The sequence below is a fragment of the Streptomyces sp. cg35 genome, assembly GCF_050410835.1.
Lineage (GTDB): Bacteria > Actinomycetota > Actinomycetes > Streptomycetales > Streptomycetaceae > Streptomyces.
In genome coordinates this window covers 1,402,727-1,517,228 of the sequence record NZ_CP191268.1, presented here as the reverse complement: position 1 = coordinate 1,517,228, position 114,502 = coordinate 1,402,727, and the positions used below count along the sequence as shown (strand labels likewise).

Annotated in this window: 98 protein-coding genes and 3 pseudogenes (2 of these 101 cut by a window edge); 53 read left to right on the top strand and 48 right to left on the bottom strand. The window is 70.2% G+C overall.

Going from position 1 to position 114,502, the window contains the following annotated elements; genetic code table 11:
* From ACQUQD_RS07300 to ACQUQD_RS07290, 3 genes are all read right to left on the bottom strand, one after another.
* Positions 1-323, bottom strand: the beginning of a protein-coding gene (locus tag ACQUQD_RS07300) for an anti-sigma factor (protein ID WP_428951140.1). It extends 427 nt beyond the left edge of the window; 323 of the gene's 750 nt are visible here — the first part of the coding sequence; it begins with the start codon at positions 321-323; the stop codon falls past the left edge of the window.
* Entirely contained in the window at positions 320-904 is a 585-nt protein-coding gene (locus ACQUQD_RS07295) for a sigma-70 family RNA polymerase sigma factor (RefSeq protein ID WP_428951138.1), read from the bottom strand. The genes ACQUQD_RS07300 and ACQUQD_RS07295 overlap by 4 nt, the downstream gene beginning before the upstream one ends.
* Before the next feature lie 115 nt (positions 905-1,019).
* Positions 1,020-2,690, bottom strand: a complete 1,671-nt coding sequence (locus ACQUQD_RS07290) for a sulfite oxidase (protein WP_428951137.1) — start codon at positions 2,688-2,690, stop codon at positions 1,020-1,022.
* A gap of 730 nt (positions 2,691-3,420) precedes the next feature.
* Here ACQUQD_RS07290 and ACQUQD_RS07285 point away from each other — a divergent pair.
* Together ACQUQD_RS07285 and ACQUQD_RS07280 are read left to right on the top strand one after the other, a co-directional pair.
* Positions 3,421-3,976: pseudogene (locus ACQUQD_RS07285) on the top strand (hypothetical protein); the annotation flags it as partial.
* A 259-nt stretch (positions 3,977-4,235) separates the two neighbouring features.
* Positions 4,236-5,447, top strand: coding sequence for a globin domain-containing protein (locus ACQUQD_RS07280; protein ID WP_428951136.1), 1,212 nt, complete (start codon positions 4,236-4,238; stop codon positions 5,445-5,447).
* A 433-nt stretch (positions 5,448-5,880) separates the two neighbouring features.
* Here the strand turns inward: ACQUQD_RS07280 and ACQUQD_RS07275 are convergent, their stop codons facing one another.
* From ACQUQD_RS07275 to ACQUQD_RS07265, 3 genes are all read right to left on the bottom strand, one after another.
* Positions 5,881-6,384, bottom strand: a complete 504-nt coding sequence (locus tag ACQUQD_RS07275; protein ID WP_428951134.1) for a CBS domain-containing protein — start codon at positions 6,382-6,384, stop codon at positions 5,881-5,883.
* A gap of 499 nt (positions 6,385-6,883) precedes the next feature.
* A complete protein-coding gene (locus tag ACQUQD_RS07270; RefSeq protein ID WP_428951133.1) occupies positions 6,884-8,182 on the bottom strand; it encodes an SLC13 family permease in 1,299 nt (432 codons plus the stop codon).
* Between the two features lie 735 nt (positions 8,183-8,917).
* The gene (locus tag ACQUQD_RS07265) at positions 8,918-9,448 is read right to left on the bottom strand and encodes a nitroreductase family deazaflavin-dependent oxidoreductase (protein ID WP_428951132.1); all 531 of its coding nucleotides are present in this window, start codon (positions 9,446-9,448) and stop codon (positions 8,918-8,920) included.
* A gap of 150 nt (positions 9,449-9,598) precedes the next feature.
* On the opposite strand from ACQUQD_RS07265, the gene ACQUQD_RS07260 reads away from it, so the two are divergent.
* The 3 genes from ACQUQD_RS07260 to ACQUQD_RS07250 all read left to right on the top strand — a co-directional run bounded on the left by ACQUQD_RS07260 (position 9,599) and on the right by ACQUQD_RS07250 (position 10,698).
* Positions 9,599-9,733, top strand: coding sequence for a hypothetical protein (locus ACQUQD_RS07260; protein ID WP_428951131.1), 135 nt, complete (start codon positions 9,599-9,601; stop codon positions 9,731-9,733).
* A 58-nt stretch (positions 9,734-9,791) separates the two neighbouring features.
* Positions 9,792-10,322, top strand: coding sequence for a MarR family winged helix-turn-helix transcriptional regulator (locus ACQUQD_RS07255; RefSeq protein WP_428951130.1), 531 nt, complete (start codon positions 9,792-9,794; stop codon positions 10,320-10,322).
* Between the two features lie 181 nt (positions 10,323-10,503).
* Positions 10,504-10,698, top strand: a complete 195-nt coding sequence (locus tag ACQUQD_RS07250; protein ID WP_428951129.1) for a hypothetical protein — start codon at positions 10,504-10,506, stop codon at positions 10,696-10,698.
* 523 nt (positions 10,699-11,221) lie between these two features.
* Here ACQUQD_RS07250 and ACQUQD_RS07245 read toward each other — a convergent pair.
* Entirely contained in the window at positions 11,222-12,931 is a 1,710-nt protein-coding gene (locus ACQUQD_RS07245; RefSeq protein WP_428957477.1) for a chloride channel protein, read from the bottom strand.
* Positions 12,932-13,587: 656 nt separating this feature from the next.
* Between ACQUQD_RS07245 and ACQUQD_RS07240 the strand changes: the two genes are divergently transcribed.
* On the top strand, positions 13,588-13,761 hold the full coding sequence (locus tag ACQUQD_RS07240; RefSeq protein WP_428951128.1) for a hypothetical protein: 174 nt from the start codon (positions 13,588-13,590) through the stop codon (positions 13,759-13,761).
* A gap of 10 nt (positions 13,762-13,771) precedes the next feature.
* Here ACQUQD_RS07240 and ACQUQD_RS07235 read toward each other — a convergent pair whose 3' ends face one another.
* Entirely contained in the window at positions 13,772-14,539 is a 768-nt protein-coding gene (locus tag ACQUQD_RS07235) for a transposase family protein (protein ID WP_428951127.1), read from the bottom strand.
* A gap of 161 nt (positions 14,540-14,700) precedes the next feature.
* Between ACQUQD_RS07235 and ACQUQD_RS07230 the strand changes: the two genes are divergently transcribed.
* Positions 14,701-16,134 (top strand): MFS transporter, encoded by a 1,434-nt coding sequence (locus ACQUQD_RS07230; RefSeq protein WP_428951126.1) that lies wholly within the window; start codon positions 14,701-14,703, stop codon positions 16,132-16,134.
* Between the two features lie 72 nt (positions 16,135-16,206).
* Here ACQUQD_RS07230 and ACQUQD_RS07225 read toward each other — a convergent pair whose 3' ends face one another.
* A complete protein-coding gene (locus ACQUQD_RS07225) occupies positions 16,207-17,058 on the bottom strand; it encodes a helix-turn-helix transcriptional regulator (protein ID WP_428951125.1) in 852 nt (283 codons plus the stop codon).
* Between the two features lie 440 nt (positions 17,059-17,498).
* On the opposite strand from ACQUQD_RS07225, the gene ACQUQD_RS07220 reads away from it, so the two are divergent.
* From ACQUQD_RS07220 to ACQUQD_RS07205, 4 genes are all read left to right on the top strand, one after another.
* Positions 17,499-18,740 carry an IS701 family transposase gene (locus tag ACQUQD_RS07220; RefSeq protein ID WP_428957476.1) on the top strand — a complete coding sequence of 414 codons (1,242 nt, stop codon included), beginning with the start codon at positions 17,499-17,501 and terminating at the stop codon, positions 18,738-18,740.
* Positions 18,741-18,820: 80 nt separating this feature from the next.
* Positions 18,821-19,354, top strand: coding sequence for a hypothetical protein (locus tag ACQUQD_RS07215; RefSeq protein WP_428951124.1), 534 nt, complete (start codon positions 18,821-18,823; stop codon positions 19,352-19,354).
* 1,792 nt (positions 19,355-21,146) lie between these two features.
* Complete coding sequence (locus tag ACQUQD_RS07210) at positions 21,147-22,712, top strand: SDR family oxidoreductase (RefSeq protein WP_428951123.1); 1,566 nt, start codon at positions 21,147-21,149, stop codon at positions 22,710-22,712.
* A gap of 522 nt (positions 22,713-23,234) precedes the next feature.
* Entirely contained in the window at positions 23,235-23,798 is a 564-nt protein-coding gene (locus ACQUQD_RS07205; RefSeq protein ID WP_428951122.1) for a DUF4383 domain-containing protein, read from the top strand.
* 384 nt (positions 23,799-24,182) lie between these two features.
* Here ACQUQD_RS07205 and ACQUQD_RS07200 read toward each other — a convergent pair whose 3' ends face one another.
* On the bottom strand, positions 24,183-24,791 hold the full coding sequence (locus ACQUQD_RS07200; RefSeq protein ID WP_428951121.1) for a sigma-70 family RNA polymerase sigma factor: 609 nt from the start codon (positions 24,789-24,791) through the stop codon (positions 24,183-24,185).
* Positions 24,792-25,307: 516 nt separating this feature from the next.
* Here ACQUQD_RS07200 and ACQUQD_RS07195 point away from each other — a divergent pair.
* Positions 25,308-26,330: a MerR family transcriptional regulator gene (locus ACQUQD_RS07195; protein ID WP_428951120.1), complete on the top strand. Its 1,023-nt coding sequence runs from the start codon at positions 25,308-25,310 to the stop codon at positions 26,328-26,330.
* Positions 26,331-26,497: 167 nt separating this feature from the next.
* On the opposite strand, the gene ACQUQD_RS07190 is transcribed toward ACQUQD_RS07195, so the two are convergent.
* The 3 genes from ACQUQD_RS07190 to ACQUQD_RS07180 are packed head-to-tail and all read right to left on the bottom strand — an operon-like array spanning position 26,498 to position 30,070.
* Positions 26,498-28,078 (bottom strand): FAD-dependent oxidoreductase, encoded by a 1,581-nt coding sequence (locus tag ACQUQD_RS07190; protein WP_428951119.1) that lies wholly within the window; start codon positions 28,076-28,078, stop codon positions 26,498-26,500.
* Positions 28,075-28,797 (bottom strand): methyltransferase domain-containing protein, encoded by a 723-nt coding sequence (locus tag ACQUQD_RS07185; protein ID WP_428951118.1) that lies wholly within the window; start codon positions 28,795-28,797, stop codon positions 28,075-28,077. Before ACQUQD_RS07185 ends, ACQUQD_RS07190 begins: the two co-directional genes overlap by 4 nt.
* A 25-nt stretch (positions 28,798-28,822) precedes the next feature.
* Positions 28,823-30,070, bottom strand: a complete 1,248-nt coding sequence (locus ACQUQD_RS07180) for a lycopene cyclase family protein (RefSeq protein WP_428951117.1) — start codon at positions 30,068-30,070, stop codon at positions 28,823-28,825.
* Between the two features lie 157 nt (positions 30,071-30,227).
* On the opposite strand from ACQUQD_RS07180, the gene ACQUQD_RS07175 reads away from it, so the two are divergent.
* Genes ACQUQD_RS07175 through ACQUQD_RS07160 form a run of 4 tightly spaced genes read left to right on the top strand, consistent with a single transcriptional unit; the run spans position 30,228 to position 35,051 of the window.
* Positions 30,228-31,487, top strand: a complete 1,260-nt coding sequence (locus ACQUQD_RS07175; RefSeq protein ID WP_428951116.1) for a polyprenyl synthetase family protein — start codon at positions 30,228-30,230, stop codon at positions 31,485-31,487.
* Positions 31,484-33,022: a phytoene desaturase gene (locus ACQUQD_RS07170; protein ID WP_428951115.1), complete on the top strand. Its 1,539-nt coding sequence runs from the start codon at positions 31,484-31,486 to the stop codon at positions 33,020-33,022. The genes ACQUQD_RS07175 and ACQUQD_RS07170 overlap by 4 nt, the downstream gene beginning before the upstream one ends.
* Positions 33,019-34,047: a phytoene/squalene synthase family protein gene (locus tag ACQUQD_RS07165; RefSeq protein ID WP_428951114.1), complete on the top strand. Its 1,029-nt coding sequence runs from the start codon at positions 33,019-33,021 to the stop codon at positions 34,045-34,047. The genes ACQUQD_RS07170 and ACQUQD_RS07165 overlap by 4 nt, the downstream gene beginning before the upstream one ends.
* Positions 34,044-35,051 carry a DUF5914 domain-containing protein gene (locus tag ACQUQD_RS07160; protein ID WP_428951112.1) on the top strand — a complete coding sequence of 336 codons (1,008 nt, stop codon included), beginning with the start codon at positions 34,044-34,046 and terminating at the stop codon, positions 35,049-35,051. Before ACQUQD_RS07165 ends, ACQUQD_RS07160 begins: the two co-directional genes overlap by 4 nt.
* A 177-nt stretch (positions 35,052-35,228) precedes the next feature.
* Here ACQUQD_RS07160 and ACQUQD_RS07155 read toward each other — a convergent pair whose 3' ends face one another.
* Positions 35,229-36,560, bottom strand: coding sequence for a glycosyltransferase (locus ACQUQD_RS07155; RefSeq protein WP_428951111.1), 1,332 nt, complete (start codon positions 36,558-36,560; stop codon positions 35,229-35,231).
* Between the two features lie 337 nt (positions 36,561-36,897).
* Here ACQUQD_RS07155 and ACQUQD_RS07150 point away from each other — a divergent pair, with 337 nt between their 5' ends.
* The 5 genes from ACQUQD_RS07150 to ACQUQD_RS07130 all read left to right on the top strand — a co-directional run bounded on the left by ACQUQD_RS07150 (position 36,898) and on the right by ACQUQD_RS07130 (position 41,773).
* On the top strand, positions 36,898-37,476 hold the full coding sequence (locus ACQUQD_RS07150; RefSeq protein WP_428951110.1) for a fasciclin domain-containing protein: 579 nt from the start codon (positions 36,898-36,900) through the stop codon (positions 37,474-37,476).
* 113 nt (positions 37,477-37,589) lie between these two features.
* Entirely contained in the window at positions 37,590-38,492 is a 903-nt protein-coding gene (locus ACQUQD_RS07145) for an oxygenase MpaB family protein (protein ID WP_428951109.1), read from the top strand.
* Positions 38,493-38,511: 19 nt separating this feature from the next.
* On the top strand, positions 38,512-39,195 hold the full coding sequence (locus ACQUQD_RS07140) for an SDR family NAD(P)-dependent oxidoreductase (RefSeq protein WP_428951108.1): 684 nt from the start codon (positions 38,512-38,514) through the stop codon (positions 39,193-39,195).
* Positions 39,196-39,335: 140 nt separating this feature from the next.
* A complete protein-coding gene (locus tag ACQUQD_RS07135; RefSeq protein WP_428951107.1) occupies positions 39,336-41,333 on the top strand; it encodes a glycosyltransferase family 4 protein in 1,998 nt (665 codons plus the stop codon).
* A 224-nt stretch (positions 41,334-41,557) separates the two neighbouring features.
* Positions 41,558-41,773: a hypothetical protein gene (locus tag ACQUQD_RS07130; protein ID WP_428951106.1), complete on the top strand. Its 216-nt coding sequence runs from the start codon at positions 41,558-41,560 to the stop codon at positions 41,771-41,773.
* A gap of 307 nt (positions 41,774-42,080) precedes the next feature.
* Here the strand turns inward: ACQUQD_RS07130 and ACQUQD_RS07125 are convergent, their stop codons facing one another.
* The 7 genes from ACQUQD_RS07125 to ACQUQD_RS07095 form a co-directional block, all read right to left on the bottom strand.
* Positions 42,081-42,470 carry a nuclear transport factor 2 family protein gene (locus ACQUQD_RS07125; protein ID WP_428951105.1) on the bottom strand — a complete coding sequence of 130 codons (390 nt, stop codon included), beginning with the start codon at positions 42,468-42,470 and terminating at the stop codon, positions 42,081-42,083.
* A 390-nt stretch (positions 42,471-42,860) separates the two neighbouring features.
* A complete protein-coding gene (locus tag ACQUQD_RS07120; RefSeq protein WP_428951104.1) occupies positions 42,861-43,727 on the bottom strand; it encodes a MurR/RpiR family transcriptional regulator in 867 nt (288 codons plus the stop codon).
* A gap of 61 nt (positions 43,728-43,788) precedes the next feature.
* Positions 43,789-45,102: a cyanophycinase gene (locus ACQUQD_RS07115; protein ID WP_428951103.1), complete on the bottom strand. Its 1,314-nt coding sequence runs from the start codon at positions 45,100-45,102 to the stop codon at positions 43,789-43,791.
* Positions 45,103-45,238: 136 nt separating this feature from the next.
* A complete protein-coding gene (locus ACQUQD_RS07110; protein WP_428951102.1) occupies positions 45,239-46,465 on the bottom strand; it encodes a M20 family metallopeptidase in 1,227 nt (408 codons plus the stop codon).
* Positions 46,462-47,214: an amino acid ABC transporter ATP-binding protein gene (locus ACQUQD_RS07105; RefSeq protein WP_428957475.1), complete on the bottom strand. Its 753-nt coding sequence runs from the start codon at positions 47,212-47,214 to the stop codon at positions 46,462-46,464. Before ACQUQD_RS07105 ends, ACQUQD_RS07110 begins: the two co-directional genes overlap by 4 nt.
* A 50-nt stretch (positions 47,215-47,264) precedes the next feature.
* Positions 47,265-48,248 (bottom strand): amino acid ABC transporter permease, encoded by a 984-nt coding sequence (locus ACQUQD_RS07100; protein ID WP_428951101.1) that lies wholly within the window; start codon positions 48,246-48,248, stop codon positions 47,265-47,267.
* A gap of 2 nt (positions 48,249-48,250) precedes the next feature.
* The gene (locus ACQUQD_RS07095; RefSeq protein ID WP_428951100.1) at positions 48,251-49,204 is read right to left on the bottom strand and encodes an ABC transporter substrate-binding protein; all 954 of its coding nucleotides are present in this window, start codon (positions 49,202-49,204) and stop codon (positions 48,251-48,253) included.
* A 302-nt stretch (positions 49,205-49,506) separates the two neighbouring features.
* Between ACQUQD_RS07095 and ACQUQD_RS07090 the strand changes: the two genes are divergently transcribed.
* Positions 49,507-50,559: a hypothetical protein gene (locus ACQUQD_RS07090; RefSeq protein WP_428951099.1), complete on the top strand. Its 1,053-nt coding sequence runs from the start codon at positions 49,507-49,509 to the stop codon at positions 50,557-50,559.
* Positions 50,560-50,621: 62 nt separating this feature from the next.
* Here ACQUQD_RS07090 and ACQUQD_RS07085 read toward each other — a convergent pair whose 3' ends face one another.
* The gene (locus ACQUQD_RS07085) at positions 50,622-51,050 is read right to left on the bottom strand and encodes a DUF3370 family protein (protein WP_428957474.1); all 429 of its coding nucleotides are present in this window, start codon (positions 51,048-51,050) and stop codon (positions 50,622-50,624) included.
* Positions 51,051-51,311: 261 nt separating this feature from the next.
* Here ACQUQD_RS07085 and ACQUQD_RS07080 point away from each other — a divergent pair, with 261 nt between their 5' ends.
* Both ACQUQD_RS07080 and ACQUQD_RS07075 read left to right on the top strand, forming a co-directional pair.
* Positions 51,312-51,908: a lipocalin family protein gene (locus tag ACQUQD_RS07080; RefSeq protein ID WP_428951098.1), complete on the top strand. Its 597-nt coding sequence runs from the start codon at positions 51,312-51,314 to the stop codon at positions 51,906-51,908.
* Positions 51,909-52,810: 902 nt separating this feature from the next.
* Positions 52,811-53,896 carry a YihY/virulence factor BrkB family protein gene (locus ACQUQD_RS07075; RefSeq protein ID WP_428951097.1) on the top strand — a complete coding sequence of 362 codons (1,086 nt, stop codon included), beginning with the start codon at positions 52,811-52,813 and terminating at the stop codon, positions 53,894-53,896.
* 324 nt (positions 53,897-54,220) lie between these two features.
* Here ACQUQD_RS07075 and ACQUQD_RS07070 read toward each other — a convergent pair whose 3' ends face one another.
* Positions 54,221-54,787, bottom strand: coding sequence for a hypothetical protein (locus ACQUQD_RS07070; protein ID WP_428951096.1), 567 nt, complete (start codon positions 54,785-54,787; stop codon positions 54,221-54,223).
* Between the two features lie 741 nt (positions 54,788-55,528).
* Between ACQUQD_RS07070 and ACQUQD_RS07065 the strand changes: the two genes are divergently transcribed.
* From ACQUQD_RS07065 to ACQUQD_RS07055, 3 genes are all read left to right on the top strand, one after another.
* Positions 55,529-55,831 (top strand): hypothetical protein, encoded by a 303-nt coding sequence (locus ACQUQD_RS07065; RefSeq protein WP_428951095.1) that lies wholly within the window; start codon positions 55,529-55,531, stop codon positions 55,829-55,831.
* 105 nt (positions 55,832-55,936) lie between these two features.
* Positions 55,937-56,170: a hypothetical protein gene (locus tag ACQUQD_RS07060; RefSeq protein ID WP_428951093.1), complete on the top strand. Its 234-nt coding sequence runs from the start codon at positions 55,937-55,939 to the stop codon at positions 56,168-56,170.
* Positions 56,171-56,472: 302 nt separating this feature from the next.
* A complete protein-coding gene (locus ACQUQD_RS07055; RefSeq protein WP_428951092.1) occupies positions 56,473-56,718 on the top strand; it encodes a hypothetical protein in 246 nt (81 codons plus the stop codon).
* Between the two features lie 80 nt (positions 56,719-56,798).
* Here ACQUQD_RS07055 and ACQUQD_RS07050 read toward each other — a convergent pair whose 3' ends face one another.
* Positions 56,799-57,632, bottom strand: coding sequence for a hypothetical protein (locus ACQUQD_RS07050; RefSeq protein WP_428951091.1), 834 nt, complete (start codon positions 57,630-57,632; stop codon positions 56,799-56,801).
* A gap of 58 nt (positions 57,633-57,690) precedes the next feature.
* Here ACQUQD_RS07050 and ACQUQD_RS07045 point away from each other — a divergent pair, with 58 nt between their 5' ends.
* From ACQUQD_RS07045 to ACQUQD_RS07020, 6 genes are all read left to right on the top strand, one after another.
* Positions 57,691-59,040, top strand: coding sequence for a 6-phospho-beta-glucosidase (locus ACQUQD_RS07045; RefSeq protein ID WP_428951090.1), 1,350 nt, complete (start codon positions 57,691-57,693; stop codon positions 59,038-59,040).
* A gap of 207 nt (positions 59,041-59,247) precedes the next feature.
* Positions 59,248-59,439, top strand: coding sequence for a putative ATP-grasp-modified RiPP (gene tgmA / locus ACQUQD_RS07040; protein WP_428951089.1), 192 nt, complete (start codon positions 59,248-59,250; stop codon positions 59,437-59,439).
* Between the two features lie 13 nt (positions 59,440-59,452).
* The gene (tgmB, locus tag ACQUQD_RS07035; RefSeq protein ID WP_428951088.1) at positions 59,453-60,469 is read left to right on the top strand and encodes an ATP-grasp ribosomal peptide maturase; all 1,017 of its coding nucleotides are present in this window, start codon (positions 59,453-59,455) and stop codon (positions 60,467-60,469) included.
* A 149-nt stretch (positions 60,470-60,618) separates the two neighbouring features.
* Positions 60,619-62,073, top strand: a complete 1,455-nt coding sequence (locus tag ACQUQD_RS07030) for a carboxylesterase/lipase family protein (RefSeq protein ID WP_428951087.1) — start codon at positions 60,619-60,621, stop codon at positions 62,071-62,073.
* 152 nt (positions 62,074-62,225) lie between these two features.
* On the top strand, positions 62,226-64,280 hold the full coding sequence (locus tag ACQUQD_RS07025) for a phosphocholine-specific phospholipase C (RefSeq protein WP_428951086.1): 2,055 nt from the start codon (positions 62,226-62,228) through the stop codon (positions 64,278-64,280).
* A 103-nt stretch (positions 64,281-64,383) separates the two neighbouring features.
* A complete protein-coding gene (locus tag ACQUQD_RS07020) occupies positions 64,384-65,313 on the top strand; it encodes a phospholipid scramblase-related protein (protein ID WP_428951085.1) in 930 nt (309 codons plus the stop codon).
* A gap of 58 nt (positions 65,314-65,371) precedes the next feature.
* Here ACQUQD_RS07020 and ACQUQD_RS07015 read toward each other — a convergent pair whose 3' ends face one another.
* Entirely contained in the window at positions 65,372-66,745 is a 1,374-nt protein-coding gene (locus ACQUQD_RS07015; protein ID WP_428957473.1) for an MFS transporter, read from the bottom strand.
* A gap of 298 nt (positions 66,746-67,043) precedes the next feature.
* On the opposite strand from ACQUQD_RS07015, the gene ACQUQD_RS07010 reads away from it, so the two are divergent.
* On the top strand, positions 67,044-67,619 hold the full coding sequence (locus ACQUQD_RS07010; RefSeq protein ID WP_428951084.1) for a TetR/AcrR family transcriptional regulator: 576 nt from the start codon (positions 67,044-67,046) through the stop codon (positions 67,617-67,619).
* A 50-nt stretch (positions 67,620-67,669) separates the two neighbouring features.
* Here ACQUQD_RS07010 and ACQUQD_RS07005 read toward each other — a convergent pair whose 3' ends face one another.
* Positions 67,670-68,623: a DMT family transporter gene (locus ACQUQD_RS07005; protein ID WP_428951083.1), complete on the bottom strand. Its 954-nt coding sequence runs from the start codon at positions 68,621-68,623 to the stop codon at positions 67,670-67,672.
* A complete protein-coding gene (locus ACQUQD_RS07000; protein WP_428951082.1) occupies positions 68,620-69,609 on the bottom strand; it encodes a phosphatase PAP2 family protein in 990 nt (329 codons plus the stop codon). The genes ACQUQD_RS07005 and ACQUQD_RS07000 overlap by 4 nt, the downstream gene beginning before the upstream one ends.
* A 193-nt stretch (positions 69,610-69,802) precedes the next feature.
* On the opposite strand from ACQUQD_RS07000, the gene ACQUQD_RS06995 reads away from it, so the two are divergent.
* Positions 69,803-70,441: a TetR/AcrR family transcriptional regulator gene (locus tag ACQUQD_RS06995; RefSeq protein ID WP_428951081.1), complete on the top strand. Its 639-nt coding sequence runs from the start codon at positions 69,803-69,805 to the stop codon at positions 70,439-70,441.
* 151 nt (positions 70,442-70,592) lie between these two features.
* On the opposite strand, the gene ACQUQD_RS06990 is transcribed toward ACQUQD_RS06995, so the two are convergent.
* A complete protein-coding gene (locus ACQUQD_RS06990) occupies positions 70,593-71,657 on the bottom strand; it encodes a DUF2510 domain-containing protein (protein WP_428951080.1) in 1,065 nt (354 codons plus the stop codon).
* Positions 71,658-71,886: 229 nt separating this feature from the next.
* Here ACQUQD_RS06990 and ACQUQD_RS06985 point away from each other — a divergent pair, with 229 nt between their 5' ends.
* The gene (locus ACQUQD_RS06985; protein WP_428951079.1) at positions 71,887-74,562 is read left to right on the top strand and encodes an ATP-binding protein; all 2,676 of its coding nucleotides are present in this window, start codon (positions 71,887-71,889) and stop codon (positions 74,560-74,562) included.
* Between the two features lie 99 nt (positions 74,563-74,661).
* On the opposite strand, the gene ACQUQD_RS06980 is transcribed toward ACQUQD_RS06985, so the two are convergent.
* The 5 genes from ACQUQD_RS06980 to pcaH form a co-directional block, all read right to left on the bottom strand.
* A complete protein-coding gene (locus ACQUQD_RS06980) occupies positions 74,662-75,471 on the bottom strand; it encodes an SDR family NAD(P)-dependent oxidoreductase (RefSeq protein WP_428951078.1) in 810 nt (269 codons plus the stop codon).
* Positions 75,472-75,535: 64 nt separating this feature from the next.
* Complete coding sequence (pcaD, locus tag ACQUQD_RS06975; RefSeq protein WP_428951077.1) at positions 75,536-76,666, bottom strand: 3-oxoadipate enol-lactonase; 1,131 nt, start codon at positions 76,664-76,666, stop codon at positions 75,536-75,538.
* A gap of 205 nt (positions 76,667-76,871) precedes the next feature.
* Positions 76,872-78,182 (bottom strand): 3-carboxy-cis,cis-muconate cycloisomerase, encoded by a 1,311-nt coding sequence (gene pcaB / locus ACQUQD_RS06970; protein WP_428951076.1) that lies wholly within the window; start codon positions 78,180-78,182, stop codon positions 76,872-76,874.
* Entirely contained in the window at positions 78,179-78,784 is a 606-nt protein-coding gene (gene pcaG, locus ACQUQD_RS06965; RefSeq protein WP_428951075.1) for a protocatechuate 3,4-dioxygenase subunit alpha, read from the bottom strand. The genes pcaB and pcaG overlap by 4 nt, the downstream gene beginning before the upstream one ends.
* A gap of 9 nt (positions 78,785-78,793) precedes the next feature.
* Complete coding sequence (pcaH, locus tag ACQUQD_RS06960) at positions 78,794-79,567, bottom strand: protocatechuate 3,4-dioxygenase subunit beta (protein ID WP_428951074.1); 774 nt, start codon at positions 79,565-79,567, stop codon at positions 78,794-78,796.
* Positions 79,568-79,716: 149 nt separating this feature from the next.
* Between pcaH and ACQUQD_RS06955 the strand changes: the two genes are divergently transcribed.
* Complete coding sequence (locus ACQUQD_RS06955) at positions 79,717-80,184, top strand: MarR family winged helix-turn-helix transcriptional regulator (protein ID WP_428951073.1); 468 nt, start codon at positions 79,717-79,719, stop codon at positions 80,182-80,184.
* A 29-nt stretch (positions 80,185-80,213) separates the two neighbouring features.
* Here the strand turns inward: ACQUQD_RS06955 and ACQUQD_RS06950 are convergent, their stop codons facing one another.
* Together ACQUQD_RS06950 and ACQUQD_RS06945 are read right to left on the bottom strand one after the other, a co-directional pair.
* A complete protein-coding gene (locus ACQUQD_RS06950) occupies positions 80,214-81,131 on the bottom strand; it encodes a DUF3048 domain-containing protein (RefSeq protein WP_428951072.1) in 918 nt (305 codons plus the stop codon).
* A gap of 61 nt (positions 81,132-81,192) precedes the next feature.
* Entirely contained in the window at positions 81,193-82,254 is a 1,062-nt protein-coding gene (locus ACQUQD_RS06945) for an ATP-dependent DNA ligase (protein ID WP_428951071.1), read from the bottom strand.
* 73 nt (positions 82,255-82,327) lie between these two features.
* Between ACQUQD_RS06945 and ligD the strand changes: the two genes are divergently transcribed.
* Positions 82,328-83,359, top strand: a complete 1,032-nt coding sequence (gene ligD, locus ACQUQD_RS06940) for a non-homologous end-joining DNA ligase (RefSeq protein ID WP_428951070.1) — start codon at positions 82,328-82,330, stop codon at positions 83,357-83,359.
* 27 nt (positions 83,360-83,386) lie between these two features.
* On the opposite strand, the gene ACQUQD_RS06935 is transcribed toward ligD, so the two are convergent.
* Positions 83,387-85,612 (bottom strand): OmpL47-type beta-barrel domain-containing protein, encoded by a 2,226-nt coding sequence (locus tag ACQUQD_RS06935; RefSeq protein ID WP_428951069.1) that lies wholly within the window; start codon positions 85,610-85,612, stop codon positions 83,387-83,389.
* A gap of 4 nt (positions 85,613-85,616) precedes the next feature.
* Complete coding sequence (locus tag ACQUQD_RS06930; RefSeq protein ID WP_428951068.1) at positions 85,617-88,127, bottom strand: ThuA domain-containing protein; 2,511 nt, start codon at positions 88,125-88,127, stop codon at positions 85,617-85,619.
* Positions 88,128-88,387: 260 nt separating this feature from the next.
* Here ACQUQD_RS06930 and ACQUQD_RS06925 point away from each other — a divergent pair, with 260 nt between their 5' ends.
* Positions 88,388-89,332: a multicopper oxidase domain-containing protein gene (locus ACQUQD_RS06925; protein ID WP_428957472.1), complete on the top strand. Its 945-nt coding sequence runs from the start codon at positions 88,388-88,390 to the stop codon at positions 89,330-89,332.
* Positions 89,333-89,351: 19 nt separating this feature from the next.
* On the opposite strand, the pseudogene ACQUQD_RS06920 reads toward ACQUQD_RS06925, so the two are convergent.
* Positions 89,352-89,601 (bottom strand): annotated as a pseudogene (locus ACQUQD_RS06920) (IclR family transcriptional regulator domain-containing protein); the annotation flags it as partial.
* On the opposite strand from ACQUQD_RS06920, the pseudogene ACQUQD_RS06915 reads away from it, so the two are divergent.
* Positions 89,598-90,026 (top strand): annotated as a pseudogene (locus tag ACQUQD_RS06915) (LLM class flavin-dependent oxidoreductase); the annotation flags it as partial. The pseudogenes ACQUQD_RS06920 and ACQUQD_RS06915 overlap by 4 nt on opposite strands.
* A 130-nt stretch (positions 90,027-90,156) precedes the next feature.
* Positions 90,157-91,746 (top strand): GMC family oxidoreductase, encoded by a 1,590-nt coding sequence (locus ACQUQD_RS06910; RefSeq protein ID WP_428951067.1) that lies wholly within the window; start codon positions 90,157-90,159, stop codon positions 91,744-91,746.
* Between the two features lie 21 nt (positions 91,747-91,767).
* Here the strand turns inward: ACQUQD_RS06910 and ACQUQD_RS06905 are convergent, their stop codons facing one another.
* On the bottom strand, positions 91,768-92,988 hold the full coding sequence (locus ACQUQD_RS06905) for a glycoside hydrolase family 64 protein (RefSeq protein WP_428951065.1): 1,221 nt from the start codon (positions 92,986-92,988) through the stop codon (positions 91,768-91,770).
* 246 nt (positions 92,989-93,234) lie between these two features.
* Between ACQUQD_RS06905 and ACQUQD_RS06900 the strand changes: the two genes are divergently transcribed.
* Both ACQUQD_RS06900 and ACQUQD_RS06895 read left to right on the top strand, forming a co-directional pair.
* Positions 93,235-94,026 carry a VOC family protein gene (locus ACQUQD_RS06900; protein ID WP_428951064.1) on the top strand — a complete coding sequence of 264 codons (792 nt, stop codon included), beginning with the start codon at positions 93,235-93,237 and terminating at the stop codon, positions 94,024-94,026.
* Between the two features lie 84 nt (positions 94,027-94,110).
* Positions 94,111-94,353, top strand: coding sequence for a WhiB family transcriptional regulator (locus tag ACQUQD_RS06895; protein WP_428951063.1), 243 nt, complete (start codon positions 94,111-94,113; stop codon positions 94,351-94,353).
* Here the strand turns inward: ACQUQD_RS06895 and ACQUQD_RS06890 are convergent.
* Both ACQUQD_RS06890 and ACQUQD_RS06885 read right to left on the bottom strand, forming a co-directional pair.
* Positions 94,340-95,185, bottom strand: a complete 846-nt coding sequence (locus ACQUQD_RS06890; protein WP_428951062.1) for a hypothetical protein — start codon at positions 95,183-95,185, stop codon at positions 94,340-94,342. The two genes, ACQUQD_RS06895 and ACQUQD_RS06890, sit on opposite strands and share 14 nt — an antisense overlap.
* Positions 95,115-97,232 carry a hypothetical protein gene (locus ACQUQD_RS06885; RefSeq protein WP_428951061.1) on the bottom strand — a complete coding sequence of 706 codons (2,118 nt, stop codon included), beginning with the start codon at positions 97,230-97,232 and terminating at the stop codon, positions 95,115-95,117. Before ACQUQD_RS06885 ends, ACQUQD_RS06890 begins: the two co-directional genes overlap by 71 nt.
* 167 nt (positions 97,233-97,399) lie before the next feature.
* Between ACQUQD_RS06885 and ACQUQD_RS06880 the strand changes: the two genes are divergently transcribed.
* From ACQUQD_RS06880 to ACQUQD_RS06870, 3 genes are read left to right on the top strand one after another with little or no spacing between them, the layout of a single operon-like run.
* Positions 97,400-97,945 (top strand): hypothetical protein, encoded by a 546-nt coding sequence (locus ACQUQD_RS06880; protein WP_428951060.1) that lies wholly within the window; start codon positions 97,400-97,402, stop codon positions 97,943-97,945.
* A gap of 2 nt (positions 97,946-97,947) precedes the next feature.
* Positions 97,948-99,159 carry a sensor histidine kinase gene (locus tag ACQUQD_RS06875; RefSeq protein ID WP_428951059.1) on the top strand — a complete coding sequence of 404 codons (1,212 nt, stop codon included), beginning with the start codon at positions 97,948-97,950 and terminating at the stop codon, positions 99,157-99,159.
* Positions 99,156-99,824 (top strand): response regulator, encoded by a 669-nt coding sequence (locus ACQUQD_RS06870; RefSeq protein ID WP_428951058.1) that lies wholly within the window; start codon positions 99,156-99,158, stop codon positions 99,822-99,824. The genes ACQUQD_RS06875 and ACQUQD_RS06870 overlap by 4 nt, the downstream gene beginning before the upstream one ends.
* Positions 99,825-99,855: 31 nt before the next feature.
* Here ACQUQD_RS06870 and ACQUQD_RS06865 read toward each other — a convergent pair whose 3' ends face one another.
* Positions 99,856-100,506, bottom strand: coding sequence for a TetR/AcrR family transcriptional regulator (locus tag ACQUQD_RS06865; RefSeq protein ID WP_428951057.1), 651 nt, complete (start codon positions 100,504-100,506; stop codon positions 99,856-99,858).
* 205 nt (positions 100,507-100,711) lie between these two features.
* Here ACQUQD_RS06865 and ACQUQD_RS06860 point away from each other — a divergent pair, with 205 nt between their 5' ends.
* A complete protein-coding gene (locus ACQUQD_RS06860) occupies positions 100,712-101,338 on the top strand; it encodes an SRPBCC family protein (RefSeq protein ID WP_428951056.1) in 627 nt (208 codons plus the stop codon).
* Positions 101,339-101,388: 50 nt separating this feature from the next.
* Here the strand turns inward: ACQUQD_RS06860 and ACQUQD_RS06855 are convergent, their stop codons facing one another.
* The 4 genes from ACQUQD_RS06855 to ACQUQD_RS06840 all read right to left on the bottom strand — a co-directional run bounded on the left by ACQUQD_RS06855 (position 101,389) and on the right by ACQUQD_RS06840 (position 107,438).
* A complete protein-coding gene (locus tag ACQUQD_RS06855; protein ID WP_428951055.1) occupies positions 101,389-102,366 on the bottom strand; it encodes an acyl-ACP desaturase in 978 nt (325 codons plus the stop codon).
* Positions 102,367-102,460: 94 nt separating this feature from the next.
* Complete coding sequence (gene ddaH, locus ACQUQD_RS06850; protein WP_428951054.1) at positions 102,461-103,237, bottom strand: dimethylargininase; 777 nt, start codon at positions 103,235-103,237, stop codon at positions 102,461-102,463.
* Positions 103,238-103,325: 88 nt separating this feature from the next.
* Positions 103,326-105,659: an ATP-binding cassette domain-containing protein gene (locus ACQUQD_RS06845; protein WP_428951053.1), complete on the bottom strand. Its 2,334-nt coding sequence runs from the start codon at positions 105,657-105,659 to the stop codon at positions 103,326-103,328.
* 144 nt (positions 105,660-105,803) lie between these two features.
* Positions 105,804-107,438, bottom strand: a complete 1,635-nt coding sequence (locus ACQUQD_RS06840; protein ID WP_428951052.1) for an ABC-F family ATP-binding cassette domain-containing protein — start codon at positions 107,436-107,438, stop codon at positions 105,804-105,806.
* A gap of 297 nt (positions 107,439-107,735) precedes the next feature.
* Here ACQUQD_RS06840 and ACQUQD_RS06835 point away from each other — a divergent pair, with 297 nt between their 5' ends.
* Entirely contained in the window at positions 107,736-108,395 is a 660-nt protein-coding gene (locus ACQUQD_RS06835; RefSeq protein ID WP_428951051.1) for a GOLPH3/VPS74 family protein, read from the top strand.
* Between the two features lie 391 nt (positions 108,396-108,786).
* Here ACQUQD_RS06835 and ACQUQD_RS06830 read toward each other — a convergent pair whose 3' ends face one another.
* Positions 108,787-109,203 carry an SsgA family sporulation/cell division regulator gene (locus ACQUQD_RS06830; protein ID WP_428951050.1) on the bottom strand — a complete coding sequence of 139 codons (417 nt, stop codon included), beginning with the start codon at positions 109,201-109,203 and terminating at the stop codon, positions 108,787-108,789.
* 182 nt (positions 109,204-109,385) lie between these two features.
* On the opposite strand from ACQUQD_RS06830, the gene ACQUQD_RS06825 reads away from it, so the two are divergent.
* On the top strand, positions 109,386-110,504 hold the full coding sequence (locus tag ACQUQD_RS06825; protein WP_428951049.1) for a WD40/YVTN/BNR-like repeat-containing protein: 1,119 nt from the start codon (positions 109,386-109,388) through the stop codon (positions 110,502-110,504).
* 9 nt (positions 110,505-110,513) lie between these two features.
* Here ACQUQD_RS06825 and ACQUQD_RS06820 read toward each other — a convergent pair whose 3' ends face one another.
* Positions 110,514-110,816 carry a YciI family protein gene (locus tag ACQUQD_RS06820; protein WP_428951048.1) on the bottom strand — a complete coding sequence of 101 codons (303 nt, stop codon included), beginning with the start codon at positions 110,814-110,816 and terminating at the stop codon, positions 110,514-110,516.
* A 64-nt stretch (positions 110,817-110,880) separates the two neighbouring features.
* Between ACQUQD_RS06820 and ACQUQD_RS06815 the strand changes: the two genes are divergently transcribed.
* The 4 genes in view from ACQUQD_RS06815 to ACQUQD_RS06800 are tightly spaced (at most 34 nt apart) and all read left to right on the top strand, a layout consistent with a single transcriptional unit that may run on beyond the window.
* Entirely contained in the window at positions 110,881-111,963 is a 1,083-nt protein-coding gene (locus ACQUQD_RS06815) for an ABC transporter ATP-binding protein (RefSeq protein WP_428951047.1), read from the top strand.
* A 34-nt stretch (positions 111,964-111,997) separates the two neighbouring features.
* Positions 111,998-113,209 carry an ABC transporter substrate-binding protein gene (locus ACQUQD_RS06810; protein WP_428951045.1) on the top strand — a complete coding sequence of 404 codons (1,212 nt, stop codon included), beginning with the start codon at positions 111,998-112,000 and terminating at the stop codon, positions 113,207-113,209.
* Positions 113,210-113,216: 7 nt separating this feature from the next.
* Positions 113,217-114,071 (top strand): ABC transporter permease, encoded by an 855-nt coding sequence (locus tag ACQUQD_RS06805; RefSeq protein WP_428951044.1) that lies wholly within the window; start codon positions 113,217-113,219, stop codon positions 114,069-114,071.
* A gap of 12 nt (positions 114,072-114,083) precedes the next feature.
* Positions 114,084-114,502, top strand: the 5' portion of a protein-coding gene (locus tag ACQUQD_RS06800; protein WP_428951043.1) for an ABC transporter permease. Its footprint extends 397 nt past the window's final position; the window shows 419 of its 816 coding nt (coding positions 1-419); the start codon lies at positions 114,084-114,086; its stop codon lies off the right edge, out of view.

Sequence of the window (114,502 nt, the reverse complement as noted above, 5' to 3'; positions counted from 1 at the left end):
GCGGCCGCGGCGACACAGGCGGCGAGCGCCCAGCGCATGGCGTGCCCGCGACGCGCTGTGCGCGACAAAGCCGTCACCGCGGAACGAGGGCGCTCCTGCCGCACACCGGCGATCTGCTCCATCACCTGAGCCTTGAGGCGGGGCGGTGGCAGCATCGTGGCCGCGAGCGCCAGCCGTCCAGCGGTCGCCGTCAGCTCACGTACCTCCTGGGCGCAGTCCTCGCACTTGGCGAGGTGCTGCTCGAACGCGACGCGCTCGTCTTCTTCCAGGGCATCCAATGCGTAGGCGCCCGTCAGCGTGTGCAGGTCGGTCGGGGCGGTCATGCGGTCACCCCCAAGCAGTCGCGAAGCCGGATGAGCCCGTCTCGCAGTCGCGTCTTGATCGTGCCCAACGGGGTGGACAGCGTCTCCGCGACCTCCTTGTACGTGAGGCCCTGGTAGTACGCCAACGTCACCGACTGACGCTGGATCTCACTAAGGGAACGCAGGCAGCGGCGCAACTGTTCCCGCTCCAACTGCCCTTCCACCTGTTCACTCACCTCGTCGAACTCCGGTACCTGATCGAGCAGCGCGACCCGGTGGTCGCGTGCGGCAGCCGCCTCCACCGAGCGGATCCGGTCCACGGTGCGGCGGTGCGCCAGGGTGAGCACCCAGTTCAGGACCGTGCCCCGATCCGGCCGGTAGCGAGCTGCGGTCCGCCAGACCTCGACGAGGACTTCCTGGGCGACTTCCTCGGACTGGGCATGATCGCGTAGCAGCTTGCACACGACGCCGAACACGGGCGCGGCCACCGCGTCGTAGACCACGGAGAACGCATCGCGATCCCCCTGCGCGACGAGGGCAAGCTGTTCCTGCAGATCAGGTCCACGGGCTGGGCCGGGCCTGATCGGCCTGGGGTGTGTCATGTGCCGCCTTCCGAACACCACCGCTGGACAGCGGCAGAGCAGGTCAAAGTCACCAGTAACGCACAGCGTTCCCCCTCTACTCGAACCAGGGCCCGAAGTGCGCTTCGGCCAGGAGTCAGTCGACGGTGACGACGACGGAGTGCCATCCGGAGGCGCCGTCGGGGATGGTCGGGGTGCGCTTCTCGGTCTGGGTCTCGCCGGTGCGGTCGGTGGCCCGGACGGTGAGGGTGTGGCCGCCCTTGGTGGCCTGCCAGGGGTAGGACCATTGCCGCCAGGTGTCGCGGGTGTCCTCGGTGGCGAGGCGGGCCTCTTCCCAGGGGCCGTCGTCGACGCGTACTTCGACCTTGTCGATGCCGCGGTGCTGCGCCCAGGCCACCCCGGCGACCATAACGGTGCCCGCCTTCGGCCGGCCGAACGGCTTGGGGGTGTCGATGCGCGACTCGGTCTTGATGGGCGCCTTCTGCGCCCAGTCCCGCTTGACCCAGTACGAGTCGTAGGAGTCGAACGTGGTCAGCTCGATGTCCTCGATCCACTTGCAGGCCGACACATAGCCGTACAGCCCCGGGACCACCATGCGCACAGGGAAACCGTGCTCGAAGGGGAGCGGTTGGCCGTTCATGCCGAGGGCGAGCATCGCGTCCCGGCCGTCCATCACGTCCTCGACGGGACTGCCGATGGTCATCCCGTCCACCGAACGCGCCACCAGCTGGTCGGCGGGCCCGCCCTTCGACGGCGGTTTCACCCCGCACTGCGTGAGGAGGTCGGTCAGGCGGACGCCGATCCAGCGGGCGTTGCCGACGTAGGGGCCGCCGACCTCGTTGGAGACGCAGGTCAAGGTGATGTTGCGTTCGATGAGCGGCATCTTCAGCAGGTCGTCAAAGGAGACGGTCAGTTCGCGCTCCACGCCCTTGCCATGGATGCGCAGCTTCCAGCTGGTGGCGTCGACCTTGGGCACGACCAGCGCGGTGTCGACGCGGTAGAAGTCACCGTTGGGCGTCATGAAGGGGCTGATGTCCTTGATCCGCAGGGCCGCGCCGCGCGGGACCGGGGCCGCCTTCGACGCCGGGGCGGGGATCACGACGTCCTTGCGGGAGGCGACGGCGTTCTGGCCCTGCGAGCCGTTCAGAGCGCGTCCCGCAAGGCCGGCGCCGGTGGAGGCGGCGGCCGCGGCGGTGGCGGCCAGGATGAACCCGCGCCGGTCCCACCCCGACCCATCTGAGCCGTCGGCCTGTACGGGGGCTGTGTCATCCAGTGTCTGCGCCGCGCCGTCACCCGAGACCGAGCCTCGAGAGGCAGAGGCCTGGCCGGCGACGTCCCCGGTGCGTCCCAGCCGGCCGATCAAGTAGTAGAGCAGACAGGCGCCGACGATGGCGCCGACGGCGGAGGGCAGCGCGTCCGTGATGCCGGTGGAGTCGGGCCTGCTGGTGGCGGCCAGAGCGCCGACGACGCCGAACGCGAGGACACCCAGTGAGCCGATCAGCCGCCACCGTGCGGCGAGCGCCCCCAGGACCAGGGCGAGCACGGTCAGCACGGCCAGGATGCCCAGTTGCAGCACCAGCTTGTCGTTCGTGCCGAACTGCCGGATCGCCCAGTCCTTGACCGCCGGCGGGGTGCGGTCGATCGCCGCCCCGCCCACCGCGATGACCGGACCCGATTCGGGCCGCACCGCCGCGGAGACCAGCTCGGCGACCGCGATCGCCGCATATCCGGCGAGCAGTCCGCTCAGTGCGCCCAGAGACAGGCGTTTGATGCCGCGCAGCGGCGTGGAGGTCGAGTCGTCGTCCATGTCCGGGAATCCGTTCTTGCGCTGCGCCTGGATTGGTCGTTCACGCCATCGAGGGATGAAGGGGCATGCGGCAGCAGTAGCAGGAAGAGCAGCACGGTCCCTGGTGGCAGCGCCGCCGGGCTGCCGGTATTCCACGGTCTGGAGGGCAGCGTGCGGGGCGAAAGAGTGACGGCTTGTGCGAAGACCAAGCCGTGGGGCACAGGCCGCCGGATTACCGGCGGGCACACAGCCCCACACCACACCGCCCGACCAGATGAGGCAATGGCCGCCGCAGGGAAGCGGTGATACCTGCCGCTTCAGCGGCCAGGTCGATTACTCCGGGGGAGCAGCTGTGAGAGCGCACATCCTGTTCGCGTCGTTGATGAGGCGGGTACGGCCCGAGCCTGCGGCTGGTTGCCGGTTCAAGGCTCGTGCCTGCCGCGGCGGTAGGAAGCAAGGTGCGTGTGGCCGAGGCGAAACGCGCCTCGCGGCCTGCCGCTTGAGCTCCGAAACGTGTCCGGTGATGCCGCCCGCGGTGCTGAGGGAAGCCGTGTTGAGAGCCATCTCGCACACACCTCAGGAACCCGCAGACACACACGCCGCTCCACAGACCGACCACGATGCGACCAATCCGCCTCCCGGTAGGCCTCCGGAATAGGGGAGTCAGAAGCTTGTGGAGTCCGAAGCCGTCGGCAGATTGCTGAACGGCACAGGGAAGAGGCTTGCTGCGACAGCCCGTCCCACCGCACGGTTGACCGCCCTTGCCGCCGTTCCCGCGGCTCTCGCCCTCGCCGCTGTTCCCGCCGCAGCACACTCAGGCCACACCGCGGCAAGTGGCTCCGGCGACACGTACCAGATCGACCTGGCTTCCCTGAACAACTCCGGCGCCAAGGGCACAGCGATGCTCATGCTCGACGGCACCCGGCTCACCGTGAAGATCGAAGCGTCCGGACTCGTGCCCGGCCAGCCTCACGCACAGCACTTCAACGGTTCCACCGACGGCCATGACTTCCACTGCCCGGACGCGTCCGCGGACAAGAACAAGGACGGCATCGTCACCACCGCCGAGGGCCTTCCGGTCTACGGCGACATCAACATCTCCTTGACCACCAGGGGCGACACATCCAAGACGAGCGGTCTGGCCGTCGACCGGATGCCGGTCGCAGACCAGAACGGCACACTCTCCTACGAGCGCACGATCACCGTGTCGCAAGGGCAAGAGCGAACTCGACCCCAAGCTTCCGCAGGAAGCGACCGCCCCGACGGACCGCGGCATGGTCCAGGCTCCCGCACCGAGCAATACGCCAAGAAGGACGTCCCCTCCATCGACGTCTACGGCAACGTCGACTACGCCGGACTGCGACTGATCACTTGCGCCGGCACATACAGCGGTCACTCCTACGCCGACAACACGGTCGTCTACGCCCGCCTCGACCCCGAGTCCTGAACCCGCGCCCGAACCCCGGCGGCGCCTCCGTGGATTTCTTTGTGGAGTAGACCAATCCGTCGGGGCTGGGGTCCCGGATTCCTGGCAGGGGACAGTGGGCGAGACGAGGGGGAGCGGCCGTGGACGAGCAGGACGTGGCTGTGGTGCAGGACAGTTTGCAGCGAGCATCGGCCCGCGGCGTGCACGTGGTCCGGTACTTCTATGCGCACTTGTTCGGGAGCAGACCGGACCTGCGTCGGCTGTTCCCTGCCGAACTCGGGGAGCAGCACGAGCGGCTGCTGAACGCGCTGCTGCACGTGATCACCCATCTCGACAGCCCCGCCACGGTGTCCTACCTCCAACGGCTGGGTCGTGACCACCGCCGGTACGGCATCGCCCGGCGTGATTACCTCAGCGTCGGACAGAGCCTGATCGCATCGATCGCCGAGCACACTCCCCGCACCTGGAACGAGGACACCGAACGAGCCTGGACGAACGTGTACGGCATGGCGATGGACACCATGCTGGCCGCGGCCCAACAGGACAAGGACGCACGGCGCCCGGCGAGTTGGGAGGCCACAGTGGTCTCCCGCCGCCTGGACCGCACGGGACACACGGTGGTCCTGCAGATGGTTCCCGACCAGCCCTACGCCTTCCGGCCCGGTCAGTACGCGGCTGTCCACCACCCGGAACTGCGCGGCGTGTGGCGCCCCTACTCGTTGTTGCGCCCGGACGACGACGCGACACGCGGCGAGGTGGAACTCCACATCGCCCGCACACCCCATGGGCCTTTGAGCGCGCTGCTGTGCGACCGCACCTTTCCCGGGCAGTCCCTCACCGTGTCCACGCCGGGCGGGGACGGCTGGGGCGCCCAGGACACGGGACCGCTGACCCTGATCGCGGCAGGCACGGGGTGGGCTCCGGCCCGTGCCGTCCTCAGCGAGCAGGTGCAACGCTTCCCGGCGCGCAGCATTGACCTGCACATAGTGGCCCGTAGCCGTGACCACTTCTACGACCAGTCCCATCTCGCCCAGCTCGAGAGCCGACACCACCAGTTGACCTGCCACTGGTGGTGGCCACGGGACCCGGACCGGGTCCGCGGGTTCCAGCGTGCGTTCCAGGACCATCTGGCCGGTGAGCGCTCCTTGGCCGCCCGTCACGTCTATGTCGCGGGTCCCCCCGCCTTCGTCCGCGACACCGTGGGCACCCTGGAAGAACACAACCGGCCACTCAGCGTGACGCACGATCCGCTCCCTGCGGAGCACTCCCAAACACCGCTCACCCACGCAGAACGCGTCCTCGACCCGCCCCGTCCACGTTGGGTCAACCCGTCGCTGCACCACACCGGATGACCACCGGGCGGTGTCAGCCGCCGAACGCCGACGGATCCGCGACAACAAGTCGCCACTGGACTCGGCGGAGCCGCGTCTCTGCACCACGTGCGAGGCGCGAAACTGTCGGGCCCCACGATCTCTGCTCTCCAGCAACTATGTGTCTCGATCGAGAGAACCCTGAAATGAGCCGCGTATTCACGGTGCGCAGGAGCATCGACATCGGGGTGACTCCCGAGGTTGCCCATCAGGCCGTGAGTCGTCCTGAAGACATGGGCCGGTGAAGCTTCCAGTTCTGGAACATCGACAGGACGCTGCAGAACCTCAAGTGTGAGCTGGAACTTGCCAACGCCGCCTGACGCGGCAGTGCGGTACGCACCGCTCACCGCCGCGGCCCGACCGGCTGTGGGTAAGCGAGGGGTGCAACGGCCGTCCGGCCGGTGAGCCTACTTCGTCATACGACGGGCGGAGTCGGATGGGACGGTTGGCTGCCGTCTGGCTCTGAACCGGCCAGCAGTTCGTGCAGAAGGTGGGATGCGGTGATCACGCCCAGAAGATGCGGGCCGTCCTTGGCCGTCTCCACGACCGCGACGAGGGGACTGCGGGCCTGAGCCATGAGCGCGGCCACTTCCAGCGCCGTGTCGTCGGGTACGGCGACCGGCGGCGGCCCGGACTGTACGGGGAGACAGTCGGCGACGCTGCGTCCGGCCAACGCCCGGCAGAGACGGTCCGCATGTTTCTCGTCGACGACCGCGGCCAGAGTCGGATCCTCGATCACGTAGGTCGGCACGAGCGCCTTGACCAGTTGGGAAGCAGGAAGGATCGCCGTGGGGGAGCCGTCGGTGCCGAGAACGAGGAGGCCGGGCAGCTGTTGTTCGGCCATGAGGCGGGCGGCCGCGGTGGCATCAGTGTTGACGTCCACGGTCTGGTAAGGGATGGCAAGGTCGCGTGCTCGCATGGTCGGCTCCTGGGGAGGGTCGGTGGCGCTCAGCCGGGGGCTGGGGTGCTCCGGAGAGGCTCGGCGAGACTGCGGTGGGTGGTGTGGCGAGGACGCGCCATTGGCCAGGCCGGAAGCACTTGGCGATGTTATGGCCCCCGGCTGCGGATATCCGGCGACATGGAGTGCTGCGAACGGCAGGACACCGCGTTCGACGGGGATCTGACGTCCCATCATGGCACCGGCGAAAGCGGAGGCCTTAGGGTCACCAGGACGATCATGCTGCGTCCGGTGGCCCCCTTCGCAGCGGGCTCGTTTCGCAGGGGCCGGGACACCGTCATCATTGGTTTCCGAGCTGTCCCCCAGGCGGGGGCGTTGGCACCCGTGGTGGGCAGAACGGGGGTTGCCCGGTCCGAGTCGGGTGTCTCGCAGCGCCGGGCGGGGCGCCTTCGGCGCTGCGCAGCAGCAGCTCATCGGCCGGGACGGCTTGGCTGGTCCTTTCGACGGCAGTGGCCGTGGTTCAGGTCTGAGCGAAGTAGCGCAGCCAGATGTATGTCGCCGAGATCGCCACCGTGACGGTCGTGACGACGAGTCCGTACTTGGTGAACTGCCAGAAGGAGATGGGCTGTCGGTTGCGCTCGGCGATCCCGAGGACGACGACGTTGGCGCTGGCACCGATGGCGGTGGCATTGCCCCCGAGGTCGGCTCCCAGGGCCAGTGCCCACCACATGACGTGATCACCGGCGCCGCCCATGTCGCGGACAAGGTCGGCGGTGATCGGGGCCATGGTGGCGACGTAGGGGATGTTGTCGACGACGCCGGACAGGACTGCGGACGCGCCCAGCATGACCATGGATCCGCCGAGTTCGCTACCGCCGATGACATCGGCAAGCGCTGTGGAGATCTCGCTGATGACGCCGGTCTCGATGAGGCCGCCGATCATGATGAAGAGCCCGGCGAAGAAGGCGAGGGTGGGCCATTCCACCTCGCTGAGCACGTCGCCCGTCTCGACTGTCGAGACGGCGACAAGGAGACCGGCGCCGAGCAGGGCGACGACGCTGGGCTCGTAGTGCACGACCGGGTGCAGCACGAACCCGGCGACCACGAGCGCCAGGACGACAAGCCCCTGCACGAGAAGGCGAGGGTTCTTGATGGCCTCCCGTTCCTCCAATGCCATCACCTCGGCGGCCCGGTCCTCGTCGTAGACGAATGCCCTGCGGAACATGATCCGGCACAGCAGTACCAGCACGGCCGTCAGGACGGCCGCCAGGGGAGCGAGATGGACCAGGAAGTCGTTGAACGTCAGCCCGGCGCGGCTGGCGATGATGATGTTGGGCGGGTCGCCGACGAGGGTGGCGATGCCGCCGATGTTGGAAGCGAAGACCTCGGCGATCAGGAACGGGGCCACAGGCAGGGCGAGCCGTTCGCACACCAGCAGGGTGACCGGCGCGACGAGGAGGACGGTGGTGACGTTGTCGAGCAGCGCGGAGGCCGTGGCAGTGATGACGACGAGCATGACCATCACGCGGAACGGTCTGGCGTGCGCTCGTTTCACTGCCCAGATGGCCAGGAACTCGAACATGCCGGTCTTCTTCAGCACGCCGACGATCATCATCATGCCCATGAGCAGGAAGATGACGTTCCAGTCGATGCCGGAGTCGGTCGAGTAGAAGGCCGACTTGTCGTCCGTGGCGCCGATGGCCAGCATCAGCCCTGCACCACCGAGTGCGGCGGCGACACGGTGGATCTTCTCGCTGATGATCAAGGCGTAGGCGCCGACGAACACAATGATCGCCGCCCAGCTGTGCCAGTCGTTCACGGTCCTCCGATGAGACGTTTCACGCGGTGGGCAGGGTTATGGGGCCCACCAACTCGTTACGGTCGCCCTTGTGATCGCGGACGGCGGCCATGGGGCTGTCGGTCCAGGACGTCACCGCGGTGATGTGCAAGGTGCCGGCCGCGGGTCCGCCGCACGCACGTCGGGATCGGCGCCGAGGTAACTGATCCGCCACCGTGATCCCGGCCATGGAGTTCCGTCTCGACGCCACTGTCGGTGCGCCGACGTTCGGCCGCAAAGAGGGTGTCCTCGACTTCGAAGAGGCAGGCGATCGGTGACGCCGGCGTGCCCCGTCAGACCGGACAGCAGCACTGCGACGAGGAGCGCGACACCGACGACGGCGATGAGGACCACGGCCGGATTCCCCCGATCAGCGAAGAGAGCTCTCCTGGAATCCGAGCCCCAGAGGGGATCTCGAATTCGCCGACCAGACTTCCCGGCACACCGCGGGGAACCCTACATGTTCTTGACGCGGCATTGTCAGATCCTTGACGCGCAGCTCAACCCGGCGCTGTTGGCCGGGAACTGGAACTGCCCCGTAATCGAGCGACGGGTCGACCGGGCCGCGGCCTCGATTCGCTCACGCGCTGATGGTTCCGCGGGGCGGTGCGGCGTATCGCTTGCCCGGTGTCCGTGAGGAACCTCCGCCCGATGTCGTCCGGTCCGTGTTTTGCGGTCGCTTTCACCCTTCAGCCTTCGGTGCTGACGGCCGCGTCCTCACGCAGATTCGTCATGGCGGGTGCGGTACGAGTGCGGCGCGGCTTCGAGTCGGACGAACGGGATCTGCCGTCCCGCCTGTCGGTACGAGTCGGTGCTGCCGTCGACGTCGAAGCCCATGAACGCGCACAGGCGTCGGGCCGTGCGGGGATGGGCCGCAGCATGGCGGGCCATGGTCTCAGCGCCCTCGTCGGAGTTCAGGAAGTAGGCGGTGACGGCGTGGTGACGGTTGCCGACCTGGATGGTCGTCTTCGGCGTGGCTCGGAGATCTTGGTACCAGGCGGCTTCGGGACCGAAGCCGGAGGCCAGGATCCAGGTGCCCCGGTCGGCTTCGTGCGCGACCACCTCCAGCACGACGCGCCGGTCGAGGCCACTGGTCCGCCCGGTGTGATGCAGAAGCAGCAGGCGCTTTCCGAGAAGAGGTCCGAGGCCCACGTGGTAGAGAGCGAGGGGCAGCCGCGCGAGGCGTCGACGCCAGCCGCGGGGCAGGGCGGGGCGGCGAAGATGGGGGTCCTGCTGCTGCGACGACATGGCACGCCTCCTCGTGTTCTGCGCGGGACTCGATTCCGTAACAGACACGGACATCAACGATTAGCCCATGCAAGCTTTGCATAGTCTAAAGCCGAGGGGAGGCCGCTCGGCGAGACGGCTCGTACGGGTAGCGACACTGCTGGGAGCGTCATGAGCAGTACGGAGCGGCGGGACGACCGGCTGGTCCTGCCCCGGCTGCCGGTCGTGGCACTGTTCCTGTGCTCGATCGCAGAGATGGCCCATGCGCCGCCGCCAGGCTTCTGCCGCGCTGTCGTTGAGGGGTGAGACATGCTGACTGAGACGCGGGAAGCGCGCGACGTCGCGTGCAGGGTAGAAATGTGCCATGGCCAGGAAAGCGGCTCCGGCGGAGCGCATGGACGATGTGGATGCGGTGACCCGTGCGGTGCTGACCGCGTCGCGGGTGTTGGTCGCGGTGTCCGCGCGCTCGTTGGCGGAGGTCGAGGACGGGGTGACCTTGCCGCAGTTCCGCATGCTGGTGGTGCTTTCTTCCCGTGGCGCGACCAAACTGGTGGCGCTGGCCGAGCTGTTGGGGGTGGCGCCGTCCACGGCGATGCGGATGGTCGACCGGCTGATCGCGGTGGGGCTCGCGGACCGGCAGATCAACCCGGCCAACCGGCGCGAGACTCTGTTGCGCCTCACCGACGAGGGCCGGCGCACGGTGGCGGACGTCACGGCTCGGCGTCGTCAGGAGATCGCGTCGATCGTCGAGCGGCTCGCGCCGCAGCAGCGCACGGCGCTCATCGACGCGTTGACCGACTTCAACCGGGCGGGTGGCGAACCGTCGGCCCCGTCCTTGGGCGAGGGCGCGGACCTTTATCCGCTGGGCTGGGGCGATTCACCGACGGCGGACTGAGCGGCGGTAGCGTCCTGGGACCTCCTGCCCGCGTCAGAGAACGACAGGAGGTACCAACCGCATGACTGGATGGACCGTACGGGGTCATCAGGACGGACACGGCCACGGATACGAGCGGGCGGGCGTGGGCTTCGCAGGGTCTTCTTCGTCCGGTGCTTACTGGACCGCACCGTCGCCTGTCGTGGTGCACGACGCGCACGACGGTGGTGGACGAAGCGTCACGGTTCGCGGCCGGCAGGCGGGTGTGGCCCGCTCCGTGGACGATGTCGTCGCACTGCTCCGTCTGCTCGGCGTCGACCTGGATGCCGAGGAAGCAGCGGTCTCGCCGCTGATCGAGTGGCGGGGCGGCGGACCTGCCATGTGGTGGGGGCCTTGAGGAAAGCGCGGTGTGCTCCGGCAGAGCCTCGGACGAGTTGAGCTCGTGCCCCTCGGAGAGGCCGGCGAGCGACCAGTGGCCGTTCTTCGCTTTGTAGGAGGGCTGGTTGATCTCCCAGTCGTGGTACTTCTCACGTGCCACGCCTAGCGCTGCAGGGGCGTTGAGCCAGGCCAGGGCCAGCACGGCTCCCGCACCGAGCCAGGTCTTGCGGTCCTTGAGAAGAGGGCTACGGGCGGCGGCCATGGGTGCCTCCAGGCGATGTCGTACGCGGGGCTGTGGCGTATCGACGACTACCGCAGGCCCGGAGGCGGAGGGCGCAGGCGCGCGTTTTCGCACTGTGCAAGACAACTCGGGTCGCGCCTTACAGCTGTCGCGTTCCGCGAGCGGATGCCGTGCACAGCGGCGGCGAGGCCCTTACCGCGGCCTTGTACTCCAGTTGGTCTGGCGGCACGACACCGGCCACCCTGTCCGTGGGCGGTGCCGAACACGGCGTTCGAGGAACGCTGTCGTGCCACTGAGGCCACTAGGAGGGCAGCAACTCCGCCGCGCGCTGCTTTTCGGGAGTGTGCAGTGCCCGCAAAGCTCCTTGGTGGCTCAACCAGCCGACCGGTTCACCCTTGTCGGGGTCCAGGACCGGTAGCCCCGTTCCCGATGCGGACAGCAAGGCGGGCAGAGCAGTGGCGAGTTGCTGGTCCGAGGTGATGCGGGGCGCAGGCTCGGCGAGGTCACCGGCCGTCGCCGGTGCGCCGTCGGGTTGCTCGGCGAGTGCCTCCGCGACGGTACGCGCCGTGACGATGCCCACGTAGGTGCCCCCGGGATCGCGGACGGGCAGTGCCCCGTGCCCGGACTGGCTCAGCCGGTCGGCCGTCTGCGTCAGTCCCAGCGTCGTCGGCACAGGCGCGGGGAACTGCTCCATCACGGAGGCGACCGACTCGGCGCCGATGAGCGCGCCGCGCGCCGGCCCCTCCAGATCTATTCCCCGACGGCGGAGCTTGAGCGTGTAGATCGTGTCGCGGGTCAGGGCGCGGCTGGTCACCGTGGCGAGCACGATCGCGAGCATCAGCGGGAGGATGATCGAGTACTCGCCGGTGAGCTCGAAGAGGATCACCACAGCGGTGATCGGTGCGCGTGCGGCTCCGGCGAAGACGGCCCCCATGCCGACCAGCGCGTAGGCGCCGACAGCTCCGGCCGTCCCGGGCAGCAGGTCGTGCGCGCCTGCCCCGAAGGCGGCCCCCAGCATCGCCCCGATGAACAGACTCGGCGCGAACACGCCGCCCGAGCCGCCGATCCCGATGGTCAGGCTCGTCGCGATCATCTTCCCGACGAGCAGCACCAGAAGGAACCCGATCGCGTACTTCCCCTCCGTGGCACCTTCCAGCACCGGATAGCCCACCCCGTACATCTCGGGCAGGGCCAGCAGCACCAGGCCGAGGGCGAGGCCGCCGACCGCGGGACGCAGCCACTCCGGCCCGCGCCAGACCCAGTCGCAGGCGTCCTCGATGGCGTACAGGACGCGCGAGAACACAACCCCGACCGCCCCCGCGACGACACCGAGCACAGCGAACAATCCGTACTGCGCGAGGTGCTGCACATGAAAGGCAGGCAGGCTGAGGAAAGCCACGTCGCCGAAGGCCGCGCGCCCGATGACGCTCGCGGTGACGCTGGCGAGCACGGTCGCGCCGAACGCCTCGATGCTGAACGCGGCCAGGATCAGCTCCATCGCGAAGATGACCCCGGCGAGCGGAGCGTTGAACGTGGCCGCGATACCTCCCGCCGCGCCGCAGGCCACGAGCAGCTTCATCCGGTCTTCGGCCAGTTTGGTGAGCCGGCCGAGGGTGGAGCCGAGCGCGGAGCCGATCTGGACGATGGGTCCCTCACGGCCCACCGAACCGCCGGAGCCGATGGTCAGGGCCGAGGCGAGGGTCTTGACCACGGCGACCTTCGGGCTGATCCGGCCGCCGCGCTGGGCGACCGCGAGCATCACCTCCGGCACCCCGTGCCCCCGGGCCTCCTTCGCGAACCGGTTCACCAACGGCCCGTACAAGAGGCCGCCGATGACCGGTGCGGTCAGGACGAAGAAGGGCCCCAGCCATGGAACGTGCGGGTTGTCGCTCCCCGGGGCGGCCGCATAGTCGGCGTGTCCCGAGAAGAGTCGCGTGAAGGTCTGGATGCACCAGCGGAAGACGATGGACCCCAGTCCTGCTCCCGCGCCGACCAGGACGGCCAGCACCATCATCGAGCCCCGGCTGCCCGGGACCGGGCGTCTTGCCCGGCTGTCACTGCGTATGCCGCTCATTGTTTCCCCTTCCTTACATTTGCATTATGCAAAATGCCGTGGAGGGCGAGTCGGGCGGGCCGTCTGTGAGTGCCGGGTGTCCGTTGCGGCAAACGGTTCAATCCTCGCCGGGCAGTGCCGACGCGCCAGAGCGCATGGTGCGGATCTTGCAACCCTCGCACTCCGGGCGGTTGAGGCGACTGGATCGGTGAGGGCGCGGAGCGGCCCGCGAGGTGGTACCCGGCCGTGATGCGGTCCCGCTCGTTCACGGTCACGTCGATGCCGTAGGTGCTCTCCCGGCCGTCACCGCAGTCCAGGCAGGCGAAAGAGTAGCTGCGCCGCATGTGTTCGGTGCCCATGATCGCCTCCCGGTGACGGTGTCCTTCGGGATCGCTCTACCCATTATTGCACCATGCAAAATGGCTGATTGGGGTGGTGTTGGCCTTGCTCTACGGGGCGGTGTCACGTGGCGCGGTATGGGCGCCTTCTTCAAGGACTGCGAGCACCCCGGGTCCCGGTGGTCCAAGTGCCCACGCGTAAAAGATCCGTTACCGCAACGCGGGGGGCAGACCGAGGAGGCCGGCTTCGCGCGGCAGGATGACGCGATCGACCGTTTGACGGAGATCTACAACGAGAAGAGGCGCCGGCCGGGATCCCGGGCGAGGGCGGAGCGCAGAGCGAAGTACGGCGCCATGCGCTTCGAGGAGTACGCGGAGGAGTGGAAGGGAGGCCAGCGGCACCTGGCCGTCGGGTCCATCCGCCATCTCGACTCGCTCCTGGAGCACTGAACCTTTTCCATCATCGATCTGTGCTGTTCAGATGCAAGGTGAGGACAGCTTGGACAAGGCTGGTGATCCGGGTGGTGGAGCATCGGAGCTTGCGTAGGAGCCTCCAGGATTTGAGGCTTGCTATGGCTTGTTCGACGAGTGCGCGGATCTTGGTGTGCGATCGGTTCACCGCCTGCTGACCGGTGGGGAGGGTGTGCCAGCGTCCCCAGTACGGGGTGCGGACGGTGCCGCCGGCTCCTCGGTAGCCCTTGTCCGCCCAGCATGTGACGTCGGATTGGGCGAGGGCGTTGATGATGCCGTGCTCGCGGGCCGCACGGACGTCGTGGACGGCTCCGGGCAGGGCCGCTGAGGCCCACAGCAGTCTTCCGAAAGGATCGGTGAGGACTTGGACGTTCATGCCGTGCTTCTTGTGCTTGCCCGAGTAGAAGGGGCGGTCAGCTGCGATGCGGTCGATCGGTAGGAGCGTTCCGTCCAGCAGTACGAACGCCTTGGTTGAGGCTGTGCGGGCGGCCTCGACCAAGCTGGGTGCGAGGTTGGCCAAGAGGTCGACGGCCTCGGCGACGTAGCGGTAGGCCGTCGTGGTCCCGACCCCGAATCCGGCGGCGAGTTGGGCGTAAGTGTGCCCCACACGTAGGTGAGCGAGCGTGAGGAGGGCCTGACGACCGGCGCTCAGCCGCCGCCACCGCGTCCCGATCGCGCGGCGGTGCTGACTCAACTGCTGTGTGAGGAAGCGCAGGGTGGAGCTGGACAGGTCGACGCCGGATGGGCAGACAAGCACTCAGAAGCTCCCGGAAAGTGGATGATCCTGTTCGTGTACCCGCCTGCCAGAAGCTTCACTTCTGCGTGCTTGCGGGAATGTGACAGCTCTGCCTGCATCTGGCAGAAGTACCTTTACCAGGGCGCTGGTTGGGGGTCGTGGGCCATCGCATCGTGGTCGGCATGAGCGATACGACGCGGATCTCACTCGGCGCCCGCGGCTGGATGGTTCTCCTGACCTTGTGCGGCGCCACTTTCATGACCGGACTCGACTACTCGATCGTCACCGTGGCCCTGCCGGAGATCGGCCGCAGCCTGGGCTTCGCCGGCCCCGATGCCCTGCAGTGGGTGGTCACCGACTGCCTGCTGCCCACGGCTGCTCTGATGCCTCTGTTCGGGAGGCTGTCGGACATCATGGGCCGGCGGCGGCTGTTCATCGCCGGGGTGTGCGCCTTCACCGGCTTCTCCCTCCTTGCCGGCCTCGCCCCCGTGGCCTCCCTTCTCATCACCGCCCGCGTCGGCCAGGGCATCGCGGCCGCGGCGATCGGCCCCACGGCACTGGCCCTGATGACGGCTGCCTTCCCCGAGGGGCCGCAACGGACGCGGGCCCTGGGTGTCAACGGCGCACTGCTGTCGCTCGGCTTCGTCATCGGCACCATCGGCGGCGGCATCGTCACCAGTGGCCTGAGCTGGCGGTGGACGATGCTCATCCTCTTCGGAATCGGTCTGCTCGTCCTCGTCGGCGCTGCCACGGTTGTGCAGGACACCCGGCACGGCCGGGCCACCCGCCTCGACGTGCCTGGGGCTCTCCTGGCCAGCGGTGGCCTCTTCGCCCTCGTCTACGGGATCACCACCGGCAACACCAGTGGCTGGCTCAGTGCGTCCACCCTGACCGCGGTGATCGGCGCCGCAGTTCTGCTCGGCGGATTCCTCGCCGCCGAGGCGCGTCACCCCGTGCCGCTCGTGCCGCTGCGGCTGCTGCGTCGTACGACAGTGAGGTGGGGCATGGCGACAGGCTTGGTCACCTTCGGGATGTGCGGCGGAGCGACGCTGCTGCTGAGCATCTACATGCAACAGGTCGTGGGGTGGACCGCGCTGCAGACCGGCCTCGGTTTCGCCGCCGAGGGCATCGCCGCCCTGGCTGCGGGTAGCGTGGCCGCACGGTTGATCAGCGCCCGCGGCGCGGCGTCCGCGATCGCTCTCGGCCTCACGGTGCAGGGGCTGGGCATCGTGCTGATGGCGCTGCTGCCGGCGGACGGCAACCTCGTTCTGCTGCTGGGTAGTTCAGCAGCCATGGGCTTCGGGCATGTGCTGACCGTCGTGGCCGTCGTCACCACCATCACCTCCGGTCTCGACGAGTCCGACCAGGGTGTCGCCGGAAGCCTGGCACAGATGCCGACCTTCATCGGCGCGATCGGCGTGGCCGGACTGAGCGCCATCGTGGCGGCCCGCACGGCGGCCTTGGCCCCCACCACCACGCAGAGGCTCGCGACGGTCGGCGGACTGCACATGGCGTTCCTGGTGGCGGGAGCAGTCGCGCTGACCGGCGCAGTCGTCTGTGCGAGGGTCTTGCGCCGCACTCCCACGGGCCTGTCGGCAGACGCGATGGCGACCTGAAACCGCCCTCGTGCGATCTGCGCCGGCGCCCTTCCACTTGCCCAGGAAGTGGCGCCGGCCATCAGTATCGGCCTACGCCGCTGAGTCAGACGTCAGTTCCGCCAGCCGACGCAGCCGATCCTGCGAAACTGACCCCGGCTCCGCCTGGAACACGGTCACGCCCTGTCCCTCATCATCTGGAGGGCGTAGCAGTTCTGCAGCCAGGGTCATGGCACCCACCTGGGGATGCCGGTACTCCCGCGCGATGGTGGCGCAGTTGCTCACCGGATGCTCGACCCACAGTTCGCGGAACTCAGGGCTGAGCTCCTTCAGTTCAGCAATGAAGGCCCGAAGTTGCTCATCGCCCGGGAAGTTGCTCACCGAGACCTGTAGGTAGGCGACGTCGTCCCGTGCCTTTGCGGCCCAGTCGACGTACAGGCTTCGGGCGAACGCGAGTTCAAAGAAGTCGATGCGAACGAAATTGGGCGGGCGGCCTGTCGCTACGACGGGCCAGTGCGGCGCGAGCAAGGCATGCGCGAGCGGGTTCCAGGCGAGGATGTCACCGCGGCGGCCGACGGCGATGGCAGGAGCGTCGGTGAACGCCCTGACCATGTGCGAGAGACCTGGGCGTAGCACCTCGGCCGGCGGCACTGAGGTCTGTGCCTGGGGGATGCGCGCCAGCCGGTGCATGTGGCGCCGCTCATCAGCGTCCAGACGGAGAGTGCGAGCCAGGGCGTCCAAGACCTCATCTGAGACGTTCGGTGCCTGCCCCTGCTCCAGCCGAATGTAGTAGCCGACACTCACTCCAGCCAGCGGAGCCAGCTCTTCACGCCGGAGCCCAGCTACCCGGCGACGGCGAACACCGCCGGGTAGGCCCAGTTCTTCAGGCTGCAGGCGAGCCCGTCGCGACCTTAGGAACTCACCCAGTGCAGACGAGGGGTACATGCCTCCAGCTTGACATGCAGCTGGCACCTCGGAGATCTGGAGGCACAAACTTTCGGGGAGGTCTCGGTTGCCACCGGGCCGGCCAAAACCAGAGTCCAAGTGGAGCCCGTCGCCCCACTGAGAACGAGTCCACCTTGCGTGAGGCCGAACGGAGCGAATACTCGCCCGTGGTGTCCTCATCGCCCGCCCTTCCTGCTTGAACTGAGGTTGGAAAGGGCTCACTACGTCTTCCTGGCGATCGGCAGCCGGACGATGCTGAGCTTCGACCGCAGGAGCCTAGTACTCCAGCCGTAGATCGTGATCTTGCTGTTCAGGGCTGGTCTGGAGATGGCTGCGGCCACCGTTGATCATCGTGAGTTGTGTGGACAAACAAAGATCAGGCGGTGGCCGCGGAGCACAGCGTAGTGTCTGCCCGATGGCGGGCGATGTTCGACCAGCTGATGGGCCGCGTGGCGGGCCGGTTTGCTCGGGTCGAACCCCGACGTCGCGCAACCGCGTTGGTGCTCGGACTGCTGTCAGACCTGCCGAGGAAGAACTGCTGGACGCTGGCTGAGCATGCGGGCGACGCCTCTCCGGACGGCATGCAGCACCTGCTGCATCGTGCAAAGTGGGACGCCGACGCTGTCCGCAATGACGTGCGCGCCTATGTCGTCGAGCATCTCGCCGACGACCAGGCGGTGCTCGTGGTCGACGAGACGGGCGATCTGAAGAAGGGCACGGCGACAGTCGGCGTCCAGCGCCAGTACACCGGCACCGCCGGCCGCATCGAGAACGCCCAGGTCGCCGTCCATCTCGTGTATTCCGCCGCCCGCGGACACGCCTCCATCGACCGAGCCCTGTACGTGCCACGCTCTTGGACCGAGGACCCGGACCGCTGCCGGAGCGCGGGCATCCCGGACGATCTGGCCTTCGCCACCAAGCCCCAGCTCGCCGCCCGCATGGTCGAGCGGGCGCTGGACGCGGGAACCCCCGCACGCTGGGTCGCGGGCGACGAGGTCTACGGCGACAACCCCCACCTGCGGATCACCCTCGAACGCCGCCGGACCGGCTACGTCCTGGCCGTCTCCAGCACCCACACAATCACCACGCGCGCTGGGAAGTTCCAGGCGAAGACCCTGGCCGCGCGGATCCCGAAGCGGGCCTGGCAGCGACTGTCAGCTGGAGCGGGCGCGAAGGGCGAGCGATACTACGACTGGGCACAGGTCGATATCCACGACCCCGCCGGTCGGCCCGGCCACTGGTGCCTGCTGGTGCGCCGCAACCGTCGCACCGGCGAACTCGCCCTCTACCGCTGCTTCTCACCTGGGCCGGCGGCACTGTCGGAACTGGTGCGGGTGGCCGGACGGCGCTGGACGATCGAGGAGACATTCCAGGCCGGCAAGGGCCTGACCGGCCTGGACGAGCACCAGGTTCGCCGCTGGACCTCCTGGCACCGCTGGGTCACCCTCGCGATGCTCGCCCACGCCTTCCTCGCCGTCACCGCAGCCACCGAGCGGCGCGACCAGCCCGCCCTCGACGGCCTGATCCCCTTGACCGGCAACGAGATCCAGCACCTGTTCGCGGCCCTGATCAGCCCGGTCCACGACGTCGCACACCGCCTGCGCTGGTCACACTGGCGACGCCGACACCAAGCCCGCGCCCGAGCCTGCCACTACCAACGGCAAGCAACTGCCCAGCCGTAGAGGTTGGTGTCCCCTGACCGGTGGCGATATCGAGATGTCGCGAGGTCGGTGCCGATGCATACTTCCTCACCGTGGAAACCATGACAGGCGAGCTGCGGCGCCTTCGCTCCGGACCGGGAGCCGAGGATGACGACCAGCCCCGGCCGTTTCTCGTGCGCTGCCGGTTCACCGCCGAGGATCCGGCCCAGGTCATAGCCAATGCGCGTGCCGTACTCACGTGCGTGGTCGCGCAGATGGCTGAGTGGCCGGCGGAGGAGCTTTGGCCGCAACTGCTGCCGAACTGGTTCATCCAGCGGTGCGCACCCGAGACTCCGGAACCGGAGCACGGCGAGCCTTTCGACATTGAGGCGTGGCTGCGTCAATGGCGGGCCATGACGCCAGAGGAGAGAGCGGCCGTCGATCAGGGACCGTGGACGCTCTCGGGTTGGCTGTACTACTTCGACCCGACCGAGGAAGGAATGGGGGACGACCGCAGCTGGTGGTGGTGGCATGCAGGAACCGATGAGTCGGGCGGCTGGGTGCAGGTGGCCACCACGGGCTGGCCCTTCGGTAGCGGTTCGCTGTCCTGGCTGATTGAGGCCAGTGGAGGCACGGATCTTGTCTACGGGCCATGACCAGCGACTCGCCATGATCGCGAACTACGGCTGGAGTACTAGGCAGAGTGGTGAACTTCTGCCTGGGGCGCTCGGGTGAGGCCTCGACTTCGTCGGCCAAGTTGCACATCGAGGTGGGACTGAAACGTGACCGCCGGCTCACCCTTCTTCCCCAGCGCGGGGAGTCCTCCTCGAAGCTGGTGCTGACCTACGTCCACCGCCGCCACGGTCTGCCAGGGCGGCCGTCGGCGTCGACCTGCCCTGATGCGGGAACACCTGCAGGGATTCCGTGCGGTAGTCATCGACGGCAGCGAGTCGCCAGGTGCGGCCACGCTCGGGGGGTTCTGGCGGAGTGTCCGAGAAGGATTCGACGGTTCTTCCGCCCTGGTGGGGCCGAGACGGCCTGCCGAGGCGAGAGACGAAACTCCGTTCACGAGGTGCCAGACGCCGTCGGTACCGCAGTCCTGCGCAGGGGCGCCAGGGGACACCGCAGGCCTGCCAATCGAGCCGGCTTCCTCAGGCAAGCGGACGCATCAGACCCTGCCGCTCCCTGCCGTGTGATCGGTGCGCTGGACGTCAGCATGTGTGTGACCGCACCCCATCGGCGCGTCACGTGCTCAGCTTCAAACGGCTGTCCTAGAGTCTTGCGCCCCACCGCCAGATGGATGCCGAGCACCTTTGTCACGGACAGGAACACACTTGCTAGACGAGAGCCGAGGCAGCGCATGGCACACGAGCTCCCAAGAGGCTCGGGGCGCATCCGGGGATGCTGATCCTGTGTCCGGACAGCCGGATTGGAGATCAATTGGGTTGAGCGTCATGTCGTCGATGCTGCTGACCCATCTCACGGCTCGGGGGAGCACCGCTTTCGAGGCGACGTGCCAGTGGCCGAGGCTTCATCCACTCAACGAGCGTTCCATGAGTGTCTGTCACCACTCCCTGATCTGGGTCGAGTCGACCCGTCAAATCGGCCGGGCCGTTCTGAAACATCTGCCGGTCTCAGGCAGATCCACCCTTGAGCCGTCGCGTATTCATCTCGGCTTCGGCAATGGCCACCGACATGCTGAGACCCACAGCTTCACCACTGTGACTGCCCGGGTCTGTCTCAGCGATATTTCGGTACTTCACGGGCAGCTCGACTCTTTCCGGGTCTCTGCCGAGTACATGCTGGCCGGAAGGGTCATCGGATCTTGCAGCATGCGATTTCGGGACCAAGAAGCCCAGCAGAGTCTGCGCCAACCGGCCCTGCCTCCGCAGGGCTTCCTGTACCCGTCTCCTCCGTCCGTGGGAGCAGCCGCAGAACCAGACGTCCTGCTGGTGCGCTCTCCCGGCGCGGAGATGGTCGTGTGGCCACGCGATCCCAGTCATCCGGCTCTTCTGCCGGAGGCGCCGACAACCCTCCCCGCGCTGGCCGCACTGGAAGCGGGCCGGCAGGCAGTGCTCCTCCTATGTGGGAGGTCGGATGGGGCAGTAACCGGGCTCAGCGTTGAAGTGGTGAGCCCAGCTCCCCTTCATGGAGCTTCAATCGACGTGGCGACAGAACCGGGCGGATACCGGTTCCACATCCACCATGCCGGCCTTCTGGCAGCCAAAGGAACGGTCGGAATCATGCACTCGTAAGCCTGGCTACCGGCGGGCCCCGCGGCATGGGCAGCTGCGTTACCTGCTCAGCACTGCGGTGACGGCAGCCGAGGCGACTCCGAACCTTCAGCGAGAAATGGCTGCGCAGCCGTTGCAGAAGATCCGCACGGATCAGACGATGTCGCACGGATAGCGGCGCACGTCCACTGCACCGCGGGGTACGTGTCCGATCATGAGCTCTTCTCCCGAATCGCGATCCGCACCTCAAGCGTCCCGTCCGGATGACGGGCGGTACTGCCTCGTCACGGGCGCAAGCGGCTACGTGGGCGGCCGACTCGTTCCGGAACTCCTGGCACAGGGCTTCCGCGTGCGGTGCCTGGCCCGGACGCCGGAAAAGCTGCGCGACTTCGAGTGGGCGAGCCAGGTCGACGTCGTGCGCGGCGACGTTCTGGATCCGGAATCCGTGACCGCCGCGCTGCAGGGGATCGACGTCGCCTACTACCTGGTGCACGGCATGGGCAGCGGCGACGACTTCGAGGAGACCGACCGCCGAGCCGCGCACACCTTCGCCCGGGCCGCGGCACAGACGGGCGTGCGCCGCCTGATCTACCTGGGCGGCTTGACCCCCAGCGATGTACCCGAGGACGAACTCTCTCCCCATCTGCGCTCCCGCAGCGAAGTCGGCCGGATCTTCCTGCAGTCCGGGGTGCCCACCGCAGTGCTGCGCGCGGCCGTCATCATCGGTTCCGGCTCCGCGTCCTTCGAGATGCTGCGCTACCTGACCGAACGCCTTCCCGTCATGGTCACGCCCCGGTGGGTGCGCACCCGCATCCAGCCGATCGCGGTCGCCGACGTGTTGCGCTATCTCGTCGGCTGCGCGGATCTCCCCCCGGCAGTGTCACGCTCGTTCGACATCGGCGGCCCCGAGGTCATGAACTACCGCGACATGATGCAGCGTTACGCGCGAGTCGCGGGTCTGCCCCATCGCGTGATCCTTTCCGTTCCGATGCTCACGCCGGGCTTGTCCAGCCACTGGATCGGCCTGATCACACCGGTCCCACGGGGTATTGCCCGGCCGCTGGCAGAGTCCCTGCGTCACGAGGTCGTCTGCGGTGAGCACGACATCGCGCAGTACGTACCCGACCCCGCCGACGCGCCGCTCTCCTTCGAAGAAGCGCTAGGGCTCGCACTGCGGCAGGTGAAGGAGGCGCAGGTGAGCACTCACTGGTCGGCTGCCGCTGTGCCCGGAGTACCAAGTGATCCACTGCCCACGGACCCGGACTGGGCAGGCGGCAGTCTCTACTGTGATCGTCGGGCCCGGCGTACCACCGCCGCCCCGCACCATCTATGGACCGTGCTGGAGGGGATCGGTGGCGAGCACGGCTGGTACTCCTTCGGGCTGGGCTGGTCCGTCCGGGGCTGGATCGACCGCCTGGTGGGCGGTGTCGGACTGCGCCGCGGCCGACGGGACGCCACGCGCCTGCGCCTGGGGGACGTGGTCGACTTCTGGCGCGTCGAGGAAATCCAGCACGGACACAGCTTGAGATTGCGCGCCGAAATGCTTCTGCCGGGCCTGGCCTGGCTGGAATTCCGAGTCGGTCACGACCGTGAGGGACGTACGGTGCTGCTGCAGCGCGCGCTGTTCCATCCGCACGGCCTGGCGGGGCATGCGTACTGGTGGAGCGTGGCCCCGTTCCACGCCGTGGTGTTCGGTGGCATGTCCTACAACATCACCAAGGCCGCAGAACGGCTCGCCGCCGAGGACGATGCCGGTGCCCGGACGTCACTGACGCGTTGAACAACGGGCTGAACGGAGGTGTTGACGAGAGCCCGCAGCTGAGTGCGGAACGGGGCCTGAGAGCGCTGCTCGGGATTCAGCGACTTGCGTCCTGTTGGTGGACGACATCGTCCACACTGCGGTCCGGCGCATGAGGTGAGCTGGATTGCCTCAGGTGCCCCGAGCCTCAGGCTCGGGGCACCTGAGTATGCACGTGTGCAGCCCAGCGCAGGATGAGGAGCACGAACCGGTCGCGGCAAAGCAACCGAGCGCCGGACTTCATTCACCTGCGCGATTCGGGGTGCCGAGAATGCGCTTCCACGGCTCGACGAGGCCGAAGAGAGACACATGGTGTGTCCAAGTTTGAGGCGCTGACGAAGTGCCACCCGGAGTGCTGGGCACGATGCACGATTGGCCCGATCGCCGCCAGATAGTTCCGATGGGTGCTGATTTGCGGCGACTGCAACCGTTCGACGTCGTCGATCGGAATCGGTGAGAGGGGGACAGCAAACCGCGGCGAGCGAGCAGAGAGGTGCGCGCATCATGGAACTGCAAGACGAACTTCCCCTCGATCACAAGCTGGCGCAGGTGTATCGGTGGGGCGCAGCGTTCTGCGGCGTCGTTCTGCTGGTCTTCGGCAGTCTCGGGTTTGCCGACCAGCTGAGCCCTTTCAATACTGACGGCAGCAACATTGCGGGCTTGAGCACGAACGGCATCCTGAGTCTCATCTCTGTCGTCGTTGGTCTCCTCCTCGTGGTTGGCGGAGTCATCGGCGGGAACTTCGCCTCAACGCTGAACATGGCTGTGGGAGCCCTGTTCCTGGTCAGCGGTTTTGTCCATGTGTTCATCCTGGACAAGGGTGCGAACGTGCTGGACTTTGGCATGTCCAACGTCATCTTCAGTTTCGTGATGGGGTTGGTCATTCTCACGTTCGGCATGTATGGGCGCGTATCCAGTCGTCTACCGCACGACAACCCGTACTGGCGTCGGCGCCACCCGCGGCAGGCGGCCCGAGAAGCCGCTGCGTGGCGCGCCATGCCTGGGGCAGGTCCCGCCTCGATCGCTCACGCGGGATCACGCACTCTGAGCGCAGGACCCGAGCGGTAGGGGTTCTGGCGACGTAAGGATTGGCGGTTGGGGTTGCATTCCCGCTGCGCCTGGCATCTCAAGGAGGTATGTCATGCCTTGTTCTGTTCAAGGCGCCGTCTCGTCCTGCAGCGTGTAATGCGCAGAAAGAGAGCCGGTGCGCAAGGGCTATCCCTGGAGTCTTGCCGCTGGCGGCCCGCGTGCTGCTGGTGACCGCCCGCTGGTGCGCGAACTTCACGCTGCGCCAGCTGGCACCGCTGAACTATCAGTACGCCACCGACCACCAGGTTGTCATCGGAGCCGACAGGGCCACGCATGACCCTTGCCTGCGCGGCTGGAGGACGAGCGAAGGCCAGCTTTGCCAGCTTGACCCACAGCATCTACCACCAGTATCGCGACATCGGCTCAACGCGGGTCGGTGGCGATGAGCCGCATCCGGAGACGGTTCAGGCCGCGCCTGGAGTGGCTCTTGACAGTGCCCAGGGGCCAGCCCGTCACCTGAGCGATCTGAGTGTGGGTGAGGTCTCCGTGGAAGGCCAGTTCCAGAACGCGCCGCTGCGCTGGGGGCAGGAGCGCCAGTTCGCGACAGATGACCACCCGGTCGATGGTCTGCTGCGCAACATCGCCAGCGGCCGGTACCGCAACGCTTTGCACTGCCTCCGCGGCGGACGTCAGGGCGGACCGCCGGGTTCGGGCGCTCAGGGCATCGGCGATCTTGCGTCGGGTGATGCCCACGACCCAGCCGACGAAGGTGCCACGTTCCGGGGCGTACCCCTCACGGCCGCGCCACACGGCGAGAAAGACCTGCTGGGTGACGTCCTCGGCTTCGCGCGAGTCGCCCAGTGACCGGTAGGCCAGCGTGTGAACGAGCGTTCCCCAGCGACGGTAGGCGGCCTCCAGGCATGTCTCCTGGCCGCGGCGAAGGCCTGCGGCCAGCTCTTCGTCGGCGAGGGACTCTTCGACAGGTGCCCACAGGTCGTCGTGCGGAGTCCGCGTGGTCCGTTGAGCGCACATCGGCCCGTGCCCTTCCCTCGCCGTCAAGTGATCTTCACTCTGGGCCAAGGAAGCCCAGGAATTCGAATCGCATCGAATGTGCATCGATTGATGGCGAGGGTGAAGAGGCGGATTACAGCTCTCGCTGGATCGCCTCCCACACCGCGTCGGGCGGCCGCGCCGCTGCCACCGGTCCGGCCCGTCCGGCCCCGAGCACTCGCAAGAATGAGGCCAACGTCGACAGGCACGCCTCGCAGGCCAGGACGTGCTGATCGGTCGGTGACCGGGCTTTGTCACCCAGTGCGATGAGCGCGAGATCCCCCGGTGAAGGATGCTGGATCGGAGACGGAGCTGACATCGGAAACCTCTGGCGTCTAGGCCTGCTTGCAGGGACTGAGCAGTGATGTGGGACGGGTGGAACCTCCGTCATCGGGCGTTCCCTCCTGCGCGGCAGGCCAGATGCATTGAGTGGCGGATCTGTGCACGTGGAGCCCTCCAGCAGAGAACGCAGCGGTTTTGCGTCGATATGATTGAGTCATGGACTCTGACGGCACGCCTGAGCGGCCGCTCCCGTCTCCGGCAGCGGTCGACGGTGCGGGCATCACCTCGGGATCGCTGGCCCGGCGCCTGGGGATCTCTCCCACGACGCTGCGGTCATGGGACCAGCGCTACCGGCTGGGTCCCGCCCAGCGGGATCATGGTCGCCACCGTCGCTGGTCCCCGCGTGACGTCGCCATGATCGAGGACATGTGCCGCCTCACGGCCTCCGGCATCCCTCCGGCCGAAGCCGCGCGCGTCGCCAAAGAACGTGCCAGATCCACGCAGCACGGTGAGACCGGCGCTACCGCCTCTGGCGCAAGAGCGTTTCCCGATCCGACGGGTCACAGCTCCGTCTCGTCTTTTCTCCAGATGGGCCTGGTGCGGACCGAATGCCGGGGACTCGCCCGTGCCGCTCTGCGCCTCGACTCCGACGCCGTTCAGCAGCAGCTCGACGCCTTCGTCCGGCACCACGGGGTGATCACTGCCTGGGAAGAACTCATGATGCCGACCCTGCACGCGGTCGGCCGCAAGTGGGAGTCCGCCGGCGACCGCTACGTCGAGGTCGAACACCTCCTGTCCTGGCACGTGTCCACCACCCTGCGCAACGCACAGTTCCTGCTGGACTCTCCGCAGACGAGCCGAAACGCGCCCCGTGTGCTCCTGGCCTGCGTTCCCGGCGAACAGCACACGCTGCCGCTCGAGGCCTTGCACGCGGCGCTCCTGAACGCGGGCCGACCCGCACGGATGCTCGGCGCAGCCGTTCCGGCCGACGCACTGGTCGCGACCGTGCGCCGGACCGGGCCGGCCGCCATAGTGCTGTGGTCGCAGACCCGGTCCTTGGCGAGCACCCCTCTCGCCGCGCACCTGCAGCAAGAGGCCTGGGGACTCAAAGGGGCACGGCAACAGCCGGCACTCCATCTGGCGGGGCCCGGCTGGCGGGGCACCGTCATCGACGGCGCCGTCCAACTCGGAGGGCTGCGCGAGGCCGTCGCCCTGCTGAAGCCGGAACTCAGCCCATAGCTGACTCGGACAGGGGCAACTGTCCGAACCACCTCCCGGGGCTCCGCGCTTGCCGTACTCGCTGCGCCGCCGGCTCGAAGGCATCGCAGCGAATGCAGTCGGCCACACCCGGAGCCAGGGGCAGTACTGCTGTTGCGGCGGCGGAAAAGAGACGACCGCTGCCGCCCTCACGGCACGGGCAGAACGGCATCACGTGCAGAGGGTGCACCGCGGCCAGCCAGGCCCCGAAGGAGCGCGTTACGGCCACGCGTCGGGACGGTCCACAGCTCATGGCCCTGAAGGCGCCACTGTCGAAGGAGCGCGTTGGCCGCGAGCATGCCGGTGGTAGCGGCTCGCTCCATCAGCGCCACCGGCAAATCGGTACGCACGAGGTCGCCCGCGACCATGAGGAAGGGATGGGATGTCCCCACGGTGGGGCGGTCGACATATCCGCCCGCGGCGAACATCGGGCAGTCCTGGCGCCACTCATGACGAGCGTCGATGATGCGTGCGGTGCCCGTCTCGGGATACAGCTGATGCAACTGGTCGATGGCGTGGTTCTGTTCGGTCAGCATGTCTGCGTTGTCCGGGAGAGCGTAGGCATGCAGTTCGACGACGGACCCGCCGGTGCGCTGTGACCAGGTGCGTGCCTCGTGTTCCCAGCGCTCCAGCACGCTGACGTTGTCGAGGTTGCCGTAGCCACTCGTGCCGAGGAAACCTGCGCGGTCGGCGGCGACCGGCCGGTCCAGCCATAGGCGGGACACCAGGAAGGCCGGTGCGGTCCGCAGGCGCGCGATGCGGGCGTACCAGGAGGGGTCCGCCAGGCCCGGGCTTTGCTGGATCAGGTACTGCAGGCCGTTGCTGTCGAGAGCGAGAACGCACGCGTCGTCGTGCTGCGTGTGGGTGCCTGCCGTGAGCTGGAAGCCGCCCTCTGACGTTGCGGCGACGTGATCGACCGAGGTCGACACCTTTACCTCGACACCCAGGCTCTCCAGGTAGTGATGCAGGGGGTTCCACAAGGCGGTCGGGAAGGGATCGGTGGGCACGTCGAACAGGAGGCCTTCGGCGGAGCCCAGGAAGTAGATGTGAAACATCAGCACCATCTCGGCGGCCGAGAGGTGTCGTGGATCGGCGAAGAAGCTGCGCGAGAACACCTCGAAGGCCAGGTGATGGGCGGCCTCAGGGAAACGGATCGAGGCCAGGAAGTCGTGCGCACTAACCGAGTCGAGCTGCTCGTAGACCTGCGGGACACGCACGTCCATGAGGGGGAGAGCAGCCCGTGCGTTCATCCGCGGCAGGTCGGAAAGAGCAAAGGTCGGACTCGTCACGGCAAATCCAAGGGCGCTCCATGGCGGGGTTCGTGGGACGCGTCGGAAGCTGTCCTTCACCCCACTGGCGTGCCAGAGCGGATAGTCGGGCAGCTGTGTCAGCCGTTCCAGATGGGGGTCGGTGCGGCGCAGCAGAGCGCGCAGGTTGTAGTACTGACGGAAGAAGGCGTGGAAGCCGCGGCTCATGGTGACCGACGAGCCGTCGGCGAGCTGGGTGCTCCAGCCGGCCAGGCGGCCGCCGAGTGTGGCCTCCCGTTCGAAGAGGGTGACCCGCACGCCGCGTTCGGCCAGCGCGACAGCGGCCGCGATGCCGGCGATGCCTCCGCCGATGACCGCCGTCGACGGCGGTGCGCCGGTGGCTCTGGACGCTCCGGGCACGGCCGGTACACGCACAGCCTGGCGGTCCAGGGCTCCTGGAGGCAGAGGGCGGCGGCGTTTCATGCGTGGGTACCTTCCTGCGGCACTTGGCCGACGATGGTGTGCGTGATGCCGGTCTGCCAGCCGGGCAGGGGCAGGATGCGTACTCGGACCAACCCCGCGGCGGTCAGACGGTGGGCAAAGCCGTCGGCGGTGTCGAACTCGATGACGCTGCGCCACAGGTGCCGGTACAGAGCACCGTCCCCCAGCGCGGTGGTGACAGGGAGCAGCCCCGCGCAGACCGCCGTCCACAGGGCACGATGGCGGCGTTTGCCGCTGAGCGTGTAGTCGTGCACGACCAGCCGGCCGCCTGGCGCGAGCATGCCGCGCACTGTGGACAAGACCGGGTCGGGATCGGCTGTGTTGCGGAACAGATAGGCGGCGAAGACCGCGTCGAAGGGGCCGCACACGTCCGGGTGGGCCAGGTCTTCCGCCGCCGTGTGCACAAACGTGACGGTGGGCGGCCAGCGCTTGGCGGCAGCCCGCTCCAGCATGCCGGCCGATGCATCCACGGCGGTGATCTCCGCCTCCGGCAGCACGGACAGCAGAGCGGCGGTCGAGGCGCCGGTGCCGCAGCCCAGATCCAGCACCCGCAGGCCCCTCCCAGGCGCACGGTAGCCGAGGCGGCGTACCGAGCGTCGCAGGTGGGCGTGGTAGCCGGGGTTGGCCCGCACCAGGGCGTCATAGCTGCCCGCGGCGTGGTCGAACGCGCGGGCGAGGGAGGCGTCGCGCAGGGTCGGCATGGTTCTCCTTGGCGGGACCGGCAGATCAGGGGGCGGGGGAGGGGCGCAGCGGACGCGACGGGAGCGTCACCGCGCTGCGCAACAGGGGCACGATGGGGCTGTTCAGTCCGATCAAGAGGTCCTCGTACGGTGTGGTGGCGCCGTCCAAGAACCGCAGCAGGCGTTCGGTGGGTACACGGGAGAACAGCCGCGTGAAGAAGGCCGCGCCGTCGAGGCGCCCGCTGGCCAGCGCGTGCAACAAAACCGCGTCCATCGCACGTGACCGCCTGGAGTGCGGCGCCGGCGGCACCGGACGCCGCCCTGCGCGAAGGGCAGCTGCGATGGCGGCCGTTTGGCGTTGGATGGCGGCGAAGGTATAGCCCGTGGACGGACGGGTGGCCCCGCCCGCTGCGCCGATCTTGAAGATGGACGCACCGCTCTGTCGGGCGAACTGAGCATCCGTCATAGGGATGACGCCCTCTTCGTGTGCTTCGATGCGGAAGTCACGGACATTGAGCACGGTGTGCAGGTAGGTCTCCAGGGCGCGGTTGTAGCTGTCTGCCGGCAGAACGGACGCTGAGAACTGCGTGTATTCCACCAGCGCGGTGTGGGGGCTGGTGGGCAGGACATAGCTGAAGGCCAGGCCGCGCTCGGGCTGCGGCGTGCGAAAGTCCATCAGTTCCACGGAGCCGGTGTCGAAGACCGGCCGGGGCGTGCGCACGAACCAGCCGTGAAAATGCTGCAACAGCGTGGTCCGGGCGGGCGGCAGGCTACCCAGCGGCCGGGAGTCGAACACCCAGCGCGCCGACAGCCGCTGCTGCTCGCCGTGGGCCGTGCGCACCAGCACCTGCGCGCCGTCAGCGGTCCCTTCGATCGCCTCGACCGTCCCCTCGGTGCGAGCCAAAATGCGCTGCCCGGCCAGACGTCGCTCGATGGCCGCCTCGAAGTCGGGGGAGCGGATCATCTTGTACCGCAGGGCGCCCGTGCCGGCGTCCACCAGCTGCCCGCCTGGGCTGCGCACCCGCATGCGGTTCCAGGCTGCGGAGACGGCATCGTCGTACCGTCCCGCCCCCCGTTCCCAAAAACACCAGGTCCGGGGCGCCGGCCGGAGCGGGCCGACGGGCGCCTGCACCAGCCGCACGGTGGGCGAAGACCGCCCCGCCGCGGTGCACAACCGCTCCGCCAGTGACAGCCCCGCAGCTCCCGCGCCGATGATCACCACGTCTGAGCGCACGCTCACCTCCGGCGAGTAGACCACTTGCTCCGGGAACCTTTCCCCTGCTGCTCCGATCATGGATGCGCTCTTTCGCAGATCCGATCCCAGCGGGCAGCCAGGAAACCGTCCGGTGAGCCGAGTTGCTCCGGTTGCCGCATCACGGCGCATCCGATCACGTGGATCACAAGGAATGCCCTGCAACACATCCAGTCCCTGCCACCCTGAAGGAGCCGACATGCCCCCCGATGAGGCCATGGGCGCCACCACGGCTGTTGCGCCACCCCAGGGGGCGGACCTTGAGGGCGATGGCGCTCTCGCACACCGCCGCCTGCCGGCCTCTGCGCGGGTGCGGCAGATCGACGCCGCAGTGGCGCAGACCGTGAACGACCGCCTGGAGCAGTTGCTGGCACACAGAGTCGCCCAGGCCAGCGCCGTCAACGCGACCTTCGGCGCCGACATCGCCGAACGCGTCGCCCGCTTCACGCTCGGCGCCGGGCGCCGCATGCGTCCGCAGTTCCTGTGGTGGGGTCTGCGCGCCTGCGGCCTGCCCGACAGCGCGCAGATCGATGCGGCCCTCCAGCTGGGTGCGGCTCTGGAGCTCATACAGACCTGCGCCCTGGTCCACGACGACGTCATGGACCAGGCCTCCACCCGGCGAGGTCAACCCGCCCTGCACGCCGACTGCGCCACGCAGTACCAGCTCTCCTCAGCGGCGCGTGCGAAGAACAACCGGTTCGGCGAATCGGCCGCCATTCTCGCCGGCGACCTCGCACTGGCCTGGGCGGACGACGAGGCCGCTGGCCTGCGTCTACCCCCCTGGCAGGCTGGCCAGATCCGCGACACCTGGTCGCGCATGCGCCTGGAGATGGTCGCCGGCCAGTACCTGGACATCCAAGGCGAGATCACGCAGAGCAGGTCCCTCAGCCAGGCGATCAGCGCCGCGTGCCTCAAAACGGCCCTGTACACCGTGGAACGACCGCTCCAGCTCGGCGCGACCCTTGGCAACGCGGATGACGCAACCCTGCGTGCCCTGTGCTCGGCCGGCCGCTGCGCCGGACTGGCCTTCCAGCTGCGCGACGACCTCAACGACGTCTTTGCCGAACCCGCCCCGCGTCGCGACAAGCCCCTCGGCGGCGACCTGCGAACCGGCAAACCCACCTACCTCATCGCCCTGGCCCAGGCGCGAGCAGAAGCAGACGGCGACCAGCACGCCCTGCACCTCCTGAGCCACCGACTGGGCCGGCCGGACCTCACGGACGACGACCTGGACGACATCCGGCAGGTACTGGAGCGCACCGGCGCCCGCCGCAACGTTGAGGACAAGATCCGCCGCCTCATCGCCCAGAGCACACGTCACCTGAACACCGCCCCCCTCGACCCCGACGCCCGGGCCCGCCTGCAGACCCTGATGCACCAGGCAGCCGGAACCCCCACGCCCCCAGGCGAATCCATGTGCGGCCTGCCGGCCGCCGCAGTCCAAGGAGCAGCCCGGTGAGGACCGTACGCGGAAAAACGGATCACGTCGTCGTCGTGGGCGCAGGCCTGTCCGGGCTGGCGGCCACCCTCCACCTGCTGGGCGCGGGCCGCCGCGTCACCCTCGTAGAACGCGATGACCTGCCCGGCGGACGCGCCGGACGACTGACACGCGGCGGCTACCAGATCGACACCGGCCCCACCGTGCTCACCATGCCCCACCTCGCCGACGAAGCCTTCGCCGCCGTCGGCGAACGACTGCGCGACCGCGTCGACCTCATCCCGCTCCACCCCGCCTACCGCGCCTCGTTCGCCGACGGCAGCACCCTCGACGTCCACACGGACGCGGCCGCCATGCACCAGGCCGTCGAGAACTTCGCGGGCCCCCAGGAAGCAGCCGGCTACGCCCGCCTGCGTCAGTGGCTGCAGCGCCTCTACCGAGCCCAGATGAAGCACTTCATCGACACCAACTTCGACTCGCCGCTGCAACTGCTCACCCCCGACCTGGCACGCCTGGCCGCACTCGGCGGCTTCGGCCGCATGGACGCCCAGATCGCCCGCTTCATCAAGGACGAACGACTGCGCCGCGTCTTCTCCTTCCAGGCCCTGTACGCGGGAGTGCCCCCGGCCCGCGCCCTGGCCGCCTACGCGGTCATCGCCTACATGGACACCGTCGCCGGCGTGTACTTCCCCCGCGGCGGCATGCACGCCCTGCCCCAGGCCATGGCGGACGCCGCCCAGGCCGCCGGCGCCGAACTGCGCTACGGCCAGCGTGTCCAGAGGCTGGAGCGCACCGGCGAGCGCATCACCGCCGTGGTGACCGACACCGAACGGATTGCCTGCGACGCCGTCGTCCTCACCCCCGACCTGCCCGTCACCTACCAGCTGCTCGGCCGCACCCCACGCCGCACCCTCCCGCTGCGCCACGCCCCCTCCGCCGTGATCCTGCACGCCGGAACCAACCGCACCTGGCCCCAACTGGCCCACCACACCATCTCCTTCGGGTCCGCCTGGCACCGCACCTTCGACGAGCTCACCCGTCACGGCCAGCTGATGAGCGACCCCTCCCTGCTCATCACCCGGCCCACGGCGAGCGACCCCTCCCTGGCACCGCCCGGCCGACACCTGCACTACATTCTGGCGCCCTGCCCCAACACCGACATCGGCCCCAGCCCCGCCCACTGGGGCGACCTGGCCCCCCGCTACCGCGCCGAACTACTCACCGAACTGGAACGCCGCGGCCTGGACGGCATCAGCACCGCCATCGACGAACAGTGCCTGGTCACCCCCGCCGACTGGCACGCCCAGGAACACGCCGCCGGCACCCCCTTCTCCGCCGCCCACACCTTCGCCCAGACCGGCCCCTTCCGCCCCCGCAACCTCGTCCGCGGCACAGCCAATGCCGTGCTCGCCGGCTGCGGCACCACGCCCGGCGTCGGCGTCCCCACAGTGCTGCTGTCCGGGAAGCTCGCCGCCGCGCGCATCACCGGAACCCGCACCACCCCGAATCCCCGAGCCCGCGGCACGTTCAACACCCTGAAAGGAGCGTCCTCGTGACCGCCCGAGAACTCGATGCAGCAGGCATCACCGACGCCGCTCTGCGAAGCGCCTACACCCGCTGCCGCCGGCTCAACGCACGCCACGGCAAGACCTACTTCCTCGCGACCCGGCTGCTGCCCGCCGATCGCCGCCCGGCCGTCCACGCCCTGTATGGCTTCGCCCGCTGGGCCGACGACATCGTCGACTCCCACACCGATGAACTCAAAAACAGCGAGCGCACCACGGCGCTGCAGCAACTGTCGACCAGGCTGCAGCACGGCCTCAGCACGGGCCGCAGCACCGAACCCGTCGTGCAAGCGCTCGCTGACACCGCCCACCGCTATGCGATCGACGCACGCCACTTCGAGGACTTCATGTCGGCGATGCGCGACGACCTGACCATCACGGACTATCCCACCTACGAGGATCTGCGCCGCTACATGCACGGTTCGGCAGCGGTGATCGGCCTCCAGATGCTCCCCGTGCTCGGTACCACCGTGCCGCGCGCCGAGGCGGAACCCTACGCGGCTGACCTCGGCGTGGCCTTCCAACTCACCAACTTCCTGCGCGACGTCGGGGAGGACCTCGACCGGGGGCGCGTCTACGTCCCCGCAGACTTGCTGAACGCACACGGAATCGACCGGGACCGCCTGCAATGGAGCCGTGACACCGGCCGCCGGGACACGCGCATCACCCACGCCCTCCAGGCCTTCGAAGCTCTCACCCGCGGCGTCTACCGGCAGGCGGCACCGGGCATCGCCCTGCTGGATCCGGTCTCTCGCCCCTGCATCCGCACCGCGTTCGTGCTGTACTCCGGCATCCTCGATGCCGTCGCCGCCGACGGATACAGCGTGCTGCACCGGCGGGCCGTGGTACCTCGGCGCCGCCGCGCGGCCGTCGCCGTGGACGGCCTCGCGCGTATCGTGCACGCCCGGATCAGTCACCGCTCCGCCCTCCGCCCGGATATCCGACGGGACACCAGCCCCGAGCCCGCACGAGCTCAGTTGACCATGACCTCGTCGCAGCCCCGGGGGGCGGCATGAGCAACCTGCCCCGGTCCTCCCGCTTCCCCCTGGCCCTGCGCAAGAACCCACCGCCGTGGGAACGCCAGGATCCCACCTGGCGCGATGCACGGCCCTCGGTGATCGAGGCCGCACTGAAGCGGGCGCAGGCACGGCCGTCGGGAAACTGGTACGTCGTCGGAGGCAGCGACGAGGTGCCCCGTCAGGCGCCGCTCGGGCGTACCGTGGCCGGCCGTGAGCTGGTCATCTGGCGCGACGCCGACGGCAATCTCGCCGCCGGGCCAGGTGCCTGCCCCCACCTGGGCGCCCCGCTCAAGGACAGCCCGGTGCGATGCGGCACTCTCGTCTGCCACTGGCACGGTCTCTCCTTGAGCGCCCAGGGCCAAGCCGGATGGCGCACCCTGCCCGTCCACGACGACGGGGTCCTGATGTGGGTCCGCCTGGACAGCGCAGGAGAGGAGCAACCTCTCGAACGCCCCGTCATCCCAGTGCGCCCGCCCTCGGCACGCTCGGTAGGCGCCGTCTACACCGGGATCGGGCGGTGCGAACCGGAGGACATCGTGGCCAACCGGCTCGACCCCTGGCACGGCGCATGGTTCCACCCGTACTCATTTGTCGATCTGAAGGTCATCGACAGCCCGGCCGGAGACGCCTCCGACCCCGACGTATTCACTGTCGAGGTCTCCTTCCGCCTCACCTCCCGCATCGTCGTTCCTGTCCGCGCCGCGTTCACCGCACCAGAGCCACGCACGGTCGTCATGCACATCACGGACGGGGAAGGCCGTGATTCGGTCGTCGAGACCCACGCGACGCCCATCACTGCACCCGGACACCACGCACCCCGCACCGCCGTGGTCGAGGCAGTGCTCGCCACATCCCAGCGACCCGGCTTCACCCTTGCGCGACACGCCTCCAGGGCGCTGCGCCCCCTGATGCGCGCGGCCGCTGGACGGTTGTGGCGCGATGACCTTGCTTATGCGGAACGCCGCTGGCAGCTGCGGTCACACCCCAACCTGCGCTGTTGATCCGGCGTCACGGAGGGCCCTGCTGACGCTGACACTGACTGGGCGTTCGGAGGAGGAAGCCGCTGGCTGCCGGCTCTGAAACGGCCGTGGTCAGAAGCCCCAGATACGCGCGACGAAGAACCCGGCCACCGGCGTGCACGTCGAACACGGGGCAGGCAGGAGAAACCCTGGCCAGCTCTACACCACGTGATTCATGGCTCCCAACAATCGTGCAGCTGCCCAGGCGGGACCTCGCTGCCGCATCGCGGTGCTGGCGACCATGTCCAACGGCCGCCGGCGGCCGGACCAGAGCATCTGCAGCGCGTGCGGCACCGCGTTCTCGGTCAACGCGTTGGGATCCAGGGCTGCCCCTACTCCCGCCCGTTCGGCATCTGCGGCCACGCTGAACTGGTCGCTCGAGAAGGGCAGCACCACAGCAGGCACGCCGGCCCGCATGCACTCGGTGAACGAGTTGGCGCCGCCGTGATGGACCATGGCGTCCACGTGCTCGAGCAGGGCTTGCTGCGGTACCTCCGGGGAGACCAGGCACCGTTCGCTGACCAAGTCCTCCAGTACGCCAGTGCGATTGCCTGCGGCCATGATGACGCCGACATCGTCAAACGCTCTCAGGATGCTCCGTGCCACGGTGCGCAGCACGTCATCGCGCGCGGACAAAAAGGTGCCGAGCGCTACCAGCACCACCCGCCGGGTGCGGCCACGGAGCTCAGTGAGGCGATGGGCCCACGGTGCGGGCAAGGGGTGCTGAGGCCCCACCATGTGGCCGGCGAAAAGGTGGGCCCGTCCACGGGGGCGCGCGGGCAGCCAGGGCAGGTGCGGATAGGAGTAGACCACCGCGTGAGGGGAGGTGAGGGCAAAAGCCCGCCCTGGGGGTGGCACGGCCGGGGCTGCAGCGCGTGCAACAGCCGCGAACGCCCTGGTGAAGGCTTGGTCGTTGTCTTTGACCCACGCGTGCAGCGTGGCCAGTTCCCGGGGTGCGGGGCGCATGCGGGAAGGCCAGGCGTGCGGTATCCCGAAGTAGGCGTCCTCGGCGCCGAGCACGTAGCTGGGATGACCGGGACACAAGGTCGCGTACGGCAGCTGAAGACAGTGCAGAGCCAGAGTGACGGCATAGCTCAGCTGGTCGACGACATACCAGTCGGCGCGTACGCGCCTGTGCAGAGTGCGCATGGCGGCCAGCACGGCTTCGGGGTCCGGGAGCATGTCCTCACGGCGGTGTGCGGCCTGTGTGATCAGCGCCGAGACCGCACCTCGTCGCGTGGCCTCCAGGAACGCCGAGAGACGTCTTGCCTCCTGGGCGGACTGCGCGGTGGACTCTGCAACCCCCGTATTCGCATTGCGCGTCACCACGAGTTCCTCGAACCGGGTTCCGGACTGCCGAGCCAGAGGCTCGAACTCGGGGCCGCATGCGAAGTGGACGTCGGCTCCGGCCTGACGCAGCGCCGCCGCGAGGGAGGCCAGTGGCCTCGCATGTGAGGCGAACGGCGGACTCACCACCACGATGCGCGGCATGCTCTCCCTCTCACAACGGTCGTGCACGGGTACCTGGCACAGCTGTCATTTCTGACGGGATCGCGCCCGTGGATGCACCGGGGCCGAGTGTCCAGCCGAGAAGAGAATGAGTCGCCACCGGGCCAGGCGGCGGTGGCTCGCCGACACTGCTGGCACAAAAGGGAACAAATTGCTCATGTGATGCATCCGCCTCTGGCGTCACGCTGAAAGAGATAGAGACGAGCTGACGAGCTCCCGCGATTGCCTCCCAGCAGTCGTCGCCGCTTCTCAGCAGCGCGCAGTGATCGCAGGAAAAGCCCTGCGGATGCGCCCGCCAGTTTCGTGAGGAGGGCTGATCATGACCTCTCATCCCGCTCGAACCCGCGTGCTCGTCGCTGCCGCAGTGCTTGTGGTGCCGGCGTCACTCACGGCGATCTCCCCAGCCTCCGCCGACGACATGGACGGCCCTTTCGGGTCCGCATGCTCGACGGTGCCCAAGGAGGGCGCAGGATCGTTCGACGGCATGGCCAAGGACCCGGTGGCGACGGCAGCGTCCCACAACCCGGAACTGTCCACGCTGGTCAGCGCCGTGAAAAGCGCCGGTCTGGTAGACACCCTGAACAACGCCAAGGACATCACCGTCTTTGCCCCCACCAACGATGCCTTCGCGAAGATTCCCAAGGCGGATCTGGACAAGGTCCTGAACGACAAGGAGCAACTCACCAAGCTCCTGACCTACCACGTGGTTGGCGAGCAGGTCACCAAGGACAAGCTGGCGGACGGGTCCTTCAAGACGCTCGAGGGCAGCAAGCTCACCACCTCCGGCTCCGATGACAGCTACAAGGTGAACGACACCGCCAAGATCGTCTGTGGAGACGTCGCGACGAGCAACGCCACGGTCCACATCATCGACACCGTGCTCATGCCCGAGAGTTGAGCTCGCAGATCCGTGCCGGTCCACGAGATCGCCGACGCCCGCATCCGCCACGTCGACAGATGGAGAAGGACGGGCAGCACTCGACTCACACGTCTCCTCAATGAGGTATGCGCATGGCCACCATCACGGTGCGTGCCTTCGAGCCGCTGCGCCTCCGGGCCGGTCAGATGCTGTTCGCCCGCGTCGCCGGACCGGAAGGCCCTCGTAACCGCGCCCTGATCCACAACACCCCCGGGCCGCGCTGGTTCCCGCCAGAGAGCCCGATCCGCCGCGTTCACGCGGACAGCGCCATGTTCATCGGTGGCCTCTCCGCACTGCTGCTCCAAACGCTCCACCCTGTGGCGATGGCCGCGGTCGCCGCGCATTCCGGCTACCGCGGCGACCCCTGGGGCCGGCTCCAGCGAACGAGTACCTTTCTCGCCACCGCGACCTACGCAACGGCCGACAGCGCCCAAGCCGCCTGCGACCGGCTCAACGCCGTGCACGCCAGGATTCAGGGCGTCACCGAGCAGGGCATCGCCTACCGCGCCTCCGACCCCCACCTGCTCGAGTGGATTCACATCGCCGAAGTCGACTCCTTCCTGCGAGCTCACCAACGCTTCGCTGCACAAAGGCTCACGGCCGATGAATGCGATCAGTACGTGGCGCAGATGGCACACGTCGCCCAATCCCTGGGGGTGCCCACGCCCCCGCACACCCTGCATGAGCTGCGGACCCGCCTCACGGCGTACCGCCCCGAACTGCGGGCCACACCGCAAGCACTCGACACCGCCCGCTACCTGCTGCTCAGTCCGCCGCTCCCCGTCCCCGCACTGCCGTTCTATGCAGCGTTGGCATCCAACGCGATCGCGCTGCTGCCTCCGTGGGCCGCAGCAGAGCTACACCTGCCGCGCTGGAAACGCGCAGAGCGATGGACGGTCCGGCCAACCGGCCGACTCATCACCAGCTTGATCCGATGGGCGATGCAGGTCCCCACCGAACCACCCCGCGGCCCGGTCGCGTCATCGAGCCTGTGATCCTCGAAGGAGCGCTGCCATGAACATCAACGGAACCCGCATCCTTCTTCCCGGAGCCACTGGTGAGCTGGGCAGTGCACTGGCCCGCAAGCTGCACAGCAGGGGCGCTGTCTTGTACCTCGCCGGACGCAACGAGACGGTGCTCCGCAGGCTCCAAGACCAGCTTCCCGGTGTGAGGACAAGCACCTTCGACGCCTATGACCTGGACGGGTGTGCAGCCCTGACCCGTCGAGCTGCCGAGCAGATGGGCGGCCTGGACACCGTGGTGACCTCCATCGGAGTTCCGGCCTTCGGTCCTGCCGACCGCATCAGCGACGCCGTTGCAGAACATCTCATGACAGTGAACGCGCAGGCGCCCATCGCCTTCCTGCGGGCCGCGCTACCCCTGATGGCTCCCGGCGGCGTCCTTGCAGCCATCACCGGCATAGTCGCCGGAAACCCGCCCGCTCACATGGCCGACTACGCCGCCGCCAAAGCAGCTCTCGCCGCGTGGCTGCAGGCAGTGGGCAAGGAACAGCGCAGGCGCCAGGTCGCCCTCATCGATCTGCGTCTGTCACATGTGGACACTGGTTTCGCCACTCGCGCGGCCGCGGGGCGACCACCCCGCCTGCCTCCAGGACTGCCCATCGCCGCAGCCGTAGAGCTCGTGCTGGATGCCCTCGTGGATGCCGAACCTGACCACACACACGGCCTGAACACCTGAGCGCCCCGTATTGCCCTCCGCCGCCTGCTGCATCCAGTGGGTGCACACCGACAGAACACCCCACGCCAGCTCTTCGCGACAAGGAGTTGCTCGTGGCCCCCCACATCTCACCCCCCTTGGTTCACCCCTGCCCACCAGAGGTGGCCGACCCTTTCCTCCTGGCGCGAGCAACGCTCGACACTCCTCAAGCCTCCACCAGCCACTCGCTCCACGACGGCGACAACGCTCTGGAGCGCCTGCTGCTAGCCGAGTACGGCCAGGAACCGGATGGCCCCGCCACCACCGCCCCCGCACTCCTGCCCCCCGAGGACCTCGCCACGGCTGCACTACGGCGCGCCCGTCGGAGCGGGACCGTCCTGCCCATTGCGGCCCTCCTGGCCCATGGCCGCAGCGGCCCTCATGCCACCGTCGCGGCAACCGAGATGTGGCCCGAGACCGTCCGTTGGCACGGTGCGGCGCATGCTGAGGAAAGCCTCCGCTCGGCGCTGCGCCACACCACCTCCCCGAAGGACACCACGTTCCTGATCGACCTGGCCATCGCCGCAGACCTGCGTCCGCTCACCACGGACGCCACCGCTCAGCTACTGGAGACGGCCGACCGGGACCTGCGCCACACGCTCTGGCGCTATCTGCACCAGACCAACGGTCCGGACGCTCCGCTGCCCGCAATCACCGCCGCAGCCGACCCCTACGAGCGGCTCCTGCTGCGGCCTCCTCGACTCTCCCTGCCACGCCGTCCCGAGGCTTCGGGGCTATGTGTCGTCCAGAGCATGTTGCTCGGAGGCATCGAAACCCCCGGCGAAGGCGCAAGCGGCGGCCTCTCGGTCCTCCTGGGCGGCTTGGGCGACCAACTCGTCCGAAGCCCGGGCATCGGCTGTGTCATCACTCTGGTTGCCGCCGGACACCAAGACTTCGTCCACGACCCTCGACTGTCCTACGAGCGCAGCGCCGGGCACCACATCGTGCGTGTGCCCGTAGATGCACCCACAGTCCCTGCGCAAGGTGACATGCACCGCCACCATGCCGCACTGGCGTGGTGGGTTGTTCACCTGCTGCGTCAGCTTCCCCCTGTGGACGTCTTTCATCTGCGCTATGCCGACGACGGCAGCCTGGCGTTGGCGGACGCCGCTGAGCGGCTCGGCAGCGACATGGTGTTCACCGTGACCCCGGATCCACACCGGCATCTCAGTCGTCGGCACGCCGATACGCGCGTCAGCGATCCCAGGCGCATGGCGGAACTCCGCTTCGACCTGCACAAGGTCTTCGCCGCGGATCGCCTGGTGGCCCGGGCCACGCGCGTCGTATCGATTCCCGGCCGCAGCGGCAGCCAGGAACTCATGCGCTACTTCCCGCAGATTGTTGGTGCCAACGCCGGCGCGGGCCCCACCGCAGCTCCCGAAGGAATCACCCCCTTTCGCGCCTCGCCGCACCGCGAGGTGAACGGAGCAGCGCCGCTTCGAACGTTGTATGCCGACAGCCGACGCGGCGATGCGCTGGGACCGGAGGACCAACACCTACCCCTGTGGCTGTGTGTGGGCCGCCTGCATCCGATGAAGCAGCAGGACCACCTCGTCCGCGCCTGGCTGGCTACGGAAATGTGGCGCGTCTCCACTCTGGTTCTCATCGGCGGAGCGCGCATCGGGGCCACGGAGGTGGAGAAGCACATGAGGAGCGAGATCGACCGCCTGCTCGAAGGCAATCTGACCGCCCGGCGGCGGCTGGCCTTGCTGCCGGCCCGAGAGAACCAGTGGATCAGAAGCCTGGAGCGCGTCCTTGCCGATCCTGCTCGCGGCGTTCCGGCCTGGTATGTGTGCCCTAGCGCCAAGGAAGAGTTCGGCATCGCCGTGTTGGAGGCAATGGAAGCGGGACTGCCGGTAGCAGGTCCGCACAGCGGCGGAGTACCGCACTACCTGCAGGACGGCGTCAACGGCATTCTCTGGGACACAAACCGGCCAGCGGGACTTGAGGAAGGCATGCGTCGTCTGGCCCGCCTGCCAAAGGGCAAGCGTCTCGACCTGGCCAAGGCAGGGCAAGAGACGGTCCGACAGCAATTCTCGGTGGAGCGTATGGCCCGTGTCCTTGCAGCCGAGTACCGCTCCGCCCGAAAGGCAGTCAGGCCGGGGCAAGACCGCGCCTGAGTATGTCGTCACGAACATGTCCTGACGAACCATGGGAAAACGCCGTGCGGCAGTGCGGCGCGGCGCCGCACTGCCCCTGGCCCGTGGCCCGGCGCGCCGGGCTGCAGACTCGATGCATCCGATTGTCTGTTTTGTCGCGAATCAGGTGTTGTAAGTGCGCAAGATCCGGTGTGCCGTTCCCAACGACACCGAGCGGGCGCATACTGCATCTCCCTGGAGGAACTGTGATCGTCAAGAAGCTGCACGATGCCGGTCTCAAGAGCGAGCATGCCTACCTGGCCGCAGTCGGCTCCATCGGGCTGTCCCTAGCCTCGTGGCTCACCTCCAGCAGGAGCGAGAGCCTGGAGCGCGCTGACCGCTGGGGAATCTTCGTCGGCGAGTGGGCCCCCACGTTTTTCGCGCTGGGCCTGGCCCTGGCCAATTACGAAGAGCCGGAGTGACTGCTCAGGCTCTGCCATCACTTCGCCGCTGACGCAGGTATCCGACGTGCCGGAGTGCGGAAACGCCTCGCTGGAGCCGACGGAATCGCCCGCACCCAGCGCGGCGCGAACCGCATCTGGCACGGCTACCTGGCGTCAGGCGACCGCCCCCTGTTTCGCGTTCGGGGAGAGTCGCACCCTGCCCGGCGCCCCACTCCACGTCTTCGGCAATCACCGAGCGCCACAGGTCCATGTCGCCGGTCGCCGAAGCTGAGGTACTGCAGGCGAACCGCTTCTGAGGGGCTTCGCAGCTGCACTGGGGTGGTCATCAGAACATGCCGTTGGCGTTGGCAGCCGTCGTGGGAACCTCCTGGATCACATCCCAGTGCTCAACGACCTTGCCGTTCTCCAGCCGGAAGTAGTCCGCCAAAGCGCGGCCGGGGTTGTCCGGGTTGCCGGGCTCGAGATCGAGGTGGGAGTGGGTGACCACCAAGTCGCCTTCGGCGATGATGCGCTTGATGTCCAACTTGAGGTTCGGGTACTCACCGCGCAGCCAGCGCACGAACCCGATGAACGCCTCGGCACCGTCGGCCGCGTCCGGGTTGTGCTGAACGTAGACGGGACCGAAGTGGTCGGCGATTGCCTTCTCCGGGTCGCCGCCGAACGCAGTCTGGTAATAGTCGACGACGATCTGCTTGTTGCGCTCAAGATCCGACACGAGATGCACCTTTCGGGGTTTGCGGCTCCCGGGTGGCACTCGTGTGTCTTGCAAGAGAAATCCGCCGGGAACCCGCCATGGAGGGGGTTTGTCCCTACGCGTCATGAATGGCTGCCGGGGCGGACAGCCGACGCTGGTCGTACTTTCTCTTGCCGCCCCGCTCAGAGGGGGCGTACGAAGGGATCTGCAACCAATACTGGCTGTGATTTCCCGTCGCGATAACTACATTACGGCTACACCGCTCCTGGTGCCATGGACCAAAGTCCTGCCCTCCGTCGATGAGGCGAAGCATCCCGAAAGGCCAGATGCTGTTGCTCTGTGCGGCCACTCAGGCCGTGACAGAAGGAGAACGAATACTTGACGGTGCGGCGATGGGCCTGCCTGAATCCTTCACGCCATGCCCGTGGCCCGGGTGATCCGTTCGCCTTCCTTCAAGCGGAGATGAGCCTCCTCGCCAAGGGCGCGTACCAGTCCGGCCACCACCGTCTCGATCACAGCCATGGTCGGCACCAGGCTGTCGTAAGGGGAGGGGGCGGTCACCTGGGCTGCTAGCACCACCTCGGAATGGGCGGCAGCGGGAGACAGCCACGTGTCGGTGAACAGAACGACACGTCCGCCGCGTTCGCTGAGCAGTTGGGCGAGCGCAACCTTGTCCGGCTCGTAGCGCCGGTAGTCGAAGACGACCAGGACGTCACGGCGGCCCCAGCCGGTCACGGCGGCGGTCCGTTCCACAGTGCGCTCGGACAGCACAGAGATGCCATCGCGTAGCTGCATCAGATGCAGGGCCAGATACTGGGCGAGATGGTGAGTGAAGCGACCGCCGGTCACAGTGATCCGGCGTTTTGGATCGCCGAGCAGTTCGATGGCGCGCTCAAGGTCGTGCGGGGGCAACTCGTCGTAGGTCTGGGCGAGCGCCGCTGTGAAGACCCGGCGGCCCTGGCCGAGCAGCCCCTCCTCGGCCTCTTGTTCGCCAAGGGAGCGGTCGGCCGCCTCGTACAGGGACAGGGGGGAGGCGCTGCGCGCCTCGAGCTCGGCGCGCAGACCGGCTTGGAAGTCGGGGAAGCCCCGGTATCCGAAGCGCCCCACGAACCGGAGCACGGTGGGGGCGCTGACGCCGGCGCGTTCGGCCACGGTGGCCACGGTCTCGAAGCCGGCGGCGGGGTAGTCGGCGAGGAGCACCCTGCCGACCCGGCGCTCCGCTGGACTGAGTTCCCCCAGCTGGTGGCGGATAAGGTCGGCGAGGGTGCCCTGGGCCATGGAAACGGTTCCTTTGTGAAAGAAGCGGCTGAACGACCCTAGCGCTGTGCGGGGCGACAGGTCAGTGCGCGTCGATGTCCAGGCGCAGGTTCACGAGAGTCTGGGGCGTGTGGCCGTCGCCGGTCAGCGGATGGAATCCGTGCGGCTCGGTCAGGGTGACGGTGAATTGGGGGGCGCTCTCGTAGGTGCTCGCGGTGGCGGCGCGTTGGGTGGATGCCGCCAGTGCCCGGGCTGTGCTGCGCAGGCTGTAGGGGGTGCCTTCGGGATTGTCGGCGGAGTAGAAGACATCCGTGTTGACCGGCACCGGAACGTCATCTGACGGTGCCAGCCGGTGCTTGTGGGGCGTCGCGATCGCGCCGGTCAGCGGATCGTAGCGGTCGCCGGAAGTCAGGTAGCTGTAGCGGGCGTTGTGCAGGTACCACCCTGCCGTTCTCTCGCCGGTGTGCGCCCGGGACAGGTTGAGGACGCTGACCCCCTGACTGCCGACGACGTGCACGCGCTCTCGTCTGCTGCCGGGGCGCTCGACCACCAGCGCGGTGTCCTCATCGAGTGCATAGACGACGTCGTGGCCTGTGTCGGCGGCCAGCCGCAGCGAACGGCCCTCACGCCCGGTGGTCCCGGTGTGGGTGTCCAGCAGGCCCGAGCGCAGGAAACCGAAACCACCCTTCGGCAGGTAGCCGAGAACGGTCGGATCGTCGAAGTAGCCGGGTCTGCTGCCGTCACGCAGGGCCGGATACGAGTCGCCGCCGGTGAGCATGTCGGGGCCGGAGGCGATCTGAGCGCCGGCGCTCGAGCCGGAGACCACCGCGCCGCCGGCCAGCTTGGCGCGGATCGCGGCGAGCACCTTCGAGTCGGTGCGCTGTTCGCCGTGCAGCAGGCTGGTGACGTACCGGTACTGGTCGCCGCCGCCGAAGAAGAACCCGGACATCGAGTTGATCTGTGCGACCACCGCGTCGGAATCGGCGTTGGCGAGGTGATCCAGGTCCACCGGGATCCACTGGGCGTCCGCTGCGCCGTGGCGCCGGAAGAGATCGGCGTAGTAGGCGCCGTTGCACTCGGAGTTGCTGCACTGCTCGGGATCATCCGCGTTCGGATCCTGGCTGGCCGGCACGGAGGCCGCGGTCAGAACGCCGATGCGGGCATGCCCCGGGCCGCCCGCGCGGCGGATGATCTCGCCGTATACCTGGGTGTTGTCGTCCTTGAGACCGCCGCCGACCAGGACGAGTGATCCCTGGCCCGCGGCTGACGCCGCTGCGGGGGAGGCGGCAGGCGCCGGGGCCGCGCCGATCACGGCGAGACAGACGGCGATCCCGACCGAGCCAAGGCCGCGGCGGATGCCGCGTGGCGGGAGAGAAGGCCTTGCGTGAGTGCTCATCGCGAGTCTCCTGAAGGGGGCTTCGTGCCGCGTGTGGCGGCTGGCGAACATACGGCGGTGCGGTGCGTGTTTGGGGCGCGGCAGGCCGGAGCGCGATTGCCGCGCCCTTCCGTCTGCTGACGGACTCAGGCGGTTGTTACGTGGACGAGTGGCCGTGGGCATCGCCCAGCTCGATGATGAGCGCGGCCAGCAGGGCGATGCGGCCGGGCACGGAGGACACGTCCAGCCATTCAGCAGGGCTGTGGTCGCCGCCTCCGATGGGGCCCAGCCCGTCCAGGACCGGGGTGCCGGTCCCGGCGATGACGTTTGCGTCGCCGACGCCGCCGGTCGCCGCCGCGCCCACGGTCAGACCGAGGACCGCGCCCAGACGCAGCGCCGATTCGGCGAGGCGGCGGACCTGATCAGTGGCTTCCATCGGCGGGCATACGTCCGTCACTTCGACCGCGGCCCGCGTGCCGGCAACTGAAGGCCTGCGGGTCAAGTCCTCCACCGCCTGGCGGCAGTTGTGCAGAGAGTCCGCGCTCGAGGACCGGATCTCCACATGCAGCTCGGCCTCGGCGGGCACGATGTTGGGGCGTGAACCGGCCCGCACCACACCGACGTTGACGCTCACGTCAGGGAACCTGCCATTGAGGTCCTGCAGGGCGACCACGAGATGCGCCGCAGCCAGCGCAGCGTGGGCGCCGCGCTCCGGCTCGATTCCGGCATGCGCGGCGCGCCCGGTGACCGTCACCCGTAGATCCGCCACCCCCTTGCGCGCGATGACCAGATCGCCGTTCTCGCGCGCGCATTCCAGCGCGAGAGCGCAGTCCGCTAGCGAGGCCGTTGCCTCGGTCACTGCGCGGCTGACGGGTGACCCGATCTCCTCGTCAGGGGTGGCCAGCAGAATGAGTTCCGCGTACTGGTCGAAGCCGAGTGCGTCGAGCGTCTCGACGGCGTGGATCCCGGCGAGAAGTCCCCCCTTGTCGTCACTGACCCCGGGGCCGTGCGCGCGATCGCCGTCCACGGTGAACGGGCGCACGGCGGCGGTTCCGTCGTCGAACACGGTGTCCATGTGGCCGGCCAGAAGGATGCGGCGCGCGCCGTCCACATGCGCCAGCGCACCCGCGCGACGGGCCACGAGGACATCCCCGGCCTGCTGGCCAGTCGGCAGCGTTCCTCCGGACAGTCGCTCGACGGCGAAGCCGAGTCGGTACATGCGGCCCTCGACCCAGTCGGCCACACGGTTGATGCCGTCGGCGCTGTAGGAGCCGGAGTCCACGGCGACGAGCTGTGCCAGTTCGTCGAGATAGCGGGGGAGGGACGTGCGGGTGTGTGCCAGCAGACTGTCCGTGGTGGGACGGCCGGCGACCGGGGCGCTCACAGGACCTTCGACAGGAAGGCGCGGGTGCGCTCCTGCTGGGGCCGGGTCAGAACGTCCCGCGGATCGCCTGCTTCCACCACGAGGCCGTCGTCCATGAAGACGGCGGTGTCGGCCACCTCGCGTGCGAAGCCGATCTCGTGGGTGACGACCACCATGGTCATTCCGTCCTCGGCGAGGGAACGCATGACGTCCAGCACGTCACCCACCAACTCCGGATCGAGCGCGGAGGTCGGCTCGTCGAACAGCATGAGACGCGGCTTCATGGCCAGCGCCCGGGCGATCGCGACACGCTGTTGCTGCCCGCCGGACAACTGGGCGGGGTGGTGATGAGCCCGGTCGGCGAGGCCGACCCGGTCGAGCAGTTCCATGGCCTCCTCGCGGACCTGCGCCCGCTGGCGGCGGGCCACCCGCACCGGGGCTTCGGTCACGTTCTCCAGGGCGGTCAGATGCGGGAAGAGGTTGAAGCGCTGGAACACCATGCCGATGGAGCGCCGGTGCTCGGCCGCCTCGCGTTCGCGCAACTCGTACAGTCGGCCGTTGCGTTCGCGGTAGCCGACGGGCACGCCGTCCACGGTGAGACGGCCGCCGTCGATCTTCTCGAGGTGGTTGATGCAGCGCAGGAAGGTCGACTTTCCTGATCCGGAGGGGCCGAGCAGGCAGCACACCTGGCCGGGTTGCACGGTCAGGTCGATGCCCTTGAGTACCTCCAGGCGGCCGAAGCTCTTGCGGACCCCTTCGGCGCGCACCATCGGCTCGGCTGTCGTGTGCGTGAGGCCGTGAGCGGTCTGTGAGGCGGTGGTCATGCGGGGTCCTTCGTGGTCTTGTGCGAGTCAGCCTGCGCGGCCGCCGGTTTGCGGGCGAGCGCGCCGGTGGAGAACAGGCGGGCCAGCGGCGAGGTGCGGCCGGCGGACTGGCCGCGGCCATAGCGCCGCTCCAGCCAGGCCTGCGGCAGACTGAGCAGGCTGACCAGCGCCAGGTACCAGAGGCTGGCGACCATGAGCATCGGGATGACCTGGTAGTTCTGCGCGTACACATCCTGGATGTTCGACATCAGGTCGTGTGCTGCGATCACGGAGACCAGGGCGGTCATCTTGAGCATGTTGATGGTCTCGTTGCCCATCGGCGGGATGATGACGCGCATCGCCTGCGGCAGCACGATCCGGCGCATGGTCAGAGCCGGCCGCATGCCGAGCGAGTGGGCGGCCTCGGTCTGTCCCGGATCGACGGACTGGATGCCGGCGCGCACGATCTCGCTCGCGTAGGCGGCCTCGTTGAGACCGAGCGCCAGCAGTGCGGCGACCGAGGGGGTGAGAAGGGCGTTGGTGTCCCCGCTGAAGAAGGTGATGTCGGTGAACGGGATACCGATGAGCACCTTCTTGTAGAGAGCGGCGGCGTATCCCCAGAAGATGATCTGGACGAGCAGTGGCGTGCCCCTGAAGATCCAGACGAACAGGGTCGACAGGCCGTACAGCACCGGGTTCTGCGACAGGCGGAGCACGGCGAGCAGAGTGCCGAGCACCAGGCCGAGCGCCATCGCGGCCGCGGTCAGCCACAGTGTGGTGACCAGGCCGTCGAAGATCAGCCCCTCGAAGAGGTAGTCGCCGACGATGTCCCAGTGCAGGTTGGCGTTGCGGGCGAGCGAACCGATGAGGCCGCCGACGGCCAGCAGAGCGGCGAGCGCGGCGATCCAGCGGCCCCAGTGCCGGACCGGCACGATCTGCGGTTCGCCGGGGGGCGGGACGTCGGTGCGGGAGCTGCCCGCGGTGACGGAGGCGGTGGTCATGATCAGTCCACCGCCGCGTTCTTCGTGGCGCTCTTCAGGGCGATCGACGCGACGCCGTACTTGGCGTAGATCTTCTTGACGGTGCCGTCGTCGATCAGGGACTGCAGCGCCTTCTGGACGGCGTCGGTCAGCTGCGGCAGCTTCTTGGATACGGCGATGCCGTTGGGGGAAGCGTTGTAGCCGCCCGGGGCCTTGGGATCCTCGACCAGGTCGAAGGCCTTGCCCGCGTCGGCGGTCTTCGCGGTCCAGCCGGCAGCGGGCTTGGTCAGGACATCGGCGTCGACCTTGCCCGAGCGCAGGGCCAGTTGGGCGTCGGAGTCCTTCGGGAACGTCTGGATCTTGATCTGCTTGCCGCCGGCCTTGGCGCACTCCTGCTGGTGCGCCTTGAGGAGCTTCAGCTGGTTGGTGGCCGCCTGCACGGCGACGGGGCGGCCACACAGGTCGTGCAGAGTCGTGATCTTCTGCGGGTTGCCCTTCGCCACGAGGATGCCGGAGCCGGACTGCGAGTAGTCAACGAAGTCGACGACTTGCTGACGCTCCTTGTTGTCGGTGATCGCCGACATGGCGGCGTCGAACTTGCCCGCCTGGATGGCCGGCACGATCCCGTCGAACTTCTGCGGGGTGAACTTGAAGACCACTCCCAGCCGCGCGCCCAGCGCCTGGCCCAAGTCGTAGTCCAGGCCGGTGAGTTCGCTTCCGCCCTCCTTCACGAACATCTCGAAGGGTGCGTAGGGGACGTCGGTCGCCACGCGTACCGTGCCGGACTTCTTGACCGCGTCCGGCAAAGCCGCGTGCAGCTCTGCGTTCTTCTTGACCGTGACCCCGGCGATCTTCAGGGATGCAGGGGCCTTGGAGGCCGGGCCGTCCGAGGCGCTGTCGCAGGCGCCTAGGAGGCAGACGAGCACTGCGCTGGTAGCAGCCAGGACGAGGGGGCGTGATGCGGATCTGGGAGTCACGGAGGGTTCCTCTTCGCTTGCGGCGGAGCCGTCGGGTCCTTCGAGCAGGGAAGTTACATCCTGCGCCCTTGCATGGGTAGATGTATCGATCGTTACGTTCGGGTAACACAACGCGGCGACCCGTACGAATCCCATGAAAAGCGAGCTCAGTGCTGCAATGACGGGCGCTTCGAGGTCGCGGCAGGGCAAACCTGGAATTACATATAGCGCCAATCTTTCGCTGCTTGTATGTTCCGAGTCCGCCTCAAGGTGTGGTCGGCGTACTCACGCCGGGCCAAGAGGCGTGAGCGGAAGGAGACTCCGTGAAACCCCTCTCCCTCACCCGTGGTGCGCTGCGCTCGGCGCTGCTCGCCTCGGTTCTCGCCCTGACCGTCGCCGGGCTGGCGGCACCGCCCGCCGCGGCGCGGGCCGACCGGGTCCGTCTGGGCAGCTCCAGCGACGTCAGCCGCAGCACTTGGTCCGGTCCGGCCTTCACCATGAACGGCGACGGTGGCGTCGTGGCAGCGTCGATGGGCCGGGCGATCGACACCATCCGCGGCGCAACCGGCAGCCTCGACGTCGTGGTCCTGGCAGGCTCGGCCCCTTCGTCCGGCAGCGCCACCCCCGAATGCGACGCCGTGATGCGCCTCGCGGGCGTCAACTCGTGTACGAGCTGGACCCTCACCGCCGCGTCCGACGGCAACAACGCACAGGTGAACCAGGACATCCGCAACGCCGAGTTCGTCTACTTCGCCGGCGGTGACCAGTGCCGCTACGCGGCGTGGAAGGGCACCAGCCTGCAGGCGTCGGTCAAGTCCGTCGTCGCCAAGGGCGGCGGCGCCGGCGGCGGCAGCGCCGGCACCCACATCAACAGCTCCGTCGTCTATGACGCCTGCCGGGGCAGCATCACCAGCAGCGAGGCCCTCGCCGATCCCTACGACTCGTACGCCACCTTCACCACCGGCATGTTCTCCTGGCCGCACTACGCAGACACGATCAACGACTCCCACTTCGTCGCCCGCGACCGCATGGGCCGCCTGATGTCCTTCACCGCGCGTGCGGTGAAAGACGGCCTGACGGGGCAGGGCAAGGCCTGGGGCGTGGGCGTGAACGAAGGCGGCGGCTCCCTCTACCTGGATCCACAGGGCAAGGCCACCCTCTACGGCGCCGACGCCTACATCGTCCTCGCCGACCACCAGCCGGAAAAGGCCGCCGCAGGACAGCCGCTCACCTACCAGGGCTTCAAAATCTGGCACCTGAAGCCGGGTGCCACGTTTGACTTCGCCCAGCGCCCCAACTGCGGCTACTACCTGCGCAGCGTCACCAACGGCCGCGCCGACTCCGGGCTCTACGACGGGACGCCGTCCGCCTGCTGAACCGTCGAGTCACCGCTGTGGCGCGGGCCGATCCCAGCTCGCGCCACAGCCGCGTGCCCTACCTACACGCTCTCCAGCAGCAGTTGGGAGCCGGCGCTGATCAGCCCTGGCACGATGAAGCGCATCCGGATCTCGCGCCTACCGTGCGGTGGCAGCGTCAGCGCCGAGAGCGTGTCGCGGGGCGCCGTGGGCCGCACGTACACCGTCCGTACCTGCTCTGGAGCCCGGTCGATCGACAGGCCCAGCGCCCCGTTCCATGTGTCGCCGGGTACGTCGGTCGCCCCGGTGATGTTGGAGCCGAAGGTGATCTGCACTGTCCGCTCCTGCGCCATGGGGTTGCGCAGGAGCAGCGTGATGTCGTACCAGGAACCGTAGTTGCCCCAGCTGCGCTGCGAGGAGTCGGACAGGGCCGCGGTGGCCGGCGCGGCCTTCTGAGACCGGCCGCGCGGTGCAGGTAGCGGGACTGAATGTGTCCTGGCAGCTTCAGGCAGACGCCTGCCAGGTGTGTGCCGATCGCGCGGACCTGTCGACAGCGGGCCGGACAGTGGCCCCTGGCGGCTCGTGCGAGGTTCTCAGCTATCTGTTGCGAAGCGTCCCCACACGGTCTGTCTGTACGTGGGCTTCGGCCAGGATGAAACTGATGTTCAGATCTGGACGGGTGCATCCGCTGCAGTGTCGGTGGCAGAACGGATTGCGAACTGACGCTTCGACAGAGCCCCACCCGGAGGACAACTGTGACTGACCCTTCCCGAGTGCGCCGCGCCATGGCATGTGCCGTTGTTGCTTTGGCAGGAACGGCCGCCCTGGCAGCAACTCCCGCAATGGCCGCAACGCAAGACCAGTCTGAGCCTGCGCCCGTAGCGAGCGTCGATGTGGCCAGGTACACCGGCAAGTGGTACCAGGTCGCCGCTGTGCCCGCGCCGTACGAGGCTCAGTGTCTGAAGAACTCGACGGCCAGGTACGCGCTCACGGAAGCCGGCACGGTCTCCGTGAAAAACAGCTGCACGTCGTACTTCGGTCTCACCAGTTCAGTGAAGGGAGACGCAAAGCCCTTGGACACAAGCGGTGCGCGCCTGAACGTCTCCTTCCTGGGGCTGAACGGTCGCTACGCGCACGGCCAGGACGCCAATTACATTGTGGTTGGCCTCGATACCCACTATCAGTGGGCCGTCGTCACCGACTCCAAGCGCCGAAGCGGCTTTGTGCTCTCCCGCACCCCTCGACTCGGAGCAGAACAGACGCATGCAGCGCAAACCGCGCTGCGCGGTGCAGGCGTAGACCCGTGCACCGTCGCGTACACCCCGCAAGACGGTGGCAACACCACCACCAGCCCGTTCTGCAAGGGATGATCCAAAACTCTGCTGAACCAGCGTGCTGTGAGTGCCGCTCCGCCGGTGTGGACGTCACGCTTTGAGTTCATGAGCCACAGTGGGAGCGCATGACAACCTCCTGCAGGATCGTGGGCTGGGCCGGGCGCCACACCACCGGCCCAGCGCGGTGGCTCAACCGTCGCTCAGCTTGTTTTTTGTGGTTCATGAGTTTTGAGTTGATTACATTCGGCGATGGATTCGGGGCGTTTGGTCGATTTGCCCACGTCGTAACGGGTGGCGGGTCCGTCCACCCCCTGAGCATGCACGATTGGCGCGGCCTGCGCCTCGCTGCCTCAAGAACCTGACGTGGCGTCATGAAAGTCGGCAAAGGGTCAGCATGGAGGCGGCCAGAAGTGACGGCACCTTGCGGTACCTGCACATCAAGACTCGCTCACATTTCCATGCTGACCTGAAGGTTTGCAGGTCGGGCGCGTCCACGTAGGGTGCAGGCGTGCCCGTGCAAGAGAACCAGTCGTACCACTGCACTGCGTTGCCGACGGAGGCGGCGAAGAGCTGGCGGACCGGGTGAACAGGGCGCGTGACGGTCGTGGTGGTCTCTGCCATGATCCTGTCCCGTCCCCAGGAACGTCCCTGTTCACGCGCGGGTTGAGGCAGTCGACATCCTGCCGTCGTCCCCGCCCGGTAGCCCGCGGCATGGACACCTCCTACGAGACGTGGCTCGGCATGGTGTCGGAGAGGTCCTGCCACCTGTCCCGGGCGACGGCAGTTCCTCGCCGGGATCGGCCTCCGCCTCGACGGCATCACGGCTCTCCATCTGCCCGGGCGCAGGCCTCCAGCCCGCCTTCAGGCTGAACGGAGACGCCGGGTGATTTCTGGATGTCGCAGGCATGGCCCGGAACGAAGCGGCTACCCGCCGGCGTATGGGCGACCCGAAGGAACATGGGAACGACCGTCATGAGCGCCGCACGCACGACGCTGCGGTTCCCGCGGCCGGCGAACGGACACCGGCGCCTGATGCTGAGCGGTTCGGGCCCGGCGAGGAAGTGGAACGGAAGGCACCGGACAGCCCGACCGACTTGCCGAGGCGGTCCTGGGGCGCGGTGCTCAAGGGCAGCCTGAGGGAGTTCAAGGAAGACGAACTCGCCGACCGGGCAGCCGCGTTGACGTACTACGGCGTACTGGCTCTCTTCCCGGCCCTGCTCGTTCTGGTCTCACTGCTGGGCATCACCGGCAGGTCCACCACGGACGAGGTGCTGTCCCATCTCAAACAGCTCACACCCGGTTCGGCGCGCGACATCATCACGCGCGCCGTCGAGGATCTGCAGGGCAACAGCGGCACCGGCTCCGTTCTGGCGATCGTCGGCCTCGTGCTGGCCGTGTGGTCGGCCTCCGGCTACGTCGCGGCGTTCATCCGTAGCGCCAACGCCGTCTACGACGTGCCCGAGGGCCGTCCGGCGTGGAAGGTGCTTCCCCTGCGCGTCGGCGTGACCGTGATCCTGATGCTGCTGGCGGCGGCCAGCGCGCTCATCGTCGTCTTCACCGGTGGCGTGGCCCGCCAGGCCGGCAGTGCGCTGGGCGTCGGCGACAGTGCCCTGACGGTGTGGGGGATCGCCAAGTGGCCCGTCCTCGTCGTCCTGGTCACGATCATGATCGCGATCCTGTACTGGGCGGCACCGAACGCGAAGGTCAAGGGCTTCCGGTGGATCACTCCGGGCAGCTGCCTGGCCCTGCTGCTCTGGCTGGCCGCTTCCGCGGGGTTCGCGTTCTACGTGGCGAACTTCGCCTCGTACAACAAGACCTACGGCACGATGGCAGGCGTCATCGTCTTCCTCGTCTGGCTGTGGATCAGCAACCTGGCCATTCTGCTGGGCCTCGAGTTCGACGCCGAGACCGCACGTCAACGCGCCATCGCCGGCGGCCACCCCGCCGAGGCCGAGCCGTACACCGACCCCCGGGACACGCGGGCGTGGAACGAGCGGGACAAGCGGCGTATGGACGAGACCTGAGGGCGTGCTGGGCGTCGCCGCGCAGGTGGACCCGCGCGGCGGATACGTACCGGGGCATACGTCACGTCAGCCACACGGAGACGGACCTGTCGAATTTACCGATCTCCCCTGCTCCCCTGCGTTCTGGAAGAAATGCAGATTGCGAGAGGGCGTAGAGAGCAGGGCGGATGCAACCTGCCTTCTGTCGGATGCCGGATTTCGAGGAAAGGGGGCTTGGTTCGTTTCGTTCGACCAGGATCCGCGCCCCCTCGGCGGGCGTGAATGACCCTGGTCGAATTCCGACTGAATTCCACGCGGCACTGTCCGGGCGGGCGGAACCGAACGCTACGGCCTGTCGTTGAGAGTGAGCGCCCGACGCAGCACTCCGGCACTCTGCTGGGACGGTCGCTGCTGCTCACCCATGAGAGCGTTCATGGCGATCAGACCGGCCGTCAGTGCGGGAACCACCCACTGCATGACGGCCAGTTGCTTCTGCGCCTGGTGAACGCCGACCGGGATCTCCTCGGCCGTCTCTTGGCCTTCTTCCTTCCGCGAGGAGGCCAGGTCGACCTTCTTGCCCAGGATCCGTGTGTAGGCGGTGGCGGCGAGTGCCCCGCCGGTCAGCAGGGTCTTGGCGGCAGTCGCAGCAGCAACGCAACGCTGCCTGTTGACACGCCCGCTGTTGGCGAGCAGCAACCCGGCGCCACCCACCAGATGCGATCCGATCGCGGCCGCGCCCAGGGGCGTCCACTTGGCCCAGCCGACGGACGCGATCCGTGCGATGCCGAACTCTGTGACGCCCTCTTCCTTCGCGGCCCCGTTGAGTCCGACTGCTCCCATCAAAGAGCCGCCGAACCAAGCAGCCAGACCGAGGTCGTGGGCCGTGCGCATGAGTGTGTTTCGTTCTGTCACGGAAACCCCTCGGGATCATTGGGCGTGGGTAAGACGAAAGGCACGTGCGCAATCCGCTCCACCCGGCTCTGCTTTCGCACTCATGAGATCCGCGTGGATATCCAGAGGGGTGGGCAGGCGGGAGGTCCGGGGCCTTGCCGGTATGCTAGATGCGGAAGGTGTCTAGTAGCCATCCGCTTCGAAGTGCTGCGCAACATACGCACGCGAGAATTTCTATCGCGCCGCGCGCTGCGCAAAGTCATCTGGTCGTCCTGGTCTCCGAATTCATCAGAAACGTGGCCTGCAAGCCCCTTCGAGCGAGGTCAGCACGGCGTTGCCGACGGAGGCGGCGAGGAGCTGGCGCAGTGGGTGAACAGGGCGGACGCCGGCGGTGTCTGTCATGATCCAGGCCCGTTCCCCGGCACGTCCCCGCTCGCGTACGGGCCGACGCAGTTGTCATCGTGCCGTCATCCACACAGACGTACTGCAACTGTCGGCGTGAGCCCGGTGTCCCGGGCGCCAAGCGTGTGGTTCTGGCCGGAATGCGCGCTGCCGCACGGCCCCACCGGCACCCGGGACCACCCGGGCCGCCTGATACGGCTCCGCCTGGCGCAGCCTCCTCTGTGGCCTCCCTGGCAGATGGCCAAGGAGCGCGGGAGGTGAAAGGGCGCGCGCGCCGGCGCGTTCCGATGCCCATGCCTCGGGTACGCGCCTGCTCACACAGATGTCGTCCGGCATCTCGATCCAGGAAGAAGACACACGATGACCGCAGCTTCGTCCCCTGGGTACTCGGAATCCGGCCCGATGCGGGACACGCACACGGCACCTCGTACTTCGGCGGAGACGAAACCCTCGTTCAAGACTTCAGAGTTCTTCGCCTACGTCGCATCCGTGATCGCCGTTCTCATCGCCTCCTGGGCGGTCGGTGACGGCGCGAACGGTGTGGACCGTTTCCCCGCCGACCGGGCATGGCTGTACGTCACCCTGCTGACCATCGGTTATGTGATCAGCCGTGGTCTGGCCAAGAGCGGCAGCCGCGAAGACAACGAGACCATGCGCCGCTGATCCGGCGTCGATCGAACCGAGCAGTCCGGCCTCCCCGGACGGGAGAGGCCGGACCCGCCGATCCTCGACAAGAGGCGCGGCGGACAACCCCGTTAGGGGAACAACGTGATACCTGCCCTGCTCGTCGTCTTCGTGATCCTGGTCGGGCTCGGCTTCGTGAAGCCCATCCTGTGGCTGGCCGCGGCCGCTCTGATCTACGGCATCTGCCGCTACTGCCGCAGGGACCGACTGTGGCGCGGCGACGATCCGGAGTACGTGGAGTACCGGCGCGACCGGGCCATGCGTGAACGATACGAGCGAAGCTACGACGCGGACCGGCGCAGCTTCTGGCGCCCGTGAGGTCATGCCCTGAAGCGAGCCGGTGCGCAGAGCCCGGCGCCCCTCGCTCGCCCCACCAACTGGCTCTGATGTCAGAGGGCATGGCTACTATGTGGCTGGTTGACGAGACCTGAGAGACGAGGTGCATCGGTGCAGACGGCCGACCACCACCATGTGGTGACAGAGAACCAATAGGGGCGCCTGGCCGGCGCTCTCCTGTTGCGACGCCCCACCGGGCGGCGACGCCGAGGTCGATCCGGCGGTGGGATCACTCCCGCCCCGATGCAGACAGCGGCGCTCCGACAAGCATGGGAGGGCCTTCTTTGTCTGCCACCACGTCGACCTCTGTCACCACGCCGATCTCTGTCGCTACGCCGACCTGTGACCACCGTGTCTACCACGTGGTCGTCGTCAGCCTGATCTCCGTGGTCATGGGGCTCATCGTCGGCATCGGCTTCGCCGCTCTCGGACAGCCGCCGTTGAAGGCGGCCGTGTCCGGTGGAGGCGTCCTGGCGTTCGTCTTCGCTGCGGGGATGAGCGTGGTCGCGCATGTGAGCAAGCGTCAGTAGCAGTGACCCAGGGGGCGGGGAGGGGGAACGCGCGATCTGTCGTGATCGCGATCATCCCCCGAACCCCGCCACCGCCCACCTCAGGAGTGCCGGTACGCGATCACGGCCGTCGTCACCAGGCACGGCGCGGGCGGCACGACCGCGACGCGCAGGGTGCCGCGCGCGGCGTCGTAGTCGATGCCCTCCGCCTCGAACGCACCCGAGCAGACGCTGCGCTGCGGGATGGCGAACGCCGTCGTGACGTGACCCGTGACCGGCTTCCCGTCGAGCGGGCGGTCCAGCGCGACCTCCAGCACCTCCTTCGTCGCGTCGTCGGACGAGCACAGCAGATGCGTGGCGTCGGTGAAGTCGCAGCCCTGGATGTTCTCGACGGGCTTGTCGAGGGTGATCTGCCCGGCCTGCGGGAGGTTCGTGCCGGGGGCGGGCGCGGTCGGGTTCAGCACCGGCGTGGGGAAGACCTGGAGCCGGTTCATGGTGCCCCATTCGCCGGACACCAGCCACTGCTGGTCGGGCGACACGGCGGCGAACGAGTTGTTGAGCAACTCGCCCTGATCCAAGGCGTGTTCGTATGTGGTGCGCTTGCCGTCCGGGGCCGTCGCCGCGAACATCTTCTTCGTCGCGTCGTCACCGCCCTGGTACGCGTCGAAGGTGTAGCCGCCCGCCACGTCCGGGTCGCCGACGTGGGACCAGCCCGCTATCCGCAGGGACACCGGGATGGACGCGAGCCCCCGGTGCACGAGCGAGCCGTCGGCGCGGCTCGCCAGGCCCTGACTGCCGGTCAGCGAGTTCACGTGGGTCGTGCCGGTCTCGGTCCACGCGGGCGCGGCCGTGGCCGACGCGGTGCCCGCGCCGAGCGCCAGCGCGCCCGTCAGTGCGGTGAGGGAGAGGAGTTGGCGTCTCGTGCGCCGGTTCATGGGGGGCCTCCGCCGGTCGAAGATCGGGTCGGGGACCAGGCTGCCCTACGATCGCGGCATGAGGCTGACGATTCTCGGCGGTGGCGGATTCCGGGTGCCCCTCGTGTACGGAGCGCTGCTCGGCGATCACGCGCCGGGCCGGGTCACCGAGGTCACGCTGCACGATGTCGACACGGACCGGCTGCGGGCCATCACCGGAGTACTGCAGGAACAAGCCACCGCGGTGCCCGACGCGCCCGCCGTGCGCGCGACGACCGATCTCGACGAGGCGCTGCGCGGCGCCGACTTCGTGTTCTCCGCGATCCGGGTCGGCGGCCTGGCGGGCCGGGCCGCGGACGAACGCGTCGCCCTGGACGAGGGCGTGCTGGGACAGGAGACGGTCGGCGCCGGCGGCATCGCGTACGGGCTGCGCACCGTGCCCGTGGCCACGCACATCGCGCGCCGGGTCAGGGAAGTGGCCCCCGACGCCTGGGTCATCAACTTCACCAACCCGGCCGGCCTGGTCACCGAGGCCATGTCCCGGTACCTGGGCGACCGGGTGATCGGCATCTGCGACTCGCCCGTCGGCCTCGGCCGCCGTGTCGCCCGGGTGCTCGGCGTGGACCCGGCCGACGCGTGGATCGACTACGTCGGCCTCAACCACCTGGGCTGGCTGCGCGGGCTCCGGGTGAACGGCCGGGACGAACTGCCGCGCCTGCTCGCGGACGAGAAGCTGCTCGGCTCCTTCGAGGAGGGCCGTCTGTTCGGCACCCGGTGGCTGCGCTCGCTCGACGCGATCCCCAACGAGTACCTGCACTACTACTACTTCAACCGCGAGACCGTCCGCGCCTACCGGGAGGCCGGGCGTACCCGGGGCGCCTTCCTCGCCGACCAGCAGTCCGCGTTCTACGCCGACCCCTCCTTCGCGAGCTGGGACCGCACCCGCGCCGAGCGCGAGGCCACGTACATGGCGCACAACCGGGAGGCCTCCGGCGCGGGCGAGCGGGACGCCGCCGACCTGGAGGAGTCGGGCGGCTACGAGAAGGTGGCCCTCGCCCTGATGCGGGCCATCGCCCGCGACGAACGCGCCACGCTCATCCTCAACGTCCGCAACCGGCGCACCCTGTCGGCGCTGGACGCGGACGCCGTCATCGAGGCGCCCTGCCTGGTGGACGCCAACGGCGCCCACCCCGTCGCCGTCGACCCGCTGCCGCCGCACGCCACCGGCCTGGTCACCACGGTCAAGGCCGTGGAGCGCGAGGTGCTCTCCGCCGCCGAGTCGGGCTCGCGCGCCACCGCCGTGAAGGCGTTCGCGCTGCACCCGCTCGTCGACTCCGTGGCGGTCGCCGACCGTCTGGTCGACGGCTACACCAAAGAGCACCCCGGCATCGCCCGGCTCATCGGTGGAGGACGCCGTAAGGACGTGTAAAGGCTTGTAAAGGCGGTATTGGGAAGGGGCGGCCCGAAAAGCCGCCCCTTTTCCATGCCCGACGCCGCGTCATGCCCCGTGGTGCGGAAGCAACTCCTCCGCGGGTGTGACGCGTTCTACAGAGAGAATCTGAAAATTTCCTCAGGAGAGCGACGCCGGAGAGTCACCATGCGCTTGACTTGGTGCGCCCCCCAACTAGGAGTACACATGCGACCGTTCGCCCTGAACTACGCTCGCCCCGCGCGAGAGACCGAGGTCAGCGCGCCGTACACATACGACTCCGCACTGCAGTTGAATCTGCTGCCTGACGGCGGAGTGGCCGCACGCGACTACGCTGTGTTGCGACAATGCGCGGCCACCACGTCCACAGCCGGTTCCAAAACCCATTTCGACGACTGAACGGCCGCCGCAAATGACGGTGCTGATCCTGACGAGCGAACAGGATGTGACCGCCGACATGGCGGTCGTCGAATTGAACGCCAGGGGAATCCCGGTCCTCCGCCTCGACCCGGCCGAACTGCCCGGCGGCGTCGACGTGTCCGGCGAGTACGCGCACGGCGTGTTCCAGGGCCACCTCTCCGTCGGCGGCCGCGTGGTCAGCATGGGCGGGCTGCGCTCCATCTGGGTGCGCAGACCCGGCGCGCCCGCCGCGCGGTCCAAGGCCGCCTCGGCCTGGCTCACGGAGGAGGCCTCGCAAGCGCTGTACGGGATGCTCCGCTGCACCGACGCGCGGTGGATGAACCATCCCGACGCCGCCCGCCAGGCCCGGCACAAGCCCTGGCAGTTATGGCTGGCGCGGACCTGCGGACTGCCGGTGCCGGCCACGCTGATCACCACGTTCCCGCGGGTCGCGCGGGAGTTCGCCGCGCGCTACCCCGACCTGGTCGTCAAGCCGGTGTCCGGCGCCCATCCCGGCGACGGCGGGCTCGCCGTGCCCACCACCCGGGTGCGGCCCGACGAGGACTACCGGGACGTGGCGCACGGTCCGACGCTGCTGCAGCGCAGGGTGCGCAAGACCGCCGACATCCGCCTCACCTGCGTGGGCGACCGGATGTTCGCCGCACGGGCGAAGAGCGGGCCGGACGACGCCGACGAGGTGGTGGACGTCCGCTTCGACCCCACCGCCGGTCCCTGGCGCCCGGTGAGCGTGCCGCGACGCGTCGCGGACGCCGTGCACGCCTACCTCACCCGCTCCCGACTGGCGTACGGGGCCTTCGACTTCGCCGAGGACGCCGACGGGATCTGGTGGTTCCTGGAGTGCAACCAGTCCGGGCAGTTCGGCTTCGTGGAGATCGAGACCGGGCAGCCCATCGGCCGGGCCGTGGCGCAGTGGCTCGCGGGAGAGCCGCTGGACCCGTCCGGGGCGGGACCGGGCGAGCGGGCGGGCGGGACGCCGGGGGAGGACGGCGTGCGCGCGGCCGGCGACTGACCGCGTGGCGGACCCGACACGTCCATGATCTTTACGCGAGGGCGGCCGGCACGGTACGAGAGAGGGTGGTGCCTGCCGCCGGGCCCGCGATCGCCTCACGTGGTCCGGCGCCGCCGCGCTCGACCGTCCGACCGAGGGAGCCCCACCGCATGACCGACGCATCCCCCGAGTGCACCACCCGGCAGGGCGCCGTGCGCGGCCGCACCGAGCACGGGATCAGCGCGTTCCTCGGAGTGCCGTACGCCGCCGCGCCGTTCGGGCCGCTCCGGTTCGCCGCACCCGCACCCGCCGCACCGTGGTCCGGGGTGCGCGACGCCACCGCGTACGGTCCCACCGCGCCCAAGGCCCCGTACACACCGCCCTTCGACGCGCTCATCCCGGAGACGTCCCTGCCGGGCGAGGAGTGCCTCAACCTCAACATCTGGACCCCGGAGCCGGGTCCTGGCGCCCGCCTGCCCGTCATGGTGTGGCTGCACGGCGGCTCCTTCTCCAACGGCTCCGCGAACTCCTCCGGATACCGCGGCGAGACGTTCGCCCGCGACGGCGTCGTCTTCGTCGGCGTCAACTACCGGCTGGGCACGGACGGTTTCCTGCACCTGCCCGGCGCCCCGGACAACCGCGGTCTGCTCGACCAGATCGCCGCCCTGGAATGGGTGCGCGACAACATCGCCGCGTTCGGCGGCGACCCCGACCGCGTCACCGTCTTCGGCGAGTCGGCGGGCGCGGTGGCCATCGGACAGCTGCTCGCGGAACCGGGCGCCCGTGGTCTGTTCCGGCGGGCCGTGCTGCAGAGCGGGGCCTGTCACCACTTCGTCCGGCCGGACACGGCGCGCCGGATCGGGGAGCGGATGGCGGCGCGGCTGGGCGTCCCGTACACCGCCGAGGCGTTCGCGGCCGTTCCCCTGCCCGAACTGATCGACGCCCAGGCCGGGCTGAGGGACGACTTCGCGCGGCGGCCCGATCCGGCGGTGTGGGGCGACGCGGCGCTCAACGGCATGGTCTTCGAGCCGGTCGCCGAGCGGCTCCGGCTGCCGGGACCCGAGCTCGGCGTCGACCTCCTCGTCGGCTCCAACACCGAGGAGAACCGGCTGTACATGGTGCCGACCGGACGCTTCGACACCATCACGCAGGAGCGGCTGCGCCGGGGCGCCGATGCCTACGGCGCGGACCTGGACGGGTACCGGACGGCCCGCCCCGGCGCGAGCCCCGGCGAACTGCTCGGCGCGATCGTCACCGACTGGTTCTGGCGCGTCCCGGCCCTCCGGCTGGCCGAGTCCGTCCCCGGGACGCACGTCTACGAGTTCGCCTGGCGCTCCCCGCAGTTCGACGGCGAGCTCGGCGCCTGCCACGCCCTCGAGCTCGGCTTCGTCTTCGACCTGCTCGACGACCCCGACTACCTGCCGATGGCGGGCAAGGACGCCCCGGCCGGACTGGCCCGCACCGTGCACGCCGCCTGGGTCTCCTTCGCCGCGACCGGGGACCCGGGCTGGGCCGCGTACGACCCGGCGGGGGAGCGGGCGACGATGGTGTTCGACGACGGCGCCTGCCGCACCGAAGCCGATCCCCGGCCGGCGGAGCGGAAGATGTGGCACGACGTGCGGTGACGCGCCGGTGGTGACGTCGCGCATCAGCCGCGCACATTTTGCGCGACTGTCACTTCGGCCCCCTTTCCTTCGGCCCCGGTCATCTTGAACACTCCCCGTTGCCCCTCTTCGTGGACCGACCACCATCGAAGCAACAGGAGACCCCCACACCCATGACGGAACTCAATCGCCGCCGCTTCCTCCAGATCGCCGGAGGAACCGCCGCCTTCACGGCGCTGTCCGGCTCCATCGACCGCGCCGCCGCGATCCCCGCCGCGCGCCGCAGCGGCACGGTCCAGGACATCGAGCACATCGTCGTGCTCATGCAGGAGAACCGTTCCTTCGACCACTACTTCGGGTCGATGAAGGGCGTCCGCGGCTTCGGCGACCCGCGTCCGGTGACGCTGCCCAGCGGCAAGCCGGTGTGGAACCAGTCCAGTGGCGGCAAGGAGACCCTGCCCTACCACCCGGACGCCGACGACCTCGGCATGCAGTTCATCGCGGGCCTCGACCACGACTGGGCGGGCGGCCACAGCGCCTTCAACAGCGGCAAGTACGACAACTGGATCGCCGCCAAGGGCACCGGCACGATGGCCTACCTGACACGGCAGGACATCCCGTTCCACTACGCGCTCGCCGACAAGTTCACCGTCTGCGACGACTACCACTGCTCGTTCATCGGCGCGACCGACCCGAACCGCTACTACATGCTCACCGGCCACGTCGGCAACGACGGCACCGGCGGCGGCCCGGTCCTGGGCAACGAGGAAGCGGGCTACGGCTGGACGACGTACGCCGAGCGCCTGGAGCAGGCGGGCGTCTCCTGGAAGGTCTACCAGGACATCGGCGACGGCCTCGACGCCGCCGGCGGCTGGGGCTGGATCGACGACGCCTACCGCGGCAACTACGGCGACAACTCGCTGCTGTACTTCAACACCTACCGCAACGCCAAGCCCGGCGACGCCCTCTACGAGAAGGCCCGCACCGGCACGAACGCCAAGGCGGGCGACGGGTACTTCGACGTCCTCAAGGCCGACGTCAAGGCGGGCAAGCTGCCGAAGATCTCCTGGATCGCGGCGCCCGAGGCGTTCTCCGAGCACCCCAACTGGCCCGCGAACTACGGTGCCTGGTACATCTCGCAGGTCCTCGACGCCCTCACCTCGAACCCCGATGTGTGGAGCAGAACGGCCCTGTTCATCACGTACGACGAGAACGACGGCTACTTCGACCACGTCGTGCCGCCGTACGCCCCGGCCTCGGCGAACCAGGGCCTGTCGACCGTCGACACGAAGCTCGACTACTACCCGGGCGGCACCCGCGCCGCGGGCCCCTACGGGCTCGGGCAGCGTGTGCCGATGATCGTCGTCTCGCCGTGGTCCACGGGCGGGTACGTGTGCTCGGAGACCTTCGACCACACGTCGATCATCCGCTTCATGGAGAACCGGTTCGGGGTGAAGGAGACCAACATCTCGCCGTGGCGCCGCGCCATCTGCGGCGACCTCACCTCGGCCTTCGACTTCTCCCTCAAGGTCACCGACCCGGCGGACCTGCCCGACACCGCGGGCTACGAGCCGCCGGACCGCGACCGGCACGACAGCTATGTGCCGAAGCCGCCCGCGCAGGGCGCGCTGCCCAAGCAGGAGGCGGGCTCGCGGCCCAGCCGCCCGCTCGGGTACGCGCCCTACGTCGACGGTGCGCAGGACGTCGCGACGGGCAAGTACAAGCTGACGTTCAGCGGCGGCGACAAGAAGGGCGCGGCCTTCCAGGTCCGCTCCCAAAGCCGCACCGACGGGCCGTGGACCTACACGGCCGAGGCCGCCAAGTCGATCGCCGACAGCTGGAACTCGGCGTATTCCGGCGGCGGTTACGACCTCACCGCACACGGCCCGAACGGCTTCCTGCGTGCCTTCAAGGGCAACAACAAGGTCGCCGAGCCGGAGGTGACCGCCCGCCACGACGGCGGTACGGGCAATCTGAAGCTGACCCTGAAGAACCCGACCACCGCCGACGTCCACCTCACGGTCACCAACGCCTACGGCGGCCAGCCGCAGACGTACACGGTGCGCGCCGGGGCGACCGCCGAGCAGACCGTCGACCTGCGCGGCACCAAGCGCTGGTACGACCTGAAGGTCGTCCTGGAGGGCAACGCCGGGTACCTGCGCCGCCTGGCCGGGCACGTCGAGAACGGGCAGGCCGGCGTGAGCGACCCGGCCATCGCGACCGCGTGAGCCCCGTGTGCCCCTCCGCCCCTGCGACATCAGGGGCGGAGGGGCACACATCACACTGGTGCGACCTGGATGTATTCCTGGGGCGTCGCGATAGTGTGCCCCGGTGACCACGCAATCGAACACCCCTGCTGGCTGGTACCCGGATCCGCAGGGGACTCCCCAGACCCTGCGGTGGTGGGACGGTTCCCAGTGGACCGAGCACACGCACGCCCAGGGCCATGCGCCCGCCCAGCAGGCGCCCGCCGCGGGGCAGGTGCCGCAGCAGGCGCAGCAGCCGCAGGCCCAGCCGGTGCAACAGCCCGCGCAGGGACAGTTCGCCGGGTACGGGCAGCAGCAGGCCTACGGCGCCCAGGCGCAGCAGAACGCGGACGCGGGCCGGGTGCAGCGCCAGGTGCAGCAGCAGGCCGGGGTCGCGCCGACCGGTCAGGGCGGCGGCTCGCTGTTCACCGAGCCGGTGCTGGTGGTGAACCAGAAGGCCAAGCTGATCGAGCTGACGAACGAGTACAGCGTCATGGATCAGAACGGCAACCAGCTGGGCTCGGTCACCGAGATCGGCCAGAGCAGTCTGAAGAAGGCGCTGCGGTTCGTCTCCAGCGTCGACCAGTTCATGACCCACAAGCTGGAGATCCGGGACGCCTACGGCCAGCCGCAGCTGGTGCTCACGCGCCCCGCGAAGTTCATGAAGTCGCGGGTCGTCGTGGAGCGCCCGGACGGCTCGCCGGTCGGTGAGATCGTCCAGCAGAACATGATCGGCAAGATCAACTTCGCGATGAACGTGAACGGCCAGCAGGTCGGCGCGATCAAGGCGGAGAACTGGCGTGCCTGGAACTTCGCGATCGTCGACCACACGGACACCGAGGTCGCCCGCATCACGAAGACGTGGGAGGGCCTCGCCAAGACGATGTTCACGACCGCGGACAACTACGTGCTGCAGATCCACTTCCAGCTGCCCGAGCCGCTGCTGAGCCTGGTCGTGGCCACGGCTCTGACGGTGGACACCGCGCTGAAGCAGGACTCGCGCGGCTTCGGGTGACCGGACCTTCGGGTGATCCCGGGCGACGGGGCGGGCCGGACGGTCCGCCCCGTCGCCGTCACCGGGAGGCCGTCTGCGGCTGAGGCGCTTCCCGCTCGGCCGTCGCCGTCACCCGGGTGACCAGGGCCCGGCGGCCGGCCGGGACCAGCAGCGCGGCCAGCGCCGCCGCCAGGCACAGGCAGGCCAGCAGGGTGAAGCCGTGCGTGTAGCCGGACTCGTAGGGAACGCCCGAGGGCTGGAGCGTGCCGGTGACCAGGCTGGTCATCAGGGCCGCGCCGATCGAGCCGCCGATGGTGCGGATGTTGGCGTTCATGCCGGTGGCCGCGCCGGTCTGGGCCGCCGGCACGTTCTGCACGATCAGGTTCGCCATGGAGGCGAAGGCCAGGCCGATGCCGAGGCCGAACACCCCGGCCGCCACCGCGATCTGCCACTGCTGCCCGTGCCACAGGGCGAACATCGCGCAGGACGCCGCGCCGAGCGCGGCCCCCGTGGTGAGCAGGGCCTTGGCGCCGACGGAGGGTTCGAGGCGGCCGCTCAGCACGCCCGCGAGGAACATCGCGACGAGCATCGGCAGCATCAGCAGACCGGCGCCGGTCACGCTGGAGCCGAAGCCGTAGCCCGCCGCGGACGGGGTCTGCAGGAAGCCCGGCAGGAACGACCAGACCGCGTACATGCCGGCGCCGAACAGCAGCGCCGCGGTGTTCGTGGTCCACACGGCGGGCAGCCGCATCACCCGCAGATCGATGAGCGGACTCTTCGAGCGGGCCTCGGCGAGCAGCCAGGCGGTGAAGAGGAGCACGGCGGCGGCCAGCAGCCCGACCACCTTCAGCGAGCCCCAGCCCCAGGACGTGGCCTGGCTGACGGGCAGCAGGAGCGCGACGAGCCAGCCGGACAGCAGCACGGCGCCGAGCCAGTTGACCTGCCCGGAACCGCGGTGGGGCGACTCGGGCACGTAGCGCAGGGCTATCAGGGCGGTCAGGGCGACGACCGCGGCGGGCAGCCAGAACAGCCAGCGGTAGTCGAGCGCGCCGACGATCGGCCCGGCGGCGACGATGCCGACCCCGCCGCCCGCCGCGATCACGGCGGACAGGTTGCTGATGCTGGGGCTGACCCGCCGCGCGGGGAACTCGTCGCGGATGATCCCGAACGAGAGGGGGAAGAGCGCGCCGCCGATGCCCTGGACGACGCGGGCGACGATGAGGACGGTGATGCTCGGCGCGAGCGCCGCGAGCAGGCACCCCACGGTGAGGGCGGCGAGCGCGGCGACCATGGTGCGCTTCTTGCCGACGAGGTCGCCGACCCGGCCGAGGATCGGGGTGAAGACGGACGCGGACAGCAGATACGCCGTCATGACCCAGGTCGAGGTGGCCTGGGAGGTGTGCAGGGCGTGCTGGATCGTGGGCAGCGCGGGCGCGACCAGCGACTGCATCATCGAGAACACGCCGGCGCCGGTGGCGAGCACCGCGAAGGTCAGGCGGTTGTTCCGGTTCACGAGGGGCCTCTCTCCGGGCGGAAGGCGGCAGGAGGGGGTGGCCCGCGGACGGGCGCGGGCTGAAAGGATCGGGGGATCTGCCGTACGGAGCCGTCGCTTCGTCGCGTCACTCGGGTACGGCAGGGCGGAGGGCGCCCCTGCTAAAGTGGAGGCACCCCTCGACTTAATTCACGATAGCGGAGGGGTGCCTCCGGATTCAACCCGGATTCCCCTTCAGGTGGAGAGGCGTGGTGCACGGATGACGACGGACAGGGAACGCGTGGGAGGCGTGGTCGTCGCGCAGCGCCCGCGCCGCGCGGACGCCCGGCGCAATTTCGACGCGCTGCTGGCCGCCGCGCGCCAGGCCTTCACCGAGAAGGGCGCCGACGCCTCGCTGGAGGACATCGCCCGGCAGGCCGGCGTCGGCATCGGCACGCTCTACCGCAACTTCCCCACGCGGCGCGCCCTGTTCGAGACGGTCTACGCCGAAGAGGTCGACGCGCTGTGCCGGCTCGCGGACGAGCTCGTGGACGCCGGGCCCTGGGACGGCCTCGCCGCCTGGCTGCGCCGGTTCGTGGACTACACGGTCACCAAGCGCGCCATCCGGGAAGCGCTCAGCGGGGAGTCCGACATCTTCACCGCCTGCCGCCGCGCGATGCTCGACGCGGGGGAGCCGTTGCTGCGGCGTGCGCAGGAGGCCGGGGAGGTCCGCGACGACCTGTCGTTCGACGACCTGCTGCGGATGGTGTCGGGAGTGACCGGCGCCGCCTACGTGGACGATGAGCAGCGGGACCGGGTGCTGGGCTTCGCCCTGGACGGGATCCGTCGCCGCTAGCGCCTGTGCGGCGGATCAGGTCGCATCCGGATGGTCCGCGCTGTTCGCTCTTACGGGGCGACGGCCACGGGGCTCTGTGCCGGACCCCGCTCCTCGACCGCCGGAGCGGGAGCGGCCTGGGCCGGCTGCGGAGGGATCGACCCCAGGACGATCAGGCCGGCGTGCGGGTCCTCGGGAGCCGGCGTCGCGCTGCGGGTCAGCAGCACCACGCCCCGCGCCGCCAGCACCGCCCCCGCGGCCGCGAGCGCGAACCCGGCGACACCGCCCTGTAGCCGCTCGCCCAGCAGCGACAGGCCGATGACCGCCGCGGCCACCGGGTTCGCCAGGGTCACCATCGCCAGCGGTGCGCCGAGCCCGCCGCGGTAGGCGGTCTGGGACAGCAGCAGGCCGCCCGCGGCGAAGGCCGCGACCAGCAGGGCCACCACGATCACCTGCGGGGCGAGCAGGGGTCCCGAGCGGTCGGTCGCCGCGACGGTCACGGTCTGGGTGAGCGCCGAGGCGACACCCGAGGCGAGCCCGGACGCGGTCGCGTGCCGCAGGCCCGGCTTCGCGCCGCGCCGCGAGAGCACTCCGATGAGCGCGGCGGTCGCTCCGGCCACCGCGAGCGCCTCGGGCAGGGAGAGCGTGTCGTCGGGGGCGGGCCCCGACGCCGTGACGAGCAGCGCGCCCAGACCGGCCAGCGTCAGGGCCGTGCCCCGCCACTCGCCCGCCGTGACGTGCCGCCCCGCGATCCGGGCACCCAGCGGCACGGCCGCGACGAGCGTGAGCGCGCCGAGCGGCTGCACCAGCGTGAGCGGCCCGTACTTGAGGGCGGCGACGTGCAGCAGGGCCGCGCCCGCGTTGAGGACGACCGACCACCACCAGGAGCCCGTGCCGAGCAGCCGCCACAGGCCCGGTCCGGAGCCCGCGGTGCGAGCGGCGAGCCGTTCCTGGGCCACCGCCGCCGCGGCGTACGCCACGGCGGAGACGAGGGAGAGCGCGACGGCGAGCAGGGTGGCGCTCATCGGCCGGCCCCCGTCGTGACGGGCTGCGGGGCGGTCGCCACCGAGGTGGACCCCGGCGTCGAGGACACCTGTACCGGTATCCGGATCGGCATGTGCGCCAGCACGTCCGACGCGGACAGCGAGTCGGGCGGCGTGCGGAACGCGGCGGCGGGCGACCAGGGCGCGGGTTCCCGCGTGCCGTGCGCCGGGACGGCGGTCGGTACGACCGTGCTCGCCGGGGCGGGCAGCAGGTGCCGCCGGATCGCGGGCGGGCCGCCGACGATGTGCGGCATCCGGATCACCGCGAGGGCGACACCGAGCAGGGCCGTCGCCACGAGCGCGTCGAGCCAGTAGTGGTTCGCGGTGCCGACGACCACGAGGAGCGTGAGCAGCGGGTGCAGCAGCCACAGCCAGCGCCACCGCGACTTCGTGGCGACGATCAGGCCGATCGCCACCATCAGGGCCCAGCCGAAGTGCAGCGACGGCATGGCCGCGAACTGGTTGGCCATCGTGTCGGTGTCCGGCTTCGCGGCGTACACCGAGGGTCCGTAGACCTGCGCGGTGTCGACGAGGTGCGCGGCCTTCAGCATCCGGGGCGGTGCCAGCGGGAACGTGAGGTGCAGCGCGAGCGCCGCGGCCGTCAGCGCGGCGAGCACGCGCCGCGTCCACACGTAGTGGCGCGGGCGGCGCAGGTACAGGAAGACGAGCAGGGCGAGCGTGGCCGGGAAGTGCACGGTCGCGTAATAGGTGTTCGCGAGGTGCACGAGGGCGTCGCTGCGCAGCAGGACGCTCTGGACCGCGCCCTCGCCGGGCAGATCCAGGGCGCGCTCGAAGCTCCACACGTGATCGGCGTTGCGGAACGCCTCGGCGGTGTGGCCGTTGGCCAGCTGGCGGCCGAACTTGTAGACGAGGAAGAGTCCTACGACCAGCAGGAGCTCGCGGACCAGGGGCGGTCGGGCAGTGCGGCTGTCCGGCTCCGGTGCGGCAGGCTCGGTAAGGGAATTCATCCCCCGGCCCCTTTTCGTGACGACTGGGTGGTGCGTGGTGGTTCGGGGTGCGCTTGTGGCGCGACGGTGAACGCGGTCTGAACCGCGCTCATCGAAACGCCAGTGTACCGAAACGCTGGCGTACCGGTACACTGGCGTATCGATGAGAGGGTGTGATCTCATCGACACGAGCCGCCGAGCGAGGAGTGGGGTCATGACGACGCGGGAACCGGTCACCGAGGCAGCGACAGTGCCGACCGCCTCGCGCCGTTCCAAGATCACCCCCGAGCGGGCGCAGGAGTTCTACGACGCGGTCCTCGACCAGCTGCGCAGGAACGGGTACGACGCGCTGACCATGGAGGGCGTCGCCGCCCAGGCCTGCTGCAGCAAGTCCACGCTGTACCGTCAGTGGAAGACGAAACCGCAGCTCGTGGCCGCCGCGCTGCGGGCCGGACGCTGTACGAAGTTCTCCGCCGCCGACACCGGCAGCCTCGCGGGCGACCTCGTCGCCGCGGCACGCAACGCGGCGGCGCAGGCGCTGCCGGACACCGCGCTGATGCAGGCGCTCGGGCACGCGGTCCGGCAGGACGGCGAGCTGAAGGGCGCGCTGCGCGAGGCGCTGATCGAGCCGGAGCTCGCCTCCATCAAGGCGATGACGGAGCGGGCCGTGGCGCGCGGCGAGATCGCCGCCGACCATCCGGCGCTGCCGTACCTGGCCGCGCAGCTCTTCGGAGTGATGCGCAGCCGCCCCGTCCTGGAGGGGCGCGACGCCGACGCCGACTACCTGGTCGGCTTCGTCGAGAACGTGCTGCTTCCGGGGCTCGGCCTGACCGCCTCGGATCGGGCCACCTGAACGTGGGCCGCCGGTCGCAGGGATGACCGACCGGTGGTCTGCCCGCGCCGCACCGTGGGGACGGGGGCGGCGCGCACCCCCGGGCCGGGCGGGTTCCTCCATGAGCGGAGGGGAACCCGCCCGGCCCTGTGTGTCCGGGTCCGCTCCGGGGTCAGACGTCCTGGCCGTTGCCGCCCGTGCCGCCGCCGGTGACGTCGGCCTTCTTGATGCCCCCGACGAGCTTGTCGATCGCCGTGTCGTCCGGACCCGCCGCCTTCTCCTTGTCGGTGCGCGGGATGTCGACGCCGATCCGCACGACGAGGAGCGTCTTGGGGTCGGACGGCGAGGGGAACGCGACCGACTCCACCCAGGCGTCGATCTTCGACTTGGTGTCCACGTTCCAGCGGACCCGGTAGCCCTGCTGCCCGGCGACCGTGACCTTCTTCGACAGCAGTTCGTCGTGGTTGAGGATGCCGCCGTAGACCTTGCCGCCGTAGGACGCCTTGGCGTTCTTGAGGATGTCCTCCTTCGCCGCCGCCTCGGCGGTCGACGCGTCGAGCTTGAGGCTCTTCGCCGACGAGGTGGACGCGCCGCCCTTCACGCAGCTCTGCTCCACGTCGTCGGGGCACTTGTACGTGCCCGTCTGCACGCCGGCCACGCCCGCGCCGTCGGACCCCGTCCAGCCGTCGAGCACCGGCAGCGCGACCCCGTTCACGATGTCGGTGGCGTAGCCCTCGTCGAGCGGGGCCCGCGGTGAGCCGGGCGCGTCGGGGGAGGGGCTGCCGTCGCCCCCGCCCGCGCCGCCGCCAGGACCCTCGGGCTGCCGCGGCTCCTGGGGCTGCCGCGACTCCCCGCCGGCCCTGCTGCTCTTGCCGTCGCCGTCCGACGTGAGCGCGTAGACGCCGCCGCCGATGCCGGCGAGGACGACCACCGCGATGCCGGCGGCTATCGCGATCCGCGCCCGCCTGCGCGGCTTCGGCGGCATCGGAGGCAACTGACCGGGATACATCGGGTAGTTCTGGTGGTCCTGGTACGCCGGAATCGTCCCAGGGGCCGTCGGCTGCTGGGACGGCGCCACCGGACCGGGCGCGGCCGCCTGCGGCGGGAACGGCGGCGGGGTCGTGGCGGGCCGGGTCTGATCCGTCCAGCGGCTGCCGTCCCACCAGCGTTCGGTGCGCGGGCCGTCGGGGACCTGACCGGGATCGGGGTACCAGCCTGCGGGAGTCTGCGACGTCATGAACGGAACAGTATGAGGCGTGCCTGAAAAGGGGATGAGAGGGTCCGCATTGCGGTCGGGATCGTTACGGATCGGCGCCCCGTCGACCGGGCCGGCCCCCAGGTCCGATCAAAAGTCACCGGCTCACGAGACCCCCCACCACGGCGCGCCGCCGCGCATTACCCTCGTGACCAGTACACCGATCGATCGAAGTGATCGATCGAAGTGAACGACACCTGGAGGGTGCGGGATGACTCAGGGACGGCACGAGGACGCCGCCTCCTCCGGCCCGCCGCTGTGGGAGCGGGAGTCCGAACTCGGCGTCGCGCTGAGCGCGTTGGACGACCTGTGCGGCGACGCCGCGTCGTCGGGCAGCCTCGTCGTGTACAAGGGCGAGGCGGGCATCGGGAAGACCGCCCTGCTCGGCCGGCTGCGCGAGGTCGCGGCGGGCCGGGCGACCGTGTGGACCGCCCGGGGCGGCGAGACGGTGACCTCCGTCCCCTTCAACGTCGTACGGCAACTCCTGCAGCCCGCCCTGCTCGAGCTCTCCGAGGAGGAGGCCCGCGAGTACTTCGGCGACTGGTACGACATCGCGGGCCCCGCCCTCGGCATAGCCGAGCCCACGGGACGCCAGGCCGACCCGCAGGGTGTGCGCGACGGTCTCGTGGCCGCCGTGTCCCGGCTGGCCCGCCTGCACTGGCCGCTGCTGATCCTCGTCGACGACGCGCACTGGGCCGACCTGGAGACCCTGGAGTGGCTGGCCGCGTTCGCCGAGCGCCTCGACGACCTGCCCGTGCTCGTCGTGGTCGCCCAGCGCGACCCCGAGGACGAGGCCGCCGCCGTCTGCCTGGACGCGGTGGCCGCCGCCGCCCGGCCCGGCATCGCCCGACTGCGCGCCCTCACCCCGGAAGCCACCGCGGGACTGACCCGGGCCACGCTCGGCGGCCACGCCGACGACCCGTTCTGCCGCGAGGTGTGGGCGGTCACCGGCGGGAACCCGTACGAGACCGTCGAGTTGCTCGCCAAGGTGCAGGACAGCGAGCTGAACCCCCAGGAGGACGCGGCCGGCGAGCTGCGCGCGCTGAACAAGTCGGCGCGCGGCCGCGGACTCGTCGCCCGCCTCGAAGGACTCGGCACCGAGTCGGTCAAGTTCGCCTGGGCCGCCGCCATCCTCGGCACCCGGATCGACTCCGGACTCGCCGCCCTGCTCGCCGGGCTCAACCCGGAACAGGCCGGACGCTGCTCCGAGCGGCTGCGCGCCGCCCGCATCCTGACCGACTCCGCGTACGGTGCCACGACCGCCCTGGAGTTCGTCCACCCGCTGATCGCCTCCGCCGTCTACGACGCGATCCCGCCGGCCACCCGCACCGCCATGCACGGCCAGGCCGCCTGGGCCGTCACCGCGTCCGGCCGCGGGCCCGCCGCGGCCTCCCGCCACCTGCTCGAGGTGCACCCGGACGACGACCCCGAACTCGTCGAGCAGATGCGCTCCGCCGCCCGCGAACACCTCGCCGTCGGCGCGCCCGACGCCGCCCGGCGCTGTCTGGAGCGCGCCCTCCAGGAGCCGCCGCTGCCCGACGTGCGCCCGCAGCTGCTCTACGAGTTGGGCTGCGCCACCCTGCTCACCTCGCCCGCCACCACCATCAAGCACCTCGAGGCGGCCCTCGACACGACCCCGGGGCTCGACGGCGACCAGCGCGTCGACGCGGTGTGCCGCCTCTCCCAGGCCCTGGTCCACAACGACCAGCTGGAGGAGGCGCTGCGCCTCATCGACACCGAGGCCGAGCGCCTCGACCCCGGCCCCGCCCGGCTGCGCCTCCAGGCCGTGCACTTCATGTGGGAGGGCATCCACGCCGGCGAGGAGGACTCCCCGGGCCGCTCCCGGAACCTCGCGGCGATCGCCGACCGGCTCGGCGGCCGCGACAACCCCGAGCGCGTGCTGCTGATCCTGCGCGCCTTCGACGCGATGACCCGCGGGGAGAACGCGGAGGAGGTCGTCGAGCGCTGCGACCGCGCCCTCGTCAACGGCCGTCTCGCGCCCGGCCTCGGCTGGACCGACCCCGAGTGGGGCTTCGAGGTCCTCGCCATGCTCGGCAGCGCGTACCTGTTCTCCGACCGGCTCGACCGGGCCGAGAGCCTGTTCACCGAGGCCGTCCGCGAGTACGAGACGGCCGGCTGGAGCGGCGGCCACATCGCCATCGCCCACGCCTTCGTCGGCTATGTGCACCGCAGGCGCGGCCGCCTCACCGACGCCGAGGCGTTCCTGCGCGAGTCGCTGCGCCTCGCCGACCGCGTCGGGCGCGGACTGCCGATGCACTGGGACGCGGCGTGCATGCTCATCGACACCCTGCTCGCCCGCGGCAAGGCCGACGAGGCGCAGGCCGTCGCCGACCGCTACTCCTTCGGCCCGCCCTACCCGTCGACGATCGTGCTGCCCGACGCGCACTCGGTCCGCGGCCGCCTGCTCCTGGCCACCGGCCGGGTCGAGGAGGGGGTCAACGAGCTGGAGAGCGCGGCCAAGGCCGCCATCGCCCGTGGCGGACACAACACGATCATGGCCCCGTGGGCCTGCGACCTGGCCCGTGCCCTCGCCCCCACCGACCCGCGCCGCGCCGCCGAGCTCGTCGCGGAGGCCCGCGTCCAGGCCGAGCGCTTCGGCACGGACACCGCGATCGGTGAAGCGCTGCGCTGCGCTGCCGCCCTGGCCACCGGACAGCAGCAACTCACCCTGTACGCCAAGGCGGTCACGTACCTCGAAGCCTCGCCCTGCGCGTACGAGCACGCCCTCGCCCGGGTCGAGTACGGCATGGCGGCGCGCTCCTTGTCCGAGCTCAACCGCGGTCTGACCCTGGCCCGTTCGTGCGGCGCGGACGGTCTCGCGGCGCGGGCCAGGGACGTGCTGGAGACCGGCAGGGGGCTGCGCTAGAGCGCCGTCGGCGCGGGGGCCGGGTACCGCCCCCGCGCGCCGCGGTCAGCTCCGCCGGACCAGGCAGCGGAACTCATCGCCGCGGCGCCATCGCGGACCTCAGCCGAGCAGGCGCTCCAGTTCGGCGTCGAGGCGCTCCTGCACGGCACGGTCGTACGTCGCCCGGTGCGCCCGCGCCGGCCGCGGCCCGTCGAAGAACCGGCCCGTGGACTCGGCGCCCGGCGCGCCCGTGGCCAGGGCGAGGACCCCCACGGCGCCGTCGGCGACGCTGTTCCACGGCCGGATCCCGGCGTCCCGCACCATCGCCGTGTCCATGTACGTCGCCGGGTGGATCACGTTGACCGTGACGCCGGTGCCCGACAGCTCACGCGCCAGCGAGAAGGTGTGGGCGGCGAGCGCGAACTTGGCCCGGCAGTAGGCCTCGCTCCCGTTGTACTCCCGGGCGAGGTCCAGGTCGTCGAAGTCGAGCGGTGACTGCCCGAGGGATCCGCAGTTCACGATGCGGGCCGGGGCGTTGGCGCGCAGCACCGGGAGCAGCGCCCGGGTCAGGGCGACGGGCGCGAGCAGGTTCACGGCGAGCCGCAGCTCGTGCCCGTCCGCGCTGAGCTCACGGCCGCCGCCGCGCGGGCCCGCCCCCACCCCGGCGTTGTTCACGAGGACGTCGAGATCCGGACGGGCCGCGGCGACGCGGGCGCCGAGCTCGCGCACCTGCGCCAGCGAGGCGAGATCGGCGACGAACCCCTCGGCGTGCCCACCGCGGCCGGCGGCGGCCCGCAGTTCGGCGACGAGCGAGTCCGTACGGCCCTGGTCCCGGCCGTGGGCGAGGACGACATGACCGGCGCGGACGAGGTCGAGGGCGAGGTACCGGCCGAGACCGGAAGTGGCACCGGTGATCAGAAGTGTGGCCATGCGGCCAGGCTAGGCGCGCGGCCGGACCGCGCAGGAGGCCCGGCTGAACCTACGTCCGCCAGGGTCACCCTGCGTCTTCCTCGGCGAGCACCCGCTGGGCGACAGCGAACGCGGAGTTGGCGGCGGGCACGCCCACGTACACCGCGCACTGTCGGAGCACCGCGCCGATCTCCTCCGGGGTGAGGCCGCCCCGCAGGGCGGCCCGCACATGCATGGCCAGCTCGTCGTGGTGGCCGTGCGCGACCAGCGCGGTCATCGTGACCATGCTGCGCTCGCGCCGGGTGAGCGTCGGATCGGTCCAGATCTCGCCCCACGCGTAGCGCGAGATGAAGTCCTGGAACCCCGCGGTGAACGGCGTCTGCCGCGCCTGCGCCCGGTCGACGTGTGCGTCGCCGAGCACCTGGCGCCGCACCTCCATGCCGCGCCGGGCGCCCTGCCCGAGATGTCCCCGCAGCAGCCCGAGGACCGCCTCCGGGCGCTCGGCGACCGCCAGATGCGAGGCCCCGGCCAGTTCGGCGAGCTCGGCGCCCGGCACCGCGTCGGCGATCTCCCGCAGATGGGCGGGCGGGGTCGCCGGGTCGTCGCGTCCGGCGACGAGCAGCGTCGGCACGGAGATCTCCCCGAGCCGGCCGGTGAGGTCGAACGCGGCGAGCGCGTCGCAGCAGGCGGCGTACGCCTCCGGGTCGGCGTCCCGGTTGTCCTGCACGAGCCGGGGCGAGCTGAACGCGGGGGTGAACCAGCGGGACGGCGCCGTCCCGGCCACGCCCGCCGTCCCCTCCTTCCGTACGAGCGCGGCCCGCTCCTGCCAGGCCTTCGCACCGCCGAAGTGCGCGGAGGAGCAGATCACGGCGAGACTGCCGACCCGCTCCGGGTGGTGCACGGCGAGGTGCAGTCCGACGGCGCCGCCCAACGAGACGCCCGCGTAGGCGAACCGCTCGATGCCGAGCTCGTCGGCGAGGGCGAGCACCAGTCCGGCGAGGTCACCGACACTCGCCCCGGCGGAGATCAGCCCGGCGTCCGAGCCGCCGTGGCCCGGCAGGTCCCACCGCACGACGCGGTGCGCGCTCGACAGCTCGGGCGCGACCTGGTCCCACAGCGCGAGCGACGTCCCGAGGGACGGGCCGAGCAGCAGCGGGGGAGCGGACGGGGAGCCTTCGGCGCGGTGGTGGAGGAGTGCGGTGGGGGCGGGGTTCACGAGGGCTCCAGGGACGTCGTGCGGACAAGTCGGGAAGCGGGGGTCGGGGGCGCGGGGCGGAGGCCGGGCGGCCATCGGGCGGAACCTGTCCGGGGTCGGGCGCCGCCCCGCGCCCCCTTCGGGGTGCGGGGGCCGAGCCCCGGGAAGCCTTCCTCCGCCGCGGCCGCCCGGCGGCGCGCAGCGGCGCACGGTGGGAAGAGGCAGGTCACCGGCGGGCCAGCGCCCGGTCCACCAGTGCGCCCGCCGCCCCGACATACCGCGCCGGATCCATCAGCCCCGTCACGTCGACATCCGCCAGGTCCGGTTCCTCGGCAAGGACCGCACCCAGCGGCCGCCGTTCCTCGCGGGCCCGCCGGGCCGCCGCGGCGAGCAGCGTCTTCGCCCGGCCACGGCCGAACCGCCCGGCCAGTTCGGCGGACAGCCGCTCGGACACGATCGCCCCGCCGGTCAGGGCGAGATGGGCGCGCATCGCGTCGGCGTGCACCACGAGCCCCTCGACCAGTTCGGCCGCGTCCCGCGCCGCCCCGCCGGCCACCCGCGACAGCTCCCGCAGCGTGGCCCACTCGGCGTGCCACGCGCCGGCCGGCCGTTCGTCCTCCGCGGCCATCGACCCGTACAGCGTCGCCGCGAGCCCGGGCGCACGGCGGGCCGCGGCGGCGATCAGCGTGGCCCGCACCGGGTTGGCCTTGTGCGGCATGGCGGACGAACCGCCGCCCGCACCCTCCGCGACCTCCGCGATCTCCGTACGGGACAGGGTGAGGACGTCGGCGGCCACCTTGCCGAGCGCACCGGCCGTGAACGCCAGCGCGCCCCCGAGGTCCGCGACCGGCGTCCGCAGCACGTGCCACGGCAACTCCGGCGCGCGGAGGCCGAGTTCCTGGGCGTACGACGTGACGAGCGCCAGTGGATCGGACGCGCCGTACGCCTCGAAGGCCGCCAACGTGCCCGCGGCCCCGCCCAGTTGGACCGGCAGGGACTCCCGTACGTGCCGCAGCCGGTCCCGCGCGTCCAGTACCAGTGAGCGCCAGCCTGCCGCCTTCAGCCCGAACGTCGTCGGCACGGCGTGCTGGGTGAGCGTGCGTCCGGGCATCACGGTGTCCCGGTGCTCGGCGGCGATCCGCGCCAACCCGCCCTCCGTGAGGGCGAGTTCGCCGAGCACGGCATCCAGGGTGCGCGCCGCGATGAGCATCAGGGCGGAGTCGAGGATGTCCTGGCTCGTCGCGCCCCGGTGCACGTACGGCCCGTGTGCCGCGGGGACGGCCGCCGTGAGGTCCGCGACCAGCGGGATCACCGGGTTGCCGCCGGAGCGGGCCCGGCGCGCGAGGTCCCGGACGTCGAAGGCGCCGGCCGAGGCGGCCGCCGTCACGGTCCCGGCGGCCTCGGCCGGAGCGAGCCCGAGCGCGGCCTGCGCCCGGGTCAGGCCCGCCTCCGCGTCCAACAGGGCTTGCAGAAAAGCCTCTTCGGACGTGGTGCGCTCGACGGGCGCGTCCTCGGTGCCGGGGTCGAACAGGGTCACGTGAACTCCAGGAAGACCGTCTCGCCCTCGCCCTGAAGGCGGATGTCGAAACGGTACGTGCCGTCCGGCTGCTCCCGCGCGATCAGCGTGTCGCGCCGCGCGGGCTCCAGCCGGGCCAGGAGCGGATCCGCGGCGAGGGCCGCGTCGTCGCCGGGCAGGTAGATCCGGGTGAAGAGATGGACCAGCAGGCCGCGGGCGAAGACGCAGGCGCTGAGGTAGGGCGCGTTGTCGCCGCGTGCGCCGGGCCGCAGCGTGCGGGCGTACCAGTGGCCGCTCGCGTCGGTCTGGACGCGGCCCCAGCCGGTGAACTCCACGCCGTTGCGCCCCAGATGTCCGCCGGTCGCCGGGTCGCGCAGGATCGAGCCGTCGACCCGCGGCAGCCGGCCGTCGGGGTCCGGGCCCCACAGCTCCACGAAGGCGTCCGGCAGCGGAGCGCCCTCGCCGTCGCGGACGTGCCCCTGGAGGGTGACGGTGTCGGGGTGGCCGACGGGCGCGATGTCGCCGCCGCCGGGGAACGGCAGCGCGTACCCGTAGAACGGGCCGACCGTGTGGGAGGGCGTGGGCAGCACGTTCGCCGGGTCGCTCGTGTCGATCTTCGTCATGGTGGTCGCTCAGCGCCCTTCTTCGATCCAGGTGGCCCGCGGGCCGTCGAGCACGATGTCCCAGTGGTAGCCCATCGAGAACTCCGGCACGGACAGGCTGTGGTCGTACGTCGCGACCAGGCGCCCGCGCGCGGCGTCGTCGGTGACGGACTGGATGATCGGGTCGTACGGGAACAGCGGATCGCTCGGGAAGTACATCTGCGTCACGAGCCGCTGGGTGAACGCCGAGCCGAACATCGAGAAGTGGATGTGCGCCGGACGCCAGGCGTTGACGTGATTGCGCCACGGGTAGGGGCCCGGCTGGATCGTGGTGAAGTGGTAGCGGCCCTCGGCATCCGTCAACGTGCGGCCCACCCCGGTGAAGTTGGGGTCGAGCGGGGCGTCGTGCTGCTCGCGCTGGTGGGCGTAGCGGCCCGCCGAATTGGCCTGCCAGACCTCGACGAGCTGGCCGCGCACCGGCCGGCCGTCCCGGTCGAGGAGCCGGCCCGAGACGGTGATGCGCTCGCCGATCGGTTCGCCGTGGTGCTGCCGCGTGAGGTCGCTGTCGATCTCCGTGATGTCGCGTTCGCCGAAGGCGGGGGAGGCCAGCTCCACCAGCTCCGGGTCCTTCGACACGTCGATGGCGACCAGGGGCCGGGTGGGGTGGCGCAGCAGCGACGAGCGGTAGGGGGCGTAGTCGCGGCGCGGATGGTGCTCCACGGGGCCACCCCCGCGGACCCGCTTCTCGTACGCGGCGTGCTCGGCCGCTATCTCCGCGTCGATGTCCTGCTGGGTGAGTGTCATGCCGACCTTGTCCATGCGTCCGGTGTCCGTCTCCAGAAACTACTCAGCGCACTGAGTATTTTTCGAACGGGCCTCACGTTGCCACCAGGCAAGTTGACCGTCAAGGGGTCTAAGATTCCTCAGTACACCTACGTAATCGGAGGACCGTGATGGCCGCGGTGGACCTGACCACCCACCCCGGGCACCTCGCCCGGCGACTCCAGCAGGCGCACTACCTGCTGTGGAACACGATGGTCTCGGAGGAGATCACGTCACCGCAGTTCGCCGTCCTCAACACCCTGGTGGCCGAGCCGGGCCTGGACCAGCGCACCGTCGGTGAACGCGTCGGCCTCGATCGGTCCACGATCGCCGAGGTGATCACCCGCCTCACCCGGCGCGAGCTGGTCGACCGGACGCGCGACCCGGAGGACGGCCGCCGACGGCTGCTCAGGCTGACGCCCGAGGGGCTGCGCACGCACAAGAAGCTGACCGTGCGCACCGCGCGGATGAACCAGATCTTCCTGGCCCCGCTGAGCGCCGAGGAGCAGGGGGTCTTCTTCGATCTGATCCAGCGGGTCGCCGACGCGGCGGAGGGCCTGCGCGACCCGGCGGACCCGCTCGCGGCGCCGCACGCCTGACGGGCACCCACGGCCCGCCCGCCGCCGCGCTACTTCTTCGCGAACACCACCCACACCTGCCCCGGCGCGAATGCCAGCGGCTGCCCGTCCGCCGTGAAGGCGGTGCCCTCACCCGCGCTCGGCCGCTGCCACCGCGCGTCGTACGCCCGTCCGTCCCGCAGTACCACGGCCCGCCCCGAGCCGACGGTGCGCGACAGCGGTGACGTGCTGCCGAACTTGTCGTGGAACCGGGACGCCAGAACGTCGACGTACTGCACGACCACTGTCGCCGCGGCGAGCCGCTCCCCGCCGGCCGTCACGGCCGCGCGCCCGTCCATGCCCACCAGCCAGCGCCGTCGGCCCGCCGACCAGTCGAAGGTGAACCGGGCCGCGGGGAAGCGCACCGTCCACGCCGTCTCGGGCCGGCCGCCGCCCGGCACCCCGGTGGCGAACCGGAAGCCGGCCGCCTGCCCCGCGCCCGCCCCCGACGTCGGCCGGCCCAGCCTGGCGGGGCGCAGGTAGAGGTTGTGCGGGGCGGGCTTCCCGCCGCCCCGGAAGTACGCGCCGGAGTGCTCGCCCTGCGGCATCGCGCGCAGCGGCGCCGCGTCGATCAGCGGCTGCAGCTTTCCCTGGGCGCCCGAGTACGCGAGCGTCGGCCGGTCGAACTGCCGCAGCAGCTCCAGATCGGTCTCCCGCGCGCTGCGCACCGGCCCCACGACATCCGGCACGTGCGATCCGAACACCGCCATCAGCCGGCTGAGCCCGCCCTCGACCTGCTCGGCGTACACGATGTCGGCGTCCTCGATGCCGGTCTGCGGCCTCGCGGCACCCACGTTGTCGATCTTCACGGCGAGCAGGGCGGTGTCGCGCCGTGCCGGGGAACCGTTGCCGTCGGGGTCACAGGCCGCCGCGAGCACCCCGAGCGCACCGGCGACGAACCCACGCCTGCGTATTCCGTTCGCGTCCACGGGTCCTGCATACCCCTCGGACGCGCACCCCAAGTGCGGCGCGCGCGCTCCGGCGGACCGCTCAGCGCAGCACGTCCGCCAGGTCGAACCTCATGGGCTCCTCCAACTGCGCGTACGTACAGCTCGCGGGGGCCCGGTCCGGGCGCCAGCGCCGGAAGCGGGCCGTGTGCCGGAAGCGCGCCCCGTTCTCCATGTGCTCGTACGCCACCTCGGCCACCCGCTCCGGGCGCAGCGCCACCCAGGACAGGTCCTTCTTGCCGGTCCAGCGGCTGGTCGCGCCCGGCATCCGGGACTTCTCGTGCGCCGCCTCGTCCGACCAGGCGGCCCAGGGATGGCCCTCGGCGGACTCCATGCGCAGCGGCTCCAGCTCGGCGATCAGTTCCGTGCGCCGCTTCATCGTGAAGGCCGCGCAGACCCCGACGTGCTGCAACGTGCCCGCGTCGTCGTACAGGCCGAGCAGCAGCGAGCCGACGACCGGGCCGCTCTTGTGGAAGCGGTACCCGGCGACCACGCAGTCCGCGGTCCGCTCGTGCTTGACCTTGATCATGAGGCGTTCGTCCTGCCGGTAGCGCAGGTCGAGGGGTTTGGCCACGACGCCGTCCAGTCCCGCGCCCTCGTACTGCTCGAACCAGTCGGCCGCGAGCGCGGCATCGGTCGTCGCGGGGGCCACGTGCACCGGTGCCGAGGCGTCCGCGAGGGCCTCCTCCAGGCGCCGCCTGCGCTCGGTCAGCGGCCGGTCGACCAGCGACTCGTCGCCGAGGGCCAGCACGTCGAACGCCACGAACGACGCGGGCGTGCGCTCGGCCAGGGTCCGCACGCGCGACGCGGCCGGATGGATCCGCTCGGTGAGCGCGTCGAAGTCGAGCCGCCCGTCCCGCGCGATCACGATCTCCCCGTCGAGCACGCACCGCTGGGGCAGCCGCTCGGAGAGCGCCGCCACCAGCTCGGGAAAGTACCTGGTCAGCGACTTGGTGGAGCGGCTGCCCAGCTCGATCTCCGTGCCGTCCCGGAACACGATCGCCCGGAAGCCGTCCCACTTCGCCTCGTAGTGCATCCCGGCGGGGATCCGGGCGGCGGACTTGGCGAGCATCGGGCGGACCGGCGGCATCACGGGAAGATCCATGCACCGATTCTGTCGCTTATGCCAGCTTATCGCCCGGTATGCGCCGTACGTCCCTTCGGCCTAGCGTAGGCGCATGGGCAGCAAGGGTGCGGCAGTGGAGCTGGAAGCGGGCGGGCGGACGGTGCGTCTGTCCAGCCCCGACAAGGTGTTCTTCCCCGACGGGGGAACGGTCCGGTACACCAAGCTGGACCTCGCGAACTACTTCCTCGCCGTGGGCGACGGCATCCTGCGCGCCCTGCGCGACCGCCCCACCACCCTGGAGCGCTACCCCGACGGCGTCACCGGCGAGTCCTTCTACCAGAAGCGGGCCCCCAAGAACCTGCCCGACTGGATCCCCACCGCCACCATCACCTTCCCCTCGGGCCGCACCGCCGACGAGATGTGCCCCACCGAGGTCGCCGCCGTGATCTGGGCCGCCCAATACGGCACCCTCACCTTCCACCCCTGGCCGGTGCGCCGCGCCGACCCGGACCACCCCGACGAACTCCGCATCGACCTCGATCCGCAGCCCGGCACCGACTACGCCGACGCCGTGCACGCCGCCCGGGAACTGCGGTCCGTCCTGCACGACTTCGGCGGTCTGCGCGGCTGGCCCAAGACCTCCGGCGGACGCGGGCTGCACGTCTTCGTGCCCATCGAGCCGCGCTGGACCTTCGTCGAGGTGCGCCGTGCCGCCATCGCCTGCGGCCGTGAACTGGAGCGCCGCATGCCGGGGTCGGTCACCACGGCCTGGTGGAAGGAGGAGCGCGGTGAGCGCATCTTCGTCGACTACAACCAGACGGCCCGGGACCGGACCATCGCCTCCGCCTATTCGGTCCGCGCCCGCCCGCACGCGCCCGTCTCCGCCCCGCTCACCTGGGACGAGCTCGGCGACGCGCTGCCCCGCGACTTCGACATCGTCACCATGCCCAAGCGGTACGCCGAACTCGGCGACGTGCACGCCGGGATGGACGAGGAGCGGCACTCCTTGGAGGCGCTCCTCGAACTCGCCGACAAGGACGAGAGGGACCGGGGCCTGGGCGATCTGCCGTACCCGCCCGAGTACCCGAAGATGCCGGGCGAGCCCAAGCGGGTACAGCCGAGCCGGGCCAGACACGAGGACTGACCCGGCTCGACCCAACTCACCTGTGTTTTAGGGGAGTTCCTTCACGCGGATGTCCCGGTAGGAGATCACGTCCGACGTGCTGTGCACCTGGAGCCCGACGTAGCCGGAGGAGTAGCGCCGGCCGTCCGTGCCCGGGTCGTCGCCCCGCGGCGGCTCGAAGACCTGGCCACCGGTGTTGTCGAACTCGTTGATCAGCACACCGTTGCGGTAGATCGAGAAGTGCTGGTCCACCACCTTGATCTCGTAGTCGTTCCACGTGCCCTTCTGGGTGACGCCCGCTCCCGCGAGGCCGACCCGGTCGAAGCCGTAGACCGAACCGGTCTTGTACATGTCGCCGTCGGGACGGTCGAGCACCTGGATCTCGTGCCCGTACTTGATGGCGACCCACTCCGGGTTCGGCTCCTCGGGGTTGTCGTGCACCCACGGGAAGCGCACGAACACACCGCCGTTGGCGTTGCCCGTGCCCGGCGCGTCGTCACGCCACTGCAGCTTCAGCGAGAAGTTCCCGTACTTGCGCTGCGGGAACCACAGCATCCCCATGCCGTCGACGTCCGTACGACTGGTGATCGAACCGTCGGCGTTCAGCGCGAACTTCCCGCCGCCGACCTGCTCCCACTTGGCGAACTGCTCCTGCGTGCCGTCCAGGATCTTGGTGTAGCCCTCGGTCTGGCCGGGCTTTCCGATCGGGGACGCCTTCGCCGCCTTGTTGATCTTGTTGTACTCGCGCTGGTCGACGACGCCTTCCTTCAGGAGCTTGTCGGTGACCGTCTTCACGTGCTTCACGAAGAGCGCGTGCGACGTCCACTCCTTCTCGTCCTCGATCAACTCGCCGATCCGGCACCGGTTGTTGGTGACCCGGTTCGGGATGCCCGTGTCCGTCGTGCCCACGAACACCGTGGCACGCTCGTCGAGCTCCGGGCAGTTGGGCGCCGGGACCCCGCCGCCCGAGGCGACCGCGAACACGAACGTCTGCGCCGCGGCGGCGTTGCCCGCCTTGTCGCTCGCCCGGTACGCCACCGAGTGGGCGCCCACCCGGTCCACCACCACGGGGGCGGTGTACGCGAGGTAGGGGCCGCCGTCGAGGGAGTACTCGACCTTGTCGACACCGGAGTCGTCGTCCGTCGCCGTCAGCGTCAGCTTCGCGGAGTTGATGTAGGCGCCGTCGGAGTTCTTGTCCCCGGCGACCGCGAGGGACACCGTCGGCGGCGTCGTGTCCTGGGCGGGCGGCGCGACCACCGTGAAGTCGACGGACTTCTCGGCGGCGGCGTTCCCCGCCTTGTCCGCGGCCCGGTAACGCACCTTGTAGGTGCCCGGGTCGTGGACCATCACCGGCGCGGTGTACGGCTGCCAGGCGCCGTCCGCACCGACCGCGTACTCGACGGTGTTCACCCCGGAACCGGTGTCCGAGGCGGAGACCGTCACCGTGGCCATGCCGACGTAGGCGCCGGACTCGTCCTTGTCGCCGGTCACCGTCGCCGAGGTCTCCGGCGGCGTCTGGTCGTCCGTCGGCGGCGCCACCACCGTGAAGTCCAGGGACTTCTCGGCGGCCGCGTTGCCCGCCTTGTCGGTCGCCTTGTACTTCAGGGTGTGCGTGCCGACCTGGTCGACGACCACCGGCGCCGTGTACGGCGTGTAGGCACCGTCGTCCAGGGCGTACTCGATCTTGTCGACGCCGGAGCCGTCGTCGGTCGCGGTGACCGACACGGACGCGGACCCGACGAACGCGCCGTCGGCGTTCGTCTGCCCCTCGGCCTTCGCCGAGGTCTCCGGAGCGGTCGTGTCGTCACCGCCGCCGCCGTCCGTCACCACCAGGATCCCCTGCATGCTGCTGTGGCCGGGGATCGTGCAGTGGTAGCGGTAGCGCCCGGGGGAGAGGGTGACCTCGGCCGTGTGCTTGCCGCCCTGGTCGTCGTTCGGGTTGGCCAGGATGTTCAGCGGCACGTCGTTGTTGTACTCGGGGTCCGACACGTCGAACGTCAGCGTGTGCGGCATCCCCATGGTGTTGCCGGTCGCCGTGCTGTTCTCGAAGACGATCGTCGCCTTGCCGGCGACCGCCGTCGTCGGCGCCGACGCGTACTTCGTGATGTCGTCGCCGGCCGTCCAGGTCAGCACCTGGTCGGCCGCCGCCTCGGGCGCCGGCGCCGCCGTCGCCGCGGGCAGCGCGCCGAGCCCGAGGCACATCAGCAGGGCGGCGAGCAGCGCCGTGAGGAGTCTGTGTCTGCGGACGGGGCGCATGATTCGCGTAGGTCGCATGGGATCAGCCCTTCCTGGCCAGCTGATCGGCCGCCGGGGTCGCCTCGCCGCCGGTGTACGTGACCTTCCACAGCGCCGACTTGCTGTCGGAGGTGAAGAAGCCACGGCCGTAGTCGAGGACGTACAGGGCACCGTCGGGACCGAACTTCCAGTCCATGAGGTTCTTGATGCCGTCGTTGCCGATCGGAATGATCTTCTTCAGCGACTCCGAGTGGACCGGTACCGATCCGTCGCCGTGCGTCTTCGGGTCGGTGAGGACCGCGTTGCGCGGCTGGTCGGAGTCGTAGAAGTCACCGACGAACCACTTCCCGTCCCAGTAGCTCGGCCACTTGTCCGCGTTCGCGATCGACGCGTCGTAGCGGTAGACGGGACCGTCCATCGCGGCCTGGCCGCCGCCCTTCAGCCACGGCAGCAGGTACTTGGCCTCCTCCTTCTTGTACGAGGGGACACCCTTGGCGTCGCGCGGATAGTCGGGCGCCCCGCCCTGCGGCGAGTACCAGATGTTGTTCCCGGTGACCGGCGGCAGGTTGACGAGACCGTCGTTGTTCGGCGACTCGTTCTTCGGGTGGTCGCAGTCGTACCAGCCCAGCGGCTTCGTCGGGTCCGGCAGATTGCGGTCGCGGTAGGGCTGCTTGTTGCCCATGCAGTACGGCCAGCCGCGGTTGGACGCCTTGGTGATGACGGCGAACTGGTCGTACTTGGCCGGACCCCAGGTCGTCGACGGCTCACCGGCGTCCGGGCCGACCCAGCCCGCGTACAGGGTGTCGGTCTTCTTGTCGATCGAGATGCGCGCCGGATTGCGGACACCCATCACATAGATCTCGCCGCGCGTCTTGCCGCCGCCCTCGGCCGTCTCCTTGCCGGTGAAGAGGTTCCCCTCCGGCAGGGTGTACGTCCCGTCGGCCTCCGGGTGGATCCGCAGGATCTTCCCGTTGAGGTTGTTGGTGTTGCCGGCGGTGCGGCGCGCGTCGGCGAACGAGACGCCCTTGTAGTTCGGCTGCGGGTTGTTGCCCGAGTAACCGTCGCTGAACTGCGAGGAGTTGTTGTCACCGGTCGCGATGTAGAGATTGCCCTTCGAGTCCCAGGCCATCCCGCCACCCGCGTGGCAGCAACTGTGCACCTGCACCGGCCACTTGAGCAGCACCTTCTCGCTGCTCAGGTCCAGCTTGTTCGTGGCGAGGTCGAGCGTGAAGCGGGAGACGCGCCGCTCGGCGAGCTGCTTGTCCCGGTCGAGCTGCGCGTGCGGCGTGTAGTGCAGGTACACCCACCCGTTCTGCTCGAACCTCGGGTCCAGCTCGATCCCGAGCAGGCCCTCCTCGACCTTGATCAGCTCGTCGCCGCCGCCTTTGTTGCCGAAGACGGTCAACTCCCCTGCGAGAGTAACCTTCTTGGTCTTCGGGTCGTAGACGTGGACCTGCCCCTTGCCCTTGCCGACGTCCGGGTCGTTCCAGTCGGTGACCACGGGCTGGGAGGAGTCCGCGCCGCCGCGGCCGATGTAGAGCACCCGGCCGTCGGGAGCGGTGACGAGCCCGTGCGGCTCGCCGATCTGGTCGTTCTGCCCGGCCTGGTTGGGCTGGGTGAGGCGCTCGGCCTTGTAGTTGGCGTTGATCGCGGCCTTGCAGTCGGCGCGCACGATCCGCGTCGTCCACAGCAGCGCCCCGCGCAGATGGTCGCGGAAGTCCGCCTCGTCGAACGACGACACGGTCCCGCCCATCCCGGTGTAGAAGGAGCGGCCGCCGTCGTAGTCGCGGCACCACGAGACCGGGTGGTCGGCGCCGTTCGCGCTCTCGCCCGGCTTGTACGTGGACTCGTTGACCCGGGCCACCGTGTGCACGTCGCCGGACGGGTTCTTCGTCCAGTTCAGCCACTGGTCGGGCCGCTTCCACTGCACCGGCAGGTCCTTCGTCGCCGGATGCTGCCGGTCGCCGACCTCGACGGTGGCCCGCTGTACGGAGGCGGGCGACGAGGCGGCCGGACGGGCCCCGATCAGACCGGTGAACCAGTCCGAGTACGGCTCGGCGCGCGCCGCGTCATGAATGCCGACGAACCCGCCGCCGGCCTCCATGTACGTCTCCAGGCCCGCTTCCTGATCGGGGTCGAGGACGTCGCCCCCGCCGGTCAGGAACACGACGGAGTTGAAACGGCCCAGCTTGGTGCCGTTCGTGAACACGGACGCGTCATCGGTCGCCTGGATCGTGAAGCGCTGCCCGGCCGCGCCGGACTGGCCGATCTTCTCGATCGCCTCGATGCCCGCGTTCACCAGGGGCGACTCGTCACCCCCGGCCGCGGACCCGTAGAACACCAGGACCCGCACATTGGCGCCGCCGGGCGGCGACTTGACGGACATCGTTGTCAGCGGCTCCGGGGCCGGCCGCGCGCTGGCGGCGGGCCCGCTCAGCAGCCCGGCGGCCACGACACCCGCGGCGACACCGGCCGCCCAGATCCGGCCGCGTCTGCTTCTGCTCGCTCTGAACTCTCGTACGGGCAACGGCTCTTGATGCGGTAACCGCCGCATGTGTTCACCCACCCCTCGTCGGACACAGCAACAGCGCGGTGAAAGCTAGACCTCTTTGCGCGGCACGCCAATAGGTATGACCGCGATTCCACAAACTTTGTCCTGAGTGTGGATAAACGAAGATCACGTGGCTACCGTGCTCAGCGCGACGTGAAAGCTCGTACGAGGCTGGGGAGTTGGCCGTGACGACGGAACACGATGAACTGCACGACGAGCCGAACCGGGCGAGCGAGCGGGACAGGCGCGCGCTGAGCCGGCGCATGCTGATCGGCGGCGCGGTGGCGGCGACGGCCGGGGTGACATCGTTGTCGCTCGCGGCGGCGGCACCGCAGGCCGCCGGCGCCGACACCCCGCCGCGCACCGCGCCCGCGGGCGGCGAGGTCAAGCACATCACGATGTACGCGGAGAAGCTCGCGGACGGCCAGCTCGGCTACGGCTTCGAGAAGGGCAAGGCGTCGATCCCCGGCCCGCTCATCGAGCTCAACGAGGGCGACACCCTGCACATCGAGTTCGAGAACCTGACGGACGTCGACGCGAGCCTGCACGTCCACGGCATGGACTACGAGATCTCCAGCGACGGCACGCGGATGAACCGCAGCCACGTCGAACCCGGCGGCACCCGCACCTACACCTGGCGCACCCACGCGCCGGGCCGCCGCAAGGACGGCACGTGGCGCCCGGGTACCGCGGGCTACTGGCACTACCACGACCACGTCGTCGGCACGGACCACGGCACGGGCGGGATCCGGAAGGGCCTCTACGGCCCGGTGATCGTGCGCCGCAAGGGCGACATCCTGCCCGACCCCGGCAAGACGTTCACCATCGTCTTCAACGACATGACGATCAACAACAAGGCGGCCCACGAAGCCCCGAACTTCGAGGCCACGGTGGGCGACCGGGTCGAGATCGTGATGATCACGCACGGCGAGTACTACCACACGTTCCACATGCACGGTCACCGCTGGGCGGACAACCGCACGGGCATGCTCACCGGCCCCGACGACCCGTCCCAGGTCCTCGACAACAAGATCTGCGGCCCGGCGGACTCGTTCGGGTTCCAGTTCATCGCGGGGGAGGGCGTCGGGGCCGGGGCCTGGATGTACCACTGCCATGTCCAGAGCCATTCCGACATGGGGATGGCGGGGCTGTTCCTGGTGAAGAAGGCGGACGGGTCGATCCCGCCGTACGACGCGCCGCATCACTGACGGCCGCCGGTCCGGTACGTCACGTCCCTTCGGGCCGCTCGCCCGGAGGCAGCAGCAGGACCTCCAGGGGCCCGGGCGCACGCCCGGGCCCTCTCCAGGAACCACGGCACGCGCGCGTCGGGGATCAGCTCCGGGGTCGCCCGCACCGCGAGGGCGAACCGGGCGTGGGCCGCCCGGTCGAGGACCGGCACCGCGAGGGTGCGCACGCCGTGTGCGGACTCGCCGTCGTTCAGGGCATGACCCGCTTCCCGTACACGAGCCAACGTACGGCCGCACCCTGCGGATCGGACTGCGCCTGCACCTCATCGTCCGGGACACCGAGGACCGGGCGTGGGCCGCCGCCGACCGTCTCCTCGACGTCACGAGCTAGGCGACGTACGCCCGGCAGCCGGGCGACCGCGCGGGCGAGGACGGCGTCGGCTGGCAGCGCCAGTTCCGCCAGCACGGCGGGAGGGTCCCCGCTCGGGCCCGGGAACCGGAGGCCCATCCCAACCTCTGGCCCGGCATGAGCCTGTTCCGCCCCGGCCCCGGCACGGACGTCGTCGGATCCACCGCGCAAGTCGTCGCCTGTCTGGAGGAGTTCAGGTCTCTGGGCGTCGACACCGTCATCCTGTCCGGCAATCCGCTCCTGGAGGAGGCGTACCGGGTGGCGGAGACCGTGCTGCCCGCGCTGGGGGTGGGCAGGCCCCGCTGACCGGCTGACCCGCCCGGAGATCGTCCGGCCCTCACTCACCCCGCACCCCTGCGTGTGTACGGCCGCCCCCGCCCGGGTGTAGACCATCGATGACACCTGTACGCGCCAACGAGTCGTCGAAGGAGCCGAGTTGAGCAAGGACCGCACGTACGACTACGTCATCGTCGGGGCCGGGTCCGCCGGATGTGTGCTGGCCGGGCGGCTGAGCGAGGATCCGTCCGTCCGGGTCGCGCTCGTCGAGTCCGGGCCGCGCGACCGCAAGCCGGAGATCCGGATACCGGCCGCGTTCCCGAAGCTGTTCAGGACGCCGTACGACTGGGACTACGCCACGACCGGGCAAAGCGCCCTGAACGAGAGGGAGTTGTACTGGCCGCGGGGGCACATGCTCGGCGGCTCGTCGTCCCTGAACGCCATGATGTGGGTGCGCGGACACCGCGACGACTACGACGCGTGGGGCGAGGCCGCCGGACCCGAATGGTCCCACGACGCGTTCGTGCGGTACTTCCAGCGCGCCGAACGGTGGGCCGGCGCCCGGCACGAGAAGTCCGTGTACGGCACGCTCGGCCCCCTGCACATCTCCCCGCCCCGCCACCCGAACCCCACCACCCACGCCTTCCTGGACGCCTGCCGCGCCCAGGGCCTGCGCGATCTCGGGGAGCTGAACCAGCCGGACCACGGCGGCTTCGCCCTCACACCGGTCAACCAGCACCGCGGCCGCCGCTGGAGCGCCGCCGACGGATACCTCAGGCCCGCCGCGCGCCGCCCCAACCTCGACATCCACACCGGCGCCCGTGTGACCCGGATCGACTTCGACGGCGTCCGCGCCGCGGGTGTGGTCGCCGACGGGGTGTCCGCCGGGGCGCTGCGCGCCACCCGTGAGGTGATCCTCGCCGCGGGTGCCATCGGCTCGCCGCACCTGCTGCAACAGGCGGGCATCGGCGACCCGGACGCCCTCACCGCCGCCGGCATCGACCCGCTCGTCGCCTCGCCCGACGTGGGCCGGCACCTCCAGGACCACCTCTCCTACGCGGTCACCGTCCGCTGCCCGCGCCCCGTCACCCTCACCGGCGCCGACACGCCCGCCAACATCGCCCGCTTCCTGCTCCGGGGCCGCGGACCGCTCACCTCGAACGTGGGCGAGGCCGTCGCCTTCATCCGGACACGGCCCGAACTCGCCGCCCCCGACATCGAGGTGGTCTACGCGCCCGTCCCGTTCGTCGACCACGGGCTGACCCCGCCGACCGAGCACGGCATCACCCTCGGCGTGGTCCTCCTCCAGCCGCACAGCGCGGGCCGCATCACACCGACGGGACCCGGCGCCGCCCGCCCCCGCATCGACCCGGACTACCTGGCCCACGAGGACGATCTGCGCACGCTGGTCGCGGGCGTGCGCAGGGCCGAGGAACTGCTGGCGGACGCCGCGCTGCGCCCGCTGCACTCCGCGCCCATGGCCGGGTACCCGGGTGTCGTCGACGACGAGACGCTCGTCCGCTCGATCCGGGCCCACGCCGAGACCCTCTACCACCCCGTCGGCACCTGCCGGATGGGCGCCGACGAGGGCTCCGTCACCGATCCGCGGCTGCGGGTCCGCGGCACCGAGGCGCTGCGCGTCGTCGACGCCTCCGTCATGCCGCGCATCACCCGGGGCCATACGCACGCGCCGACCGTCGCCCTCGCGGAGAAGGCCGTGGAGCTGATCCGCGAGGACGCCGGCGCATGACGCGTGGTGCGAGGGGACCGGTCAGGAACCGACGCTCACCGTGAAGCGGCGCGGGTTGCCGTCATTGGCCGCGCCCGACACGTCCGGCTCCCCGTCGGGGCGGACGTCGTCGTACGGGAAGGCGTACCCGATGGGCGAGTTGGCGTGCACGATGCGCGACCAGTGGTTCGTCGTGGCGTCCGTGTAGTAGTCGCCGGACCCGGCGCCGTTCGGCTGCTCGGGGTGGGTGAGCATGATGCTGCGGTTGAATCCGGCGGCGAGGCGGGCCAGCAGGCCCTTCTTGTCGTCGGAGTCGGCCGGGTTGTTGGTGAACGGGCCGTGGTTGCAGGTGAAGATGTCCTTCGAGGCGGGCTTGGTGAAGGTGTGCCCGCCGTTGAAGGTCAGGGTGTCGCCGCTGACCCGGCCGGTGAACACGCCGCGGCCGCCCTGCAGGTCGATCTTCAGGTCGGTCGAGCGGTACTTGTCCCAGACCTGGTCGATGTAGCCGTTCCACACGTCGCGGAACGGCATCTCGTCGGGCCGGTCGAAGTACGGCGCCATCAGGTTCTGCGGCGAGATGACGCGCAGCACCTTGCCGTCGCCGCCCTTGATGACGAGCTTGTCCCAGGGCTGCCCGTCCTTGGCGGCCTGGGCGGCCAGATCCGCGGCGATCTTGTCGACGGCGCCGTCCGGCAGCGGGGCGACGGTGTGGGTCGTGTCGCCCTCCAGGGTCAGCCCGATCGGCAGGGCCGTCACCAGGTCGACGTAGCTGATGTTGGCGTACAACTGCTCGGTGTTGAAGGTGAATTCGCAGAACGACCAGGTCTTGCCGTAGTTCGCGTCGGTGGGGGTCGCGAAGGCCGGCTCGACGAGACCCGGGCCGGGGTTCAGGAAGAAGTCCAGCGTGTCGTCGCGGACGAAGTAGACGCGCGCGCCGTACATCTGAGGCAGCGTCACGACCTTGGGAGCGGACCCCGCCGGGTTCAGCGGGATGGCGCAGTCGACGGGCAGCGGCGTCTGCGGGGCGCTCGGCGACTCGGGGCGGTAGACACTGCCGTCGGCGCGCAGCAGCACCCAGTTGCCGGAGGACTGCTCGTGGCCGGTGACGTACGCGCGCACGGTCCCGGACAACGACTTGTTCTCCAGGGCCAGTTCACAGGTGGCGGGCGCGGCGCCCGCGGTCCAGGCGGGAACGGACAGGGAGGCGGCGGCCGTTGCGACGGTCGCCCCGGCGCCGGCGAGGAACATCCTGCGCGATATCACGATCGCACTCCTGAAATGTGGGGGGTGAGTGGGGTGCCCCACTGTGGCGAGAGGGATGAGGAGCGTCAAGACTTATGACGGGGAGCGCTCCCACAGATTGTTTGCCTTCAAAAGTTGAAGATGGATCGTATACGGCCCATTGGTCCGTACCTTGCCTGGTCAGCGCGGTGCGACGGCGCTTGTCAGTGGGTGGTGGAAGACTCGGCGGTCCAAGGAAGAAAATCCCTCGACGAGGAGGGCGGGACCATGATCACCACGGACTTCGTGACCGGTTCGCCGAACTGGATGGACCTCGGCACCCCCGATCTGGACGGTGCGATCTCCTTCTACGGAGGCGTCTTCGGCTGGCGGTTCCGGTCCGCGGGCCCGGACGCCGGCGGGTACGGGATGTTCCAGCTCGACGGGAGGACGGTGGCGGGCGCCATGACCGTCACCCCCGACCAGGGAGGTCCCGCCTGGTCGGTCTACTTCCAGAGCGCGGACGCGGACGCCACCGCCAAGGCGGTCGAGCAGGCCGGCGGCGCCGTGCTCTTCCGCCCGATGGACGTCATGGACCAGGGCCGCATGGCCATCCTCGCCGACCCGGCGGGCGCCGCCTTCGGCATCTGGCAGCCGGGGGTGAACAAGGGGCTCGACCACGTCACCGAGGACGGCGGGCTGAACTGGGTGGAGCTGTACACCCCCGACGTGGCCGCGGCGAAGGACTTCTACGGAGCGGTGTTCGGCTGGGGCGCGTTCGACGTGGAGTTCCCCGGGGGCACGTACACGACGGTCAGCCCCGCGGGCACGGACGAGAACGGGATGTTCGGCGGTGTCGTCCCGCTGGACAGCGACCCGGCCGAGGCGGGTGCCGGCCCGCACTGGACGCCGTACCTCCACGTCCCGGACGTCGACGCCACGGCAGGCAAGGTCCAGGAGCTGGGCGGCACGGTCCGCTCCGCGCCGGTCAGCCTCCCCGGAGTGGGCCGGATCGCGAAGCTCGCGGACCCGTACGGGGCGGGCTTCGCGGTGATCAAGGGCGACCCGGAGCAGCAGTAGTTCCGCGGCGGGCGGCGCCGCCCGGCGAGCCGCGTTGATCGCGCGTTGATCAATCGTTTTTCGCCGGGCGGCACCATCTCCGCCATGCACGCGAACACGACCTTCACGCCCGTCGGCCCCAGCTGGCAGGACCAGGCCCTGTGCGCCCAGACCGGCGGCGACTTCTTCTTCCCCGAGCCGGGCAGCTCCGTCCGCGAGGCCAAGCTGATCTGCCGCATGTGCGAGATCCGCCCGGCCTGCCTGGAGTACGCCCTGTCCCACGACGAGCGCTTCGGCGTCTGGGGCGGCCTCTCCGAGAAGGAGCGCCACCAGCTCAGGCGTACGTGACCACGAACTCCCTTGTCCCCGCGGGCACATGGACGTCGTCGCCGAAGCCGGTCACGTCCAGGTCCCGCCCGTCCGCGACGGCCGACCGCACCGTCCCGAAGCGGCACGGGTACACGAACCGCACCCCGTCCGGCGCCGCCCCGATCCGCACGGTCACCAGCCGTGCCGCCGCATCGTGCGTCAGCCGGTACCCGAGGGGCTGCCCGAACAGGGTCGGCGCGTCCTCGACCGCCACGTGCTGCCCGTCCGGCATCCAGTGCGGCCGGACCCCCGGGGCGATGTACAGATGCGGGTCCCGGTCCTCGTCCGCCTCGAAGAACAGGATGTCGCGGACGAGCAGCAGATACTCGGCGGCGGCCCAGCCGTGCGGGATGTCGCCCATGTACCAGTGCCGGCCGGGTACGTCGCGGAAGTCCGAGGCGACCGGGAAGGCGTGCTGCTCGTTCCACGCGCCCAGCGCCACCGCCCGGTCCTGGAGGTGCGGGAACGCCGCGTCCACCACCCAGCCGAGCAGCGCGTCGGCCCGCTCCGGATTCCCGGCCAGCAGATATGCGTGCGCCAACTGCGTGGTCAGATAGGGACCGTACGCGTTCCAGGCCGCCTCGTGCCGGAATCCGCCGGTCACGAAGTGCGCGTACATCGTGTCGAGCGTGCAGCGCGCGGCCCGGTCGATGTCGTCGCCCAGCTTGCTGCCCATGTGCAGCCGCAGCGGATGGAAGTACGCCGCCGCGCCGATCATCGTCGAGTCGAGCCGCCCCACGTCACCGGGCCCCGTCGGCAGGTACGTCTCCCAGGCCCCGCGCCGTCGCTGCTCGGCCAGGACCCAGCGCATCGAGGCGACGGTGGCGGCCTTCAAGTCGTCGAAGGCGCTCCATAGTTCGGCCACCTCCGGCGCGCCGAGCCGCTCGGCGAGCCGCGCCGCCTCGTAGAGCCCGGCCAGCCCCCACAGGTCGTCCCAGTAGTGCGGTTTGTCCCGCTCGCCGAGGTGCTCGGCGCTCCACCCGCTGTGCAGCAGGCCGAACCCGTCCCGGTTGTCGCGCAGCCACCGCGCCCCGTCGACCACGTACGGGCTGTAGAGCTTCGCGCCGAACGCCGCGGCCCGCCCGGCGGTCCGGTCGAACCGTCCGATCGCCCACAGCGCCTGCCCGTTGCTGTCCCACTCGCGGTCGTCCTTCTCGTGCGGCCCGCCGAAGAACCCATACTCCGCACACGGCCCGATCCGCCCGCCGCCGCGGTTGAACCCGCATCGAGGCGACGGTGGCGGCCTTCAAGTCGTCGAAGGCGCTCCATAGTTCGGCCACCTCCGGCGCGCCGAGCCGCTCGGCGAGCCGCGCCGCCTCGTAGAGCCCGGCCAGCCCCCACAGGTCGTCCCAGTAGTGCGGTTTGTCCCGCTCGCCGAGGTGCTCGGCGCTCCACCCGCTGTGCAGCAGGCCGAACCCGTCCCGGTTGTCGCGCAGCCACCGCGCCCCGTCGACCACGTACGGGCTGTAGAGCTTCGCGCCGAACGCCGCGGCCCGCCCGGCGGTCCGGTCGAACCGTCCGATCGCCCACAGCGCCTGCCCGTTGCTGTCCCACTCGCGGTCGTCCTTCTCGTGCGGCCCGCCGAAGAACCCATACTCCGCACACGGCCCGATCCGCCCGCCGCCGCGGTTGAACCGCAGCGGATAGTGCGTCCCCAACTGGTGCGCGGCCAGGGCGGAATCACCGACCAGCGAGCACGCCGTCGCCTCCACGGACGAGTCCCTGATCCAGAACGAGTCGTACACCGTCGGCCCCGGATGGATCTCGCCGAGGTCGGACAGGATCAGCAGCTCGGACCGCGCCTGCCGGAACAGATCCGTCAAGTGGGAAACCGGGCGCGGCAGTTCGGGCTGCAGTCCCTGCCGCAGCAGCTTTCCCGTCCAGAACTCCCGGTTGGCGGTCTCCAGGACGTCGGCCGGGGTCGCGCGCAGCTCGGCCAGGTCGTCGGGCCCGCTGTACAGGTCGACGGGCAGCCGCACGTCGACCTCCACCAGCTCGTCCTCCACCACCCGGTACGGCCACGCGAACACGGCGCTGCACAGCCCCGCCACCTGGTCCTGCGCCTCGGCCGCCCCGTTCAGCTTCCCGCCCATCACCAGGTCGCGGAACGGACTGTGGTGCACGTACACGTCCGGATCCTGGCTGAAGTCCGGATTGCCGTACACGCCGAACTGCTCGGGCGGCGTCTCGAAGACGGGCCCCCAGCCGCTGTTCGTCTCGACCCGCAGCTCACCGGGCAGATACCGCAGGAACGTCAGGCGCCGGTCGGTGATCTCCCGCCCGTTGCGGTCGTGGCGCTGGAAGCCGCTCGGCCCGGCCGGCATCAGCGCCGCGCACACCAGCCCCTCCCGGGCCTGCCCCGTCGGCGATCCCACGGTCAGCCGCGTCACGACCGCGTCCCGCTGCCGGGCCCCGACCGGCACGGCGAAGGTCCGCTGCACGAACTCGACACCGTCGACGGTGCGGAACGTCGTCAGCACCACGGGCAGATGCGGCGCCTCCATGCGCTGTGCCACCGCCCCGCCGTCCGTCAGCTGCGGCAGGTGCAGCGCGCCCGTCGCCGGGTCGAACAGGAAGAACGACAGGCAGTACTTGTCGTAGACCGGCTCGATCTCCCCGGCCTGCCCGACCAGGGACTCCTGCCGGTGATCCTTCACCCCGACCATGGCCCAGTACCGGTACAGCGCGTTCGAGGCGAACGCCGCCTCCTTGGAGTCGTACGCCCCCGCGTCGAAGTCGTCGCTCCACCGCCGGAACGCCTGCTGCGCCCACCACGGCACCGGATACGGCACCTGGGCCCGCCCGGCCCAGCTGCGCCACATGACCTCGTAGAACATCCACTCGTGCGTCTGCGCCATGGAGTTCACCCCCTGCTCGCACCGTGGCACCGTCGCGGCGGCCCCGCCAGGGTCCGTTCCCGTCCGTGGCGGGGTGGAGGGTGGACCGCGGTCCGGCGGTCATCTCCACCCCGGGTTCCACCCATGGGTCCAGGTGCCGAAGGCCCTGCCGCAGCAGGCTTGGGGGCATGACAACGACTGAGTGGATCACCGACATCGCCCTTCTCCTCGTCGTCTTCCGGCAGCTGCGGGAAGGCCGCCTGGACCTCAGGACCTTCCTCGTCCCGCTGGGGATCGTGGCCTTCGTGGCCTACTCGTACCTCGACACCGTCCCCACCGCGGGCAACGACCTGGTGCTGATCGGGACCCTGACGGCCGTCGGAGCCGCGCTCGGCATCGCCGGCGGCGTCCACACCCGGATCCGGCCCGCCGGCGGGCACCTGCTGATCAAGGCCGGCGCGGTCTCGGCGGCCCTGTGGGTGCTCGGCATGGGCGCCCGGATGGGGTTCCAGCTGTGGGTCGAGCACGCCGGCGGAGCCGACGACGTCGCCCGGTTCAGCATCACGCACCACATCACCGGTGATCAGGCCTGGGTCGCGGCGTTCGTCCTGATGGCGCTCACCGAGGTGGTCACGCGGCTCGCCACGATCCTCGTCCGCAGCCGCAGGGTGGCCCGCGCGCTCCCGGCGGAGGCGGCCGCGCCCACCGCGCCGGTCCTCGACCGCACCGCCTGACCGTGCGTTATCGTCTGGCCGTGCCCGCAACCGAGTCCGCCCCGCCGTCCGGGGCGGCCCTGCCCCAGGGGGCCGGCCCGCGGCCGGTTCCCGGTCGTGACCCCCGGGTGCAGTGGGTCCTGAGCCTCGCGGTCGTCGTCGTCGGGATCGTGACCATCCGGCCGATGGGCTTCAGCGGCCGCGGCCTCGCGGTCACCGCCCTCTTCGTGGTCAACAGCGTGGCCCTGCTGGCCCGGGCCCTGCCCGAGGCCCGGGTCTCCCAGCGGGCCGCCGTGGTCTGGCTGACCGCGGGGGTCGTCGCGGCGGCCGCGCTGATCGGCGTCAGCCGCAGCGGAACGGGTTATCTGTTCGCCTTCTTCCTCGCCGGCCACATCGGCTACCGGCTCGCCGCCAAACCGGCCCTCGTCCTCGCGCTGACCTGCAGCCTGCTGTGCGGGGGCGTCCTGTACTTCCGCCTCGGCCCGGGCCACCACCTGCTGCCCTGGGCCCTCGGCCTCGCCACCGGCGCCCCCGTCCTGGTCGGGATCGTCAACCGTGGCCGGCAGCGGGCGATCCAGGCGGCGATCTCCGCGGCCGAGTCCGCCGAGCGGGCCGCCCGCGCCGAGGCCCAGGCCGCCGTGCTGACCGAGCGCAGCCGGATCGCCCGGGACGTGCACGACGTCCTGGCCCACTCGCTGGCCGGGATCAACATGCAGCTGGAGCTGGCCGACGCCCTTCTCGACACCGGCGACCTGGACAAGGTCCGCGAGGCCAACGACAAGGCCCACAGCATGGTCAAGGAGAGCCTGAAGCAGGCCCAGTGGACCGTGCACGCCCTGCGCGAGGACGCCCTGCCGCTGCTGGACAGCCTGACCGCGATGCTCGAATCGTCCGGCCACCACGACGTGCTCACCGTCACCGGGGCCGTGCGCGAGGTACCGGCCCGGGTGACCCAGAACCTGCTGCGGATCGCCCAGGAGTCACTGACCAACGCGGCCCGGCACGCGCCCGGCGCGGAGGTCGCCGTGGAGCTGACGTTCACCGCCGCGTCGACCACCCTGAGGATCCGCAACCGCCCCGCCGTGCGGGCGGTGACGGCGGGTGTCGGCAGCGGCATGGGACTGATCGGAATGCGCGAACGCGTCGCCCTGCTGGGCGGGACCATCACCGCGGGGCCGGTCACCGAGGGACCGGACCAGGGCGGCTGGCAGGTGGAGGCAGTGATCCCGGGATGAGTGAACAGACCGAGCAGCACACGCAGTTGAGGGTGGTCGTCGCCGACGACCAGGCCGCCGTCCGGGAGCCGCTCGCCGCGGTGCTCGGGCTGTCCGAGGGCATCGACGTGGTCGCGGCCGCCGCGGACGGCACCGAGGTGCTGGCCGCGGTCGCCGGTGCCGGGCCGGTGGACGTCGTGCTGATGGACCTGCGCATGCCCGTCATGGACGGGATCGAGGCGACCGGCCGGCTGAGCGAGGAACACCCGGAGGTGGCCGTGGTCGTCCTGACCACGTTCGCCGACGACGACTCGATCCTGGCCGCGCTGGGCGCCGGCGCCCGCGGCTATCTGACGAAGAACGCCGGGCGCCAGGACATCGTCCGGGCCATCCGCGCGGCCGCGGCCGGGCAGTCCGTGCTCGACCGCGAGGTCCAGGACCGGCTGCTCGCCACGGTCCGGACCAAGCCGCCGGCGCCGGACCGGTCACTGCCGCGGGACATCACGCCCCGCGAGCGCGAGGTGCTCACCCTGATCGGCCAGGGCCTGCCGAACAGGGCCATCGCCGAGAAGCTGTTCATCAGCGAGGCCACGGTCAAGACCCACATCAACAACCTGTTCGCCAAGGCCGGCATCCGGGACCGGGCGGACGCCGTGCGCCGCGCCATCTCGGCGGGACTCGCCTGACGGCACCTGTCGTCCGGAGCCGGCCGGCCGCTCAGCGGGCGAGCAGGTCCTGCAGTTCGGCTTCGAAGAGCTGTCCGGGGTCGAAGCCCATCCCGGTGAAGTGGCCCGCGGCCTCCAGGGACAGGACACCGTGCAGCCGGGTCCAGACGCTCAGCGCCCGGTGCAGGGCCGCGGGCGGGGCGGGGTGGCCGTCCGCCCACTGCCGGTGGGCCTCGATGTGGGTGTCGAACGCGGCCGGGGGAGCGGTGTCGGGCAGCGCCGCGCAGGCGTCGAGCAGCGTCGCCATGATCGCGGAGGCGATGGCGGTGATGTCGTCGGGCGCGTGATAGCCCGGGACCGGGGTGCCGTAGACCAGGAAGTAGCGGTGCGGGTCGGCCAGGGCCCAGTCGCGCAGGGCGTGGGCCAGCGCGGTGAGGTCGGCGCGGGACCCGGCTGCCTCGGTGGTCTCGCGGAAGGTGTCGGCGAGGCTCTGGTACGCGTCCCTGACGAGCTCGGTGATCAGCTCGTCGCGACCGGCGAAGTACCGGTAGAGCGCGGGTCCGCTCATGCCCATCTGCTTGGCGATCGCGTTCAGGGAGAGCGCCGACGCGCCCGCCGTGGCGATCTGCTCCCACGCGTGTTCCTTGACCTCCGCGCGCACCTGGGCGCGGTAGCGCTCGCGCGGGGTCTTCGTGTCCGCCACTGGCTTGCCGCCTTTCCGCACCGTCGCGGCTCCGGCCGCATGATGCGTTAGAGGTTATCACGAAGGTTATTGACGCTCTCGGGGGTGAGTGTTAGAACTTCTAGCGAACGCGAAAACCCATCATTGAAGCGGAGTGCGGGCCCGTTCGCCGTGCCCCGCTTCCTGCTCGCGCACAGCTCACCCGACTTCTGACCAGGGGATAGCCATGTCCAGCATGCGTCGTACCGGTGTCCGCGCCGCCTTGTCGACCGTCCCGCTCGCGCTCGGCGTCCTGGGCACGGCGGTGGCCCCCGCCGGGGCCGCCTCCCACCCCGGCGCGCCGCTGACCTGCCGGGGCGCCGGCGTCGACCCCGACGCCCGCGTCGGCTACCGCACCGCGGCCGTGATCCACGCGCCGCTGCGCACCCTGTGGAAGCTCCAGACCGACGTGGAGCGCTGGCCGTCCTGGCAGCCGCACGTCGAGCGCGCGCACCGCGTCGACCACGGGCCCTTCCGCGAAGGGTCGGCGTTCCGGTGGGCGACGCCGGTGCCCCCGAACCCCGCGACCCCGGCCACCAGCCTCGACATCACCTCGACCGTCGAGCAGCTCGAGCACGGGTCCTGCATCCGCTGGACCGGCCCCGCGGTCGGCGAGGGGCTGCACATCGACGGCGTGCACGTCTGGAACTTCACCGAGGTCCGGGGCGGCGTGCTCGTGCGCACCGAAGAGACCCACACCGGCCCCCAGGTCGACGCCGACGTGCCCGCGGCGACCAAGATCCTCGGCGACGGACTGGAGGCCTGGCTGAGCGACCTGAAGACCGCCGCCGAAGCCGGCGGCGGGTCGCGCTGAACGCCGGTGAACCAGCGGGCCGAACCGGCCGCCGGTCCCCGGCGGCCGGTTCAGGCCTTCGTGGCCCGCGCCGCCAGCCGGGCCTTGCGGGCGGCCAGCTTCTCGTCGAACTTGCAGGCCTCGGCGTCGAGCCCGTTCATGAACAGGCCCAGCTCCTCCTGGGCCTTGAGGCCCTCCGGGCCGAGCCCGTCGATCTCCATGACCTTGAGGAACCGGAGCACCGGCTGCAGCACGTCGTCGTGGTGGATGCGCAGGTTGTAGACCTCGCCGATCGCCATCTGCGCCGCCGCCCGCTCGAAGCCCGGGATGCCGTGCCCCGGCATGCGGAAGTCGACGACGACATCGCGCACCGCGCGCATCGTCAGGTCGGGAGCGATCTCGAACGCGGCCTTCAGCAGATTCCGGTAGAAGACCATGTGCAGGTTCTCGTCCGTCGCGATGCGCGCCAGCATGCGGTCGCAGACCGGGTCGCCGGACTGGTGCCCGGTGTTGCGGTGCGAGATCCGCGTCGCCAGCTCCTGGAAGGCGACGTACGCGACCGAGTGCAGCATCGAGTGCCGGTTGTCCGACTCGAAGCCCTCACTCATGTGCGACATGCGGAAGGCTTCCAGCTTGTCCGGGTCGACGGCGCGGGACGCGAGGAGGTAGTCGCGCATGACGATGCCGTGCCGGCCCTCCTCCGCCGTCCAGCGGTGCACCCACGTGCCCCAGGCGCCGTCCCGGCCGAAGAGCGTCGCGATCTCGTGGTGGTAGCTGGGGAGGTTGTCCTCGGTCAGCAGGTTGACGATGAGCGCGGTGCGGCCGATCTCGGTGACCTGCGACTGCTCCTTGTCCCAGGCCTGGCCGTCCTCGAAGAAGCCGGGGAAGTTACGGGCGTCGGACCAGGGCACGTACTCGTGCGGCATCCAGTCCTTGGCGACCTTCAGGTGCCGGTTGAGCTCCTGCTCGACCACTTCCTCCAGCGCGTGCAGCAGCCGGGCGTCGGTCCATGTCGTCGACGAGCCGAGGCGGGGGGAGATGACGGTCATGGGAGCTCCTGGGGGACGGAGGTACAGCGAGCGGTATTACCTACGGTGTCGTAGGTTACGTTGCCGTAGGTTAAGCGCTCCATAAAGATCGTCGTCACGCATACAGCTCCCGGAGCCGGACTGAGAGGCACGTCACACAGCCCTCCAGCTTCTCGAACTCCGAAATGTCCACCAGAACGGGGTCGTAGCCGAGGCTCGCGAAGAGCTCCGCCGACTTCGGGGCGCTCGCCGCCATGAGCAGCCGGTCGCCGCCGAGCAGCACGACATGGGCGCCCGCCTCCTCCGGCACGGGCAGGAAGCGGGGGAAGAGCGAGGCGTGATCCACCAGCGGCTCGTGGCCGATGACCGTGCCGTCGGGCAGCGCCGTCACCGCCGACTTCAGGTGCAGCACCGTGCTGACCGGCACCGTCACTACGCGCGCGCCGAGCGGCTCGAAGACCGCCCGCAACTGCTGTACGCCGGCCGCGTTGGTGCGCCCGCCGCGGCCCACGTAGAGGGTGTCGCCCACCTTCAGTACGTCGCCGCCGTCCAGGGTGCCGGGCTCCCACACCCAGTTGACGGAGCAGCCGAGCCGCGCCACGGCCTCCTCGACCCCGGCGATCTCGCCGCGCCGGGACTCGGCGCCCGGGCGGGCGATCAGCGCCACGTTCCGGAAGACCACCACCGCGTCCTCCACGAACACCGCGTCCGGGCAGTCGTCGGCCGGCTCCACCAGGAACGTCTCCCAGCCGTGCGCCTCCAGCGCGGCGACGTAGTCCTGCCACTGCGCGACCGCCTTCCCGGCGTCGACGGGGGTCCGCTCCACATGCGTGACCAGACCTTCCGCGATGCGCGGTCCGGGGCGGCGGATCAGGGCCTTCTTGCTCGGCACGGGTGTACTCCATGGCTGGTGCGGGGCGGTGCGTGCTGTGCGACGGCGCTCATCATGCACAGCCCGCGGGTCACGGCGGAATCCCCCGTTACGCGGCTGTCACCTCCCCCTCACCCGGCCCCTCCACGCCCGCGACCGCCCGCCGCAGGTGTTCCGCGGTGAAGGAGCCCTCCGCGTCGAGGAGTTGGGCCGGCGTCCCCTCGAAGACCACCTGTCCGCCGTGCCGGCCGCCTTCCGGCCCCAGATCGATCACCCAGTCCGCACGCCGGACCACGTCGAGGTCGTGCTCGACGACGATCACGGTGTTGCCCGCGTCGACCAGCCGGTCCAGGAGCGCCACGAGCCCGTCGACGTCCGCCCTGTGCAGGCCGGTGGTCGGCTCGTCCAGCACGTACGTCGCGGCGGTGCGGTGCAGCTGCGTGGCCAGCTTGATGCGCTGACGCTCGCCGCCGGACAGGGTGCTCAGCGACCGGCCGAGTGTCAGATAGGAGAGGCCCACGTCGCGCAGGGCGCGCAGCCGGCGGCGCACCTGCTCCTCGCCGGGGCCGGTGAAGTGGGCGAGGGCCTCCCCGGCGGTCATGTCGAGTACGTCCGCGACGCTTTGCCCGCGCACGGTGAGCCGCAGTACCCCGTCGCCGAACCGCCGCCCGCCGCAGGCCTCGCACACGGTGGTGACCGGGTCCATGAACGCGAGATCGCTGTACACGACCCCGCGCCCCTGGCAACTCGCGCATGCGCCCGCCGAGTTGAAACTGAACAGGCCCGCCTCCGCACCCGTCTCGCGGGCGAAGATCCTGCGGACGGTGTCCATGATCCCGAGGTAGGTCGCCGGGGTGGACCGCCCCGAGATGCCGATGGACGACTGGTCGACGACCACCGCGTCCGGCCGCGCCGCGCACAGCGCCCCCGACACCAGCGAGCTCTTGCCGGACCCGGCGACTCCGGTCACCGCGGTGAGCACCCCGGTCGGCACCCGCACGGTGACGTCCTTCAGGTTGTGCAGGTCCGCGCCCTCGATCCGCACGTGGCCGGTCGCCTCGCGCGGGCGACGCTTCACCCCGCCGGTGCGGCGCAGGCAGCGGCCGGTCAGGGTGTCGGCGTGCCGCAGCCCGTCCGGCGTCCCCTCGTACAGCACGCGCCCGCCGCCCGCGCCGCCCGTCGGCCCCATGTCGACCACGTGATCGGCGACGGCGATGACATCGGGGTCGTGCTCGACGACCAGGACGGTGTTGCCCTTGTCGCGCAGGCGCAGCAGCAGATCGTTCAGCCGGCCCACGTCCCGCGGGTGCAGGCCGACGCTCGGCTCGTCGAAGATGTACGTCATTCCGGTCAGGCTCGATCCCAGGTGCCGCACGGTCTTGAGACGCTGGCCCTCGCCGCCGGAGAGCGTCGACGTCGGCCGGTCGAGACTGAGGTAGCCGAGCCCGATCGCCTCGATCCGTTCGAGCGCGGTGACGGCGGCCGCCGCGATGGGCCCGGCCACCGGGTCGCCCGCCTCGCCGAGGCGCCGCAGGACCGGGATCAGCTCGCCGACCTCCATCCGGGCGCAGTCGGCGATGTTCCGGCCGTCGATCCGGGAGGCGAGCGCGGCGGCGCTGAGCCGCGCCCCCCGGCACGCCGGGCAGGGGCCGTCCACGAGGTACCGCTGCACCAGATCGCGGGTGCGTCCGCTCAGCGACGACAGGTCCCGGTTCAGGTACAGCCGCTCGAACCGGTCGGCGAGCCCTTCGTAGGCGATCTCACGGCTGCCGCCGGTGTTGTCGACGCGCACCCGCGCGTCGCGCCCGCGCAGCAGGAACTCCCGTTCCGCGGGCGTGAACGCACCGACCGGTTTGGTGGTGTCGAGGCCGGTGGTGTTCGTGTACGTCTGGCCCTGCCAGGTGCCGGCGGCGAACGGCGGGAACACCACGGCGCCGTCCGCGAGCGACTTCGCCGGGTCGAGGATGCGGTCGTAGTCGGGCCGCACCGTGTGCCCCAGCCCGTCGCACGCCGGGCACATGCCGCTCGGGTCGTTGAACGAGTACGCGGTCGCCGCCCCCGCGCTCGGTGTCCCGCACCGTGAGAACAGCACGCGCAGGACCGAGTAGGTGTCCGTCATCGTCCCGACCGTGGAGCGGGAGTGCCCGCCGATCGGCTTCTGGTCGACGACGATCGCGGGGGAGAGGCCGGTCAGCGCGTCCGCCCGCGGCCGCTCGTACTTCGGCAGCCGGTTGCGCACGAACCAGGCGAACGTCTCGTTCAGCTGGCGCTGCGACTCCACCGCGACGGTGCCGAAGACGATCGACGACTTGCCCGAGCCCGACACCCCCGTGAACACGGTGAGGCGCTCCTTGGGGATGCGCAGCGTCACGTTCTGGAGGTTGTTCTCCCGGGCGCCGACGATGTGCAGATAGGGGTGGCTGGATCCTGTGTTGCTCGGCATGTTTCCGACGGTAGGCCCGATACCCGACACCTTTTGTCGGGGTTTCGCGCTCGGCCCACGAAAGTCCGCGGTCGCGTCCGCCCATGTGTCGAGCGGACGCGACCGCGGCCCTTCTGTGGCTGGTCGCGCCGTTCCCCGCGCCCCTTACGGAGCCGGTGTGTCCTGGAGAACCCCGTCCTCCAGCAGCAACCACCGGGTGACGCCGATCGACTCGAGGAACGGCAGGTCATGGCTCGCCACGATCAGCGCGCCCTCGTACGACTCCAGGGCCGACGTCAGCTGCCGCACGCTCGCCATGTCCAGGTTGTTCGTCGGCTCGTCGAGCATCAGCAGCTGCGGCGCCGGCTCGGCGAGCATCAGCGCGGCGAGCGTCGCGCGGAATCGTTCGCCGCCGGACAGGGTCGCCGCCCGCTGGTCGGCCCGCGCCCCCTTGAACAGGAAGCGGGCCAGCCGGGCCCGGATCCGGTTGTTGGTGGCGTCCGGCGCGAACCGGGCCACGTTCTCGGCGACGGTCGCCTCGTCGTCCAGTACGTCGAGGCGCTGCGGCAGAAAACGCAGCGGCACATGCGGTGTCGCCTCGCCCTCGACCGCCGCCAGCTCGCCGGCGACGGTCCGCAGCAGCGTCGTCTTGCCCGCGCCGTTGCGGCCGATCAGAGCGATGCGTTCGGGCCCGCGCAGCTCGAACTCGCCGTCCACGCGCGCCCCGTAGGCCAGGCGCAGCTCGCGCAGGGTCAGCACGGACCGGCCCGGCGGGACGGCGGTGTACGGCAGGTCGACCCGGATCTCGTCGTCGTCGCGCACCGCCTCCACGGCCTCGTCCAGCCGCTCCTTCGCCTCGGTGAGTTTCTCCTCGTGCATGATGCGGTGCTTGCCGGCGGAGACCTGCGCCGCCCGCTTGCGCGCACCCATCACGATCTTCGGTTCGCGCTTGCTGTCCCACATCTTCTGCCCGTAACGCTTGCGCCGCGCCAACTTGACCTGGGCATCGGCCAGTTCACGCTTCTGCTTCTTCAGATCGGACTCGGCGACCCGGACCATCCGCTCCGCCGCCTCCTGCTCGGCGGCGAGCGCCTCCTCGTACGCGGACAGGTTCCCGCCGTACCAGACGACCTCGCCGCCCCGCAGATCGGCGATCTGGTCGACGCGGTCGAGGAGTTCACGGTCATGGCTGACCACGACCATGACCCCGGACCAGCCGTCCACGGCCGCGTACAGGCGCTGCCGTGCGTGCAGATCGAGGTTGTTCGTCGGCTCGTCGAGGAGGAGCACGTCGGGCCGGCGCAGCAGCAGCGCCGCCAGCCGCAGCAGCACCGACTCGCCGCCGGACACCTCGCCGATGGTGCGGTCCAGGTCGATGTGGCCCAGGCCGAGTTCGCCGAGCAGGGCGCTCGCGCGCTCCTCGACGTCCCAGTCGTCGCCGACGACGGTGAAGTTCTCCTCGCGCACGTCACCCGCCTCGATGGCGTGCAGCGCGGTCCGGATGCCGGCGATGCCGAGCGCCTCGTCGACGCGGAAGGCCGTGTCGAGGGTGACGTTCTGCGGGAGGTAGCCGATCTCGCCGGACACCCGCACGGTGCCCTCGACCGGTTTCAGTTCACCGGCGATCAGCTTCAACAGGGTCGATTTCCCTGACCCGTTTACACCGATCAGGCCGGCGCGGCCCGGCCCGAAGGCGACCTGCAGGCCGTCGAAGACGCCGGTGCCGTCCGGCCAGGCGTACGAGAGCGCGGTGACGGCGATCGACGTGGCGGCGGGGCTGTGGGAATGGGGGGAGGACATGGACATGAGGGCCTCGCGGTTGCTCGGTGCGAACGGTGACGGTGTGACGCGTTCGAGACACCGCGGGCCACGGGCAACAAAAAAGGCCTGTACCGGCGGGGAGGACGGCTCGGATGCCGAGGTCTCACACGACGACATGGACGCGACGGGCAACACGTGAAGAAACGTGCGCGGCGTGACATGCGCGGTGTCTCAGGACCTCAGACGAGCAACGTCCTTCTCCTATCGACGGCAACAGAACCGCTATACACCGTAAGAGCCTGTCCTCGGAGGTGTCAACCGATTACCGTGACGGGCGTGCCCCATGGCTCCCTCTCCGTGCCCGCCCGCCTCTTCCTCCTGGCGTACGACACCGGCAAGGGCCGGATCGCCGGCGCCCCCGACCTGCCGCTCGCGGTCCGCGCCGCGGTCCTCGCGGAGCTCGCCGGGCGGGAGCTCGTCCACGACGCGGACGGCATCGTGACCCCGGTGCTCGGCGCCCGGACCGGCGACGCCGTCCTCGACCAGCTCCTGGAACTCATCGAGGAGTCGCGGCCCAGGAAATGGCGCGGCTGGATCACCCACCGGGCCCGCTCCACGCACGCGCTGGTCCGGCAGGGCCTGGTCGCGGACGGGTATCTGCACCCGGGAAGGGGCCGCGTCCTCGGTCTCTTCCCCCGCGCGGAGCACGCGCTGCAACGGGCGGGATACGTCGAGGTGCTGCGCGCGGAGGTGCTCGGCGCGCTGGCGGACCGTACGCCGCCCGACGCGGTGCCCCGCGACGACGCGACCCTGGCCGTCCTGGCCGCCGCGGGCCACCTCCGCACCCTCCTCACCCCCCGCGACCGCCGCCGCCGGACCGCCCGCCTCGCGGCCCTGACCCTGACCGCGGGCCCGCACCTCCCACCGATCAGCAGGGCCCTGGAGTCAGCGGTGAGATCAGCGGAAGCGGCAAGATCCTCCGGATCGGGCGGCTAGCGTCCCGCAAGGGGCGCGGGGAGTCGCGCGCTCAGCCACGCACGACGCGCACCCGCCAGAATCACCGTCCCCGCCGACCGGATCGGCGACCTGACACCGGCCCCGGGCGACGGACGGATCGGCCCGAGGGGCCCGGGAACAGCGCACCCAGCCACACACACCCCGCACCGGCCGACACCACCCCACCCGCCTCACGAGCCCGCGCTGTTGGTCGAGCGAGACGTGGTGGTGCTCGGCGAGCGCGGCGGCGAACAGGCGGCGCAGTGCGGGCCGGAGCACGGCGCCCGTCCCGCCCCTCGTGCCCCATGCCCCCTGCACAACGCGTCCCACGCCTGTTCACCGCACCCTGGCATCCACCGGCACGGCTGTCAGCCGCTTCCCGGAGGCGGGGTCAGCACGCGTCGCGCAGCAGCTCCGCCAGATCGCCGTCCACGTCCACGTGCAGGTACTCCTCGCCGACCGGCACCAGCTCCGTCGTGTCCGTGAGGAAGCGCTCCAGCTCGCCCGTGCGGATGTGCACGATCGCGGTGCCCTCCACGGCGTGGAACTCCAGGACCGTCCGGTCGTAGCCGTAGGGCCGGACGCGCACGTCACCCGCGCCCGCCGGCTCCGTCACCCCGGAGGTCAGCAGCTCGCGCGCGAAGGTCCAGCAGACCTCGACGCCTTCCAGGGTGGCCGGGGCAGGGAAGGACATGTGCACGGCGAACGGGTCGCGCGCGTCGTAGCCCAGCGTCGCGGGAATGCTCGCCATGCGCGGCGCGGCGGCGACGAGACGGGCCTCTACGGCTTGCTCGATGACGATGGACAACGCCTGCTCCCTTGTGACGACTGGCGGACGACGGCGGACGGTCGGACGGCCTCACTTGAATAGACGACGGAACGCGGAAATCCGTGCACCTCAGGACCGACGAAAAACGAGTGACCTCTGTCACCGGTTTCATTCAAGGTGCTCTGGACCACCACAGGGGCGGTGGGCTAGCTTCGCGCGCCATGAGGCGACTGAGGACAGTGAGTGCAGCGGGAAGCGCGGGGCGCAGGGGGAAGCGAGGCAGAGCGGGACGGACCGTGTCGGTCCTGGCGGTGACGGCTCTCTCGGCGCTCGCGCTGGGCGCCGCACCGGGCCCCGCCGCCGCCCGCACCCCGGCGTGGAAGCTGACGGACACGCACACCGACGCCCGGTTCCGGGGCCTGGCCGCCGTCGACCGGAGCACGGCGTGGGTCGCCGGGACGAAGGGCACCGTGCTGCGCACCACGGACGGCGGCGCGCACTGGAAGTCCGTGTCGCCGCCGGACGCCGGCGAGCTGGAGTTCCGCGACGTCGAGGCGTTCGACGCCCGCCGCGCGGTGGTCCTGGCCATCGGGGAGGGCGAGGCGTCCCGGATCTTCCGTACGCAGGACGGCGGCGCGACCTGGACGGAGTCGTTCCGCAACACCGACCCGAAGGCGTTCTACGACTGCGTGACGTTCTTCGACCGGCGCCACGGCCTCGCGATGAGCGATCCGGTCGACGGCAGGTACCGCATCCTGTCGACCGGCGACGGCGGCCGCTCCTGGCGGGTGCTGCCGACCGCCGGGATGCCGCCCGCGCAGACCGGCGAGGCGGGCTTCGCCGCGTCCGGCCAGTGCCTGGTGGCGTCCGGCCCGAAGGACGTCTGGCTGGCCACCGGCGGCGGCGCGGCATCCCGCGTGCTGCACTCCGCCGACCGCGGCCTGACCTGGACCGCGAGCGAGGCCCCGATCCCGGCGGGCGACCCGGCGCGCGGCGTCTTCGGCCTCGCCTTCCGCGACCGGACGCACGGCATCGCGGTGGGCGGCGACTACCGCGCCGACCAGCCCTCGCCGCGGGCCGCCGCGGTCACCGGCGACGCGGGCCGCACCTGGACGGCGTCGGCGCAGCCCCCGCCGGCCTACCGCTCCGGCGTCGCCTGGCTCCCGCACAGCCGGGGCGCCGCCCTCGCCGTCGGCCCGACCGGCACCGACCTCACCACGGACGCGGGCCGCACCTGGCGCACCGTGGACCCGGGCTCGTACGACACCGTCGACTGCACGCGCGACGGTGCCTGCTGGGCGGCGGGCGAGAAAGGCCGGGTGGCCCGCCTCCAGCACTGACCGGAAGCGCTAGCCGGGAGGCAACTGCTCCTGGAAACGGGCGAGTTCGGGCGCGGTCCGGGCCGCGACGAACTCGCTCACCCGGTACGCGCACACCCCGCCGGTCACGAAGGGGTCGCTCGCCGTGATCCGCTCGATCGTCGCGCGGTCGGCCCCCGCGGCGATGATGATGCCGCCCTCGCGCGGCTCCTTGCGGCCCGCGGCGAGGAAGACCCCCGCCCCGAACTGCTCGTCGAGCCAGGCGCGATGCGCGTCCAGAAGGGCGTCGACGCTCTCCAGCGGTGCGGTGTACGTCAATTCCAGTACAAACATGATCGGCAGACTACCGGCGGTCTTGTGGGGATCGTTGAAATGTGCATGATCTACGCGTATGGCGATGCCGGGACGACCGACACAGGACGCGGCGCGCGGGGCGGCCGCGATCGGCCTGCGCGGGGTGCGCAAGACCTTCGGTGACGTGCGTGCCGTCGACGGCGTCGAACTCGACGTCGCCGAGGGTGAGTTCTTCTCGCTGCTCGGCCCGTCCGGGTCCGGGAAGACGACCGTGCTGCGGCTGATCGCCGGGTTCGAGACACCGACGAGCGGCACCGTCCTGCTCGACGGCGCCGACGTCACCCGCCGCGCCCCCTTCGAGCGCGACGTCACCACCGTCTTCCAGGACTACGCGCTGTTCCCGCACATGAGCGTCGAGCGGAACGTCGCCTACGGACTGAAGGTGCGCGGCGTCGGCCGCAGGGAGCAGGCCGAGCGGGCCCGCGCCGCCCTCGCGTCCGTCCGCCTCGAAGGCCTGGGCGGCCGCAGGCCCGGACAGCTCTCCGGCGGTCAGCGTCAACGCGTCGCGCTGGCACGGGCGTTGGTGGTGCGCCCCCGGGTCCTGCTGCTCGACGAACCGCTCGGCGCCCTCGACCTCAAACTGCGCGAACAGATGCAGACCGAGCTCAAGGAACTCCAGCGCGACGTCGGCATCACCTTCGTGCTCGTCACCCACGACCAGGCCGAGGCCCTCGCGCTCAGCGACCGGATCGCCGTCATGAACGCCGGACGCGTCGAACAGGTCGGTACACCGGGGGAGTTGTACGAGACGCCCGCCTCCGCCTTCGTCGCGTCCTTCGTCGGCACCTCCAACACCCTCACCGGCGCGGCCGCCGAGATGGTCGTGGGGGAATCCGGGACGTTCGGCATCAGACCGGAGAAGATCCGCGTCCTCGCCGCCGACGGCGGGCACGATCGCGGCGCGGGCCCCGCCCGGGACCACAGTGAGGTGCGCGGCACCGTCGCCGACGCCGTGTACCTCGGGGACAGCACCCGCGTCGTCGTCGACACCGACGCCGGCGCACGCTTCGTCGTCGTACGCCAGAACCTGGACACCACGGCGGCCGACGCCCTCGCCCTGCCGGGCAGCCGGGTCCTGCTGCGCTGGCACCGACGGCACAACGTCCCACTGAGCCACACGACTTGAGCGACTCACGCGAATCGACCGACAGGGAGACCTCGTGCGCGCAACCCGAACCCTCATGACCGCCGCCGCCCTCGGCGGACTGCTCCTCGTCACGGCCTGCGGCTCCTCCGACGACGGGGGAGGCGGAAGCGGCGCGCCCGGCGAACGGGGCTTCACCCCGCCGAAGCTCTCCGCGCCCGAGTCCCTCGGCAAGGCGGAGGGCAAGGTCAGTCTCATCGCCTGGGCCGGCTACGCCGAGGACGGCTCGAACGACCCGAAGATCGACTGGGTCACCCCCTTCGAGAAACGGACGGGCTGTCAGGTCAGCACCAAGGTCGCCGGGACCTCCGACGAGATGGTCAACCTCATGAAGACCGGCCAGTACGACGCCGTCTCCGCGTCCGGCGACGCCTCCCTGCGCCTGATCGCGTCCGGCGACGCGGCCCCCGTCAACACCGACCTCGTGCCCCACTACAAGGACATTTTCCCGGGGTTGAAGATGCAGCCCTGGAACTCCGTCAAGAACGTCGCCTACGGCATCCCGCACGGCCGCGGCGCCAACCTCCTCATGTACCGCACCGACAAGATCTCTCCGGCCCCCGACTCCTGGAAGGCCGTCTTCGACGACGCGGCGCGGCACAAGGGGAACGTCACGGCGTACGACTCGCCGATCTACATCGCCGACGCCGCGCTGTACCTGATGAAGACGGAGCCCGGCCTCGGCATCAAGGACCCCTACGCCCTCGACCAGAAACAGTTCGACGCCGCCGTGAGCCTGTTGAAGAAGCAGAATGCGAACGTCGGCGAGTACTGGAGCGACTACCTGAAGGAGATCTCCGCCTTCAAGAGCGGCGACTCGGTGATCGGCACCAGCTGGCAGGTCATCGTGAACACCGCCCGGGCCGAGAAGGCGCCCGTCGAGGCCGTCCTCCCGAAGGAGGGCGCCACCGGCTGGTCCGACACGTGGATGGTCTCCGCGAAGGCCCAGCACCCCAACTGCGCCTACAAATGGCTCGACTGGATCGTCTCGCCCCGGACCAACGCGCAGGTCGCCGAGTACTTCGGCGAGGCTCCCGCCAACGCGAAGGCCTGCGACGAGACCGCCGACAAGCAGCACTGCGCGACCTACCACGCCGACGACGCCGCGTACTGGAAGCAGGTCCACTTCTGGACCACGCCCATCCCGCAGTGCCTCGACGGACGCACCGACGTGACATGCGTGCCCTACGCGAAGTGGGTGCAGGCGTGGACCGAGATCAAGGGCTGAGGCGGTCGTGAAGAAGGTCGCCGGGACGCTGCACCGCAGCCCCCGGCTGCGCCTGGCCCTGCTCCTCGCGGCGCCCCTGACCTGGCTCGTCGTCGCCTATCTGGGGTCGCTCGCGGTGCTGTTCCTGTCGGGCCTGTGGACCACGGACCCGTTCACCTCGGACATCGTGCGCACCTGGACCCTGGACAACTTCAAGGCCCTGTTCACGACGGACGTGTACCGCCAGGTCGCCCTGCGCAGCACGGCAGTCGCCCTCGCCGTCACGGCGCTGTGCGTCGTCCTCGCGTTCCCGATCGCCTTCTACACGGCGCGCGTCGCCCGGCCCCGGTGGCGCCCGCTGCTCGTCGTCGCCATCCTCATGCCGCTGTGGGCGAGCTATCTCGTCAAGGCGTACGCGTGGCGCGTCATGCTCGCCCAAGGGGGCCTGCTGGACTGGCTGTTGTCCCCGTTCGGGGTGGACGGTCCCGGCTACGGGCTCACCGCGACGGTCCTCGTCCTGACCTACCTCTGGCTGCCGTACATGATCCTGCCGATCCACGCGGGTCTCGAACGGATCCCCGACAGCCTGCTCGACGCCTCCGCCGACCTGGGCGCCCGCACCTGGCGCACCGTCCGCACGGTGCTGCTGCCGCTCGTCCTGCCGTCCGTCGCGGCGGGCTCCGTCTTCACGTTCTCGCTCAGCCTCGGCGACTACATCGCCGTCCAGATCGTCGGCGGCAAGACCCAGCTGATCGGCAACGTCGTCTACTCCAACATCACCCTGGACCTGCCGCTGGCCGCCGCCCTCGGCACCGTGCCGGTCGTCGTGATCGTCCTCTATCTGCTCGCGGTGCGCCGCACCGGCGCGCTCAGCAGCCTCTGAAGGGAGCCCGTGGTGCACCTGTCCCGCCCCGCGCGCATCGCGCTCCGCGTCGGCGCCCTGACCGGCTTCGCCGTCATCTACGTCCCGCTGCTCCTGGTCGTCGTCAACTCCCTGAACCGGGACCGCAGTTCGAGCTGGCCGCCGGACGGCTTCACCCTGCGGTGGTGGCAGGACGCCTGGCACAGCGCGGGCGCCAGGGACGCCCTGTGGACGTCCGTGAAGGCGGGCCTCGGCGCCACCGTCATCGCCCTCGTCCTCGGCACCCTGATCGCCTTCGCGATCGCCCGGTACCGGTTCTTCGGCCGGGAGGCGCTCTCCTTCGCCGTCGTGCTGCCCATCGCGCTGCCCGGCATCATCACCGGCGTCGCCCTCAACACCGCTTTCCGCACGGTCCTGGAGCCCCTCGGCATCGGCCTCGGCCTGTTCACCGT

Excerpts from the sequence above, each read along its gene's own strand:
- ACQUQD_RS06925 (WP_428957472.1), top strand. The coding sequence starts at position 88,388 with ATGCTGATCGGCGGCGCGGTGGCGGCGACGGCCGGGGTGACATCGTTG.
- ACQUQD_RS07100 (WP_428951101.1), bottom strand. The coding sequence starts at position 48,248 with ATGACCACCGCCTCCGTCACCGCGGGCAGCTCCCGCACCGACGTCCCG.
- ACQUQD_RS07120 (WP_428951104.1), bottom strand. The coding sequence starts at position 43,727 with ATGGCCCAGGGCACCCTCGCCGACCTTATCCGCCACCAGCTGGGGGAA.
- ACQUQD_RS06895 (WP_428951063.1), top strand. The coding sequence starts at position 94,111 with ATGCACGCGAACACGACCTTCACGCCCGTCGGCCCCAGCTGGCAGGAC.
- ACQUQD_RS06845 (WP_428951053.1), bottom strand. The coding sequence starts at position 105,659 with ATGCCGAGCAACACAGGATCCAGCCACCCCTATCTGCACATCGTCGGC.
- ACQUQD_RS06980 (WP_428951078.1), bottom strand. The coding sequence starts at position 75,471 with ATGGCCACACTTCTGATCACCGGTGCCACTTCCGGTCTCGGCCGGTAC.
- ACQUQD_RS06840 (WP_428951052.1), bottom strand. The coding sequence starts at position 107,438 with ATGTCCTCCCCCCATTCCCACAGCCCCGCCGCCACGTCGATCGCCGTC.
- ACQUQD_RS07140 (WP_428951108.1), top strand. The coding sequence starts at position 38,512 with ATGAACATCAACGGAACCCGCATCCTTCTTCCCGGAGCCACTGGTGAG.
- ACQUQD_RS07255 (WP_428951130.1), top strand. The coding sequence starts at position 9,792 with ATGGCCAGGAAAGCGGCTCCGGCGGAGCGCATGGACGATGTGGATGCG.
- ACQUQD_RS07185 (WP_428951118.1), bottom strand. The coding sequence starts at position 28,797 with ATGCCGACCCTGCGCGACGCCTCCCTCGCCCGCGCGTTCGACCACGCC.
- ACQUQD_RS07005 (WP_428951083.1), bottom strand. The coding sequence starts at position 68,623 with ATGAGCGCCACCCTGCTCGCCGTCGCGCTCTCCCTCGTCTCCGCCGTG.
- ACQUQD_RS07050 (WP_428951091.1), bottom strand. The coding sequence starts at position 57,632 with ATGAACCGGCGCACGAGACGCCAACTCCTCTCCCTCACCGCACTGACG.
- ACQUQD_RS06955 (WP_428951073.1), top strand. The coding sequence starts at position 79,717 with ATGGCCGCGGTGGACCTGACCACCCACCCCGGGCACCTCGCCCGGCGA.
- ACQUQD_RS07115 (WP_428951103.1), bottom strand. The coding sequence starts at position 45,102 with ATGAGCACTCACGCAAGGCCTTCTCTCCCGCCACGCGGCATCCGCCGC.
- ACQUQD_RS07145 (WP_428951109.1), top strand. The coding sequence starts at position 37,590 with ATGGCCACCATCACGGTGCGTGCCTTCGAGCCGCTGCGCCTCCGGGCC.
- ACQUQD_RS06930 (WP_428951068.1), bottom strand. The coding sequence starts at position 88,127 with ATGCGGCGGTTACCGCATCAAGAGCCGTTGCCCGTACGAGAGTTCAGA.
- ACQUQD_RS07150 (WP_428951110.1), top strand. The coding sequence starts at position 36,898 with ATGACCTCTCATCCCGCTCGAACCCGCGTGCTCGTCGCTGCCGCAGTG.
- ACQUQD_RS07195 (WP_428951120.1), top strand. The coding sequence starts at position 25,308 with ATGGACTCTGACGGCACGCCTGAGCGGCCGCTCCCGTCTCCGGCAGCG.
- ACQUQD_RS06985 (WP_428951079.1), top strand. The coding sequence starts at position 71,887 with ATGACTCAGGGACGGCACGAGGACGCCGCCTCCTCCGGCCCGCCGCTG.
- ACQUQD_RS07190 (WP_428951119.1), bottom strand. The coding sequence starts at position 28,078 with ATGAAACGCCGCCGCCCTCTGCCTCCAGGAGCCCTGGACCGCCAGGCT.
- ACQUQD_RS06995 (WP_428951081.1), top strand. The coding sequence starts at position 69,803 with ATGACGACGCGGGAACCGGTCACCGAGGCAGCGACAGTGCCGACCGCC.
- ACQUQD_RS07200 (WP_428951121.1), bottom strand. The coding sequence starts at position 24,791 with ATGTGCGCTCAACGGACCACGCGGACTCCGCACGACGACCTGTGGGCA.
- ACQUQD_RS06815 (WP_428951047.1), top strand. The coding sequence starts at position 110,881 with ATGCCGGGACGACCGACACAGGACGCGGCGCGCGGGGCGGCCGCGATC.
- ACQUQD_RS07215 (WP_428951124.1), top strand. The coding sequence starts at position 18,821 with ATGACAGGCGAGCTGCGGCGCCTTCGCTCCGGACCGGGAGCCGAGGAT.
- ACQUQD_RS07045 (WP_428951090.1), top strand. The coding sequence starts at position 57,691 with ATGAGGCTGACGATTCTCGGCGGTGGCGGATTCCGGGTGCCCCTCGTG.
- ACQUQD_RS06890 (WP_428951062.1), bottom strand. The coding sequence starts at position 95,185 with ATGCGCTGGGTCCTGGCCGAGCAGCGACGGCGCGGGGCCTGGGAGACG.
- ACQUQD_RS07245 (WP_428957477.1), bottom strand. The coding sequence starts at position 12,931 with ATGGTGCTGGCCGTCCTGGTCGGCGCGGGAGCAGGACTGGGGTCCATC.
- tgmB (WP_428951088.1), top strand. The coding sequence starts at position 59,453 with ATGACGGTGCTGATCCTGACGAGCGAACAGGATGTGACCGCCGACATG.
- ACQUQD_RS07105 (WP_428957475.1), bottom strand. The coding sequence starts at position 47,214 with ATGGTGCGCGCCGAAGGGGTCCGCAAGAGCTTCGGCCGCCTGGAGGTA.
- ACQUQD_RS06825 (WP_428951049.1), top strand. The coding sequence starts at position 109,386 with ATGAGGCGACTGAGGACAGTGAGTGCAGCGGGAAGCGCGGGGCGCAGG.
- ACQUQD_RS07290 (WP_428951137.1), bottom strand. The coding sequence starts at position 2,690 with ATGGACGACGACTCGACCTCCACGCCGCTGCGCGGCATCAAACGCCTG.
- ACQUQD_RS07160 (WP_428951112.1), top strand. The coding sequence starts at position 34,044 with ATGAGCAACCTGCCCCGGTCCTCCCGCTTCCCCCTGGCCCTGCGCAAG.
- tgmA (WP_428951089.1), top strand. The coding sequence starts at position 59,248 with ATGCGACCGTTCGCCCTGAACTACGCTCGCCCCGCGCGAGAGACCGAG.
- ligD (WP_428951070.1), top strand. The coding sequence starts at position 82,328 with ATGGGCAGCAAGGGTGCGGCAGTGGAGCTGGAAGCGGGCGGGCGGACG.
- ACQUQD_RS07275 (WP_428951134.1), bottom strand. The coding sequence starts at position 6,384 with ATGCGAGCACGCGACCTTGCCATCCCTTACCAGACCGTGGACGTCAAC.
- ACQUQD_RS06935 (WP_428951069.1), bottom strand. The coding sequence starts at position 85,612 with ATGCGACCTACGCGAATCATGCGCCCCGTCCGCAGACACAGACTCCTC.
- ACQUQD_RS06990 (WP_428951080.1), bottom strand. The coding sequence starts at position 71,657 with ATGACGTCGCAGACTCCCGCAGGCTGGTACCCCGATCCCGGTCAGGTC.
- ACQUQD_RS07030 (WP_428951087.1), top strand. The coding sequence starts at position 60,619 with ATGACCGACGCATCCCCCGAGTGCACCACCCGGCAGGGCGCCGTGCGC.
- ACQUQD_RS06900 (WP_428951064.1), top strand. The coding sequence starts at position 93,235 with ATGATCACCACGGACTTCGTGACCGGTTCGCCGAACTGGATGGACCTC.
- ACQUQD_RS07260 (WP_428951131.1), top strand. The coding sequence starts at position 9,599 with ATGAGCAGTACGGAGCGGCGGGACGACCGGCTGGTCCTGCCCCGGCTG.
- ACQUQD_RS06855 (WP_428951055.1), bottom strand. The coding sequence starts at position 102,366 with ATGACCGTCATCTCCCCCCGCCTCGGCTCGTCGACGACATGGACCGAC.
- pcaH (WP_428951074.1), bottom strand. The coding sequence starts at position 79,567 with ATGACACTCACCCAGCAGGACATCGACGCGGAGATAGCGGCCGAGCAC.
- ACQUQD_RS07265 (WP_428951132.1), bottom strand. The coding sequence starts at position 9,448 with ATGTCGTCGCAGCAGCAGGACCCCCATCTTCGCCGCCCCGCCCTGCCC.
- ACQUQD_RS07000 (WP_428951082.1), bottom strand. The coding sequence starts at position 69,609 with ATGAATTCCCTTACCGAGCCTGCCGCACCGGAGCCGGACAGCCGCACT.
- ACQUQD_RS07180 (WP_428951117.1), bottom strand. The coding sequence starts at position 30,070 with ATGATCGGAGCAGCAGGGGAAAGGTTCCCGGAGCAAGTGGTCTACTCG.
- ACQUQD_RS07075 (WP_428951097.1), top strand. The coding sequence starts at position 52,811 with ATGGGCGACCCGAAGGAACATGGGAACGACCGTCATGAGCGCCGCACG.
- ACQUQD_RS06885 (WP_428951061.1), bottom strand. The coding sequence starts at position 97,232 with ATGGCGCAGACGCACGAGTGGATGTTCTACGAGGTCATGTGGCGCAGC.
- ACQUQD_RS07175 (WP_428951116.1), top strand. The coding sequence starts at position 30,228 with ATGCCCCCCGATGAGGCCATGGGCGCCACCACGGCTGTTGCGCCACCC.
- ACQUQD_RS07015 (WP_428957473.1), bottom strand. The coding sequence starts at position 66,745 with ATGATGCAGTCGCTGGTCGCGCCCGCGCTGCCCACGATCCAGCACGCC.
- pcaG (WP_428951075.1), bottom strand. The coding sequence starts at position 78,784 with ATGACGAAGATCGACACGAGCGACCCGGCGAACGTGCTGCCCACGCCC.
- ACQUQD_RS07025 (WP_428951086.1), top strand. The coding sequence starts at position 62,226 with ATGACGGAACTCAATCGCCGCCGCTTCCTCCAGATCGCCGGAGGAACC.
- ACQUQD_RS07220 (WP_428957476.1), top strand. The coding sequence starts at position 17,499 with ATGGGCCGCGTGGCGGGCCGGTTTGCTCGGGTCGAACCCCGACGTCGC.
- ACQUQD_RS07010 (WP_428951084.1), top strand. The coding sequence starts at position 67,044 with ATGACGACGGACAGGGAACGCGTGGGAGGCGTGGTCGTCGCGCAGCGC.
- ACQUQD_RS06820 (WP_428951048.1), bottom strand. The coding sequence starts at position 110,816 with ATGTTTGTACTGGAATTGACGTACACCGCACCGCTGGAGAGCGTCGAC.
- ACQUQD_RS06870 (WP_428951058.1), top strand. The coding sequence starts at position 99,156 with ATGAGTGAACAGACCGAGCAGCACACGCAGTTGAGGGTGGTCGTCGCC.
- ACQUQD_RS07205 (WP_428951122.1), top strand. The coding sequence starts at position 23,235 with ATGGAACTGCAAGACGAACTTCCCCTCGATCACAAGCTGGCGCAGGTG.
- ACQUQD_RS06945 (WP_428951071.1), bottom strand. The coding sequence starts at position 82,254 with ATGGATCTTCCCGTGATGCCGCCGGTCCGCCCGATGCTCGCCAAGTCC.
- ACQUQD_RS07225 (WP_428951125.1), bottom strand. The coding sequence starts at position 17,058 with ATGTACCCCTCGTCTGCACTGGGTGAGTTCCTAAGGTCGCGACGGGCT.
- ACQUQD_RS06880 (WP_428951060.1), top strand. The coding sequence starts at position 97,400 with ATGACAACGACTGAGTGGATCACCGACATCGCCCTTCTCCTCGTCGTC.
- ACQUQD_RS07230 (WP_428951126.1), top strand. The coding sequence starts at position 14,701 with ATGAGCGATACGACGCGGATCTCACTCGGCGCCCGCGGCTGGATGGTT.
- ACQUQD_RS07155 (WP_428951111.1), bottom strand. The coding sequence starts at position 36,560 with ATGCCGCGCATCGTGGTGGTGAGTCCGCCGTTCGCCTCACATGCGAGG.
- ACQUQD_RS06860 (WP_428951056.1), top strand. The coding sequence starts at position 100,712 with ATGTCCAGCATGCGTCGTACCGGTGTCCGCGCCGCCTTGTCGACCGTC.
- ACQUQD_RS07295 (WP_428951138.1), bottom strand. The coding sequence starts at position 904 with ATGACACACCCCAGGCCGATCAGGCCCGGCCCAGCCCGTGGACCTGAT.
- ACQUQD_RS07065 (WP_428951095.1), top strand. The coding sequence starts at position 55,529 with ATGACCGCAGCTTCGTCCCCTGGGTACTCGGAATCCGGCCCGATGCGG.
- ACQUQD_RS07210 (WP_428951123.1), top strand. The coding sequence starts at position 21,147 with ATGAGCTCTTCTCCCGAATCGCGATCCGCACCTCAAGCGTCCCGTCCG.